Here is a 114,602-nt window from a genome sequence, read left to right as displayed (position 1 = left end):
GTCGCGCGGCGCCGGCATGGAACTGAGCGGTTCGACCAGGTCGCCGTTTTCAAAGGCGATGGTGTGGTAACCGTTGCCATTGTCGTCCTTGCGCCAGACGTTGATTTCCAGGCGCTTGGACAGCGCGTTGGTCACCGAGACGCCGACGCCGTGCAAGCCGCCGGAAAACGCATAGGCGCCGCCCGAACCCTTGTCGAATTTACCGCCCGCGTGCAGGCGGGTGAACACGATTTCCACCGTGGGCACGTTTTCTTCCGGGTGCAGGCCGACCGGGATGCCGCGGCCGTCGTCCTCCACCGTGATGCTGCCGTCGGCGTTTTGCGTGACGATAATATTTTTGCAATGACCGCCCAACGCCTCGTCGGAGGCATTGTCGATCACCTCCTGGATGATGTGCAGCGGGTTCTCCGTGCGGGTATACATGCCGGGCCGCTGTTTGACGGGCTCCAGGCCTTTAAGGACGCGGATGGATGATTCGCTGTAGTCGGAAACTGGTTTTTTAGTGGCCATACGAGTTCGAAGGTGCTGTTCAGGCAAAACGCTGTGATTATATACAGTATTTCTGCTCCGTTAAGGCGTTTTTATGCGACAACGCGCGGGACGCCGCCGGTCCGGGAGCTTGCGCATTCTATCCGCAACGGGCGGCCGTGGCTGAAAATTGCCACGCGCGGTCCGGTTGCCGTGAGCGTCAACTGTGGTTAAATGGGGAAAAAATATTGCCGATCCGCCTATGAACCAGCACAGCCAGGACAAATTTCCCTTCGCCATACGCCTGGCGGGCTTCCCGCCGGAGGCTGAACAAGCGCTGGCAGCGGCGCTGCAAGCCGCGCCGGCCCACGGCCCGGCGTATTTTTGCCTGTCCGAACACAGTTTGCAAGAGCCGGACCTGGTGCTGGCGTACGGCCCGGATTTGAAAGCCATGGCGTCGCTGGCCGCGATGGCGGCCACGCCGGGCGAACTCGATGCCCGTCCCGCGCTGGTGGTGGGGCAGCCGGCCGTGCCGCTGCCGTATCCGGTGGCGCCGCTGCCGCTCGATCACAAAGCCTTCCATGTGCAACTGGCGCTGCTGGTGGCGCGCCGCGCCGATGCGCTGGCCCGGCTGGCTGGCGCTGGACTACCGCCGCCGCCGGAGCGGCGCCGCAGCCAGCGGCTCGATTTCGACCTGACCGATCCCGCCGAATATGAAGCCATGCGGGGACCATCGCGGCGTGGCGCGGTGCTGGTGGTCGATGGCGGCGGGCGGTTTTACGCGCACCTGGGCGAGTTGATGAAGCCCTACAACATCGCCGTGCTGGCCGCCGCCAATGAAGCGTCGGCGCTGGCCGCGTGTGAAGAAGGGCGGGTGTCGGTGGTGCTGATGAATACGTCACTGCCGGGGATCGACCCGTATGCGTTGTGTTCCCGGTTGCGCGCGCAGGCCGGGGCGCGGCCGCCCGCCGTGGTGCTGCTGGTGTCGCCGCCGTTTGCCTATGACGGTGAACGGGGCCGCGCGGCCGGTGTGGAAGGGCTATTGGACAAGCCGGTGGCCGACGCCACGCTGAAATCCGTGATGAAAAAACTCATGCATATCGCCTGATATACAAATCGTTTACGCGGCGCTCCCGTCTTTTTAGGCCGTTTTTACGGCTGCCTCGATAAGCTGGCGGCATCTGATCACAGGATGCCGCCATGCCCAAACTTTCCTTTTCCCTGTTCGCCGGCGACACCATCGCTATCGTCGATCCCCGCGCCGAGCATGATGGCGGGGGCCGTGCAGCCGCCGCCATGGCGCTGCTGCGCGCCCGTTCCGGCAGCAAGGTTGCGCTGGCCGACCTGTGCGGGCGCCAGCCAGCGCAACCACAGGGCGGCGCACGGGTCTACGTGCTTGAGCGCGGCGACGTGCCATCCGTGCTGGCCGTGCTGGCGCGCCGCTATGACGAGGTGATCGTCGACGTTGTCTGTGGCGAAACGCTGCCGGGGCGCGCCGCACTGATTGCATCCCGTCTGGCCGTGGTGCCGCCGCGGGGCGCGGCGCAATTGGACCGGGTGCGCCTGTTCAATCCCGGACTGCGGCTGCTGCCATGGGATGGCGCGGCGGCGGATGTGCCGGCCCTGTACCGCAGGATTTTCCCCACCTGACGCTGGCGCTGCGCCGCAACCTATGGCCCGCCGGTATAAATGGTGAGGCCTGCGGCGTAATAGCGCTCGCGGCGGCCCGATCCTGATTTTTCTCCCCAGGCGATATCGGCGTCGGCGCGTCCCGGCACCAGTGCATAGCGCACGCCCAACTGGCGCCATGCGCCGCCGCCCCGCACGCCATAGCTTTCCACCGTCAGCGCGGAGCGCTCGCCTACCGCCACTTCCAGCGCCGTCGCCCACGTCGCCGCCGGACGTTCATGGCGTTCGCGACGCCAGCCTACATTCGTATGCCATTGCAGGCGGTCGCCATTGAGGTCGACAGTCAATGGCGCATAGACGCTCCAGACCCCGGCCAGGCCGTTGGCCGGTTCGAACTGGTCCGCCACCACCAGGCCCACGCGCCATGGCGCATCCTTGGGGGCGGCCAGCAATGTCTTGGCCTGCAAGACCGCCTGGTTCATGCCGAGGCCGCCATCGCGCGCCTGAATACGCGCAGCGCCCGCCGCAAGTTCCCAGTCACCATGGAAGTTACAGGCGGGAACCACCCAGTAATGCGTGTGCGTGGGTTCACGCTGGACCCAGGTTTCAAGCTGGCACTGCCCGGGATCGAGTATCGGCGCGTCATCGGTGACCAGCGGGCGGGCCGCCCACACGGCGGGCGCAACCCCGGCGCACATCAGCAATGACGTGGCAAAGGCGCTGCGCATTTTCCACGTGCGGCATCCCTGCATGCATGGCTCCCCTGGCTTGTTCCGATGCTCAAGTATAGCGGCCGCCGCGATTTTTACGCTTTGTTTACACGGCCCCGGCAAGTCTTTACGACACTTTTAGGGCATGCCCGATAAGCTGGAATGGTCAAAACAAGACCTGTGTGGGGGAATGAAATGGACCTGTTGTATATCGGAGCCATCGTGGCGTTCACGATAGGCATCCATGCGCTGGCGGCCGTTTGCCGCGACCTGGGAGAGCGCAAATGATCGGCATTTACCTGATCGGCGCACTGAGCGCGGCCGGCCTGCTGGTCTACCTGCTGGCGGCGCTGCTGCATGCGGAGGAACTGTAATGACTTTGCAATTCATCCTGTTGCTGCTGGCGTTCCTGGTGGTGCTGGCGCTGCTGGCATGGCCGATGGGCGCGCTGCTGGCGCGCGTGGCCGGCGCCGGCAAGGTGCCCGGCATGGGCTGGCTGGCGCCCGTCGAGCGCGTGATCCACCGCCTGGCCGGTATTGCAGGCGATCCTGACCAGCAAGGCATGGGCTGGACGACTTATGCCGCCGCCATGCTGATGTTTAATGCGGTCGGCGCGCTGGTGGTGTATGCGGTGCAGCGCTTGCAAGCGTGGCTACCCCTCAATCCGCAGCAACTGGCCAATGTCAGCCCGGATTCCGCTTTCAACACGGCCGTCAGCTTTGTCAGCAACACCAACTGGCAAGGCTACGTGGGCGAGCAAACTATGAGCTACCTGACGCAAATGGTGGCGCTGGCCGGCCAGAATTTCTTTTCCGCCGCCACCGGCATCGCGGTGGCCTTTGCGCTGATCCGTGGCTTTGCCGGGCGCACCACCCAATCCGTGGGGAACTTCTGGGTTGACGTCATCCGTTCCACCCTGTACGTGCTGTTGCCGCTGTCGCTGGTGTTTGCCGTGTTCCTGACGGGGCAGGGCGTGATCCAGAATTTTTCGCCGTACAAGGACGTGCCGTTGATGGAGGCGGTCACGTACACGCAGCCGAAGACCGGTGAAGACGGCAAGCCTGTCCTGGAAATGCTGACGGCCACCACGCAGACCATCGCCATGGGGCCGGTGGCGTCGCAGGAAGCCATCAAGATGCTGGGCACCAATGGTGGCGGATTCTTTAACGCAAACTCCGCCCATCCCTATGAAAATCCCACCGCGCTGACGAATTTTGCGCAAATGATTACTATCTTCCTGATCCCGGCCGGCCTGTGTTTCGCCTTCGGACGCATGGTGGGCGACCAGCGCCAGGGCTGGGCCATATTGGGGGCGATGACGATCATGTTCGTGGCAGCCGCGCTGGTTGTTGCCGCCGCAGAACAGCAGGCCCATCCCGCGTTGCAAGCGCTGGGCGTGGACCAGGTCGCGTCGCCGCTGCAAGCGGGCGGCAACATGGAAGGCAAGGAAACCCGTTTCGGCATTGCCGCGTCGACCCTGTTCGCCACCGTCACCACGGCGGCATCGTGCGGCGCCGTCAACGGCATGCACGATTCCATGATGCCGGCGGGTGGCATGGTGCCGCTGTTGCTGATGCAGTTGGGCGAAGTGGTGTTTGGCGGCGTCGGCTCCGGCCTGTACGGCATGCTGGTATTCGCCATCCTGGCCGTGTTCATCGCGGGCCTGATGACGGGCCGCACGCCGGAATACCTGGGCAAGAAAATCCAGTCGTATGAAATGAAGATGGCGTCCATCGTGATCCTGGCGACGCCCATTCTGGTGCTGGCCGGTACGGCGATCGCCGTCATGGTGGAGCCGGGCAAGGCCGGCGTGGCCAATCCGGGTGTGCACGGCTATTCGGAAATCCTGTACGCCTTCAGTTCCGCCGCCAACAACAATGGCAGCGCCTTTGCCGGGCTGTCCGCCAACACGCCGTTTTATAACACCATGCTGGGCATCGCGATGTGGTTTGGCCGCTTCGCCATCATCGTACCGGTGCTGGCGATTGCCGGCTCGCTGGCGGGGAAGCAGCGCCTGCCCGTCAATGCCGGCACGATGCCGACCCACGGTCCGCTGTTCGTGGCGCTGCTGATCGGCGTGGTGGTGCTGGTCGGCGTACTCAATTATGTTCCCGCGCTGGCACTGGGCCCGGTGGTGGAACACCTGCAGCTGTTCAAGTAAGGAGCATCGCATGTCTCAACTACAAGCGTCTCAAGCGCAGCAGCTGGCCGCTGCCGGGACCAGCCGTGGCAAGCGTTTTACACTGTTCGATGCCGCGCTGCTGAAACCTGCCATCGCCGACGCGTTCCGCAAATTGCATCCGCGTATCCAACTGCGCAGCCCCGTCATGTTTGTCGTCTACGTCGGCAGCATCGTCACCACGCTGCTGTATCTGCAGGCGCTGAACGGGCAGGGCGAGGCGCCGGCCGGCTTTATCCTGGCAATCACCGCCTGGCTGTGGTTCACCGTGCTGTTCGCGAACTTTGCGGAGGCGCTGGCGGAAGGCCGCAGCAAGGCGCAGGCCGCGTCGCTGCGCAGCCTGAAGCAAAGCGTGATGGCGAAAAAACTGACCGCGCCGCGCCATGGCGTCACATGGCTGCCTTGCGCAGCCACCGACCTGCGCAAGGGCAATCACGTGCTGGTGGAAGCGGGCGACGTGATTCCCATCGATGGCGATGTGATCGAAGGCGTGGCGTCGGTCGATGAAAGCGCGATTACCGGCGAATCGGCGCCCGTGATCCGCGAGTCGGGCGGCGACTTTTCTTCCGTTACGGGCGGCACCCGCGTGCTGTCCGACTGGCTGGTCGTCAGGGTGGCGGTCGATCCGGGCGAAACCTTCCTGGACCGCATGATCTCGATGGTGGAAGGGGCCAGCCGCAAGAAAACCCCGAATGAAGTGGCGCTGACCATCCTGCTGGTGGCGCTGACCATCGTGTTCCTGGTGGTGACGGTGACCCTGCTGCCATTTTCCATGTATGCGACCGAGGCGGCGCAGGCGGGTTCGCCGGTCGCCATCACGGTATTGATTGCGCTGCTGGTGTGCCTGATCCCCACCACGATCGGCGGCTTGCTGTCGGCGATCGGCGTGGCGGGCATGGGCCGCATGATGCAGGCCAACGTGATTGCCACGTCCGGCCGCGCCGTGGAAGCGGCGGGCGACGTCGACGTGCTGTTGCTGGACAAGACCGGGACCATCACGCTGGGCAACCGCCAGGCATCGGCGTTCCTGCCCGCGCCGGGCGTGACGGAACAGCAATTGGCGGACGCCGCGCAACTGGCGTCGCTGGCCGACGAAACGCCGGAAGGGCGCAGCATCGTCGTGCTGGCCAAACAAAAGTTCCATCTCCGCGAGCGCGACCTGGCGGCGATGCAGGCGCAGTTCGTGCCGTTCACCGCGCAGACCCGCATGAGCGGCGTGGATCTGCCGGGCCGCGCCATCCGCAAGGGCGCCGCCGACAGCGTGCGCAAATACATGACCGCGCTGGGCAAGCCGTATCCGGCCGAGGTAACCAAGCTGGCCGATGACGCGGCGCGCCGCGGCAGTACGCCGCTGGTGGTGGCCGATGGCGATCGCGTGCTGGGGGTGGTGGAGCTGAAAGATATCGTGAAAGGCGGCATCCGCGAACGCTTTGCGCAATTGCGCCGCATGGGCATCAAGACCGTCATGATCACGGGCGACAACCGCCTGACGGCGGCGGCCATTGCTGCCGAAGCAGGTGTCGACGATTTCCTGGCCGAAGCCACGCCGGAAGACAAGTTGCGGCTGATTCGCGAGTATCAATCCGGCGGCCGCCTGGTGGCCATGACGGGCGACGGCACCAACGATGCGCCCGCGCTGGCACAGGCTGACGTGGCGGTGGCCATGCATTCCGGCACGCAGGCGGCGCGCGAGGCGGGCAACATGGTGGACCTGGACTCGAACCCGACCAAGTTGCTGGAAATCGTGGAAATCGGCAAGCAGATGCTGATGACGCGGGGGGCGCTGACCACCTTTTCGATTTCCAACGATATCGCCAAGTATTTCGCCATCATTCCCGCAGCGTTCACGGCCACGTTCCCGCAACTGCAGGCGCTCGACGTGATGCGGTTGGCTAGTCCATCGTCCGCCATCCTGTCGGCCGTGATTTTCAATGCGCTGATCATCGTGGTGCTGATCCCGCTGGCGCTGAAAGGCGTGCGGTACCGCGCCGTGGGCGCCGCCGAATTGTTGCGCCGTAACCTGTTAATTTATGGCCTGGGTGGTTTGCTGCTGCCGTTTGCCGGCATCAAGCTGATCGACATGCTGCTGGCCGCATTCAACCTGGCTTGAGGAGAACATCATGATGTCCCAATTGCGTCCCGCCCTTGCCGTATTCGGCGCGCTGACCCTGGTGTGCGGCGTGCTGTATCCGATTGCCGTTACCGGCATTGCCGGCGCCGCGTTTCCAGCCCAGGCGGCCGGCAGCATCATCGAAGCCGATGGCAAGCCGGCCGGATCGGAACTGATCGGCCAGCCATTTACGTCGCCGACATACTTCTGGGGACGGCCATCGGCCACCGGGCCGATGCCGGCCAATGCCGCCGGTTCGAGCGGTTCCAACCTGGGGCCGCTGAACCCGGCGCTGGCGGACAATGTGAAGAGCCGGATCGACGCGCTGCGCGCGGCCGACCCGGACAACAAGGCGCCTATTCCCGTCGACCTGGTCACGGCATCCGGCAGCGGCCTCGATCCCGACATCAGCGTTGCCGCCGCGCTGTACCAGGCGCGCCGCGTGGCAGCCGCGCGCGGCATGCCGGAGCAGCAGGTGCGCGCGCTGATCGAGCGCGAATCCCGCCAGCGCCAGGCCGGATTCTTTGGCGAGCCGCGCGTCAATGTGCTGCGCCTGAATCTGGCGCTGGATGGTAAAACACTCCATACTCGTTGATTTCAGTATGCTGTACCCATGACGTTTTTCCGCGAAAGCCCGCGCCCCGGGCGTCCCGATCCCGATGCGTTGCTGGCGCAAGTACAGGCCGGCGAACGCCGTTTGGCGCGTGGCCGCTTGCGCATTTATTTTGGCGCGTCGGCCGGCGTTGGCAAGACGTACGCCATGCTGTCGGCCGCGCGCAAGCAGGCCGGAGTTGGCCAGCAGGTGCTGGTCGGCGTGGTCGAGACGCATGGCCGCAGCGAGACGGCCGGATTGCTGGACGGACTGGCGATCCTGCCGTTAAAAACAGTGGCTTACCGCGACCGTACCTTGCGCGAGTTCGACATCGATGCCGCGCTGGCGTGTAAACCATCGCTGGTGCTGGTGGATGAGCTGGCGCATTCGAACGCGCCAGGCTCGCGCCATCCGAAGCGCTGGCAGGATGCGGAAGAATTGCTGGAAGCCGGCATCGATGTCTGGACCACGGTCAATGTGCAGCACCTGGAAAGCCTGAACGACGTGGTGGGCGGGATTGCCGGAGTGCGCGTCAATGAAACCGTGCCGGATACGGTGTTTGACGGCGCCGATGAAGTGGTGCTGGTCGACGTGCCGGCCGATGAATTGCTGGCGCGCCTGAAAGCCGGCAAGGTGTACCAGGGGCAGCAGGCCGAACGCGCATCGCAGAATTTCTTCCGGAAAGGTAACCTGATTGCATTGCGCGAACTCGCGCTGCGCCGCACGGCCGACCGGGTGGAAGGCGACGTGCGGGCATGGCGCGTGGAACAGTCGATCGATGCGATCTGGAAAACCGGCGCGTCGCTGCTGTGCTGCGTGGGCCCCCGTGCCGGCGGCGAGCACGTGGTGCGCAGCGCCGCGCGGCTGGCCGGCCAGTTGGGCATGGCCTGGCACGCGATTTACGTGGAAACGCCGGCGCTGCAGCGTCTGTCCGCGCAGCAGCGCGAACGCATTCTCGCGACGCTGAAGCTGGCGGCCGACCTGGGGGCCGTTACGGCCGTGCTGTCAGGCGCGGATATCGCGCAACAGGTGGTTGCATACGCACGCGGCCACAACCTGTCGAAAATCGTGCTGGGGCGGGGCCACCATACGTGGCCCTGGCGCTTGCCGCATATCCGCGGCATGGCGCGGCTGGCGCCGGACATCGACCTGGTGGAAATCGGCGCCATGCCTGCGGTGCACGATACGCCGCTGCGCGACGCCGGGACGTCGGCGGAGGTGCGCAGCGTCAAGCCGCTGCCGTATGCCATCGCGGCGGCTGCGGCGCTGGGTACGGCGTTAGCCGCCACGCCGCTGCTGGCGTTCCTGGACCTGGCCAATATCGCCATGCTGTTCCTGCTGACGGTGCTGTTGGTGGGCGTGCGATTCGGGCGGGGGCCGTCCGTGATGGCGACGTGCGTCGGCGTGCTGTGCTTCGACTTCTTCTTCGTGCCGCCCCGCTTCAGTTTTGCCGTCTCGGACTTCCAGTACCTGGTGACGTTTGTCGTCATGCTGGCCGTGGGCCTGATCACGGGGCATTTGACGGCCGGGCTGCGTTTCCAGGCGCGCGTGGCGGCGCTGCGTGAAGCCCGGGCGCGGGCGCTGTACGAATTCGCCCGGGAATTGTCCGGGGCTTTGCAGACGGAACAAGTGTTCGAGATGACGCGCGCCGCCGTGATGGCGGCTTTCCGCGCCCGGGCCGCGCTGCTGCTGCCGGACGACAGCGGCCATCTCAGCGCCGGTGATGACGCAGGCGGGAGACCGGCCATTGCCGGACTGGATATGGGGATAGCGCAATGGGCTTTCGACCATGCCGTATGCGCCGGGCCGGGAACTGCAACCTTGCCGGCCAGCGCCGTGTTTTACCTGCCGCTGGTGGCGCCGATGCGCACGCGCGGCGTGCTGGCCATCGAACCTGGCGACCGGCGCTGGCTGCTGGTTCCGGAGCAGCGCCAGCAACTCGACACGTTTGCCGCGCTGGCGGCCATTGCACTGGAGCGCGTGCATTACATCGGCGTGGCCCAGCAGGCGCTGGTCAGCATGGAATCGGAACGGCTGCGCAATTCGTTGCTGGCGGCGTTGTCGCATGACTTGCGCACGCCGCTGACGTCGCTGGTGGGACTGTCCGAATCGTTGGCCGCATCGCGCCCGCCATTGGCGGCCGCCCAGCTCGAGCTGGCGCAATCACTACAGGACGAGGCGCGGCGCATGCATACCCTGGTGGCCAACCTGCTGGACATGGCGCGGATCCAGAGTGGGGAGGTCAAGTTGAACCTGCAATGGCAGCCGCTGGAAGAAGTGGCCGGCAGTGCGCTGCGGCTGTGCGCCGTGCCGTTGAAACGGCACGTGGTGTCCACCAGGCTGCCGCATGACTTGCCGTTGCTGCGCTATGATGCGGTGCTGATCGAGCGCGTGCTGTGCAACTTGCTGGAAAATGCCGCCAAATATACGCCGCCGGGTTCGCATATCGAACTAGCCGTGCAAATCCTGGGGCCTACCGTGCGCGTAACGGTCAGTGACGATGGCCCCGGCCTGCCGCAGGGCAGGGAGGACAGCTTGTTCGAGAAATTCGTGCGCGGCGAGCGCGAATCGGCCCGGCCCGGAGTTGGCCTGGGCCTGGCGATTTGCCGCGCGATTGTGGAAGCGCATGGCGGACAGATTGCCGCCGTCCCGTCGCACTTGGGTGGCGCCGCCTTTGCCGTGGACTTGCCGCTGGGGACGCCGCCCGCAATGCCCGAAGAGGAAGCATGATGAGCCAATATACCGCGGACCCGATGCCGGTTGCCTTGCTGGTGGAAGATGAACCGCAAATCCGCCGTTTCGTGCGCGCCGCGCTGGAAGAGGAGGGCTGGCAGGTGCACGAATGCCCGACCATGCGGCGGGGGTTAACCGATGCCGGGACGCGCAAGCCGGACTTGATCGTGCTGGACCTGGGCTTGCCGGACGGCGATGGCAACACGTTTATTGCCGATTTGCGCAAATGGTCGGACGTGCCGGTGGTCGTATTGTCGGCCCGCGTCGACGAAGCGGACAAGATCGCGGCGCTCGATGCCGGCGCGGACGATTACCTCACCAAGCCGTTCGGCGTCGGGGAATTGCTGGCGCGCGTGCGCGCCACGTTGCGGCGCCGCCGCCAGCCACAGGCCGACCAGTTCGGCGTGGTGCGCTTTGGCGCGGTGGAAGTGGATGTGCGCAACCGTCGCGTGCTGAAGAACAATGAACATGTGCACCTGACGCCGACGGAATTCCGCCTGTTGTCTGTGCTGGTGGCCAATGCGGGGCGCGTCATGACGGCGCCGCAATTGCTGCGCGCCGTGTGGGGGCCGTCACAAAGTGAAAACGGCCACTACCTGCGCATTTACATGGGCCACCTGCGGCACAAGCTGGAAGACGAGCCGGCGCAGCCGAAATACCTGTTGACGGAAACCGCCGTCGGTTACCGGCTGCAATTGCAAGCATGAATAGCATCTCCGGGTCATCCCAGCTCGCCCGCCTCGCCCTTCAGCGCAAATAAATCCACCTTCAGCGCCTTCATGCCGTCCGGCGCATACAGCGCCAGCGCCTGCGCTTTCAGCATCGTGTCGTACAGCGTGTTGCGGTGGTCGAAAGTGAAGTAATACGTGTTGGGGCGGATCGGCACGTCGTGCGGCACTTGCGCCATGTGCGTGAGCGGGATGCCGGGCAGCGCCATGCCGACCATGCGCTCGACGTCGTCCGGCGCGCCGCATTTGAAACGCAGCGGCACGGCCGCCACCAGTTCCAGCGCCGGCATGTCCGCGCTGACGGCCAGGCACAGCGCGGTGGCGCGGTCGACCTGGGCCGGGTCGATGCGGGTGCGGTAGCGGCCCGGCCGGTCGGGATCGGGCGGCAGCGGGATCGTGAAATAGCGCGACGACAGCACCGTGTCGGCCAGGTCGCGGATCATCGCGGCCAGCCGCGCGAAACCGGGACCGGCGTCCGCATGGCGGTAAGCGGGCAAATCGGCCAGCGCATAGCGGGTGGAAAACGACATCAGGCCACCGGCCAGTGTCGTCATCCGCTCGAACAGGGATTCTGGATGATGCTGGCCGTGGCGCGCGCAGTGCACCAGCGCCGCGCCGCAGGTGCTGATGGCGTTGAGCATCAGGTACGACGTGATGTCGCCGCTGTGGAAAGACACCACATCCTTGGCCGGCTGCCGGTGCCGCTCGTGCAGCGCGTCGACCTTGGCCTGTAACTTGTCGACCAGCCCTTCGAGCATGCGCTGCAAGCCGGTGGCGGAGACCGTGACGGCGGGCGGAATGAAGGCGGGATCCGCTTCGAAGCCGCCCGTGGCCAGGCGGCGGATGCGGATCACGGGCAAGGCGACGGCACCGTTGCTGTCCCGGTCCGCCTGCGGCGCCAGCCGCACCGCCTTGCGCAGGTAGGCAATCTGTTCGGACGGCGCGCCTTCGTACAAATCCAGGGTTTCCCGTTCATGCCGCGCATAGCGCACGGCAGCGGCGGCGCCATTTGCCTGCACGTTGCCGCCATGCGCATGCAGCGCGGGCAGCAGCGCGCAAATCGTGCAGGCCTGTTCGTCCTGCGCCAGCTGGTCCAGGTCCAGCGCCGGCGGCAAGGCGTCGGCGCCGGGCGCGTCGTAGCATTCGCCGTCCGGGAACACCAGCGACAGCACTTCCGCCTGCAACACGCCGTTGCGCAGGCTTTCATCGTTCCACCGCACGTCGCGGATGCCCCACAGGTGCGGCTGCAGCATGGCGGCCATGCGCTGCGCCCGCGCTTCGTGGTAGCGGTCTTGCTGCTGCAAATGCAGTGGCCCCAGCATTAAACCTTCGGTCCACAATACCTTCAATGGCAGGCTCATGGCGTGCTCCCGGGAGTGATGGAAAGGGCAGCTTGCCGTGACCGTCCTGCTGGTTCTTTGCGCCGCCGCAAGTGATTGCCGATCTGAAATCTTTCTCGATTGAATTTGCATTTGCGCAAGTTGCCGAAAAGACAGACGGAAATAATGGCCCTTCACCCCGTTCACTGGAGGAGGGCCGATGGAGCGATTGCTGCCGTACTACGAACGCGAACTGGTCATGTTGCGACGCCACGCGGGCCAGTTTGCCGCGCGCTATCCGAAAGTGGCGGCGCAGTTGCAGCTCGATGACAGCCAGGAGGCGGAACCGCAAACCGAGCGCCTGATCCAGTCCGTCGCGCTATTGGCGGCCCGCGTGGCCATGCGCATCGATGACGGCCATGCGCACGTGACGGAAGCATTGCTGGAACTGTTGCTGCCCCACTATTTGCGGCCGTTTCCGTCGTGCGCCATTGCGCAGTCGACGGACGGCGCCGGTACGCCGCGTGGCACGGAGCTGGAGTCCGCGCCAGTGAACGACGTGCCGTGCAAGTTCCGCACCGTGTTCCCGGTCGATGGCCAGGCAGTGACGGTGCTGGCCGCCGCTTTCGAACCCCCGCTTGCGGCGCCGCCCGCCATAGTGCTGCCGCCCGATGCGTGCGCGGGACTGCGTATCGAACTGCATGCATGTGGCGCCGACAGGGCGCGGCTGTATCTCGATGGTGAAGCGCCGCTATGCGCCGCGCTGCGCGATGCGCTGTGCATGCAGGCCGTATGCGCCTGGGTGGAGCAGGGGCGCAACTGGGTGGCGTTGCCGGCTTTGCCTCTGATTGCGGCCGGCTTTGCGGAGGACGAGGCGTTGTTGCCGGCCGATGGCCGCTCGCATCCCGCGCAGCGCCTGCTGGCGGAATACTTTGCGTTTCCTGCGAAATTCAATTTTATCGATGTGGACGTGGCGGCGCTGCGCGCGTGCGCGCCATCGGCGGCGGAAACCTGGGTGCTGCACGTGGCGCTGGCCGGGGCGGGGCCGGATTCCCATGCGGCGCGCATCTTGCGTCATGTCTCCTCCGCCAATTTTCTGCCGGGCTGCACTCCCGTGGTGAACCTGTTCCGGCATCCGGGCGAACCTGTCGCCGTCACGCATGAAGAGCTGGATTACGCGGTGCGCGCCCATCCGACCACCCCGGCCGCGTATGAAGTGTTTTCCGTGGACAGCGTGCAGGCGATGGAAAAACACGGTACGGAGCAGGTGCTGGTGGATTTCCGCCCGCTGTATTCGCTGCGCCATGGCGAGCAGAGTACGGGCCGCTACTGGATGCTGCGCACCGACGACATGCTGGCGGCCAGCAGTCCCGGGTACGAAAAGCGGCTGTCGCTGGTCGATGCGCGCCGCATGCCGCTGGCATTGGAGCCGTGCACGTTGTCGTTGCGGCTCACGTGCAGCAATCGGGATTTGCCCGCGCAATTGCGCGATAGCGTATTGCGCAGCGGGAGCGCCGCCATGCGCTGCGTGCGCATGCCATCGGCGGCGTTGCGGCCGCCTTCCGGTGCGGCGCTGCACTGGCGCCTGATTTCCCACCTGGCGCTGAACCAGCGTGCGCTGGCGCCGCAAGGCGTGCAGGCGCTGCGGGAAATGCTGGCGCTGTACGACTTGCGCCAGGACGCGATTTCGCGCCGCCAGATTGCCGGCGTGGTGGCGCTGGAACAGGTGCACGCCACGGCGTGGCTGCGCCATCCGCACGGTGCGTCGCTGGCGCACGGCATCGAAGTGCGGATCACGCTGGAGGAGGAAGCCTATGCCGGCAGCGGCATCAGCCTGTTTATCGATGTGCTGGACCACTATTTCGGGCTGTATGTGCAGGTCAACAGCTTTGTCGAACTGGTGGCCCTGTCTGCCCGCACGGGCAAGGAGCTGAAACGATGCGCACCTCGCAGCGGCTATGCCAGCCTGGCGTGATCCGGCGCCTGCGGGATGAACCGTGGCGCTTCAGCGTGGCGCAGGCGCTGCGGTTGCTGTTGCGCTGGCTGGCAGCGCAGGGGATAGCGCAGGACGAAGCGTATGCGCGGGTGCTGGGGTTTCGTAACAGCTTGTCGCTGGCGTTTCCCGCTGCCGAGCTGGTGGCGCTGGAGATGTCGGACCCTGAGCTGGAAGTCGCGCTGACGCCCGCCTTTATCGGCTTGCTGGGGGCGGCGGGCGCGCTGCCGCTGCACGACACGCAGCACATCGCCGACTTGCCGTCGGGGGACCAGCGTCGCGGCGTGTGCGCGTTCATCGACCTGTTGTCGTCGCGCCTGATGGCGCTGCATTGCCAGGCGGACGAGTTGCGGCGGCTCGAGCATGGCCTGGCCACGGGCGGTGCCGACAACTTGCTACCGTTGCTGCTGGCGCTGTCCGGCGTGCAGCCAGCGCCCCGCCATCCCTACGACCATGTGGCGGCATATTACGCGGGCTTGCTGCGCATGCGGCCAGTCAGCGGAATGGCCATTGCCCAGATATTGGGCGGTTATTTCAGGGTGCCCCTCGCTTGCGAACAATTTGCCGGCAGGTGGGAACCCGTGCCGCAGGCGCGCCGCTCTGTGCTGGGGCGTACCCGTCCCATGCTGGGGGGCGGCGCCATGCTGGGCGCCCGGTTGTTCCGGCCCGAACGCGGCGTGCGGCTCGATATCGGGCCGCTGCAAGCCGATGAACTGGAGCGGTTTCTACCGGGTGGCGAGGGTGCGGCGGCGCTGGCCGAGCTGTTGCGGCTGTGTGCCGCACCTTCGCTGACGTTTGAAGTACGGCTGTTGCTGGCGCCCCAGGTGATACGCCCGCTGGTATTGGAACCGCCTGGCCGGCGGCGCCGGCTGGGCTGGGATACCTTTTTGCCGGATCGTCATGGGCGGGTGGGGCGGGCGCAAGTGCGGTATCTGTTGCAGTTGTAGCGCAAGGAGGATGGCGATGGATGGCGCAAGGACGTGGATACAGTCGGTGCTGGATGGCGAAAGCCAGCATGGCCGTTTGCTGACGATGGATTTTCCGCGCGATGATGGCCCGGAATATGCGGTGTTGCTGGTCAATACCCTGCATGCGCGCGAAGAGATGTCGCGCTCATTCCGCTACGAAGCGGAATTGCTGTCGGACGACGCGCATATTGCGCTGACGTCGATGATGGGCAAGATGGTGACCATCTCGCTGGTGCGCAACGACGGCTTGCTGCGCCATTTCAATGGCTACGTGACAGAATTCAGCCTGCTGGGCGCCGATGGCGGCCTGGCGAAATACCGCATGGTGCTGGAACCGTGGATGGCGTTTGTCCGGCTGCGCCAGGATTGCGTCGGCTTCCATGGCCGCACGCTGCTGCAGATCACGGAACTGACGCTGCGCCACTGCGTGCAGCACGACTGGCAAACGCGCCTGTATCACGGCGATCCGCCCATCACCTGCGCCAACCAGTACAACGAGACGGACTACAACCACTTGCACCGGCGCTGGGAAGCGCGCGGCTGGCATTACTGGTACGAGCACCGCGCCAATGGCCATACCTTGTGGCTCGGTGACGACACCATGATGCTGGACCCCATCGATGCGCGTGACGGCACGGAAGCGCCGGACGGCATGCCGTTCCGCAGCGAAGCGGGATCGAAGGAAGACGACAGCATCCACCAATGGCAGGCAGTACGCCGCATCGGCGCGAACAGGCTGACGTTGTCCACGTTCGATTACAAGAACCCGTCGCCACAACATATCTCGGCGCAGACCCGTTATGTGCAGGGCGACCTGTTCGAGCATGAAGTGCACGAATACGCGGGCGCCAGGGCGTACCAGGGCAGCCGCGAAGGGGAACCGCTGGCGCAACGGCGCAGCGATGGGCGGGAAGCGCTGTACCAGACCTTCGAAGCGTCCGGCAACGACCGCAATGCGCAGCCGGGGCGCTGCTTCAAGCTGGAAGAACATTTCAGCGGCCAGGCACCCGCTAAGGAAATCGGCGACGCTTCGCGCGAGGGCCGCAGCTACCTGATCCTGGCGGTGGAGCACAACGCCAGCAACAACTACCAGGACGGGCGCCATGCGGAATCGCGCTACACGAACCGGTTCACGTGTATCCGCCAGGAGCGGCGCTGGTATCCGGAGCGGGGTTACCACAGCCAGCCTTGCGCCGACCCGGGTGTGCAGACGGCCATCGTCGTGGGCCCTGCGGGGGAAGAGATTCACACGGATGACCTGGGGAGGATCAAGGTGCAGTTCCACTGGGACCGGTTGGGAACGGGGACGGGCGGCGCCGAGCCGTGGGTGCGGGTGGCGATGCCGGTGGCCGGTGCGGGGTTCGGGCAGATCGGGTTGCCGCGCGTCGGGCAGGAAGTGGTGGTGCAGTTCGTCAATGGGAATGTGGACCATCCGATTGTGACAGGGGTGGTTTACAACGGGAGGCATGCGCCACCGTGGGAGTTGCGGGGGCAGCGGGCGTTGTCGGGGTGGCGGAGCAGGGAGCTTGGCGGTTCGCGCGGGAATCAGCTGGTGATGGATGACACGCGGGACCAGTTGCAGGCGCAGTTGCGCAGTGATCATTTGCATAGCCAGTTGGCGCTGGGGCATATCGTGCGGGTGGAAAGCAAGGCGGGGCGGGGAGAGGTGCGTGGGGAGGGATTTGAGTTGAGGACGGATGGGCATGGGGTGGTGCGGGCTGGGAGGGGGATGTTGGTGACGACGGAGGAGCGCACTGCTGCGCGTTCACAGACGGCCAGTATGGAAGAAACCGCGATGCGCCTGGATCGCGCGCAGCAAAGCCACGCCAGTCTGGCGGAGCTCGCGCAGCAGCATGACGGTGAAGCTGCCCGACAGCAGGCCGATGTCATGAAGACGCTGGAGACACAGCAGCGCGCAATGGCAGGCAAGGATGGAAAAGCACTGGCCTCACACCTGGTGTTTGCCAGCCCGGCAGGCATCGCCAGCACAACTGCGGGCAGCACGCATATCGCCAGCGATCAGCATACAGCGCTTAGTTGCGGCAAGAGCTTCTCACTGTCCAGCGGGGAGAGCTTGTTCGCCACCATTAAGCGCTCGCTACGGCTGTTCGTGCAGCAGGCCGGGATGAAGCTGGTGGCGGCTGCAGGGGACATCGATATTCAGGCGCTGACGGACAACATCCGGTTGCTGTCCAAGTTGGAAATCTCGCAGACGGCGAATCGCATTCTTATCACTGCCAAGGAAGAGGTGGTCATCAATGGCGGTGGGAGCTACATGAAGCTTAACGCTGACGGGATCGAGCGGGGCACCAATGGGAACTACGTTGGACACGCGGCGCGGCATAGTTTTGTCGGGCCGAAGAATAGTGATGTGGATGTGGTGATGCCAGGGTTGGCAGAACTGAAGGGGCGCGGCGCGCTTAACGTGGGAACGCATGCGAGTGCGGCGGGACGCGCATGTTCCGGGTTGCCTTACAAGCTTTTCAAGGATGACTCCTTGCTGGAAGAGGGGCAGTTGAATCAAGACGGGGCGCTGGTCTTCAAACATGAATTGGCCGCTGAAAGCACGTATCGCCTCGAGTTGGTGAATGGACAAGTATTCCGCATCCTTCCCACCAGAGAGAGTTCTCCCGATAAGACCAGTAGCGGCATGGGCTTCCATGGGTATGTGAATCCAGGCGGGGCGTTGACTGAGCATTCCTCCAATCTTGACGAGGACAGGCTTCTTTCCAATCCGTTTACTTCGACATGGCTTGATTCATCAGGGGGAGACTCATATGGACGAGAATGAAAAACTCTATATACAAAACCTTTATTACGATTCAACCTCCGCGCCCTATAGTTGTTTGGTGCTGCCTTGGTGGGTGCGGGAAAATAGGCAGGTATATTTTCCCAAACATAACTGCGCAATAGAGCCGTTGATTTGTGGCGAAAAGACGTTTGGGCGTATAGCTCAGGATCTGAGGAATGCGAAACGAAGTGTGGATATCATCACATGGGGATTTGATCCCGGCATGGTACTGATGAGAGGAGGAGAGGCTGAGGAGGGCGAAAGGTATGGCGACATATTGAAGAAAATAGCTGGAAGGGAAAAGCACCCCGTCACGGTTCGCATAATTGTCTGGCATGACGATGTGCTTTCTCAGTCAAAAATGAAAAACATTCCAGGGTATTATGGAGCGCAATATCCGGCCGTGGGATGCTATATGAAAAAAGAATTTTACGGACCAGAACATCAGGACTACAACGCGGACTGGTTTGCTGATGTGAGATCAGGCAACGCGGGGTCTATAGAGTTTCACGTACGAATGGTTCCTAACAAATACTTGAAACCTGCTCTTGTCGGTGAGTGTGAGCCTCCGGGCTATATGGTGAAGGCATCTGAGCTCTATGCTACTCATCATCAGAAAATGATGTTGATAGATTACGAAGATCCGCAGTCCGCGATTGGTTATGTCATGGGGCATAACAGCGTGACGGATTTCTGGGATACGGAAGAACATCTGTTCCGTGACTCGCGTCGGGAGCGGTTTTTTAAAAGTGACGCCAAGAAGATTATGAATGAGGCCTGCAATCGCGCAGGTTCCATTGCGGTGACTGCTGGTACTGCTGGGTCGAATGGATTGCCGTCCTTTGGCTATTCTGACGCTGAGTTGCTTCAGGTATCTAGTGCTGCTCAGCAATATATCGATGAGCGTAGCTATGTGACTAAACCATACCAGGATGTTTCATGCCGCCTGCGTGGTCCGGTACTCTATGATCTTAATCATAATTTTTGTCAGGCTTGGGCAGAATCCGCGCCGCCAACTTCTTTTTTCTTTGAGGTGATAGGCGTTCTTTTAAAGCCTTTGTTGAACAGGAAAACTGAAGCCAGCGCCAAAGATAATGAAGGGTTGAAAACGAGGAGGGAAATAAGCTGGAAGTCCTTCATACTCGATGACGGCCGGCATAGCGTTCAATTGCTGAGAACGCAACCGCTGCATGGGGAAAAGTCCATCAAGGAGTGCTATGCAAATTTGACGCGGCAAATACATCATTACATTTTTATTCAAAATCAGTACATACAATATGACACATGGTCAGCCTACCTTGTGAAGTGCGTGGAAAGGCTGAGGGATAACAAATTCCTTAAGCCGATTTACGTTTTTATCCTCACATCAACGCCAGAGGATAAAGGGATGGACCTTCCGACCTATGACACGATTTCGAAATTAGGGAAAAGTGACTCCATGGTGGTTGAGCATAAAAGGGCAATGGAAAATGCGAGTAAAGGAAAGGGTAAGCTTCCAGTTTCATTGGAAACAATGAAGGCTTATGGAATAAATGTGGTTGTGGGGTCGCTTTGGACGTGCAGGAAGATGACTGCAGGTGTGAGGCTGAATCCTGATGAGTATGAAGAAATTTACATTCACGCGAAGGTTGCTATTGTGGATGATGCAGCTTTTACGATTGGATCAGCCAACCTCAATCTCAGAAGTATGGCTATTGATAGTGAGCTAAATGTGTTGAGTACGGCAAGTGATGTTGCGTATGGATTGAGGCGGGATCTTTTTTATCAATGTACAAAGAAGTATGGGCCGGATTGCTTTGGGGATATGGCTTCAACATTTTTTAATTGGCGGGCTGCCATGGAAGATAATAAGGCTGCTAAAAAACGTGGTGACCAGTTGGCGAGCATGCTGTTGCCGTTCTTTGTGGATAGAGAGCCAGGAGAGCCCGTGGTATGAAAAGAAAATTCTTCATTCGTGAAATTTTTCTCTTAGCTGCTTTTTTGATTTTCGCTGAAGGTTGCGCGAAGGGAGACGCTATGCATGATGCTATCTTAAAATTGCCGAATTTTGATGTAAATAGTGTGCCGCCCATTTGTGGGCGGTGGAGAGATCATATGCCTGATGTTCGTTCAAAAGAACCGTATGATATATATCTAAGCGCACGAAAAAGATGGCGCAGTAAACAGGCGTGGTTGTTTGATAAAGAGGAAAATAAATCGATATTGTATGATGTTATGTTTTCTGCTGAAAAGGGGGACTGGGGTGCCAAAGCTCTTCTTGCTAACTTTTATCGGTTGGGGCTGGGCATAACTTCTTCAAATCATGTTCTAGATCCGGATCCGGAAAAGTCAATCGCCATTGTTAAAACTGCTGTGGAGGCAGGTCAAGCATGGGGATTCTACGATTTGGGCGTGGCGTATGAAAAAGGATATGGGGGAGTGGAACAAAGTAAAGAAATTGCGTGGGCTTTATATTTGAAGGCTGCAAAATTAGGCAGTCCAGAAGCATTGATGGCATTGGCTGATGCATATGGTAGAGCACGACGCCTGAATGAGGAGGAATTGATGCTGCAATGTGCATATAAACAAGGTTTCGGAGCGGCTGCATATCAACTAGCTGTGATTGCTAAGATAGAGGGGCGGGCCATGGAAGCCGTGCGCTTATATCAGGATGGCGTAACCTTCGGTGATAGTGAAAGTGCATCGGCACTTAATCTCATATTTGATACTGACGACGGCATTGCCAAAAAAGAAGAAATGCTGAAAGCGCTTGGTTCAGACCGGGACCCAGAGCGAGCGCGCCGTTATAAGGAAATTTACGACGCTCTGGACCTGAATCGCGACTTGCGGTTGGGAAGATTGGATAAGGTGCTTCCCCTGCCGCCAGCCGCTTTACCGGAATGGCATGGCATCGAAGCTGCCTTGACTCCGGAGCCGGAAGGCCCACCAACCTACTAATGCGCAGCCAAACGCAAGGAGTCGCAAATGTCCCTGCAAATCATCGTGGTCGGCGATGCCACTGACCATGGCGGCAAAGTCATCACAGGCTCGCCCAAGCACGATATCGACGGCAAAGCCATTGCCCGCTTGGGCGACAAAGTGGAATGTCCCCGATGCTACCCCGGTGGCAAACCGCACGGCATCAATAAAATCATCACGGCCCACAATGCCGTGACAGTGGACGGCATTCCCGTTGCCGTCCATGGCAGCACGACCGAATGCGGCTGTAAATTGATAGGCCGCAGTCGGGCAGATGTGGGATAGAGATCAGATTACTCGATCCTCTTCCCCGGCACTTCCTGCCCATGCTGCCGCAACACCACGCTCTCCACCGTGCCGGCAGCATTGCGCCGGAAACTCAGCCGGGCATCCACCGCGGCGACAACGAACTCATCGCGCGCCGTGGCCTGCGCTTCGAACGGCGGCTGCCCGGTCGCCTGTACCTGCAAGCCCTGGCGCTGCGGCTGGATCGTCAACACAAAGCCGGGCGCCAGCTGGTATTTGCCGGTGTAACCGGCCAGCACGTCCGGCGTCAATGCCACGATCTCCGGTGGCGGCGCCGCTCCGGGGACCAGCGCCGCCAGCGCGATGTCGTCCATCGGCGCGGACGTATTGGCCAGCACCACCACGCCCCGTTTGCCATCCGCCGTGACGCCGGCAAAAGCGGCATAGCCGCCGGTTTGGCCGTTGTGCCAGACGATGCGCGTGCCGCGCACGTCGCTCAAATGCCAGCCCAGTGCGATATCGGCGCCAGGGATGGCGGGACGCTGGCGCTGGATGGCCAGCGCATACGGGCTGCCTGCGGCGGTGGGCATCAGTGTTGTCAGGTAGCGCAGCATGTCGGCCGCCGTGGAGCGCAGCGCGCCGGCGCCGGCCATGGTGTCGAAATCCCAGTTGGCTGCGGGTTTGCCCGCGCCATCATGCCCGAGCGCCAGTCTGGCGCGCATGGCCGTTGTCAGTGTGACGGCGGTCGATAGCATGCCCAGCGGCGCGGCAATGCGGTCATGCACCAGGGTTGCATAGGATTGGCCGGCGCGGGTGGACAGCGCCACGCCCAGCAAGCCGTAGCCCAGGTTCGAGTATTCATACACCGCGCCCGGCTTGCGGGCGAGATGGTGATTGCGCAGGAACGCTTGCAGCTCCGTTGCGCCATATGCCGCGTACGGATTGGTCATGTCGGGCGGCATGAAGCCCGTAGGCAGGCGGGGCAGCCCGGACGTTTGCGTGGCAAGGTCGCGCAAGGTGATGGCCTGGCCCTGCCACGCGGGGATGGCGTAGCCGGGCAGCAGGTGCTGCACCGGTTCGTCCAGCGCCAGTTTTCCGCCTGCCGCTTCCTGCGCCAGCAGCAGCGCAGTGAAAGTCTTGGTGACGGAGCCGATTTCATATACGGTGTCACCGTCGGGTGCGCGGCCGTTCACTGAACCAAAGCCGTGGATGGCGGGATCGCCGCCTTGCTCGACGATGCCGATCACGATGCTGGCCACGGCGCCGTTGGCGGTGCGCTGGGTGGCGAGGCGGCGGGCGCTGTCGTGCAGCGTGGGGGCGGCGGCAGCGGTAAGAACGGATGCGGCGAGGGCACAGGCGAGCGCCGTCCGCCCCGCCGTGAGGGGGGAACGTTTCATGGGATCTCCGGTTGAAGTAAGCGGTTACGTGTTAATTTGATCGAGCTGGTCGATCTGGCGCTGCAGCTTGTGCGCGCCGTACAGGTTTAGCAAAATGACGGTCAGCATCACACAGCAAATGACGCCATCTGCCGCCCAGCCGCGCGCAAACGGCAGCGAGGGATCTGGATTGGTGTTCACGCCCCAGCGGAACACCACCATGCCTGGCACCAGCGGCGCCACATACCACAGCCACACGGCGCGCAGCGCATCGCGCTGGCGGACCAGTTCGGCGCGGTGAAAGTCGCGGCTCGGCAGTGCGGATGCCACGCTTGGCAGCGGGCGGCTGGATGCGCGGCGGTGCAATTGCCACACCACCACCAGCGTGCCGATGATCGTCAGCACGCTTCCGGCCCGCATCAGCGGATCCGGGAAGGCCCACAGGTAGTGCACGAAACCGGCGCACACCAGCAGCGCCGCCGCGTATTCAAGGAAATTACGGCGGGCGATGCGGCGCTGGAAGCGGTTCGCGCGTTTGACCAGCTCCGCTTCCGGCAGCGCTTCTCCGCCAGTGGCCGGCGTCGACCGCCACATGTTTTTGACATCCTGTTCGTTCATGATTGACCTTTCGTGCCCATCTGGCGGGCCAGCAGCGCTTTGATGCGGTGGATCTTGGTCGCGACATTGCGCGCGGAAATACCTGTGACGTCGCCGATGGCGGCGGCGTCCAGGTCTTCCAGGTACAGCAGCATCACTTCGCGGTCCAGCGGCGCCAGTTTGTGAATCAGCGCCAGCAACCGCTCCATATCCATGCGCCGTTCGGCGTCGGCAATACCATCGCGCTCGTCCGGTACCTGTTCCGCTTCATCCAGTTCCAGGCTGATACGGTCGGCCTTGCGGAAAGTGCGCTGGATATGCGTGGCGCCCACGTTGTGTGCGACGCGGTAGACCCACGTGCGCAGCGAGCATTGTTCCTTGTAGGTGGCGAAGCTTTGCCACAGCGCGACGTGGATTTCCTGTACCAGTTCCTGCCGTTTGGCTGCATCGCGTTCATAGCCCATGGCGAAGCGGGCGATATCCGGGCCATAGGTCGCTATGGCGTGCCTGTAGCGGTCGTTCTGGCTGGCGCAGGCTGGGTTCAACGGAGGTCGGGCGGTCATGGGGGGGGCTGGATGAGCTGTACTTGAACAGGTAGTCACCGGCCGTGCGGGTTTCTTACAGCAGGGGCGAAAAAAATGGGACCGCAGTCCCATTTGCCTACTTGCTGAGCATCCGCATCGCCCGCTCCAACCCCTCGATGGTGATGGGGAACATGCGGTTGTTCATCAACTGGCGCATGATGTTGACGGACTGGCGGTATTGCCACAGGCCTTCCGGTTCCGGATTGAGCCAGATAAATTTCGGGAACGCGGACGTGAAACGGGCCACCCATTCGGCGCCCGCTTCCTCGTTGTTGTATTCCACGGAGCCGCCCGGCTGCAGGATTTCATAGGGGCTCATGGTGGCGTCGCCGACGAAAATCAGCTTGGTGTCCGGCGTGTACTTGCGCAGTACGTCCCAAGTGGAAAAGCGTTCCGCGTTGCGGCGGCGGTTGTTCTTCCACAGGTAATCGTAGACGCAGTTGTGGAAATAGAAGAATTCCATGTTCTTGAATTCCGTCTTCGCCGCCGAGAACAATTCCTCCGTGCGCTCGATGTGGTCATCCATCGTGCCGCCCACATCCAGCAACATCAGCACCTTGATATTGTTCTTGCGCTCGGGCTGCATCTTGATGTCGAGGAAGCCCGCGTTGTTGGCGGTGGCGCGGATGGTCTGGTCCAGCGCCAGTTCCTCCTCGTGGCCTTCGCGCGCGAACTTACGCAGGCGGCGCAGCGCCACCTTGATGTTGCGCGTGCCCAGTTCGCGGTCGCCGTCGTAATCCTTGTAGGCGCGCTGCTCCCACACCTTGACCGCCGTACGGTTGCCGCCCTTGCCGCCGATGCGGATGCCTTCCGGATTGGTGCCGCCATGGCCGAACGGCGACGTGCCGCCGGTGCCGATCCACTTGCTGCCGCCTTCGTGGCGCTCTTTCTGCTCCTTCAGCAATTCGTTGAGCCGGTCCATCAGCTTGTCGTAGCCGAATTTTTCCAGCGCGGCGATCTGCTCCGGCGTCAGTTCCCGCTTCATGCGCTGCATCAGCCAGTCCAGCGGAATGCCGGCATTGGTGTCGAAGGCGCCGTTGATGCCCTTGAAATATTGGGCAAACGCGCGGTCGAACTTGTCGAAGTGCGCTTCATCCTTGACCAGCGTGAGGCGGGCCAGGTAATAAAAATCGTCCAGCGACGTGTCGATGACGTTCTTTTGCATCGCTTCCAGCAAGGTCAGGAATTCCTTGATGGAGACGGGGATCTTCGCTTCCTTGAGCGTGAAGAAAAAATCAATCAGCATAATCAGCCTCGCTGCAACCGGTAGCGCAAATGCGCCCTGACTTCAGGCCATTCGCCGCGCGTGATGCTGTACATGACGGTGTCGCGCACGGTGCCGTCGCGGCGCAGCCCGTGGTGGCGCAGCACGCCATCCTTCTTTGCGCCCAGGCGCTCGATGGCGGCCTGCGACGTGTAATTGAAATTATCGGTGCGGAATCCCACCACGGCGCAATCCAGTGTGTCAAACGCGTGCGACAGCAGCATCAGCTTGCACGACGTATTGACGGACGTGCGCTGGCGGCTGCGCGCATACCACGTGTAGCCGATTTCCACGCGGCCAATCGCGGGAACGATATCGTGGTAGCTGGTGGTGCCGATCACGGTGTTGCTGGTGGCGTCGATGACGGCAAAGGCAAAGCGGGAAGGGCGCATGTCCAGCGCGGCCTGGATGTATGCGTCCGTCTCATGCGGTTCCGGCACCGACGTGATGCGCAGCTTCCATAACTCGCCGTCCGCCGCGGCGGCGCGCAGGCCGGCCGCGTGCTGGAGACCCAGCGGTTCCAGGCGCACGCCGTTCAATTCCAGCGTGCAGTTGGCCAAATCCTTCATCAGCGGCTGTTCCGGTTCATGAACACCAGGCGTTCGAACAGGTGCACATCCTGCTCGTTTTTCAGCAGCGCCCCATGCAGCGGCGGCACGATTGCCTTCTGGTCCTTGCTGCGCAGCGCTTCGGCCGGGATGTCTTCGGCCAGCAGCAGTTTCAGCCAGTCGAGGAATTCCGACGTCGACGGTTTTTTCTTCAGGCCAGGCACGTCGCGCACTTCATAGAAGGTTTGCAGCGCCTGCGCCAGCAATTCCTGCTTCAGGTTCGGGTAGTGGACCTTGACGATGGCTTCCATCGTGTCCTTGTCCGGGAATTTAATGTAGTGGAAGAAGCAGCGGCGCAGGAAGGCGTCCGGCAATTCCTTCTCGTTGTTGGACGTGATGATGACCAGCGGGCGGTGCTTGGCCTGCACCATTTCGCGCGTCTCGTACACGTAGAATTCCATGCGGTCCAGCTCGCGCAGCAAGTCGTTGGGGAATTCAATGTCGGCCTTGTCGATCTCGTCGATCAGCAACACCACCGGTTCCGGCGCCGTGAAGGCTTGCCACAGCACGCCCTTGACGATGTAGTTGTGGATGTCGCGCACGCGCTCGTCGCCCAGCTGCGAATCGCGCAGGCGCGACACGGCGTCATATTCGTACAGGCCTTGCTGGGCCTTGGTGGTGGACTTGATGTGCCACTGCATCAGCGGCATGTCCAGCGCGGCCGCGACTTCCTCGGCCAGCATGGTCTTGCCGGTGCCGGGTTCGCCCTTGATCAGCAGCGGACGCTGCAAGGTCAGCGCGGCATTGACTGCCAGTTTCAGGTCGCCAGTGGCGACGTAATTGTCGGAGCCCTGGAAACGTGGGGCGGGGCCTTTGTCGGGATGCATGTTGAACTTGTCTCGTAAGGGAAAATAATCCTGCGAGTATATGCCAGAACGCTATACCACACTGCGTCCGGATGATGTGGACTGGCGGCATTTTATTAGGTTAGAATCGATGATTATTAGCGTAAAAGTCAACTTTTATGCTCTGGCAGTATCACTTGTTGTGCCTCGCAGTGCTTTTCTTTACTGACGTTAACCTAGTCCTCACTATGAAAAAAATCTACGCAGTTCTCGTGCTCGCGGGCCTCGCCAACGTAGCCGCAGCGGCCGACGTGGTAGGAGACCCGAAGGCCGCTCCAGCCAAGATCGAAATGTGTGTCGGTTGCCACGCCATTCCCGGCTACAAAGCAACGTTCCCGGAAGTGTTCCAGGTACCGATGATTGGCGGCCAATCGGCGAAGTACATCGAGAATGCGTTGAAGGGTTACCAGAAAGGTGAGCGCAAGCACCCATCGATGAAGGGCATCGCGGTCAGCCTGTCCGACCAGGACATCGCCGACATCGCTGCGTACTACTCGCAGCAATCCAAAACCGCGAAATGAGGCCACGTCACATGAAAAAAATCATCATCGCCCTGTTCTGCTCCGCACTGCCATTCGCAGCATCCGCCGGCGGCAATATCGAAAAAGGTAAGGCACTGGCCGAGAAAGCCAACTGCTTCGCTTGCCACGGCAAGGACTACAACACCCCGATCGACCCCAGCTATCCGAAGCTGGCCGGCCAGCACCAGGATTACCTGGCGCACGCGCTGACCGCGTACAAGCGTGGCGACAAGGCCAATGGCCGCGCCAACGCCATCATGGGCGGCCAGGTGCAAAACCTGTCCGGCCAGGATATCAAGGATGTGGCGGCATACCTGCACAGCCTGCCAGGCACGCTGGTGCTGAAGCGCTGATTGTTGCCTGACCAGTAAAAAAGCCACGCATCGCGTGGCTTTTTTTATTGACCGGCCTTGCGCCGGACGGCTTCGATGTAGGCGTCGGCATCGAGCGGCATGCCGCTGCGCTGCGCATTCCAGATCATCTCGCCCAGACAATCCATGATCTGGTGCTGCGCTTCGTGGGCGGAATCCAGTTTCAGGGTCAGCGCCGTGGCGGCCGCGCGGATGCCGGGCGGCTGGTCGATGGAAATCTGTTCGTCGATCGACAGGTGCATCGACAGGTGCAGGAAGGGATTGGTCTGGCCCGAGTCGACGGAAAAGTCGCGCGCCAGCGCGGCGTCCACATCGGCCAGCACGTCATGGTATTCGGGGTGGTGGCGGATCCAGTCGGAGGCCATGGTTTCCAGCGGCGTCAGGATTTCCTGGGCGCGCTGCTTGCGGAATACGTCGCAAAAGAAGCGGCGTACGTCGCTTTGGGAAGGGTTGAACATAAGCTGACACAATACAGACAATCCGCCATTGTACCTGTTCCGGCCGGGAGCCTGCCCGCACACTATGCGGCGCTGGAAAGCAGAACGGACGCCGAAGCGTCCGTTCTGGGTGGATTACTTTTTGTCCGGGATGGCGGACTGCGGTGCGACCACTGCCAGTGCTTCCCCGGTGGCCGATACCAGTTCCGGGACGGCACCTGGTGCCCCTGCATTCGCCGCGGTTGTGGCGGTTGCCTTGTTGGCAGCATTGGCATTATTGCCATTCTGCCCCCGGGCATGCGGCTGGCGCAGGTAGCGCGACGTGTGGTGACGGTGCCGTTCGCCATGCGGCGGCCACGTCAGGAAGCGGGACAATTCCTGCAAGGCCCGCTGGTACACTTCGCGCTTGAACTCGATCACCACATCCAGCGGTACCCAGTATTCATGCCAGCGCCAGGCGTCGAATTCAGGGTGGTCGGTCAGGCGCAGGTTGACGTCGTTGTCGCGCGCGCACATGCGCAACAGGAACCAGATCTGTTTCTGGCCACGGTAATGGCCACGGATTTCCCGCTTGATAAAGTGATCTGGCACCTCGTAGCGCAGCCAGTCGCGGGTCCGTCCGATGATCTTGACGTGTTCTGCTCGTAATCCTATTTCTTCTTCCAGCTCCCGGTACATTGCCTGTTCAGGCGTTTCTCCGTATTTGATACCCCCTTGCGGGAATTGCCATGAGTGCTCGCGCACCCGTTTGCCCCACCACACCTCGTTATGGGCGTTGAGCAGGATGATGCCGACGTTGGGCCGAAACCCTTCACGGTCGAGCATAGTGCACCTCAAACTTTCTGCTGCCGCGCGCCCTTCTTATATTTTTGCCCACAAACCTGCGCGCCGACACCGCCGCCGTGGTACGGCAGCGGCCGGCAAGCCATCCAATGAACGCATTTGTATAAAGTTTGGACGCATCAGCCAGCTAATCCTTTAAAATTAGGTTGATTATAACTCTCTCTTTTTGAAAAAGAATTCAACGTATGCGCGCCTCACGATTTTTTATTTCAACTCTCAAAGAAGCTCCGTCCGACGCTGAAATCGTCAGCCACAAACTGATGATGCGCGCGGGCATGATCAAGCGCCTCGGCTCGGGTATCTACACCTACATGCCGATGGGCCTGAAAGTGATCCGCAAGGTCGAAGCCATCATCCGCGAAGAGATGAACAAGTCTGGCGCCATCGAGCTGCTGATGCCCCTGGTGCAGCCGGCCGAGCTGTGGCAGGAAACGGGCCGCTGGGACAAGATGGGCCCGGAACTGATGCGCGTGAAGGATCGTCACGGCCGCGAGTTCGCGATCCAGCCCACGTCGGAAGAAGTCATCACGGATGTTGTTCGTTCGGAAATTAAATCCTACAAGCAGCTTCCGTTGAATTTTTACCACATTCAGACGAAATTCCGCGACGAGCGCCGTCCCCGTTTCGGCCTGATGCGCGGCCGCGAATTCACGATGAAGGATGCGTACTCGTTCGACCGCGACCTGGAAGGCATGCAAAAGTCTTACCAGATCATGTTCGATGCGTACACCAGGATCTTCACCCGCTTTGGCCTGAAATTCCGCGCCGTGGCCGCCGACAACGGCGCCATTGGCGGCACCGGTTCGCATGAATTCCACGTGATTGCGTCCACCGGCGAAGATGCACTGGTCTACTGCCCAACCTCGGATTTCGCGGCCAACATGGAAGCGGCCGAAGCCGTCGCCTCCGGCACCCGCGCCGCGCCTGGCGCCGCGCTGGAAAAAACCTCGACCCCGAAAGCGCAGAAATGCGAAGACGTGGCCAAGCTGCTCAACATCGACCTGAAAAACACGGTGAAAACCATCGCGCTGACGGTGGAAGCGGACGGCAAGAAGCAGTACTTCATGCTGCTCTTGCGCGGCGACCACGAACTCAATGAAATCAAGGTCGGCAAGGTGCCGGGCCTGGCGCAGCACCGCTTCTCGACCGAAGAGGAAATCGCCGAAGTGTATGGCTGCGTGCCGGGCTACCTGGGCCCGATCGGGACCAAAGCGCCTGTCACCGTGGTGGCCGACCGCACCGTGGCGCTGATGTCGGACTTCGTCACCGGCGCCAATGAAGCGGATTACCACTACACGGGCGCCAACTGGGGCCGCGACATGGCCGAGCCAAGCCTCGTGGCCGACTTGCGCAACGTGGTGGAAGGCGATGCGTCGCCGGACGGTAAAGGCGTGCTGGCCATCGAGCGCGGCATCGAGGTGGGCCACGTGTTCCAGCTGGGCACCGCGTACTCGCAATCGATGAACGCGACCTTCCTGGACGAACAGGGCAAATCCGCGCCGCTGCAAATGGGTTGCTACGGCATTGGCGTGACCCGCATCCTGGGCGCCGCCATCGAACAGAACTTCGACGACAAGGGCATTATCTGGCCGACGTCGCTGGCGCCGTTTGAACTGGTGCTGTGCCCGATGGGTTACGACCGCAGCGAGATGGTCAAGGAAGAAACGGACAAGCTGTACGCGGCGGCGGAAGCGGCCGGCATCGACGTCATCGTCGACGACCGTGGCCTGCGTCCCGGCGCGATGTTCGCGGACTGGGAATTGATCGGCGTGCCGCACCGCGTCGTGATCGGCGAGCGCGGCCTGAAAGAAGGCAACCTGGAATACCAGGGCCGCCGCGATACCGAAGCGACCGCCGTGCCGGTGGCCGACATCGTCAACTTCATCAAGGGCAAAGTGCAACCGTGAACCGGCGTCACCACCAGCGGCCTGGCGCCGACCGGCGCCGACTCCGGGCGCTTCCCCTGCGCTGGTGGTATAGCTTGGCCCTGATGACTGGCATGCTGGCGGCGCCGTACGGCTTTGCCGGCAACCAGCAGGAAGAAGCGCTGGCCGACTCCGTGCGGCTGGCGCTGTCCAACGCCATCCTCGATGCGCGCCCCCCGAAACCTGTTTTCACCAGCGCGACCGACCACCAGCGCTACCAGACCTGGTTCGCCGATCTGTCGGGACGCCTGCAGCGCAAGCTGCCGGACGACCAGGTGCGCACGGAATTCCTGGAAACCCTGTGGTACGAGACCAAGCGGGCAGGGCTCGATCCCGGGCTGGTGCTGGGGCTGATCCAGGTGGAGTCGGCGTACCGCAAGTACGCCGTATCGGTTGTGGGCGCGCGCGGCTACATGCAGGTGATGCCGTTCTGGACTAACGTGATCGGCGACGCGGACCGCCGCAAGCTGTTCAACATGCAGACGAATTTGCGCTATGGCTGCGCCATCCTGCGCATGTACATCGATATGGAGAAGGGTAATCTGTTCCTGGCGCTGGGCCGCTATAACGGTTCGCGCGGCAAGCCGGAATATCCGAACGCGGTGCTGGCCGCGTGGAACAAGTGGAAGCACACGCCCGGCGCGGGCGTCACGCTGGCCGCCTCACCGTAATTTCTTCTTGCGCTCCAAATTAAAAAGCCCCGGGCCTTCGCAGGCGCCGGGGCTTTTCGCGTGCGTTGCGCAACGCGCCGCGTTCAGCTCAGGTGATCGGAGATCAGCTTGGTCATCTCGAACATCGACACTTGCGCCTTGCCGCCGAAGACGGCTTTCAGCTTGTCGTCCGCATTGATCATGCGGCGGTTGGCCGCGTCTTGCAGGTTGTGCTTTTTGATGTAGTCCCAGACTTTCTTGGTGACTTCAGTGCGAGGCAGTGGGTTGGCGCCCACCACGGGAGCCAGCGTTGCCGATGGCTTCATTTCTTTCATGAAGGCTGCGTTGGGCTTGCGCGCTGGCGCTGCCTTGGCTGCAGGTTTTGCCGCTGGTGCCGCTTTCTTGGCTGCAGGCTTGGCCGCCGCCGCTTTTTTTGCTGGTGCTGCTGGGGTTTTCTTGGCTGTTGCCATATTCGAGCCTCCTTAACGAACACTGAAATAGTTGCGCAATTCAATCGCACGGCTAATATTGGTGGGGATTTGCCCAGTATGCAAGTGTTTTTCGTGTTTTTTCACGGAAACGATACGGAAAAGTCCGACACTGTGGAAACCATGCGCCGCCATAGGGGACTTAACGCATACCCGGCATCATGCCCTTCATGGCGCGCATCATCTTCATCATGCCGCCGCCGGACAGTTTTTTCATCATGGTCTGCATTTGCTCGAACTGGTTCAGCATGCGGTTCACTTCCTGCACCTGCACGCCCGCGCCGGCCGCGATGCGGCGTTTGCGGTTGGCCTTGATCAAGTCCGGCTTGGCGCGTTCGGCCGGCGTCATCGAGTCGATGATGCCGACCATGCGGCGTACCTGCTTGTCGGCCTGGTCCATGTTGGCGCCGCCGGCCGCTTGCTGGAACTGCGCCGGCAGTTTGTCGACCAGGCTGGCCATGCCGCCCATTTTCTTCATCTGGCCCAGCTGCGCCTTGAAGTCATTCATGTCGAACTTGCCGCCCGACTTGACCTTGGCCGCCAGGTCGGCCGCCGCCTTGGCGTCGACGCCTTTGCGCGCCTCTTCCACCAGCGCCATGATGTCGCCCATGCCCAGCACGCGGCTGGCCATGCGGCTCGGGTCGAACGCTTCCAGGCCGTCCAGCTTTTCCGACACGCCTGCAAACTTGATCGGCTTGCCCGTTACGTGGCGCACCGACAGCGCCGCACCGCCGCGCGAATCGCCATCGAGCTTGGTCAGCACGATACCGGTCAGCGGCAGCGCATCGTTGAACGCCTTGGCCGTGTTGATGGCATCCTGGCCCAGCATGGCGTCGACCACGAACAGGGTTTCAATCGGCTTGATCGCGCCGTGCACGGCGGCGATCTCTTTCATCATTTCTTCATCGATACCGAGGCGGCCCGCGGTGTCGACGATCAGCACGTCGTGGTAATGCTTTTTCGCCCAGTCCAGCGCGGCCAGCGCGATGTCGACTGGCTTGTCCTGCGGCGTGGACGGGAAGAAATCGGCGCCGGCCTGGCCGGACACGGTTTTCAGCTGGGCGATCGCGGCGGGACGGTAAACGTCGGCCGACACGGTCAGCACTTTCTTTTTCTTTTCTTCCTTCAGGTACTTGGCCAGCTTGCCGACGGTGGTGGTTTTACCCACACCTTGCAGGCCGGCCATCAGGATGATGGCGGGCGGCTGCTGGGCAAAGCTCAACTGGGTGGCTTCCGGCCCCAGGTCGGCGCCCATCAGGGCCGCCATTTCGCGCTGCACCACGCCGACCAGCGCCTGGCCCGGCGTCAGCGAGGAAATCACTTCCTCGCCCATCGCCTTTTCCTTGACCTTGGCAATGAATTCCCGCACCGCCGGCAGGGCGACGTCCGCCTCCAGCAGCGCCATGCGCACTTCGCGCAGCATTTCCGCCGTGTTGGCTTCGGTCAGGCGCGCCTCGCCGCGCATGGTCTTGACGACTTTGGCAAGGCGTTGAGTCAGATTGTCTAGCATGTAAGGCCTACTATATATAGAGGGTGCAAAATGCCGCCATTCTACCTTAATCCCTCTGCGCCCCTGTCCCCCGGTGTGACTACGCTGGCGATGTTTTTTTGATTTCCTTGCTTTATATCTATTAGTGCTTGGTATGATCTGTTCACAATCTGATTTGGCTGGTTGACTATTCCTGGGAGACACGAAGCAATGAAGAAAACAGCGTTCGTAAAAACAATGGTGGCGGCAGCGCTGGCGGCGGCCGTTCTGGCGCCGGCACAGGCGCAGGACGTGGTCCGCCTGGGTAACCTGAAATTCGCGCATTACGGCGCGGTGTCGTACATCAAGGAGATCGCGCCCAAGTGCGGCATCAAGGTGGAAGAGCACATGTTCGCCAAGGGGCTGGACGTGATGCAGGCCATCATTGCCGGCGAACTCGATGTCGGCACCACGGCGTCGGAAGCGGCGATTTCCGGCCGCGCGGGCGGCGCGCCGATCTACGTGGTGGCCGGCTTTGCCAAGGGCGGGGCGCGGCTGGTGGGACGGTCCGACCTGAAAATGAAGTCGCTGAAGGATTTGAAGGGCAAGAAAGTCGGCGTGACGCGGGGCGGCATCCAGGAAGTCCTGCTGCTGGCGGAATTGCAGCAGGCGGGCCTGACCGCGTCGGACCAGCCGGGCAAGGATGTGCAACTGGTGTTCCTGGCGTACGCGGACTTGAACCAGGCGCTGCTGGGCAAGAACATCGACGCCATGATGCAGTCGGAACCGCAATCGTCGCAAGCCATCAACAAGGGTTTTGGCGCGGAAATGCTGAAGCCGTACGACACGCCGATCGGCGAGCCGATCCGGACCATGGTGATGACGGAAAAGTTCTACAAAGAGAAGCGCCCGGTGGCGGAAAAGTTCATGCGCTGTTTCGTGGAAGCCACCAAGACTTTTATCGACCAGCCCGCGACGGCGGAAAAATACGTGCGCGAAGTCGTGTTCAAGGGCCAGATCACCAGCGACGATTTCCAGGATGCGATCAGCAATTCGCCGTATTCGTATGACATCACGCCGGACCACATCCAGGTCACCACGGACGTGATGGTGAAAACCGGCGTGGGCCGCATGGCGCGTCCGCCGGTGGCGAAAGAGTGGGTCAAGACCGACTTGCTGGACGGGGCGAAAAAGAGCCTGGGCGTCAAATAAGGGAGAGTCATGGGCAAATGGCGCAAGACGTGGAAAGAGGCGGGTGTCGGCATGGTGGTGCCGGCCGTGGCCATCGCCATCTGGCAAGTGGTGGCGATGAATGGCTGGGTCAATCCGCAAGTATTGCCGGCGCCGCTGGCCGTGGTGGAAAAGTGGATTGCCTACCTGTTGCCGCTGCAACCGTATGTGGCGGAGCAGGGCAGCTGGCTGGCCTGGGCCTTCTCGGGCGAGTTGATCCATGACGCCATGGGCAGCATGTACCGCGTGGGCGTGGGCTTTGTCATCGGCGCCGGGCTGGCGCTGCCGCTGGGCTTGCTCATGGGGGCCAGCCCCCGCGTCTATGCGTGGATGAACCCGCTGGTGCAATTGCTGCGGCCGATTCCCCCCATTGCCTATATCCCGCTGTCGATCCTGTGGTTCGGCCTGGGCAATCCGCCGGCCGTGTTCCTGATTTCACTGGGCGCGTTTTTCCCCGTGCTGATGAATACCATCGCCGGCGTGCGCCAGGTCGACGGTATTTATATCAGAGCGGCGCGCAACCTCGGCGCGTCCGGGACCACGCTGTTCGTGCGCGTGATGCTGCCGGCCGCCGTGCCGTACATCCTGTCCGGCGTGCGGATCGGCATCGGTACCGCCTTCATCGTGGTGATCGTGTCGGAAATGATCGCCGTGAACAATGGCCTGGGCTTCCGTATCCTGGAAGCGCGCGAATACTTTTGGTCGGACAAGATCATCGCCGGCATGATCACGATCGGCTTGCTCGGACTGGCCATCGACGTGGCCATGAACCGCCTGAATAATTACCTGCTGCGCTGGCACCGGGGACTGGAGCATTGATGAGTGACACGCACATCCAGATTGAACGTGTGAACAAGGTGTTCAAGACCGCCGAGCGCGATGTGGTCGCGTTGCAGGATATCCAGCTGGAGATTCCCCGCGGCCAGTTCGTCTGCCTGCTGGGGCCATCGGGCTGCGGCAAGTCCACCCTGTTGAACGCCATCGCCGGCTTTGCGCCGCCCACCAGCGGCCGCATCGTGGCGGACGGCAAGGTGGTCGAAGCGCCGGGGCCGGAGCGCGGCATGGTGTTCCAGGAATATGCGCTGTTCCCGTGGATGACGGTGGAAGAAAACGTCGCCTTCGGCCTGGAAATCAAGGGCATGGCCAAAGCGGACATCGCCGCCACGGTGGCGCGCCTGCTGACCATGCTGTCGCTGCACGACTTCCGCCACCGCTATCCGAAAGACTTATCGGGCGGCATGCGCCAGCGGGTGGCGATTGCCCGCGTGCTGGCGCTCGATTCGCCGATCATGCTGATGGATGAACCGTTCGGCGCCCTCGATGCGCTGACGCGGCGCAACTTGCAGGACGAGTTGCTGCGCCTCTGGGCGGAGCTCAAGAAAACCATCATTTTCGTCACCCACAGTATCGAGGAAGCGATTTACCTGGCGGACCGTATCGTCGTCATGACGTACCGTCCCGGCACCGTCAAGCGCGATTCGCTGGTGACGCTGCCCCGCCCGCGCGATCCGGCCGCCCCGGCATTCAATGACCTCAAGCGCGAGCTGGGCATGCTGGTGATGGAAGAGCAACAACGCCACCATAACGATGAATTGCGCATGGCGGCGGTCGACTGATACCGGAAGCTGCCCCCACCTGAGCGGGCAGCCGATGGTAAACTAAACCCTTATGCAAACCATTTTCCTGATTGCAGCGACGCTGCTGTATGTTGTCTGCGCTGTCCTGCCGTCGCGGCAGGCGACGGCCATTTCTTCCGCAACCGCCGTGGCCTGGCTGCTGCATGGCGCCAGCCTGTGGCTGGGCGTGCTGACCCCGGGTTTCTTGCGCATCGGTTTTGCCACCATGCTGTCGTCCGCGCTGTGGATTTCCGTCGGCGCGTACTGGCTGGAAAACCGTAATTTCTCGCTGGACGGCTTGCGCCGCCTCGTCATGCCGACCGCCGCCGTGGCCGTGGCGCTGCAGGGCGTGTTCCCGGGCGCGCTGGTGCCGCTGGGGACGGCCATGCTGGGCTGGCATATTGCGATTGCCACGCTGGCCTACAGCACGCTGACCATTGCCGCCTTCCACGCCGTGCTGATGGCGCTGCAGGAATCGCGGCTGCACACGCGCGGCGAGGGGGGCGGCTTCCTGTCGTCGGCGCTGGACCAGTTGCCCGCGCTGCTGACGATGGAAAAACTGCTGTTCCGTATGATCGCGCTGGGTTTCCTGTTATTGTCGATGACGGTGCTGTCGGGCATCGTGTTTTCCGAAGAGTTGTTTGGCAAGGCGCTCAAGTGGGACCACAAGTCCGTCTTCACCTTGCTGTCGTGGCTGCTGTTTGCCGCGCTGCTGGCGGGCCGCCATTTCCGCGGCTGGCGTGGCAAGACTGCGCTGAGCTTTACGCTGGCGGGATTCGCCACCTTGCTGCTGGCCTATGTCGGCAGCCGCTTTGTCCTGGAAGTTGTGTTACATAGGGGAGTCGTCTGATGTCGCGTTTGTTGTTCTGGATCGCGTTGGCCTGTCTGGTGGTGGCGGCAGTCCGCTCGAAGTTGCGGCAGGCGGCCAAGCGCCACCAGCAGATGGAACAACCCGAGCAGCGCGAGCAAATCCGTCCGCAGCCCAACCGCGCCCGCGCGGAAGCGGCCGCCAATGCGGAAACCATGCTGTGCTGCGCCCACTGCGGCGTGTATTTCCCCGCTTCTGAAAATGTGCCGGCCGGCGGCCGCGATTACTGCAGCGCCGCCCATGCCCAGCTGTCGCCCCAATAAGCCTGTCACGTGGTTGCGCGCCTGCATTCCCTGACCAGCGAATCGCGCGCCACCTTCTGGCGTTCGCTGGATGCTTTGAACGGCACGCGGGTGGTGATCGCCATCGTGCTGCTGATTTACCAGAGCCTCGACGCGCGCGGCGTGCCGCTGCTGGCGGGGCATTCGGTGTACTTGCAGGCATGCCTGGGCTATCTGCTGCTGGCCGTGGGGTTCGTGCTGGTGACCACGTATCTGCGCCGGCGTTTCCTGTTGCAGCTGCTGACGCAGATCGCCTGTGACCTGGCCATTATTTCCCTCTTATATATAGGCGCGGGCGGCGTGCGCAGCGGACTGGCCATCCTGTACCTGTTCCCGCTGGCCGGCATGGCGATCCTGGCGCCATTGGTGCTGGCGCTGTTTTCCGCATCGCTGGTGGCGCTGTTCATGCTGGGCGCCAGCATCTGGCAAGTGTGGACCGATGGCGAACCCACGCTGCTGCAATCGGGCCTGTTTGGCGCATCGTTCCTGTCGGCCGTGGTGCTGGTCAACCGCATGGCGGCCAAACTGATCGGCCAGGAAGAGCTGGCGGTGCGGCGCGGCGTGGAGATCAGCGTGCAGCAGGCCGTCAACCGGCTGGTGATGTCGCACATGAGCGATGGCATCGTGGTGGTGGGACCACGCGGCGAAGTCTATGCCGGCAATCCCGCCGCGCAGCAGATGCTGGGCCTGGCGGGATTTGATTTGACCACACCCCTGTCCGGCCTGCCTTCGCTGTTGCCGATTGCCCAGGCTTACGACGACTGGCACGCCGACCGCAGCCTGGCCACCGCCTTTGTCACCATCAAGCCGTACACGGATCCGGCGCTGCAGGAAGTCACGGCGGCATGGAGCGCGCGGCGCGACATGGTGTCGCATTTGAAAGTGCGTTTCGCGGCGGTCGACACGGAAGGGCTGGACGTGGAGCGCAGCGTGATTTTCCTGCAAGACGTGACGGCCATTGAAAACCAGGCGCAGGAATTGAAGCTGGCGTCGATGGGCCGCCTGACGGCCAGCATCGCCCACGAAGTGCGCAACCCGCTGTCGGCGATCGGCCACGCGACATCGCTGCTGACGGAGGATTTGACGGCGCCCGTGCACGTGCGGCTGTTGAAAATCATCGGCGACAACGTGGCGCGCGTGAACCGCATGGTGGAAGACATCCTGCAACTGTCGCGCAAAGTGCAGCCGCATTGCGAACCGCTGGCGCTGGACGGCTTCCTGTCCGAACTGGTGGCGGAATTCGAAGAAACCCATGGACTGGCGGCCGATATCATTGATTTGCAGCCTGCGAAGAAGGCCGTGGTGCGTTTCGACCCGCTGCATTTGCGGGAAGTGCTCCTGAACCTGCTGAACAACGCGGTGCGCTATGCCAGCGCCGGACCGGCCAGCATCCGGCTGTTTGTCGTGACGGACCGCATGCGGCGCATGGAGTTGCACGTGCAGGATGACGGCCCCGGCATTTCTCCGGAAGTGCGGGCCCATTTGTTTGAACCGTTTTACACCACGTCCAGCAAGGGCACGGGGCTGGGCCTGTATCTGGCCCGCGAATTGTGCTTGAATAACGAAGCCATGCTGGACTATGAATACCGTTTCGATTCCGAGCAACATGCCGATGGCAGCCGCAAGTCCAGCGGCCGCTTTGTCATCACGTTTGCCGGCGCAGCCAAAGGCCTTGAATGAATACTACCCGCAGTTCCCCCCGCGTGCTGGTCGTCGACGACGAGGCCGACCTGCGCGAACTGCTGGAAATCACGTTGCTGAAAATGGGGCTGGACGTGGACAGCGCGGAAAACCTGGCACAGGCCCGGTCCTTGCTGGCGCAGCATGACTATGCGCTGGTACTGACGGACATGCGCCTGCCGGACGGACTGGGGTTGGAACTGGTGCGCGAAGTGTCGGCCGCGTTCCGCAACACGCCGATCGCCGTGGTGACCGCCTATGGCAGCACGGACAATGCGGTGGTGGCGCTGAAAGCGGGCGCCTTCGATTACATCAGCAAGCCGGTGGCGCTGGACCAGTTGCGCATGATGGTGCAATCGGCGCTGCGCCTGAACGCGCCGCCGTCTGAATCGAGCAGCGCACCCAAGGCGCCCAGCCGGCTGCGGGGCGAATCGGCCGTGATCCAGGCGCTGCGCGCACAGATTGCGCGGCTGGCCCGGTCGATGGCGCCGATCGCCATCACGGGCGAATCGGGCAGCGGCAAGGAACTGGCGGCGCGCGAAGTACATGCACAGGGCTCGCGCTCGGCCAAGCCTTTCATCGCGGTGAACTGCGGCGCGATCCCCGAAGCGCTGATGGAAGCGGAATTCTTTGGCTACCGCAAGGGCGCGTTCACCGGCGCCCAGGACGAGCGGGATGGCTTTTTCCAGGCCGCCAATGGCGGCACGCTGATGCTGGACGAGGTGGCGGATTTGCCGTTGCCGATGCAGGTGAAGCTGTTGCGCGCGATTCAGGAGCGGCGCGTGCGCAAGATCGGCGCCACGGTGGAAGAGCCGGTCGACGTGCGCATCATCAGCGCCACCCATAAAAACCTGGAAAAGCTGGTGGACGAGGGGCATTTCCGGCAAGACTTGTTTTACCGCCTGAACGTGATCGAACTGGCGCTGCCGCCGTTGCGCGACCGGCTCGACGACCTGGAAGTATTGACCGACGCCATCCTCGAGCGGCTTGGCACGTTTGATCAAAAAGTGCGGCTGGGACCCGGCGTGCTGGAAACGCTGCGCAGTTATTCCTTCCCCGGTAATGTGCGGGAACTGGAAAATATCCTGGAGCGGGCGCTGGCATTTGCCAACGATGGCGTGATTGAAGTGCGCGACCTGGCATTAAAAGGCGCACGCCTGGCCGATACGCCGCCCGGTTATCTGCCGCCGCCGGAATTGGAAGGGATCGAATCGCCGGCCTGGGCCAGGGCGCCGGAAGCGGCTGCCGCCGCCATTACGTCCGCCCATGAGGGTGCTAATACTTTCAATAGCGCCGTGAATATAGCGGCGCCCGCGCCGGCGCTTGCCGCCGCGGATAGTCCGCCGGCGGTGCAGAATATGCCGCCATTGCCGCCGCTGGATATATTGCCCAGCAACCTGCCGGAATATCTGGCGATGGTGGAGCGGGAAATTATCCAGCGTGCGCTGGCGCAAACCCAATATAACCGCACCCAGGCCGCCAGCCTGCTGGGCATCAGTTTCCGCCAGTTGCGGTACCAGATGCAAAAACTGAATATCCAGGAACCGGATTCGTGAACCCTGCGACATACTTTATTAATGCAGACGGCTGGTGCGACGGCGCGTTCCGCTATGATTCGCCGCATTGCAACGCGCGCCCGGACAGCGCGTCCATCGAGTTACTGGTGGTGCACAACATCAGTTTGCCCGCCGGCCGGTTTGGCGGCCCCCACGTGTCGGACCTGTTTACCGGCCGGGTAGACTATAATGCTGACCCGTCGTTTGCGGACTTGCGCGGCGTGCAAGTGTCGGCACACTTTTTTGTACGGCGCGACGGACGCCTGGTGCAATATGTTTCTTGCAACGACAGGGCGTGGCATGCGGGCGTGTCGCAATTCCAGGGGCGGGCCAATTGCAATGATTTTTCCATCGGTGTCGAGATGGAGGGAACTGACAATGTTGCTTTTTCGTCAGAGCAATATGAAGTGCTGGCGCAACTGGCCCAGGCATTGCAGAATCGCTACCCGTTGCGCTGGATAATGGGCCATGAGCACGTGGCGCCGGGCCGCAAGACGGATCCGGGACCATGCTTCGACTGGACATTGCTGGAGCGCCTGCTGAAAGAACAGGCAGCCGGAAATGATGCGTTAGTGCTTGCTCACCGGGTAACGCCTGCTGTTTAGGGCATCGCCAAATGTCAATAAAAAAATGGCTATCCGGTAGAAATTTAGCGCTTGCCGGGTCCCGGCGCCGTCACTACAATTAGTGCCAACAGTTGTACGACGCACTAGATTTAGTGCAAACAGTTGTCTTAACTATTGTCGATTACTTAAAGCTGGCTTTAGGGCAACGACAGAGAAAATCCCACAAAATGATGCTTAGCCAGCTGAAGCTTTTCGTCTGGCCGCTTCATTTTGTCCGTTAGTAACACGCGATAAGCGGCCATGCAGTCTTAATCAGGAGCTTCAATGCAATCTATTCACTCTTCTGACGTTTCCGTTCAGCCGGCAGCGCCGGCAGGCGCCACCCTGGCGCCCGTCGCAGGCGCCCTGGGCGACTACCGTATCATCCGGCGCAATGGCGCCGTGGTGGCGTTCGAGCCCTCGAAAATTGCCGTTGCCATGACCAAGGCTTTCCTGGCAGTGCAGGGCGGCCAGAGCGCGGCGTCGGCCAGCGTCCGTGAAATCGTTGAAGAGTTGACCCGCAATGTGGTGGCCGCACTGGTGCGCCGCCAGCCATCGGGCGGCACCTTCCATATCGAAGACGTGCAAGACCAGGTGGAACTGGCGCTGATGCGCTCCGGCCAGCATGACGTGGCCCGCGCCTACGTGCTGTACCGCGCCAAGCATATGGAAGAACGCCGCCTGAAGAAAGAAGCGGCCGGCGCCACCGCCATCGACGAACCGCAACTGCACGTGACGGAAAACGGCGAACGCCGTCCGCTGGTGATGCAGGAAGTGCGCGACCTGATCAACGCCGCCTGCTCCGGCCTGGAAAAGCACGTCGATGCGGACGCCATCCTGGCGGAAACCGTGAAAAACCTGTACGACGGCGTACCGGTCGAAGAATTGCACAAGTCCGCCATCCTGGCTGCCCGTGCGCTGATGGAAAAAGATCCGGCCTACTCGCAAGTGACGGCCCGCATCCTGCTGCACACGATCCGCAAGGAAGTGTTCGGCAAGGAAGTGGCGCAAGCCAAGGCGGCCGCGGAATACATCGAGTACTTCCCGAAATACATCGCCAAAGGTATCGAAGCGGAATTGCTGGACGCCGAACTGGCCAAGTTCGACCTGGCCAAGCTGGCCAAGGCGCTGGTGGCGGACCGCGACCTGCAGTTCGGTTACATCGGCCTGCAAACCCTGTACGACCGCTACTTCCTGCACGTACGCGATATTCGTATCGAAATGCCGCAAGCGTTCTACATGCGTGTCGCGATGGGCCTGGCCCTGAATGAAAGCAACCGCGAAGCGCGCGCCATCGAGTTCTACAACCTGCTGTCGACCTTCGACTTCATGTCGTCGACGCCGACCCTGTTCAACTCGGGCACCCTGCGTTCGCAGTTGTCGTCGTGCTACCTGACCACCGTGTCGGACGACCTGGAAGGCATTTACGACGCGATCAAGGAAAACGCCCTGCTGGCCAAGTTCGCCGGCGGCCTGGGCAACGACTGGACCCCGGTGCGCGCGCTGGGCGCCCACATCAAGGGCACCAACGGCAAATCGCAGGGCGTCGTGCCCTTCCTGAAAGTCGTCAACGACACCGCGGTGGCGGTCAACCAGGGCGGCAAGCGCAAGGGCGCGGTCTGCGCCTACCTGGAAACCTGGCACCTGGATATCGAAGAATTCCTGGACCTGCGCAAGAACACCGGCGACGACCGCCGCCGTACCCACGACATGAACACGGCCAACTGGATTCCCGACCTGTTCATGAAGCGCGTGATGGAAAAAGGCGACTGGACGCTGTTCTCGCCGTCGGAAACGCCTGACCTGCACGACAAGGTTGGCAAGGCCTTTGAAGCCGCCTATGTCGGCTACGAAGCCAAGGCTGCCGCCGGCGAAATGCGCAACTTCAAGAAAATTGCGGCGCTGGACCTGTGGCGCAAGATGCTGTCGATGCTGTTTGAAACCGGCCACCCATGGATCACGTTCAAGGACCCATGCAACATCCGTTCGCCGCAGTCGCACGTGGGCGTGGTCCACAGCTCGAACCTGTGCACGGAAATCACGCTGAACACCGGCCCGGACGAAATCGCCGTCTGCAACCTGGGTTCCGTCAACCTGCCGGCCCACATGAAAGAGGGCAAGCTGGACCACGTGAAGCTGCAGAAAACCATCCGCACCGCGATGCGCATGCTGGATAACGTGATCGACATCAACTATTACGCTGTCGACAAGGCCCGCAACGCCAACATGCGCCACCGTCCGGTCGGCCTGGGCATCATGGGCTTCCAGGACTGCCTGCACGTGATGCGCGTGCCGTTCTCGTCCCAGGAATCGGTGCAGTTTGCCGATACGTCGATGGAAGCGGTGTGCTACTACGCTTACCTGGCGTCGACCGAGCTGGCCGAAGAGCGTGGCCAATACGCTTCGTACAAGGGTTCGCTGTGGGACCGCGGCATCCTGCCGCAGGATTCCATCAAGCTGCTGGCCGAAGAGCGCGGCGGCTACCTGGAGCAAGACCAGGCTGAATCGATGGACTGGTCCGTGGTGCGCAACCGCATCAAGCAGTTCGGCATGCGCAACTCGAACTGCGTGGCGATCGCCCCGACCGCGACGATTTCGAACATCATCGGCGTGTCCGCTTGCATCGAGCCGACGTTCCAGAACCTGTACGTGAAGTCGAACCTGTCCGGTGAATTTACCGAGATCAACTCCTACCTGGTACGCGACCTGAAGGCGCGCGACCTGTGGGATGAAGTGATGATCGCCGACCTGAAGTACTTCGACGGTTCGCTGACCAAGATCGACCGCGTGCCACAAGACTTGCGCGACCTGTACGCGACGGCCTTCGAAGTGGAGCCAAGCTGGCTGGTGGAAGCCGCTTCCCGCCGCCAGAAGTGGATCGACCAGGCGCAATCGCTGAACATTTACATGGCCGGCGCATCGGGCAAGAAACTGGATGAAACGTACAAGCTGGCGTGGCTGCGTGGCCTGAAAACCACCTACTACCTGCGTACCATCGCGGCGTCGCACATGGAAAAATCCACCTCCAAAACCGGCGCGTTGAACGCGGTGGCGGTGGGCGGCGATGCCGGCGCATCGGCCGCGCCAGCCGTACCGGCCGCGGCGCCAGCCGCCGAGGTACAGGACGGCGCAGCATGTTACCTGCGTCCGGGCGACGACGGTTTCGAGGAATGCGAAGCTTGCCAGTAATGAATTAAATTTGACCGCGCCCCGTGCGCGGTCTTCTGTCTATATAAGGAAAAGAAAATCATGTTGTCCTGGGATGATGAAGCCGCGTCCGCCGCGCCTGTCCAACCTCAAGCCGCTGCTACCGAAGCCAGCGCCGATCAGATCGCGATGCGCGTGAATGCCGACGACAAGCGCATCATTAACGGCAAAACCGACGTCAACCAGCTGGTGCCGTTCAAATACAAGTGGGCCTGGGATAAATACCTTGCCGGCTGCGCCAACCACTGGATGCCGCAGGAAGTGAACATGCAGCGCGACATCGAGCTGTGGAAGAATCCGAATGGCCTGTCGGAAGACGAGCGCCGCCTGGTGAAACGCAATCTGGGCTTCTTCGTGACGGCCGACTCGCTGGCCGCCAACAACATCGTGCTGGGCACCTACCGCCACATCACGGCGCCGGAATGCCGCCAGTACCTGCTGCGCCAGGCGTTCGAGGAAGCCATCCACACCCACGCGTACCAGTACATCGTTGAATCGCTGGGCCTGGACGAAAAGGAAATCTTCAACGCGTACCACGAAGTCAAATCGATCCGCGACAAGGATGAATTCCTGATCCCGTTCATCAACACGCTGACCGACCCGGCCTTCACCACCGGCACCGTGGAGCAGGACCAGAAGCTGCTGAAATCCCTGATCGTGTTCGCCTGCCTGATGGAAGGCCTGTTCTTCTACGTGGGCTTCACGCAGATCCTGGCGCTGGGCCGCCAGAACAAGATGACGGGCGCCGCCGAGCAGTACCAGTACATCCTGCGCGACGAATCCATGCACTGCAATTTCGGCATCGACCTGATCAACACGATCAAGATGGAAAACCCGCAGCTGTGGACCGCCGCCTTCAAGGAAGAAATCAAGGCGCTGTTCCTGGAAGCGGTGGAACTGGAATACCGCTACGCCGAAGACACCATGCCGCGCGGCGTGCTGGGCCTGAACGCCACCATGTTCAAAGGCTACCTGCGCTTCATCGCCAACCGCCGCGCCACGCAGATCGGCCTGGAGACGCTGTTCGACCAGCCGGAAAATCCATTCCCGTGGATGAGCGAGATGATCGACTTGAAGAAAGAGCGTAACTTCTTCGAGACCCGCGTGACCGAGTACCAGACCGGCGGCGCGCTGAACTGGGACTAATCATCCTGCGCAAACCGGCGCAAACCGGCATTGCCTGCAAGGCCCGACGAGTGATCGTCGGGCCTTTTTCTTTTGCGTGCATGCAGCACTTGCGCAACAGACGCCGCGCTTCTATCGATATGCGGCGGCGCTTTGCGCTACACATGTGAATGCGTGCCGGGTTTCATTTGCGCGGGACGCGCAATGCATTCCGCAGTTTTGAAGCGCGCCTTATTCCATAAGGCTTTCTCGTTACAGCCGGCGGTGCCGGCGATCTATTCGGCGCGGTGCGAGTATCTGCGGACAGTGGTTCAAGTGCGATGAGGCGCCACTTCTTTTTTCCAATTCAGATGCTGTTTTACCTTGCTATCGTGCGTTACAGCGCTTATACCTAAAAAAAGCATGCGAAATCGTATCGTGCAGGTTGCGCTTTAATAAGGTTTTCGTGTACTTTACGAACTTGAATTTGCGTGAATTATCACAGAAGGTTTTTTGAACCAGATGTACCCGCAAAACGATCAACAATATGGGATACAGAGCACGCACAAGTATGCACAAGACCACGACGTTTTTACCTGACCGCCTCGCCTGAATAGAATCAGGCCCGGGCGGTTTTTTCTTTGAAAAGTAAAACAGGGAAAACCGTGAAGTCGGATGAAGTGAAATTCAGGAGCTGAGCACACGCCCGCATTTCACGCAATCGAAGAACAAGATTTAGCAGGTCGCCGACAGCACATTGCGAACGGCGGCCTCGATGGCTGAAGCGCTGCAAACGTGAGGAGTTGCAGCAGTTCAGCTGATGCCGAATTCATTAGCGCAAACGCAGCGTTTGTGCCGATGAATAATTCGCCCGGCGTGTGTGCCGGACGGGTTTAAATCTTGTGCGTAATTCTCATCTCTAGATGAAGGAGAGACCAAAATGGCTACAGCAAAAGCAAAGAAACCAGCAGCAGACAAAGCTGCTCCAGCTGCCAAGAAAGCAGCAACCGCAACCAAACCAGTAGCAAAGAAAGCCGCCGCCGCTAAACCAGCTGCGAAACCGGCCGCCAAAGCCGCCGCGAAACCGGCAGCGAAACCTGCAGCGAAGAAAGCCGCTGCAGCAAAGCCAGCCGCCAAGCCGGCAGCGAAGAAAGCAGCAGCAAAACCAGCCGCCAAGCCAGCAGCGAAGAAAGCCGCCGCTAAGCCGGCAGCAAAACCAGCAGCGAAGAAAGCCGCTGCTAAACCGGCAGCAAAACCAGCAGCGAAGAAAGCCGCTGCTAAGCCGGCAGCGAAACCAGCTGCCAAGAAAGCCGCTGCTAAACCGGCAGCCAAACCAGCCGCCAAGAAAGCCGCCGCTAAACCGGCAGCCAAACCAGCTGCCAAGAAAGCCGCTGCTAAACCAGCCGCCAAACCGGCTGCCAAGAAAGCCGCTGCTAAGCCGGCCGCCAAACCAGCTGCTAAAAAAGCTGCCGCCAAACCAGCCGCTAAACCAGCTGCCAAGAAAGCTGCTGCTAAACCAGCCGCTAAACCGGCTGCAAAGAAAGCCGCTGCGAAACCAGCCGCCAAGCCTGCCGCTAAAAAAGCTGCCGCGAAACCGGCCGCTAAACCCGCCGCTGCCAAGCCAGCCGCCGCTGCTAAACCTGCCGCCAAGCCCGCTGCCAAGAAAGCAGTAGCGAAGCCAGCAGCAAAAAAAGCCGCGGCTAAACCGGCTGCAGCACCGGCCGCCGCACCAGCACCAGCCGCTGCCAAACCAGCCGCTAAAAAAGCTGCCCCTAAAAAAGCCGCCGCTCCGAAAGTTGAGGCGCCTAAAGTAGAAGCGAAACCAGCTGCTGTTGCTGCACCGGCTCCTGCCGCTAAAACCGTGCTGACGCCGGCCGCCGCCTGGCCGTTCCCGACCAGCACCCGCCCATCCTGATTTAATTAGGGGGACCCGATTCCCCTATGGGCAAAGGCCGCTGTGTGAGAGAATCGCACGGCGGCTTTTTTAATTATCGGAGGGACTTTGTGCTGAGTATCGTCATGCTGATTGTTAACACCATCGCCGGTTTATTGGGGGCGGTGCTGTTACTGCGTTTCTGGATGCAAGCCATTCGCGTCCGTCCGCCATCCTCCGTGGCGCAATTCACATTTCAATTATCGGATTGGCTGGTCCGGCCGCTGCGCCGGCTCGTTCCCGGCGTCGGCGGTTTTGACTGGGCCAGCCTGATTGGCGCGTTCCTGATCGTCTTTCTTGCCACGTCCGTCATGTTTATCGCCGGCGTGTCCTGGCAAGTGGTGTTGCTGATGGCGCTGCAGCGTTTCCTCGAATGGATTCTGTACGGCTTTATGGCGCTGCTGGTGATCGAAGCGATCTTCAGCTGGGTCAACCCGCACGCGCCGCTGGCGCCCTTCATCCGGGCGTTAAACGAGCCGCTGCTGCGCCCCATCCGCCGCGTGGTGCCGCTGGTGGGCAACCTGGACTTGTCGCTGCTGGTGGCGCTGATCCTGCTGCAGATTGCGCAGCAAGTGCTGGCCATCCTGTTCAGCCACTAAAAACACGGTACGGTAAAAAGAAAAGGGCAGCGAAAGCTGCCCTTGCCGTTTCAGCGCCGCCGCTTATTCGTATTTGAAGCCGAATGCCGCTTCAAAGCGCGCGCCGATCTGTTCCTTGGTCAGCACATGGTTCTGGCCGCCCTTGTGGGCGATCTTGATGGCGCCCAGCAGGCTGGCCAGGCGGCCGGTGGTTTCCCAGCCCAGGTCGTGCGTGATGCCGTACAGCAGGCCGGCGCGGTACGCGTCGCCGCAGCCGGTCGGATCCAGCACGGCTTCCGCTTCCACCGCCGGAATATCGATGCGCTTGCCGTCGGTATAGATTTCCGAACCCTTGTCGCCACGCGTGACGATCAGCGCTTCCAGGCGCGACGCGATTTCCGGCAGCGACAGGCCGGTCTTCGACATCAGCAATTCGATTTCATAATCGTTGCAGGTGACGTAGGTGGCTTTGTTGATAAAGTCGATCAACTGTTCGCCATTGAACATCGGCATTTGCTGGCCCGGATCGAACATGAACGGGATTTTCAGGTCAGCCAGGTCGGCCGCGTGTTTCAGCATGCCCAGGTGGCCGTCCGGCGAGATGATCGCGACTTTCGCCGGGCCCGCATTGGCGACCGGATTTTCATGGGCAAACGACATGGCGCCCGGGTGGAAGGCATTGATCTGGTTGTTTTCAATGTCGGCCGTGACGAAGCATTGCGCCGTGTACGCATCGCCCTTGATCAGGATATTGTGGGTCGAGATATCCAGCTTTTGCAGGCGCGCCAGGTAAGGGCCGCTGTCCTGGCCCATGACGCCGACGATGCGGCCTTCGCCGCCCAGCAATTTCAGGTTGTAGGCGATATTGCCGGCGCAGCCGCCGTATTCGGTACGCATGGTCGGCACCAGGAACGACACGTTCACCTTGTGCAGCTGGTCGGCCAGCAGGGTGTCGCCGAAGCGGCCTTCGTGCTGCATGATGTAGTCGATCGCGAGCGAGCCGCAGATGAGGGAAGTCTGGTTCATAGTGAGTTAGGGGTAAAAGACTGCGATGTGGTAGCCCGACGCTTTCACGCGGGACAGTTCGAAATACAGTTTGACCGGCTGCTCGGAGCGGGGCAGGAACCCGGATGCGGCATCGGCGCCAGGCGGCAAATAGTCGCGCGGCGCGAAGACGCGGCGCAGCACCGGCTTGTCGGCGCTGTCGTTGAGGATCAGCTCGATGTGCGGCCAGCTTTGCGCCGTGGCGGACTGGTTGCGCAGCGACGTCGCGAAGCTGAAGATATTGTCCGCCATGGTTTGCAACTCGCCCTGGTCGATCGACAGCGCATCGAGCTGCGAAGGCAGCTCCACTTTGCATCCGATCAGCGCGCAACCGGCGACCAGCGCAGGTTTCAGGGCCGGCACGGCAGCGGCCAGCGGATTGCGGAACGTGGCCACGGCCTGGTAGGCCAGGCCGGCCAGCAGCAATGGCAGCGCGCACGCCATGGCGATACGCGACGCCTTGCCCCACTGTTCCTTGCGGCGGGAGCGCTTGACGAATCCAGGCTCTTCCGGCTCGCGCGCCGAAACCGGCGTGGCGGGTGCGGCAGGCTCCGGCGCCAGCGTGGCGGCGGCCGCGGACGACAGCGTGACGATATCGTCGTCATCGCCGTCATCGCCGGCCAGGCTGTGCACCGGGTGGGCGTCCGGCGCGGCCGTTGCCGGCGGCTCGTCGCCCAGGTGGTGCGCGTCGTCCCGATTACGCCAGACGCCGCCATCGAGCGTGTGGCCACGCTCATCAGTGCTGTGCAGTTCGCCGTCGTGGGCATGCGGATACGCGTCCAGCTCGAAACTGTCGTGCAGGGCGACCGCGGCCAGGTGTTCGTCCGGAATCTCCAGCGTGGGTTCGAGGCGGCCGTCAAAACGGTGCTCGTCGAACGCCGGCTCAGCCAGCACGTCGGCCGATGCATCCGGCTGCGCCGGGACGTCATCGTCCACCGGGAGCGCCTCGTCGGGGGCGGGGTGGTCGACGTCGATATTGAAATCGAGGTCGAACGCGTCGTCGTGTTCTTTGCCGAGCGCGGGGAGGGTGGCGGTCGCTTCGGCAGTGTCGGCCGGGGCCGGTTCCGGCATCGGCGCCGCCGGTGCGGGCGTTTCGTCGCCATTCAAGTCCAGGTCGAAATCGGGTTCCTGGGCCAGTTCCGGCGCCGGTTCAGGTTCCGCATCCGGCGCAGGTTCTGGCAACAGCTCGTGCACCGGTTCCGGCGCAGCTTCGGCAATCGGCGCCGCTTCCGCCACGACTTCATCTTCGGCGTGCGGCAATGCATCGGCGGTACCGGTATCCGGCGCGGCGTCAGACGGTGCAGGCGCGGCGACGGCAGCGGGCGCCGTATCGTGAACCGGGTCGGGGAGATCGATGATGACGGGCGTGCGCGGCGCCGGATCGACCAGCGCGGCATTGCCGTCAAAGACTTCGTTACAGGCGCCGCAGCGGACTATGCCCCCGCGCAACTTCAACTGGTCGTGCGCGACCCTGAACGTCGTATTGCAATGGGGGCATTTGGTGGCGAGCGCCATCGGGGGTTAACGTGCGGGCGGTACGGTATCGCTGCCCAGCACGCCGTGCAGCGCAACCCAGCCATCATGCTCGGCCCATACGCCCAGCTTGATGAATGGTGCATAGGCGGCCGCCACTTCTTCCGCCTGGCGCGCCAGCACGCCGGACAGGATCAGTGCGCCGCCATCCGCCACGCGGCCCGACAGCATCGGCGCCATCAGTTTCAATGGGCTGGACAGGATGTTGGCCACCACGATATCGAAACGCGCGTTGGCGTGCGCCGACTGTGCGAAGGCATCCGGCAGGAAGTATTCGATGTCGGCAACCTGGTTGCGTTCCGCGTTGTCGCGCGCCGAATCAATCGCTTGCGGATCGATGTCGACGCCAGTGACCACGCCGGCGCCCAGCTTCTTCGCCACCATGGCCAGGATGCCGGAACCGCAACCGTAATCCAGCACGGCCTTGCCCGGTGCAGGGTGGGCTTCCAGCCATTCCATGCACAGGCGCGTGGTCGGATGGCTGCCGGTGCCAAACGCCAGGCCCGGATCCAGTTCCAGGATCAGTGCGTTTTGATCGGGGGCTTCGTGCCAGCTCGGCACCACCCAGATGTTCTTGCCGATGTGGATAGGGTCGAACTGCGATTGCGTCAGGCGCACCCAGTCCTGCTCCTCCACGCCGCGCAGCGTGTACTTCGGCACGTCGGCCAGGCCGATGCCTTCGGCGGCATCGGCAACGATGGCGGCCTGGTCGGCGTCTTCCGCCGTCAGCGCCACCACGCGCGAGTGATCCCACGCGGCTTCTTCCGGTTCCATGCCCGGTTCGCCGAACAGCGGCTTTTCGTCCGCCGTCCCTTCATCGGCATCTTCCACCGAGACGGACAGGGCGCCCGCTTCCATCAGCGCGTCGGACAGCGCCTCGGCGTGGTCGCGCGCGACCTCGATGACGATTTCCACGTAGTTCATTTAATTCCCAGCCTTCGGCATTGCTGCCAGTTTTTGTTCCAGATAGTGGATGTTGGTGCCGCCTTCGATGAAGCGCGCATCGACCATCAGTTCGCGGTGCAGCGGGATGTTGGTCTGGATACCTTCGACCACCATTTCCGACAGCGCGATCTGCATGCGGCGGATTGCCTGCTCGCGCGTGGCGCCATAGGCAATCACCTTGCCGATCATCGAATCGTAGTGCGGCGGTACATAGTAGCCCGCATACGAGTGCGAGTCCACACGGATGCCGGGGCCGCCCGGCGTATGCCAGCTGGTGATGCGGCCTGGCGACGGCGTGAACTTGAACGGGTCTTCCGCATTGATACGGCACTCGACGGCGTGGCCGGCCAGCATCACGTCGCGCTGGCGGAAACGCAGCTTCTCGCCGGCGGCGATGCGGATCTGTTCCTGCACGATATCGATGCCGGTGATCATTTCCGTGACCGGGTGTTCCACCTGCACGCGGGTATTCATTTCAATGAAATAGAACTCGCCGTTTTCGTACAGGAATTCAAACGTGCCCGCGCCACGGTAGCCGATCTTGCGGCAAGCTTCCGCGCAGCGGTCGCCGATTTTCTCGATCAGCTTGCGCGGGATGCCTGGCGCCGGCGCTTCTTCAATGACTTTCTGGTGGCGGCGCTGCATCGAGCAGTCGCGCTCGCCCAGCCATACGGCGTTTTTGTGCTCGTCGGCCAGGATCTGGATTTCGATGTGGCGCGGATTCTCCAGGTATTTCTCCATGTAGACTTCCGGGTTGCCAAACGCCGCGCCGGCTTCCGCCTTGGTCATCTGCACCGCGTTGATCAGCGCCGCTTCCGTGTGCACCACGCGCATGCCGCGGCCACCGCCGCCGCCAGCCGCCTTGATGATGACCGGATAGCCGATCTTGCGGGCAATTTGCACGATCGCTTTGGGATCTTCCGGCAACGCGCCTTCCGAACCGGGCACGCATGGGACGCCGGCCTTGATCATCGCTTGTTTGGCCGACACTTTGTCGCCCATGATGCGGATCGATTCGGCGCGGGGACCGATGAAGACGAAACCGGATTTTTCCACGCGTTCCGCGAAGTTCGCGTTTTCAGCCAGGAAGCCGTAGCCCGGGTGGATGGCTTCCGCGTCCGTCACTTCGGCCGCGCTGATGATGGCCGGCATATTCAGGTAGCTCTGCGGGGATGGCGCCGGGCCGATGCAGACCGATTCATCGGCCAGCTTCACGTATTTGGCGTCTTTGTCCGCTTCGGAGTGGACCACCACCGTCTTGATGCCCATTTCACGGCACGCGCGCTGAATACGGAGCGCGATTTCACCGCGATTGGCAATGAGGATTTTTTCAAACATGGCAGGTTCTGTGTTTGTGGGGAGCGGCAGCTCCAGATGTAGGGGACGTGCGCAACGGTCTGGACGGGCCGCGGCACAGGCAGGGCTGCGCGCGGCCGGTCCGGCCGTGTTAGCCGATCACAAACAGGGGTTGGCCGTATTCGACCGGCTGGCCGTTTTCAACCAGGATTTGCGTGATGGTGCCGGTCTTGTCGGCATCGATTTCATTGAGCAGCTTCATTGCTTCGATGATGCACAGGGTGTCGCCTTCCTTGACGGCCTGGCCCACTTCGACGAAGGCCGGCGCGCCTGGCGACGACGAACGGTAGAACGTGCCGACCATAGGCGATTTCACCACGTGGCCGGTAGGCTCGGCAGCGGCGGCGACAGCCGGTGCTGCCGCTGCCGTCGCGGCGGCTGGCGCCGCGGCCGGGGCAGCGAATTGTGGCGCCATGCCTTGCGACGGCATCATGACGACCTGGTTTTGCGGCATGGCGGAGGACTTGACGATGCGTACCTTGCTCTCGCCTTCGGTCACTTCGAGTTCTGCGATATCCGATTCAGCGACCAAGTCGATCAATGTCTTGAGCTTGCGTAGATCCATCTGAGACTCCCTGGAATGTTCTGATTTGATTATGGGGTGGGCAGCGCCGCCTTATGGGTGCACCGCGAATAAATTGCGAGCGGATCGCGTAGATTAGCGTAGGTTAACGTTTTTTAAGTGCAAAGTCGATGGCCAGACGATATCCGTCCACTCCTAGGCCGCAAATCGTTCCTTGCGCGATCGCACTGAGAAAAGAATGGTGGCGAAATTCTTCGCGCTGATAAATATTCGAGATGTGGATTTCAACAAATGGTATCGCCACGCCGGCCAGCGCATCGCGCAATGCCACGCTGGTATGGGTCAGGCCGCCCGGGTTGATGACGATCATATCCACGCCCTCCGTACGGGCAGCATGGATGCGGTCGATCAACGCACCTTCATGATTGCTTTGAAAGCAAGAAAGCTGGGCTCCCGCTGCTGCGGCTTGCGCCTGAGCGGCCTGTTCCACGTCCGCCAGGGTGCTTGCACCATACACGCCCGGTTCGCGCGTGCCCAGCAAATTCAGGTTGGGGCCATTCATCAGCAGGATGTTTTTTGCCATGCGCTTGAACACCGTTTTCCACAAAAGTTCCGCATTTTGCCGTCAACAGCGACCCTTGGCAAGTAAAAACATCTTGCCTAAGTTCTCACATCCTTGCAAGATCTGCACGCAACTCGCCGAACTTCAACCGGCCGAGGTAAGTCTTCACAACCTTGCCGTCGGCGCCCAGGAGTACCGTATAGGGCAGGCCACCCTGGGTATTGCCGAACTTGCGGGACAGTTCCGTACCGCTCAGTCCGGCAACGTAAACGGGGTAGTCGATCCTGGTTTTTTCCGCGAACGCGGCAATGTTGGACGGGCTGTCGATACCGATACCAATCACTTGCACGTTCTTGCTACGGATTTCGCCTTGCAACGCTGATAATTCAGGCATTTCCTCGACGCAGGGGCCACACCACGGGGCCCAGAAGTTCACGATCAGCGCCTTGCCTTTCCATTGCGCCAGCGCTTGCTGAACGCCTTGCGCATCTTTTAATTGTTGCTGGAACAATTCATCGACGGGCGTGCCCGCAGCAGTGTTATGGGCGGCGGCAGGCAGTGCTGGCGACGGGGATTTCTGGGCGCCAAACCACACGCCGGCGGCGGCAAAAGCGAGCGCTACCGCGCCGATCACTATTTGATTCTTTTTTAACATTATATGGTTGGATGAGTATTTGGTATTAATAAGGCGCGTACGCCGGCGATGTCGGTACGCATCAAACGGCCATCGCCACGGGTCCTGGCGGCGCCCCGCAAATCGTCGATTTCGTACAGTTCGGCGTGCACGCCTTCTTTATTCCACAAGAAACTGACCCGTTCGACGGTGCCGAAACGGGGTCCTTTGAAGTGGGGCGCTTCGGAAATATCGATGTTCAGGTTCCGGTTCAAGAGAAAAATTTCCACTTCCTTGGCGCTGTCGGCAAACAATTGCAAATGGATGTCGTCATGCGGCCCGGCGCTGCCGTTGAGCACGGAACCGCACAGGAAAGGGTTGAAACGCTCCAGCATTTCCATCACTTGCAGCGCCGCGCTGCGCAGGCGGAACAGTAGGGCGGCGTGGGTGTCGGCATTGAACAGCGCGTGGTACTGCCGCACTTCCTCTTTAATTTGTTGATTGTCTGGCAATACATCGGACGGGCCGTCGCTGTCGCCCAGCACCTGCCGTGCCGCCTTGCGCCGGGCCGTACCGTAGTCGGCGCCGTCCTGCGCCACCAGGCGGGCAGCCGTCACCGCGATTTCCGCGCGCAGCTGTTGGACTTCATCTAATGGAGTAGGCATCATGACCGTGATCATACTCTGAACCGATAGGACCCATGGGTCGGGTAAAATCGCATACTTGTTTTGCTTTTCGTTCTGCGCACCCTCAACATGCATATTCATATATTAGGTATTTGCGGCACCTTTATGGGCGGGCTGGCCGTGCTGGCCAAAGAAGCGGGCCACCGCGTCACGGGCTGCGATGCCAATGTCTATCCGCCGATGAGCACCCAGCTGGAAGCGCAGGGCATCGAGCTGATCCAGGGGTTCGGGCCGGAACAGGTGGCGTTGAATCCTGATTTGTATGTAATTGGCAACGTGGTATCGCGCGGCAATCCATTGATTGAAGAAATCATGAACCGCAGCTTGCCGTATGTGTCCGGCCCGCAATGGATGGGCGAGCACATCCTGCGCAACAAGTGGGTGCTGGCCGTGGCGGGCACGCACGGCAAGACCACCACGTCGGCCATGCTGGCGTGGATCCTGGACGATGCCGGCTATGCGCCGGGCTTCCTGATCGGCGGCGTGCCAATGAATTTCGGCATTTCCGCGCGCCTGACGGGCCAAGGCGCGGACTCGGAATTCTTCGTCATCGAAGCGGACGAATATGACACGGCGTTCTTCGACAAGCGCAGCAAGTTCGTGCACTACCACGCGAAAACCGCGATCCTGAATAACCTCGAATACGATCACGCCGATATCTTTCCCGACCTGGGCGCGATTGAAACGCAATTCCACCACCTGGTGCGCACCGTGCCAGGCATCGGCCGCGTGATCGTCAATGCCGACGAAGCGGCGCTGCAGCGAGTCATCCAGCGTGGCTGCTGGAGCGAGCGCGAAGCGTTTGGCGCGGCGGAGGGCGCCGACTGGGCGCTGACGGAATATGACGACGGCAGCTTCGATGTGCTGTTCAAGGGAGACAAGTGCGGCACGGTGCGCTGGGAACTGACCGGCAAGCACAACCGTTCAAACGCGCTGGCGGCCATCGCGGCCGCGCGCCACGTGGGCGTGCCGATCGCGCAGGCGGCGGAATCGCTGGGGCGTTTCGTCAGCGTCAAGCGGCGCATGGAAGTGCGCGGCGTGGTCAAGGGCGTGACAGTGTACGACGATTTTGCGCACCACCCGACGGCCATCGCGACCACCGTGGGTGGCTTGCGCCAGAAGTTGCGCGCCCAGGGCAAGGCCGAGCGCATCCTGGCCGTGCTGGAACCCCGGTCCAATACCATGAAGCTGGGCGCCATGAAGGATGCGTTGCCGGGCAGCCTGGCGGAGGCCGACCTCGTGTTCGGGTTCGGCAGTGAAAAAGCGCTGGGCTGGAGCCTGGGCCAGGCGCTGGCGACGATGGGCGATGTGGCCAGCGCCTATGAAGATCTCGATGCGATGGTCCAGGCCATCGTCAAGCAGGCGCGGCCTGGCGACCATATTGTCGTCATGAGCAATGGCGGCTTTGGCGGCGTGCACGGCAAGCTGCTGGAGGCGCTGGCGCAATGATCCTGTATTTGCATGGCTTCCGCTCGTCGCCGTCGTCGATGAAGGCGCGGCTGGTGGGGGAACGCATGGCAGCCCTCGGCCGCGCCGATGACTACCTGTGCCCGCAGTTGCCGGCATCGCCCGCGCTGGCGATGGAACTGGCGCTGTCGCTGATCGACGGCGTGCCCGCGGAGCAACTGGCGGTGATCGGTTCGTCGCTGGGCGGCTATTACGCGACGTGGCTGGCCGAGCGCCTGGGCTGCCGCGCCGTGCTGCTCAATCCCGCCATCGTGCCACGGCTGGACCTGGCGCCCTACGTGGGCGTGACCACGCAATATCACTCGGACGAACCGTTTGAATTCAAGCACGCTTATATAGAAGAGTTGCGTGCGCTGGAAGTGCCGCGCATTACGCGGCCGGAACGCTACTTCCTGGTGGCCGCCACCGGCGATGAAGTGCTGGATTACCGCGACATGGTGGCGCACTATGCGGGCGCGCGGCAGCACGTGATTGCCGGCAGCGACCATGCGATCAGTGAGTTTGCCGACTATGTGGACGACGTGCTGCGCTTTTGCCGCGTGGATGGTGCACAGTGAAGGGCCGCTCGTTGCGGATGGCGCACTGGCGCGCCCACGTCAATACCGTCAATGCGCCGGTGGCGCTGCGGCACTGGCTGACGGGCGGCGGTTCGCTGACCGCCAAGCTGAAAGCGCACAGCACGGCATTCCGCGTGCAAAAGCTGCATCAGGACCCGGCGTTGTGCCTGGCCGATGAAGCGCAGGCGATCGGCCTGCACCGTTCCAGCCGCGTGGTGGAAAGGGAAGTCTTGCTGCGCTGTGACGGTGTGCCCGTCGTATTTGGCCACACGGTGGTGCCCACCACGGCCACGGCCAGCGACTGGCCCGCGTTCAGCGCGCTGGGTGAAAAGTCCTTGGGCTCGACCTTGTTTGGCGACCCGCAAGTGCACCGGGGCGTACTGGAATTTGCGCGCTTGCGCGCCACGCATCCGCTGGCTATGCGGGCTTGCGCGGCTGCGGGCATCGTATTGGGCGAAGGCGAGATGCTGTATGCGCGCCGCTGTTTATACCGCCGCCACCATGGCGTGTTGCTGGTGACGGAAGTGTTTTTGCCGCAAGTGCTGGACCTGGTGCCGGGCGGCGTCAAAATCGAATTGAAGAAAGCTGCATAAAACATAATGAACGTATTTTTCGAAGAATCCGGCGACTTCAAAGTCGGCAATGTCCTGTCCCAGGCTGGTGAGGCATACCAGGTGGAGATGGCCAGCGGCAAGCGCACCAAGGTCAAGGCCAAGGACATCCTGCTGCAATATGAAAAGCCGGCTCCGGCCGAGTTGATGGAGCAGGCCAAAGCCACTGCGGCCGACGTCGACCTGGAATTCCTGTGGGAAGTGGCCGGCGAAGAGGAGTTCGGTTTTGTCGAGCTGGGCGCCGAATACTTCGGCCACGCGCCGTTGCCGGCCGAAGCGGCCGGACTGATCCTGGCGCTGCACAACGCGCCGATTTATTTCTACAAGAAGGGCCGTGGCCGCTACAAGAAAGCGCCGGAGCAATCGCTGCGCGCCGCACTGGCCGGCATCGAGAAAAAGAAACAGCAAGCCGTGATCCAGGCGCAGTACGTGGACGAGCTGAAGGCAGGCAAACTGCCGCCATCGATGCAAAACATCGTGCAGCAATTGCTGTACAAGCCGGACAAGAACACGATTGAATTCAAGGCGCTCGATGCGGCGTGCAGCGAACTGCACCAGAGTCCGCAGCGCTTGATGCTGGCGGTCGGCGGTGTGGCTTCGCCGAAAGACCTGCACATGAACAAGTTCCTGTTCGAGAATTTCCCGAAAGGCGCCGGCTTCCCTGACGTGGCGGTGCCGTCCGCGCCGGCCAATCTGCCGCTGGCGGACGTGCAGGCATTCTCGATCGACGACGTCACCACCACCGAGATCGACGATGCGTTTTCCGTCGTGCACCTGGACGTTGGCAAGGTGCGCGTAGGTATCCACATTGCCGCGCCGGGCCTGGGCATCCGCCCGGACGACGCGATCGACAAGATCGCGCGCGCCCGCATGTCGACCGTGTACATGCCGGGCGATAAGATCACGATGCTGCCGGATGCGGTGGTGGAAGCGTTCACTTTGGCGGAAGGCAAGACCTGCCCGGCGCTGTCGCTGTATGCCACGCTGGATCCGGCGGACTGGTCCGTGCTGTCGACGACAACCCGCGCCGAACTGGTGCCGATCGCGAACAACCTGCGCCATAACGACCTCGACGACCTGGTCAATGAAGAAACCCTGGCCAGCGGCGCTGGCGAATATCCGCGCAAGGCGGAACTGGGCTTGCTGTGGCAATGGGCGCTGAACCTGGAAGCGGGCCGCATGAAAAAGCGCGAAGCGTTCGGCCTGAAACCGGAACAGAACAACCGCGTGGACTTCAACTTCTACGTGGAAAACGACGTGGTGACGATTGCCCGCCGCAAGCGCGGCGCGCCGCTGGACAAGATCGTGGCCGAGCTGATGATCTTTGCCAACAGCACGTGGGGCAAGTACATGCACGACCATGGCGTGCCGGGCATTTACCGCAGCCAGGGCCAGGGCGTGGGCGGCTGGGCCGCCAAGATGCAGGTGCGCATGCTGACGCAGGCGGCGCCGCACCAGGGCCTGGGCGTGGATCAGTATGCCTGGAGCACGTCGCCGCTGCGCCGCTATACGGACCTGGTGAACCAGTGGCAAATCCTGGCCGTGGCGGAAAAAGGCGTGGCCGCGCCATTCGTGGCGCCGTTCAAGCACAAGGATGCCAACCTGTTCGCGATCGTGTCGGCGTTCGATGCGGCCTATTCCGCGTACAACGATTTCCAGAGCACGATGGAACGCTACTGGTGCCTGCGCTGGCTGGGCCAGGAAAACGCCAAGCAGGTGGAAGCCGTGGTGTTGAAGGATGAAGTGCTGCGGTTGACGGACATTCCACTGGTGATCCGCTTGCCGGGCATGCCGCAGGCGCCCCGTGGCGCGCATGCCAAGCTCGACGTGTTGCGCTGGGACGAAATCGACCTCGAACTGGAAGCCCGTTTGCTGGAAGTGGTGGCCGCGCCCGCTGCCGAAGGCGAACTGGAGTTCGAGGAAGAGGAAGAGGCCGCCGGCGACGATACGGTGGCCGTGGAACCTGCCGATCCTGCCGCGCCTGCCGCTGTGCAGGAAGAAGTGGCCGAGCAGGGCGAAACGCCGGCACAGTCCTGACGGCGCGGGCTTTATCGTAGAATCCACATTCTTTCAAGTCAGTTCGTGACGGTTCCCGCGTGATGTCTTTCCAACAAAACCGCTTGCTGTACCTGGCCACCGGCATTTCGCTGGTGGTGCACGGCTTGTTGCTGGCGGTGCATTTCGTGTCGCCGAAAAACTTCAAGGTGGAACCGGCCGATCCGGGACTGGAAGTCATCCTCGTCAACGCCAAGCATGCCAACGCGCCGCTGAAGGCCGATGCGCTGGCGCAGGCGAACCTGGAGGGCGGCGGCAATGCGGATGCGGGACGGTCCAAGTCGCCATTGCCGGACATGCGCAAGAACGAGATGGGCGACAGCGTGAAAGCCACGCGGCGCCGTATCGCGGAACTGGAAGAAGTGCAGAAAAACCTGCTGACGCAGGTACACAAGTCGCCGTTCACGGCCGCGCCCATCACGGAGCGGGACCGTCCCGATCCGCTGCCGGCGGGCGCCGACCTGCTCGACAGTAGCAAGGCCATTGCGCGGCGCGCGGCGGAAATCACGCAAGTCATCGAAGACCAGAACAAGCGTCCCAAGAAAACCTTCATCACGCCGTCCACGCGCGAAGTGGGCTATGCCAGCTATTACAAGACGATGCAAAAGCGCATCGAGGAAATGGGGACGCTGAATTTCCCATCCAAAAATGGCCGCAAGCTGTATGGCGAACTGGTGGTGTACATCCCCGTGTTCCAGGACGGCAGCATTTATGAAAAAGACGGCGGCGTCCGTATCGAAAAAAGTTCCGGCAACGATGCGCTCGATGCGGCGGCCATGGCCATCGTGCGCCGCGCGGCGCCGTTCGGCAAATTCCCGCCGAACATGCTGTCGAGCGAACGGGACGACCTGTGGGTGATCATCACCCGCTTCAAATTCACGAGGGATGACAAAATGGAAACAAACTTGAGTGGTGCGGCGCAGTGATGGACAAGTATTGTGTATTCGGGAATCCCATTGCCCACAGCAAGTCGCCGGAAATCCACGCCGCTTATGCCGCCCAGACCGGCCAGCAACTGACCTACGACAAGCGGTTGGCCCCGCTGGACGGGTTTGCCGATGCGGTACACGCGTTTATCGCGGAAGGCGGCAAGGGCGCCAATGTCACGGTGCCGTTCAAACTGGAAGCCCATAAACTGGCCGGTGCGCTGACCATGCGCGCGCAGGCGGCCGGCGCCGTCAATACCTTGCTGTTCACGGAACAGGGCATTGTCGGCGACAACACGGATGGCGCCGGCCTCGTCAACGACATCGTCGTCAATGCGGGCGTGCCGGTGACGGGCAAGCGCGTCCTGTTGCTGGGCGCCGGCGGCGCGGCGCGCGGCGTTGTGCTGCCGCTGCTGGAATACCATCCAGCGGCGCTGACGATCGCCAACCGCACGGTGGCCACGGCGCAGGCGCTGGTGGCGCAGTTTGCCGCGCTGTCCTCGGGCGCGGCATTGTCGGCCTGCGGTTTTGCGGAGGTTGAAGGTACGTACGACATCGTCATCAACGCCACGTCGGCCAGCCTGTCGTCGGACTTGCCGCCCGTGCCGGCCACCGTATTCGGTCCCGGGACGCTGGCGCTGGACATGATGTACGGTAAAGAGCCGACGGTATTCATGCAGTTCGCGCAACAACACGGCGCGATCGTGCGGGATGGCCTCGGCATGCTGGTGGAACAGGCGGCCGAGGCATTTGCCGCGTGGCGTGGCGTGCGTCCGCAGACGGCGGATGTGCTGGCTCAACTGCGGGCGAAGCTGTAACCATGGGCAAGGGCGGTAGCACGGCAAAGAATGGCTGGAAGCGCTGGCTGAAGTGGCTGTTCATCATCCCGACCCTGCTGTTCCTGGGTGTGCAACTGTATTTCCTGTTGCAGATCTGGTGGTGGGTGGACCACAACCCGACCATGACGTCGTTCATGCGCGAACAACAGGCGGCGCTGAAGGAAAAGAACCCGAACGCGAATATCCGCCAGCAATGGGTGCCGTATAACCGCATCTCCGGCAATTTGAAGCGGGCCATCATTGCGTCGGAAGATGCGAACTTTTCCGAACATGAAGGCGTGGACTGGGACGCGCTGCAAAAAGCCTACGAAAAGAACACGAAAAAGAAGAAAGTCGTGTCCGGCGGATCCACCATCACGCAACAGCTGGCAAAAAACCTGTTCCTGTCGGGATCGCGCAGCTATCTGCGCAAAGGCCAGGAATTGATCATCACGTACATGCTGGAAGCGCTGATGGACAAGGAGCGCATTTTCGAGATTTACTTGAACGTGGTCGAATTCGGCAAAGGTATCTTCGGCGCGGAAGCCGCCGCGCGACATTACTATGGCGTCAGCGCCGCCAACTTGGGCGCCGCGCAGGCAGCCAAGCTGGCCGTGATGCTGCCGAATCCACGCTATTACGACAGCCATCGGGACAGCAGTTATTTGGGGCGGCGAACGGCAACAATTCTGAAACGGATGGGGTCGGCTGAGTTACCATAAAGGAATCTCACCTTCGGGAGCCATCGTATGTTGAAACGCCAGCGTGGCATCAGCCTGGTTGCCGTGGCTTTGATCATGGCGGGCCTGACCGCCATCGTGATGGCGGCCTTGTTTTCGATGAAGAAGGAACGCAACCTGTTCGCGGAAGGCGCGGACAAATTGCTGAAGAAAACCGGGGCGGACGCCGTGGTGCAAAAGGGAACGCAAGCCGTGCAGCCGGCCGCGGCCGCACTGCGCCGTTGCGTCATCGACGGCAAAACCGTGTTTTCGGACACGGAATGCGCGGCCAGTAATCCCACCACGAAAAAGGTGGTGGTACAGGAAACCCGCGGCATCGAAGCCCCCAAGGCGCCGAAGCCGGATCCGGCGGCCTCCGGTCCGCAAGCCATGCGCGACAAGATGATCGAAAAAGCCACCCAATAGGCGTACAACGGCGGTTAAACCGTTAAAAATAAGCACACAAGGGTGGCCGGGAAAAGGGCTTTCCGAGTACACTTGCGCTGTTTTATTTTCCCCACCGCTGGCTGCTGAGAGTGCCTATGATCAATGTCTTCGTCTTACAAAATGGCCGTCTCAACCAGGTTCCCATCGAGACGCGCGAAGATCTGGAAAAAGTCGAGCCGGTATGGGTGGATCTGACCGATCCCAACGACGACGAGCGTAACTGGGTCAAGGCCATTTACGGCGTGATTTTGCCGGGCGAAGACGAAGTCAAGGACATTGAAGCATCGGCCCGCTATTACGAAGCGGAAAACGGCGATTTGCATTTGCGCACCGACTTCTTGCTGGAAGAAGACGATGGACCGTCGCGCGTGGTGACGGTGGCGTTCATCCTCGCCAAAAAGATGCTGTTCTCCGTTCATACCGACGATTTACCGGTGTTCCGCCTGGTGCGCATGCGCGCCCGTTCGCGTCCCGGTTCGATTGCCGACTACATGGACGTGCTGCTGGACCTGTACGCCACGGACGCGGAATACTCGGCCGATGCGCTGGAAGGCATCTACAAGAACCTGGAAGAAGTGTCGTTCCGCGTGCTGCAAAAGGAATTCACCGACAAGGACGCGGCCGACGCGCTGAGCGCGATCGCGCACGAAGAAGACTTGAACGGCCGTATTCGCCGCAACATGATGGATACCCGCCGCGCCGTCAGTTTCCTGATGCGGGGCCGCCTGCTCAATTCCGAGCAATTCGAGGAAGCGCGGCAGATTTTGCGCGACATTGAATCGCTGGACGGCCACACGTCGTTCCTGTTCGATAAGATCAACTTCCTGATGGACGCCACCGTCGGCTTCATCAACATTAACCAGAATAAGATCATCAAGATCTTCTCCGTGGCCAGTGTCGCCTTCCTGCCGCCAACGCTGATCGCCAGCGTCTACGGCATGAACTTCGACAATATCCCGGAATTGCACTGGGCTGCTGGTTATCCCTGGTCTCTGGGCCTGATGGTGACCAGCGCGATTGCACCATTCCTGTACTTCCGCCACCGGGGCTGGCTGAAATAAGTTTTCCGAGGGTTTCTGTATATGCGCCGAACATTTCAGGTGACGCTAGCGGTGTTGCTTTGCACGATCGCCTCAGCTACTACTGCGGCGACTGAGGTCGCTGCGGCCGAGGGCAGCTACTTTGATAATTTCATGGACTGGCAAGAACTGCCGGCCAAGATGGTTGCGCCGCCAGCGCAGTATCTCGTCACTCGCTTGACTGAAATTGAGGCGATCAAGAAAGGCGAGTTTGAAACGGTAGCGGAAAACATTGCTAAAAAGCAAGCTTTTCTGGACGGTACGCTGATAGCGCCATCCAAAGGGGCCATCGCTATCAGAATCAACTTCCAGTTCGCCAACGTGGAAGTCCTTTATAGCGCCGATGAGCAAAAATACACTGTGGTCCAAAAGCCTGGTCAACCATGGTGCCTGGAAAAGTACCGGGAACCTGTTTTTTGCAACTTTATCATTGCAGACTATCAATCGAAATATGTCAAAGATCCACTGGGGCGGCCGGGACTCTATGAGCGAGGCACTGCCTTTGGCATTACTACAGCGTTCGACTCTGCCTTTGCAAGACGATATGTTCGTTTTGATAGTGGTGTGATAGACGTGATTCCCTATCCTATTGAGCAGGCTCGCGAGGTCAGCACCAAGGATATCCGGATCATGCTGATCGGGCGCATCGCACATCCGACAGTGAACGATGCGGGGGCACGCATGCAGACCCCATCCTTGAAAACTGCCGATGATATTTATATCCCACGTAAAGGCATTCCCTTCAATGTCGAAGGCATCTTGTACTATGTTCTAGGCTCGCCGAAAATTATTGCAAAGCGGGATTTCAGGAAATAGTTAAGTACATGGAACCAAGGCTTATGCCAAGAACTCCGCCCGGGTCATCAAACTGGACGGGGATGGAAGTCCAGCGACAGCGACTTGTGGAACGGCGTTTCCTGCCACTGGCGGAACAGGGCCAGCGCCCGTTCGTACAGGCTGGTGCGCACATCGATGCCGGACAAGTCGTAGGCCGGTTTGCCACGCGCCGCACAGGCCGCCTCGGCGGCCGCCATGAACGTTTCATTGTCGAAGTCGCCCGCCCATAACTGGGTTTGCAAGCCTTCGACAATGGCTTCCACTTGCGCGGCTTCGATATCGACCGTGGCCTGGTCATAGCTGTGCACTTGCCGCACCACATATTCCGCATCGGCGCCCCGCGCCACCTGGCTTAAAAAGCCGTGGCGCAATGGCAGAGCGGATTCCACCACGAAATGAATTAAGTCATGCGGCAAGATACCCTGGCGCGGCATTTGCGCCGCGCTGGTGCTGCCGTTATTGCGGACGAAACGAAGAAAGTCGTATTTATCGCTGCTGGAGCGTTTTTCTGCAATTAATAACATACGCATAGTGTATCCCGTCCAATACTGTTGAATTCTATCCAACATTCACACTTGCCGCTTTAATAAAACCTTCCGCATCGTCCAGTCCCAGGCAGATTTGCCGTGTGTGTTGCATGCGGCCAATTAAATCAGGCAGCAGGACGCCGGGTTGCAAATGGATGGCGATATTCAACTCTCCCATCTGTTTGTAGCGGCGCACACCCGGTTGCCGCCGCACGGTTTTCCGGATGGCTTCGATTGATTGAATTTGATGCCACGGAATCATGGCATCCGCCGACAGCACACCGCAGCGTATATACAGGTTGTCGCAATCGATGGAAACCGGACGGGCCAATGTGGCGCGGTATTCCGCTACCAGGTATCCCATCGTCCACACCGATAAGACACTGGCAATCCATGCCGCTTTGGGTGACCACGTAAAATGCAACAGCATATGCGCCAATGGCATTTCAAACAGAATGGCAAAGATAAAGCCCAGCTGATTCGATGCGTTGCCATTGTTTTTTGCGTAAGTAAAATGCTGGTCTCCCGTATAGCGGGTATGCCGGGGTTTGAATAGGGCATACAGCCAGATACGCGCTTCCCATAACGCCAGCCTGGCGGAAACGGATTCTCCTAAACGTTTTTCCACTGCCGCTTGCAATGCGCGGTCAATATTGCCGTCAAGTCGCATTAATTTCCAGACCGCGTATGCAATCCCACCCATGACAGCCAGTTCGACAGGAATCAGGACTGCCATGGCAGCGCTTTTCAACATTTCCAGCCACGGCCAGATCTGGCGCGACGATTCTGGAATAATGACACTACCCAATAAAATTCCGAGTCCAGTTAGTTGCGCCCAACGGATCAGCCATTTTTTTAGCGCGGGACGGAATAGCAGGTAATGCAGCAACGGTAGTGAAATGGAAAAATCAATCAACAGCATCCAGTCCGGCAAGGCGATCCGGCGAAATGCCATGGCATAGATCGCCGCCATCAGCACTACGCTGCCAATAAATCCCGTCTCGCGATTCCAATACCGTTGCATTGTTACCTCCATCGTTGATTTCCAAAATCATAACATGGACGCTGGCCGCACGTAAAAATGCCGGTAATTGGCTTGATCGCGCCAATATCTGGCATAAAAAGGGTGAAAACTGCCGTTTTTGAGTAATTTTTTGCTGATGGGAATCGGGAGGGCCGGTGGGCAGCTAATAAAAAAGCCGGGCAAAAACCCGGCTTTTAAAACGACCTGAAATGAATCAGCCCAGCGTGGCGAATACTTTGCGGGCCGCCGCGATGGTTGCGTCGATGACGGCGTCATCATGCTGGATCGATACAAAGCCGGCTTCAAATGCCGCTGGTGCGAAATACACGCCTTCCTCCAGCATGGCGTGGAAGAAGGTATTGAATTTCGCGCGGTCGCCCGCCATCATTTCAGCATAATTATTCGGTGGCGTTTCGCTGAAATACAGGCCGAACATGCCGCCTTCGGAATCCGCGCAGAAAGTCACGCCAGCTTCTTTTGCTGCCGCCGTTAAACCGGTTGCCAAGCGTTTGGCGGATGCCGCCAGCTTGTCATAGAAATCAGGTTCCTGGATCAGTTTTAATGTCGTCATGCCGGCGGCAACCGCCACTGGATTACCAGACAAGGTGCCGGCCTGATAAACGGCGCCCAGCGGCGCCATTTTCGCCATTAAATCGGCGCGGCCGCCAAATGCCGCCACGGGCAAACCGCCGCCAATCACTTTGCCCAGCGCCGTCAAATCCGCCTGAATGCCATACAATTCCTGCGCGCCTTTCAGGCCGACACGGAAACCGCACATCACTTCATCGAAAATCAATACCGCACCATGTTCCGTGCACAAACGGCGCAGCGCTTGCAGGAATTCCGGCGTGGCTTTAATTAAATTCATATTGCCGGCAACAGGTTCCACGATCACGCAGGCAATTTCACTGCCCATATTCGCAAAGGCTTCCTCGATTTGCGCAATATTGTTGTAATCGAGAACCAGCGTATGTTTGACGAAATCTTCCGGAACCCCAGCCGATGTCGGATTTCCGAAAGTCAATAAACCGCTGCCTGCCTTCACCAATAAGGAATCAGCATGGCCGTGATAGCAGCCTTCGAATTTCACGATTTTATCGCGGCCCGTCGCGCCGCGCGCCAGGCGCAATGCGCTCATCGTGGCTTCGGTACCGGAAGAAACCAGGCGCACTTGTTCAATCGATGGCACCAGACGGCAGATTTCTTCCGCCATATCGATTTCCGCTTCCGTTGGCGCGCCAAACGATAATCCGCGCGTCGCGGCTTCCTGCACGGCTTTCACCACATCCGGATGGGCGTGGCCGACAATGGCCGGGCCCCACGAGCCAATATAATCAATATAGCGCTTGCCATCGGCATCCCAGAAATAAGGACCTTCGGCGCGCGTAATAAAGCGCGGCGTGCCGCCTACCGAACGGAAGGCGCGCACAGGTGAATTGACGCCGCCCGGCGTGGTTTTCTGTGCGCGGGCAAACAGCGTATCGTTCCTGGATTCAGTCATAGTATGTCTCGTGTAAAAAATTATATGGCTTGCATGCGGTAAGTACGGTTCGGCACCAGTTTGCCCATGCCATAGCGCTGCGCATGCGCCAGCGCGCCGTGGGTGTACTCTTGCGCCAGCCCCACTGCTTGCGGCGTGTCGGCGCCCTGGGCCAGGAAAGCGGCAATCGCCGCCGACAGTGTGCCGCCCGCGCCGATGAACGGCCCGGGCAAATGGCGCCAGCCATCGTGGCGTACTAAGCCTTCCGCACTATATAAAGTATTGGCGCGTCCGCCGTCGCCTTCGCCGATGGTGCCGGTCACCAGCACGAATTCGCAACCGAGGCGTATCAGGTGGCGGGCGCCCGCCGCCACCGGGTCGGCTTCTTCCGCTTCATCCGGCAGTTCGCAGCCGGGCGGCACCGGTATGCGGGCCACGGGGCGGGGAGGGGCCGCAGGGCGGCGCTTGTCTTCCACTTCGTCCGCCACCTCGTCGTCAGCCTCATCGTCCGCGTCGCCGGCGTCCTCCCCATCTTCATCGCTCTCCGCATTGTCGTCACCCTCGCTCCAGGTTTCCGCCAGGCGCGCCAGTTCATCGCGCGACAGCACCAGCACGGACGCTTGCGGCACCAGCAACTGGCGCACAATGGTCAGCATTTCATCCGCATCGTCGCCGATATCGGGCAGGCGTGAACCGAAAGGATCGAGCACCAGCGCCGCATCGGGATAGTCGGACACGATTTCCGCGATGGCCGACGCGTGTTCCAAGTCGTGCAGCGCGCCGATCTTGAAGGCCGCCACGGCGGCGTCTTCCAGCAGGACGCGGGCCTGGTCCGCCACCCAGTCCGGGTCGACTTCCTGCATGTCTTCCACACTGGCGCTGTCGCCGATCAGCAACGCGGTGGTCACTGCCAGGCCGTTGCAGCCCAGCGCGGAAAACACGGCCAGGTCGGCCGTTACGCCGGTGGCGCCAACCGGGTCGGAGGCGCCGAATGTCAGGATAAGGGGAGAAGTTTGGTTTTGCACGGCGGGTAGATTAAGATACCTGATTCGGCATTTTACTTGATAGAAGGTGGGGTAACGTGAGTAGCAATGAATCGACGCAGGCATTCCAAACCTGGATGTGCCTGATTTGCGGCTGGATCTACGATGAAGAAGCCGGTTTGCCGGAAGAAGGCATCGCACCGGGAACGCGCTGGGCCGATGTGCCGATCAACTGGAGTTGCCCGGAGTGCGGCGCCCGCAAGGACGACTTTGAAATGGTGGCGATCTGACGCCATCGCGCGGCAATTGCCTCCACAGCAACACGGTCGTGCCAAATCGTAGCGCCCTATGCTATCGTGTCGATACGTATACCGGTGAGCGAATATGACAATGACGCCGCAAGCGACAGGTTTGAAGATCATGGTGATCGACGACAGTAGCACCATACGTCGGTCGGCCGAGATATTCCTGGGCCAGGCCGGCTACCAGGTGGTGTTGGCGGAAGATGGCTTTGATGCGCTGGCCAAGATCAATGACCATCACCCGGACCTGATCTTTTGCGACATCCTGATGCCACGCCTGGACGGTTATCAGACTTGCGCGCTGATTAAAAAGAGCGCCAGATTCCACACCACCCCGGTGCTGATGCTGTCTTCCAAGGACGGCTTGTTTGACCGCGCGCGGGGCGCCATGGTCGGCTCGGCCGCCTACCTGACCAAACCATTTACCAAGGACAGCCTGCTGGCCGCCGTGCGTGAACATACCGCCGGCCCGGCGCAAGCGGCTGACTGAATACAGCGAGGGGAACATGGCCATACAACGCATCCTCATAGTTGACGACTCCCCGACCGAGCGTTACTACCTGACCGATATCCTGGTCAAAAACGGATTTACCGTCACCACCGCCGAAAACGGTGAACAGGCGCTCGAGCGCATCAAGGCTGAAAAGCCGGAACTGATCCTGATGGATGTCGTGATGCCCGGCGCGAACGGCTTCCAGGTCACCCGTTCCATCGCCCGCGATCCCGATCTGCAGGACGTGCCGGTGATTATCTGTTCCAGCAAGAACCAGGAAACCGACCGCATCTGGGGTATACGGCAGGGCGCCAAGGATTACCTGGTCAAGCCGGTCGATGCCGCCGAATTGCTGGCCAAGATAGCCGCGCTCGGCGGCTGACCGATGAGCAGCGCGCACGGCGATCACCACTCCGTAGCGGACAGCGAGATGGCTGCTGTCCCGTCCACCACCATGCCCGCCGCTCCCCAGGGCGCGGACCGACGCAGCCGGCTGCGCCGCTACCAGGCGCAATTGCTGGAACGTATGCATGCTGCCCAGAGCGGCACGGTGGCCGCCGGCCGCCAGTTGGGCGTGCAACTGGGCGACGTGCGCTGCCTGCTCGATTTGACGCAAGTGTCGGAAATCGTCCCGCTGCAAGCGCTGACGCCGGTGCCGCTGACGCACGACTGGTACCTGGGCCTGGCCAATATCCGCGGCAACCTGACGGGTGTGGTCGACCTGGCGCGCTATTGCGGTGAAGCGCCGGTGGCGCCGACCGGCGATTGCCGTATCGTTACCTTTGCGCCGGCCCTGGGTTTGCAAGGCGCGTTGCTGGCGTCGCGCGTGCTGGGCTTGCGCAACGTGGAAACCATGCGGACGGATGCGATCGATCCAGCCTTGTCGCCATGGTGCGCACAGCAATACACGGACCCGGACGGGCAGCGCTGGACCCGGCTGGACCTGGCGCTGCTGGTGCACGAAGAACGTTTCCTGCAGATTGGCCGCTAGCTTGGCCATCGCCGGTTTCGCCCACACGGACTAAACGAGGATTCACGAGGACATATGGGATTGCTCACCAAGCTGTTGTCGCGTTCGCAGCAGGCCGAAGCGCCGGCGCCATTGACGGCGCCGGATTCCGAGTTTGCCAGTTATGCCCCATCCGCCGCACCTGCCGCCGCGCCGGAAGAGGGGGCGGCTGCCGCGCCCCTGCGCCTGCGCGATGCCTTGCGCCGCCAGGGCGCACGTCCCGCCGCCGATGCCGGTCCGGGTATCCGCCTGCCGCTGATCGGCGATTTGCCGGCGCAGCGCCAGTTGAACATCCTGTCCACCGTGCTGGCGCTGTGCATATTGCTGAGCGTGGCGGCGGTGGGTTTCAACATTCGCAGCAACAGCATCCGTTCCGCGCAAACGCAGATCGCCAGCGATGCGCTGATGCATTCGCAGCGCATTGGCAAGGCCGCGCCCAACGCGGTGCAGGGGAATGAAGAAGCGTTCCGCCAGCTCGATGAAAGCCGCAAGGAATTGAACCGCGACTTCAGCCTGATGCTGGAGGGCGGCGTTTTCCAGGGCGCCAGCATTCCGCCGCCCCACGCGAGCCTGAGCAAGGCGGTGACGGCGGCACGCGGCAAGTGGAAGGCGTCGGACCAGGCGGCCGGCGCCATCCTCGCGCTGAGCGCCGAGTTGCGCGGCATGGATAAAACCCTGAAACAGCTGGACCGCCTGTCGCCGCAATTGTTGTCGATGGTGGAGGATTTGCAGGCGCAGCGCCTGCAACGGGGCGCCGGGACCCGCGAAGTGGCGGCGCTGGGCAAACTGGCCATGCTGACGCAGCGGATGAGCCGCAGCGCCAGCGAATACATTACGGCCGGCGGCATTTCATCGGAAACCGCGTTCCAGTTGGGCCGCGACACCACGGTGTTCCGCACCACGCTGGACGCTTTCCTGCGCGGCAGCGAGCAATTGCCGGCCATCCGCGAAGGAGAGTTGCGCGAACGGGTCACCACCCTGAAAGGACAGTTCGAGGAATACCAGAAGCTGGTGGCGTCCATCCTCGACCGGCTCGACAAGTTCAGCACCGCCAAGACCGCCGAGCGCACCATTTTTGCCGGCAACGAGGAATTGCGCGGCCTGCTGGGTGGCTTGCTGTCCCAATACCGCGCCGAGCAGGATGCCCTGAACATGTCGTTCTGGCTGATGGTGGCGGGCGGCATGCTGACCCTGATCACCGCCGCGGCGATCGGCCGCGTGCTGCTGCAGGATTCGCAAAACCGCACGCGCAGTGCGGAACGCCGCCGCCAGGAAGCGGAAGCCATGCGCGTCCAGGCGCAGCAGAAGGAAGAAGAAGCGAAAGCCATGAATGACCAGAACCAGGCCGCGATCTTGCGCCTGATGAATGAATTGCAGGAAGTGGCGGACGGCGACCTGACGGTGCAGGCGACCGTGTCGGAAGACATCACGGGCGCGATCGCCGACTCGGTCAACTATACGGTGGAAGAGTTGCGCGGCCTGGTGGGCCGCGTGACCACCACGGCGGAACAAGTGCGGCTGGCGTCGGCGCAGGCGCACGGTACGTCCAGCGACTTGCTGCTGGCGTCGCAGCAGCAGTCGCGCGAAATCCAGGATGCCAGCGCCACGGTCGTGAAAATGGCCAATGAAATTACCGACGTGTCGCGTTCCGCGGCGGAATCGGCGGACGTGGCGCGCCAGTCGGTGGCGGCGGCCGAGCAAGGCGCCACGGCGGTGGAAAACGCCATCAAGGGCATGCATGAAATCCGCGAACAAATCCAGGAAACGTCCAAGCGCATCAAGCGCCTGGGCGAATCGTCGCAGGAAATCGGCGAGATCACGGAACTGATTTCCGACATTACCGAACAGACCAACGTGCTGGCGCTCAACGCGGCGATCCAGGCTGCCGCGGCGGGCGAGGCGGGACGGGGCTTTTCCGTGGTGGCGGAAGAAGTGCAGCGGCTGGCGGAACGGTCTGCCGAAGCGGCCAAGCAGATCGGCGCGCTGGTGCGCACGATTCAGACCGATACGCACGATGCGGTGGCGGCCATGGAAAAATCCACGCAGGGCGTGGTCGAAGGGGCGCGCCTGTCCGACGCGGCCGGCGCCGCGCTGGCCGATATCTCGAACGTGTCGAACCGGCTGGCGGAACTGATCCAGGGCATTTCGTACGCCACCGGCACCCAGGCCACGTCCGCCACCGGCGTGGCGCAAAATATCCGGCACATCCTGGCTGTCACGCAGCAAACGCAAAACGGCACCCAGCAGACCGCGCAATCGATTCACAAGCTGTCGGTGCTGGCGCAGGAACTGAAAAACTCGGTGTCGCGCTTCCGCATCACGGCATCCTGAATACATGGAACAAGCAATGACGAACCTCGACTCTTCCAGCGCGGCGCAATTCGATACCGGCCCCCTGTCCTGGGTGATGGCGGAAGTGCGCGAAGCGCTGGGCCGCTCCCGTACCGCCTTGTTCGAAGCAGGCGGACGCGAACAGGATGACCAGGCCACCGCGCTGCAGCACGCGCGCTCGCACCTGCACCAGGCGCATGGCGCGCTGCAGATCGTCGACGTCGATGGCGTGACCTTGATGACGCAGGTGGCGGAAGAAGCGCTGGACCGCTTCAAGTCCGGCGCGCTCAAATGCAATGCGGACAATGCGCGTACCGTCGCCAACCTGTACCAGGCCGTCACGGAATTCCTCGAAGAGTTGCTGGCCGGGGCGCCATTCCAGCCGGTGCGGTTGTTCCCGTATTACCGCGCGGTGCAGGAAATGCTGGGCGCGGAACGCATCCATCCGGCCGACCTGTTCTTCCCCGACCTGTCCGCGCTGGCGCGCGTGCCGGCCGCCGCGCCAGCCACGGCGCCAGATTACCCGGCATACCGCCAGCGCTTCGAGCGCGCGTTGCTGCCCTATATGAAGGCCACGGAACGCGATGCGCAAACAGCGCAAGCGGGCGCGCTGCGCGACGCGGTGGCCCAAGTGGCCGAAGCGCAGGGGGAGCCGAAAGCGCGCACGTTCTGGCTGGCGATGCAAGCCTTTGCGGAACTGGCGGCGGCCGGGCAACTGGACCATGGCCGTTACGTCAAACAATTGTTTGGCCTGATTAACCTGCAAATGCGCCGCCTGGCGCAGGGTGATGCCTCGCTGCCGGACACCATGCTGCGCGAAGCGCTGTTCTTCATCGCGGGCGCCGATCACGACCAGGTGTCGCCGCTGGCGCACCATTTGTGCAGCGTATTCGGCGTGGAAGGCACGGTGCCGGCCGACGTGGAAGCCAGGCGCTATGGACGCATCGATGCCGAAGCGCTGGCGCGCGCGAAAGAAGCCATGGCGACCGCCAAGGCCACGTGGCAACGCTTGCTGGACACCGCCATCAACCCGCAGCTGGATGCGGAATTCGGCCAGGCGCTGGCGGTGGTGGCCGTGGCGTGCGACAAGCTGGGTGTCGCGGCGCTGGCTGCGCTGATGCGGCAACTGGCCCAGGTGGCCAATGCGGCGGTCGCCAAGGGGCGCAGCGAAGCGCTGTCGCTGGAAATGACGACGGCGCTGCTGTTCGCCGAACACGGACTGGAACATATCCGCCATCTGCCCGACACGTTCCCGGCCCATGCCGACACGATCGGTGCGCGTCTGCAGGCGCTGCTGGCAGGCGACAGCGATGGCGCGCCGCCGCCCGCCCAATGGCAGATCGGCCTGGCCCATCAATTGCAGCAGGATGACACGGTGGCCGCGCTGGCGTCGGAAATGAAGACCGGCCTGCGGCAGGTGGAAAAAGTGCTGGACGATTATTACGGCGACCCGTCACTGCGGCCTTCGCTGCGCAGCCTGGACCGCGTATTGCACCAGCTGCATGGCGCACTGGCGATCCTGGACCAGGAAGACGCCGTGTTCGCCACCGAGCACGTGCGCAAGGAAATCGCCAGACTGGCCGAGGGGCAGGGCGATCCGGCGCAAGAGCCGCGCCAGCTCGATGACATCGCGCAAAATGTCGGCGCGCTGGGCTTCTTTGTCGACATGCTGGCGCAAAACCCGTCCGGCGCCAAAGAGCGCTATGCGTTCGACGCTTCGCAGGGCGCATTCCGGGCGGTGCCGTTCAAGAAAATCGCGGCCAGTTCGCCGGTGCCGGTACTGGACCAGGAAGTCGAATCGCCCACGTCGCCGCCCACGCCCGCGCCGCAGGCGGCGGCCGAATTGCCCAGCGATGCCGCCATCGAAGAGGAATTGCTCGATATCTTCATCGCGGAAGCGCAGGAAGTGCTGGTGTTCGTCAACGCAACGCTGGCCAAACCCCGCGCCGAGGCGGGGAGCCTGGAACATTTGACCATGCTGCGCCGCTCGTTCCACACGCTCAAGGGCAGCGGCCGCATGGTGGGCCTGAACCAGTTTGCCGATGCGGCGGCGGCCATCGAACGCACGATGAATACGTGGCTGGCCGAGGAGCGCCCCGCCACGGAAGCGCTGTTCGGATTGCTGGAGCGCGCCGCGCATGATTTGACGGCATGGGTCGATGAACTGGTGGCCAATGGCGTCGCGCAGCGCAATGCCGATGCGCTGGCGGCCGCTGCCGCGCGCGTGCAGGAAGGCGGGCCGTTCGAGATGGCGGACGATGCAGTGCCGGCAGTGCTGGATGTGCCCGCTGCTCCGGACGAAGCGCCTGCAGGTGGCGGTGCGCAGATCGTCGATTTCACGCCCCCCGTATCGGAAGGACCGCAGCAGGCAAGCGAGGGTGGCGAGGAGCTGGGCCAGGTGATCGCCTTCCCGCTGGTCGCGCCGCCGGCGCCCAGCGCGGACGTGATTGAATTCCACCCGAATGTGGCGCCACTGTTGCCGCCGGAAGACGATGACGTCAAACACGTGGGCGCGCTGACGATCCCGCTGCCGCTGTATAACATTTACCTGGCCGAGACCGATGAGCTGGCGCGCGTGCTGGCGCGCGACTTTGGTGAGTGGCGCCATGAACCGCGCCGTCCGGCCAGCGCCGAAGCGTTGCAGGCGGCGCATACGCTGGCCGGGACGTCGGCCACGGTGGGCTTCACGGCGCTGCGCGACCTCGCGCACGCGCTGGAAACCACGCTGGAAGGCTTGCACGCGCCGGCGCCGCAACTGGATCCGACCCAGCACGATTTGCTCGACTTCACCGTGGAGCGCATCCACCAGATGCTGCTGGGTTTTGCGCAGGGCGACGTGGCGCCAGAGCAGCCGGAACTGATCGATGCCTTGCAGCGCATGCGTGACGAACTGGCGCGGCTGCAGGCGCCGGATGGCGCGTTCGATGCGCATATGGATGCGGTATTTGCCGATGCCGATGCGGAAACCGATGCGGTGACCGCTGACGAGGGTGACGGCGCCGTGGCGGCGGCCGATGCGGGCGATGCCGCGCTGGCGGCGCAACTGGACGCCCTGTTCGTGGCGGCCTATAACGATTTGTCCGGCAGCCCACCGCCCGAGTCGGACTTCATCCACCGCGAACCCGTGCTGACGCGGGCCCCTGAACCGAAGGCGGCGTCGCCCGTCAACGACGACATCGACGATTTGTTCGACTCCGCGTTTGACGACGCCTTTGCCGCGCCGCTGTCGCATATTGCCGCGCCGGAGGCGTCATCATCGCCGGTGCCGGCGCCTGACACACCTGAGCTGCAGGATGAGTGGCTGGCGCAACTGGAAGCCGAACCGGTGCCGGAACCGGCTGCGCCGCAGAGCGAAGCGCAGGCGCCGGAACCAGTCTTCGGCGCCGAGCCGGTTGGCGAAGCGCCACGGCCGGACACGCAGCAGGAACCTGAGCTGCAGCCCGAACCCGAAACACAACCGGCGCTGGATGAGCAATTGCTGGCGCTGACCGAGCTGGAACCGGACGTGCCGGAACTGGCGGTGCTGAGCGCCGAGCATGTTCCTGCGCCCGCACCGCAGCCGGAAATGCCGCCAGCGCTGACGCCTGCCGCCGCGCCTGACGTGCAGGTGCTGGAATTGCCTGACGCGCCGGCCGAACTGGCCGTGGCGCCGCCCGGCAGTTATACCGATGAAATCGACCCGGATTTGCTGCCCGTGTTCCTGGAAGAGGGCGCGGACCTGTTGCCGCAAGTGGGCCAGGCCCTGCGCGCATGGCAGCGCAATCCATCCGATTTCAGCCACGCGCACATGCTGCAGCGCGTGCTGCACACGGTCAAAGGCAGCGCACGCATGGCGGGCGCGATGCGCCTGGGCCAGCATGCGCATGAAATCGAAACCCATATTGAAAACATGGTGCACGCGAACAGCGCGACGCCCCATGCGTTCGAGGAATTGCTGACGCATTACGACCATGCGCTGGTCCTGTTCGAGCAACTGCAACATCCGCAGGCGGCGCCTGCCGCTGCGGTTGCACCGGCCGCCGGGCAGGCAGGCACGCCCGTCGCGGCGCCGGCCGCGTCACCGGCGGCCGGACAGGAAGACGACAGCGCATCGCGCACGCAACTGGTGCGGGTGCGCGCCGACATCCTGGACCGCCTGGTCAACCAGGCCGGCGAAGTATCGATCCTGCGCTCGCGGCTGGAAAATGAAGTGGGTGCGCTGCGCACGTCGCTGAACGACTTTTCCGACAACCTGGCGCGCCTGCGCCGCCAGTTGCGCGAAGTGGAAATGCAGGCGGAGTCGCAGATCGCGTCGCGCATGTCGATTTCCAGCGACCGCGAATTCGATCCGCTGGAATTCGACCGCTTCACGCGCTTGCAGGAATTGACGCGCATGATGGCGGAAAGCGTCAACGACGTGGCGTCGTTCCATGAAAGCTTGCTGCGCAGCGTCGATACCGCCAGCACCGACTTGACGCAGCAGGCGCGCATGACGCGTGAATTGCAGCGCGACCTGATGCGGGTGCGCATGGTGCCGTTCGCCAGCATTTCCGAGCGCCTGTTCCGTGTTGCGCGCCTGGCCGCCAAGGAAACGGACAAGCGCGTCAACCTCGATATCCGGGGCGGCGCCGTGGAAATCGACCGTGGCGTGCTGGAACGGATGGCGGCGCCGTTCGAGCACTTGCTGCGCAACGCCATCGTGCATGGCGTGGAAGCGCGCGCGGAGCGCCACGCGGCGGGCAAGGATGAAACGGGGGAATTGCTGATCCAGGTGAGCCAGCAGGGCAATGAAGTGGTGCTGGCGTTTTCCGACGACGGCGCCGGGCTGGACCTGGACCGCATCCGCGCCAAGGCGCGCAGTGTGGGCTTGCTGGACGACGGGGAAGACCTGACGGATAGTGAAGCCGCCAACCTGATCTTCGAGCCGGGTTTCTCCACGGCGGAAACCCTGACGGAACAGGCCGGGCGCGGCGTCGGCATGGACGTGGTGCGGTCGGAAGCGCAATTGCTGGGCGGCCGTGTCGATACCGCCACCGAGCGAGGCAAGGGCGCCTGCTTCACGATCCGCCTGCCGCTGACCCTGGCTGTGACGCAAGTGGTGCTGGTGCGCGCCGGCGGGCGGCCGTATGCGATGCCGTCGACCTTGGTCGAGCAAGTGCTGCAAATGAAGGAAAGCGCGCTGAACGATGCGCGCACCAAAGGCCACGTGGCGCTGCAGGATGTACAGGCCGCGCTGCATTACCTGCCGACCATGCTGGGCGATGCGCAGGCGCAGCCGGCAGTCCAGCGCTCGTCGCCGGTCTTGATGCTGAAGGCAGGCGATGAACGCCTGGCGCTGCACGTCGACGAGGTGCTGGGCAACCGCGAAGTGGTGATTAAAAATATCGGGCCGCAACTGGCGCGCATGGCCGGCATTGCCGGCGCGACGGTGCTGGGTTCGGGAGAAATCGTGTTGATCCTGAATCCGCTGGCGCTGGCGCGCCACCTGGCGGAACACCCGGAATTAAAGGTCGAGCCGGCGGCCGGCGGCGTGCAGCTCAAGCAGGCGGGCGGCCGCACCATCATGGTGGTGGACGATTCGCTGACCGTGCGCAAAGTCACGCAGCGCTTGCTGGAGCGCGAAGGCTACCAGGTGCTGCTGGCCAAGGATGGCGTCGATGCGCTGGAACAGATGCGCGACAGCTTGCCGGACATGATGCTGGTCGATATCGAGATGCCCCGCATGGATGGCTTCGACCTGACCCGCAATGTGCGTGGAGATGACCGCACGCGTGACATCCCCATCATCATGATCACATCGCGCAGCGCGGACAAGCACCGCAATTACGCGATGCAACTGGGCGTCAACGCGTATTTCGGCAAGCCGTTCCAGGAACCCGTGCTGCTGGGGGCGATCGAAAGTTTGCTGGCGCGGCAGGCCGCGTAGCTACGCTTTCTTGACCACGGCGTAGCGCTCGAGCGTCCGCTTGCGCGCTTCGTCGTGCATCACCAGCGGCTGTGGATAATTGTGGCCCAAGGTGACGCCTTTTTCTTCCAGCACCATGCGCGGCGTTTGCCACGGCGCGTGGATGTCGCGCGGGTCCAGGGCCGCCAGTTGCGGCAGGTAGCGCTTGATGAATTTCCCTTCCGGATCGAATTTTTCCGATTGCGTGACGGGGTTGAAGATGCGGAAATACGGTTGCGCATCGCAACCGGACGATGACGCCCACTGCCAGCCGCCGTTGTTGGCCGCCAGGTCGAAATCATTCAAGTGCTGCGCAAAATAGGCTTCGCCGCGCCGCCAGTCGATGCCCAGGTCCTTGATCAGGAAACACGCCGTCACCATGCGCAGGCGGTTGTGCATGTAGCCGGTGCGGTTCAACTGCGCCATGGCCGCATCGACCAGCGGGTAGCCGGTGCGGCCTTCGCACCAGGCGGCGAACAACGCATCCGCATCGGGACCGGTTTCCCAATGGATGGCGTCATACGCGGGCTTGAACGAGGCGTGCACCACGTGTGGATGGTGGTACAGGATCATCATGTAAAACTCGCGCCAGATCAGTTCCGACAGCCATACGGCGCCACCTTCGCCGGCCTGGCCGCGCGCCGACAGTTGCGCGACCGTGCGCACCAGGTGGCGGATCGACACGGTGCCGAAACGCAGGTGCAGCGACAGGTATGACGGGCCCTTGACGGCGGGGTAATCGCGCGCCACGCCATAGTCCGCGATGCGGCCAAGGAAATCGTCGAACAATTGCGTACCGCCGCGCATGCCGGTGGGGATCGCCAGCGCCGCCAGGTTGGTGGACTCAAAACCCAGTTGCTGCAGCGACGGTAGCGACGATGAAGAGGCCGGGCCCGCCGCCAGTTTGTGGGCGTAAGGATCGATGGGCCACGGCGCCGTGCTGTCCGGTTCCGCCTGCAAGCGTTTCAGCCAGGCGTTCTTGTACGGCGTGAACACGGAAAAGGACGTGCCCGATTGCGACAGCACGTCGTTTTTTTCAAAGATGACCTGGTCCTTGAACGTGAACAGGGGGCGGCCACCGGCTGCCAGCGCCCGGGCCACGGCATCGTCGCGGGCGATCGCCTGCGGTTCGTAATCGTGGTTGGCAAACACGGCGTCGGCGTTCAGTTCCGCGGCGAGACGGGGGATTTCATCGCGCGCCACGGCATGGCGCACGATCAGGTTGCCGCCCATCTGTTGTAATTCCGCCGCCAGTTCACCTATGCAAGCATGGATGAATTCCACGCGGCGATCGGCGCGCGGCAGGGTATCCAGAATTTCCTTGTCATAAATGAAAGCGCAAAACACGGTTTCGCTGCGCAGCAGCGCATGGTGTAACGCGGCATGGTCGAAGCTGCGCAAGTCGCGGCGGAACCAGACCAGCGCCGTGCGGAACGGGGGATTATCGGTGGGGATAGTGGTAGGCATTACGTGGCCATAGCGGCAATTCGGGCAATTCATAGTAAACTGTCGGCTATACACGCCGTAAGGCTGCACCGACAAGTCGTGCGAGTTTACTTCAAGATTTCAGTAAAGATTACAAATTCCCCCAGAACTGCAGAGAGAGCACGCGTATGAAGAAAACTAAAGCCGGCCAAACTCTGCCCACGCTTGGCTTATTGCAAGAGCCTGCCGACCCGCTGGCGCCTGCCGCCGCACCGGTTCCTGCGCTGAACCTGGCCAACCATTTCCTGATTGCCATGCCGTCGATGCAAGACCCGGTCTTCGGCGGTACGGTCGTCTATGTGTGCGAGCACAATGACAACGGCGTACTGGGCGTGGTCATCAACAAACCCACCGACATGACGATGGAAACCCTGTTCGAACGGGTCGACCTGGAGTTGTCGACGGACGTGCCGCGCAGCGTGGTCGACGAACCCATCATGTTTGGCGGCCCCGTGCAGGATGACCGTGGTTTTGTGCTGCACACGCCGGGCTCGCGCTATTCGTCGTCACTGACGGTGACGGAGGAAGTCGCCTTCACCACGTCGATCGACGTGCTGGAAGCCGTGGCGCGCGGCACGGGCCCGTCGCGCATGCTGGTGTCGATCGGTTACGCGGGCTGGAGTCCGGGCCAACTGGAAGATGAAATCAGCCGCAATGGCTGGCTGACCGTGGGCGCCGACACGCGCATCCTGTTCGACGTGCCGGTCGAAGAACGTTATATGGCCGCCATGAAACTGCTGGGTTTCGATCCGCTGATGCTGGCGTCCGAAGCAGGGCACGCGTGAGCATAGAAACCATCCTGGGCTTCGACTTCGGCATCAAGCGGATCGGCGTGGCCTTGGGCAATACGCTGGTCCGCCAGGCGGCGCCGCTGGCGGTCATTTCCGCCCAGGCCAACGACGTGCGGTTCGCGGAAATTGCCGCGCTGATTGAAAAATGGGGGCCGACCCGCTTCGTGGTGGGCTTGCCCAGCCATCCGGATGGCACGCCCCACGAGATGACGGCGCGCTGCCGCAAGTTCGCCAACCAGCTGCATGGCCGCTTCAACTTGCCGGTGGAACTGGTCGACGAGCGCTATTCGTCGGCCGTGATCCAGGCCAGGCGGGGCGAAATCATCGATGACCGGGCGGCCGCCATCATCCTGCAACAATATTTTGAAACTTCCTGAATTCACCGAGATTTGACCATGTCCAATCCAATGAAACCTTCCGGCCTGGATGCGGAGGCGCTGTATGCGCACCTGCTGCAACAGGTAAAAGCGGGCCTGACCGGTGCGCACGATCCCTGTATCGTCGGCATCCACTCCGGCGGCGCCTGGCTGGCCGAGCGCCTGGCGAAAGACCTCGGCATGACGGCGCGCTGCGGCGTGCTCGACGTGTCGTTCTACCGCGACGATTACGCGAAGAAGGGCTTGCCGGCCGAAGTCAAACCTACGCACATCACGTTCGACGTGGCCGGCGCCACCGTGCTGCTGGTCGACGACGTGCTGTACACGGGCCGCACCACGCGCGCGGCCATCAACGAGCTGTTTGATTACGGACGTCCGGCGCGCATCATGCTGGCCGCGCTGGTGGACCGCGGCGGCCGCCAATTGCCGGTCGCCGCCGACTTCGTGGCGGCCACGGTCACGGTGGACCAATGCGAAGCGTTGCGCCTGCAGCGCAACGACGCCGGACAATTCACGCTCACCATTGAAGAAAACCATGCTTAATCCGCAACTGACCAAGAACGGCGAACTGCAGCATTTGCTGTCCATCGAAGGGCTGCCCAAATCCATCGTCAACCATATCCTGGACACCGCGTCGTCGTTTGTCGGCGTATCGGACCGCGAAGTCAAAAAAGTGCCGCTGATGCGCGGCAAGAGCGTGTTCAACCTGTTCTTTGAAAACTCGACCCGCACCCGCACCACGTTCGAGATCGCGTCGAAGCGTTTGTCGGCCGACGTCATCAACCTGAACATGCAGGCATCGTCGACCAGCAAGGGCGAATCGCTGCTGGACACCATCGACAACCTGTCGGCCATGCACGCGGACATGTTCGTGGTGCGCCACGCGCAATCGGGCGCGCCATACATGATCGCCAAGCACTTGAACGATACGAAGCAAAACCACGTGCACGTGGTGAATGCGGGCGACGGCCGCCACGCGCACCCGACGCAGGGCTTGCTGGACATGTACACGATCCGCCACTACAAGAAGGATTTCACCAACCTGACGGTGGCCATCGTGGGCGACATCCTGCACAGCCGCGTGGCCCGTTCCGATATCCACGCGCTGACCACGCTGGGCGTGCCGGAAGTGCGCGCCATCGGCCCGCATACGCTGTTGCCGGGCGGCCTGGAACAGATGGGCGTGCGCACCTTCACCAACATGAATGAAGGCTTGAAGGGCGTGGACGTGATCATCATGCTGCGCCTGCAAAATGAACGAATGAATGGAGCGCTGCTGCCGTCGGTGCAGGAATACTTCAAGAGCTATGGCTTGACGCCGGAGCGCCTGGCGCTGGCCAAGCCGGATGCGATCGTCATGCACCCGGGACCGATGAACCGCGGCGTGGAAATCGATTCGGCGGTGGCCGACGGTCCGCAGGCGGTGATTTTGCCGCAGGTGACGTTTGGTATCGCGGTCCGCATGGCGGTCATGAGTATTCTGGCAGGGAATCAAGGATGAGCTTACACATTAAGAACGGCCGCGTGATCGACCCGGCCAACGGCGTCGACGCCGTACAGGACTTGTTTATCGTGGACGGCAAGGTTGCCGCCATGGGCGCCGCGCCGGCCGGTTTCACGGCGGCGCGCACCATCGATGCCGCCGGCCTGGTGGTGGCGCCCGGCCTGGTGGACTTGTCCGCCCGCCTGCGCGAACCGGGTTATGAATACAAGGCGACCCTGGATTCGGAAATGCAGGCGGCGATGCAGGGCGGCGTGACGTCGCTGGTGTGCCCGCCCGACACGGATCCCGTGCTGGATGAGCCGGGCCTGGTGGAAATGCTGAAGCACCGCGCCAAACGCCTGAACCAGGCGCACGTGCACCCGCTGGGCGCGCTGACCATGGGCCTGAAGGGCAAGGCGCTGACGGAAATGGCGGAACTCACCGAATCGGGTTGCGTGGGTTTTTCGCAGGCGGAAGAGCCGATCGAAGATACCAACGTGCTCTTGCGCGCGCTGCAATATGCGAAGACCTTTGGCTACACCGTATGGCTGCGTCCTCAGGATGCGCATATTGGCCGTGGCGGTGTCGCGCACAGCGGCCCGCTGGCATCGCGCCTGGGCTTGTCCGGCGTGCCGGTGATGGCGGAAACCATTGCGCTGCACACGATTTTTGAACTGATCCGCTCGACCGGCGCGCGCGTGCACCTGTGCCGCATTTCGTCGGCTGCCGCGCTGGACCTGATCCGCGCCGCCAAGGCGGAAGGCTTGCCGGTCACGTGCGATGTGGGTGTGCACCACGTGCACCTGACCGATGCCGATATCGGTTTCTTCGATCCGAATGCGCGCGTGACGCCGCCATTCCGCAGCCAGCGCGACCGCGACGCGATCCGCGCCGCCGTGCTGGACGGTACGGTCGACGCCGTATGTTCGGACCACACGCCGGTCGATGACGATGAAAAACTGCTGCCGTTCGCGGAAGCGTCGCCGGGCGCCACCGGCCTGGAATTGCTGCTGTCGCTGACCTTGAAGTGGGCCGACGATTACGCGGCGGGCCAGCCGGGCAAGGGCGATGCCTTGCCGCTGGCGCTGTCGCGCATCAGCCATGACGCTGCGCGCGTGGCGGGACTGGACGCGGGCCAGCTGGCGGTCGGTAGCACGGCCGACATCTGCATTTTCGATCCCAAGGCACGCTGGACCGTGGAAGGCGCGGCGCTGGCGTCGCAAGGCAAGCATACGCCATTCCTCGGCTATGAACTGGCCGGGCAGGTGCAGGCGACCATCGTGGCAGGCCACGTCGCCTATGAACGCAATGCAGGCAATTCAGGCGCCTCCCGCAACAACGTGAGTTAAGAGGTCCCATGCTGTATCTGCGTCTGGCGCGCCTGGTCGTGCACATGTTGTACGGCATGCTGGTGTGCGCCGTGATTTTCCCGTGGATCGGCACGGCGCGCCGTAACGGCCATATCCGGCGCTGGTCGCGCCAGTTGCTGAAGATGTGCAATGTGACGGTGGAAATGGCGCCCGGCAGCAGCGAGCCACTGGTGCACGCGATGATCGTCGCCAACCACGTGTCGTGGCTGGATATCTTTGTCATCGATGCGCTGTACCCGTGCCGCTTCGTGGCCAAGGCGGAAATCCGTTCATGGCCGCTGGCCGGCTGGCTGGTCGACAAAGCCGGCACCGTGTTCATCGCGCGCGGCAACCGCCGCGATTTGCGCCATATCTTCAAAGGCCTGGTGCACAGCTTGCAGGCGGGTGAACGGGTGGCGTTTTTCCCGGAAGGGACAACCGCCGCGCAGGGCACCTTGCTGCCGTTCCACGCCAACCTGTTTGAAGCGGCCATCGACGCGGAAGTCATGGTGCAGCCGTTCGCGCTCAGCTATGTGGACGATTCGGGCAAGCTGCATCCGTCGGTCGACTTCATTGGCGACATGACGTTTGCGCAAAGCGTGGTGGCCATCCTGGGCGGCAAGCCGGTGCGGGCGCGCCTGCATTGCCTGCCGGCGATGGCCGCGGCCGGTGCGCACCGCCGCGAACTGGCGCAAGCGGCGCATGATGCGGTGGCAGGCGCGCTGGGCGTGCACAACGCCGCCGCCGCGTAACGCTGCATGACGGCGTGATGGATTGCGCGTGACGCGCTAATCCATCACGTCGCCTTCTTGCCCGAATGCTCGCGGTATTCGGGACACTGCTGCTGGATCAGCGACCGGTCGTCGAGGCACACGGCGGACAAATAGCCGCCCCAGACGCAACCCGTATCGAGCGCGATCAGGTTCGGGCGCAGCAGCAATCCCAGCGCCGACCAGTGCCCAAACACCACCGTCACGTCTGCCGTTCCCCGTCCCGGCACGTCGAACCACGGCATCAGGCCGGAATCCGGATCGGCTTTGGCGCTTTCCTTCATCTTGAAATCCATGATGCCGTCCTGCGTGCAAAAGCGCAGGCGCGTCAGCGCATTGACCACGCAGCGCAAGCGCTCCATGCCTTCAAGGCCGGCATTCCAGCGGTTCGGCTGGTTGCCATACATTTGCGCCAGGAAGCCGACCCAGCCGGGGCCGCGCAGTACGGTTTCCACTTCGTCTGCCAGGGCCATCACTTGCTGCGCATCCCATTGCGGCAGGACGCCGCCATGCACCAGCAAGTGTCCGTTGCGCAGGATCGCCATCGGCCGCGCACGCAGCCAGTCCAGCAGCGTGGCGCCGTCCGGCGCTTCCAGGATATGGCTGAGCGTATCGGAAGGGTGGGCGGGGCGGATGCCGTTGGCCACGGCCAGCAAGTGCAGATCGTGGTTGCCCAGGACTGTGTCAATGCGGCCATCGCTGTTGCTGGCCAAGGCGTAAATGTAGCGCAAGGTGGCCAGCGAATCGGGGCCGCGGTTGATCAGGTCGCCGGTAAACAGGATGGCTGGCGGCGTCGATTCCTGCGCCAAAATGCGTTCGACCAGCGCGACAGTCTGGTCGTGGCACCCTTGCAGGTCGCCAATGACATACGTTTTTTGCGTCATGGTTGTTCAGTTGTTTGGCAAATATGCTATTTTCTCTCGCTATTTTCCCCGATTTACTGCAGCCATCACATAGAATAATAAGCATGACAACGTGCGATCCCGGGTGCTAAATGATTTTTGTGACTGGCGGGGCCGGCTTCATCGGCTCAAATTTCGTTCTCGACTGGCTGGCTCAATCGGACGAACCTGTTCTGAATTACGACAAGCTGACGTATGCAGGTAACCTGAACAACCTGAAATCGCTGCAAAACGATGTACGTCACGTGTTCGTACGCGGCGACATCTGCGACCAGGCTGGTGTGCTGGCGTTGCTGCAACAGCATAAACCGCGCGCCATTGTGCACTTCGCGGCGGAAAGCCACGTGGACCGCTCCATTCTTGGTCCCGGCGAATTCATCCAGACCAATATCAACGGCACGTTCAGCCTGCTGGAAGCGGCGCGCACCTACTGGGGCGCGTTGCCGGACGGGGAGAAGGCGGCATTCCGCTTCCTGCACGTGTCGACCGATGAAGTGTATGGCACGTTGAGCCCGGAAGACCCGCCGTTTTCCGAAACCACGCCATATGCGCCGAACAGCCCGTATTCCGCGTCGAAAGCCGCATCGGATCACCTGGTGCGTTCGTACCACCATACCTATGGTTTGCCGACACTGACGACGAATTGCTCGAATAATTACGGTCCGTACCACTTCCCGGAAAAGCTGATTCCGCTGGTGATTTCCAATGCACTGGGCGGCAAACCCTTGCCGATCTATGGCGATGGCCAGCAAGTGCGCGACTGGCTGTACGTGGGCGACCACTGCGCGGCGATCCGCCGCGTGCTGGCGCAGGGGCGGCTGGGTGAAACCTATAACGTGGGCGGCTGGAATGAAATGGCCAACCTCGACGTCGTGCATACGCTGTGCGACATGCTGGATACGTTGCGGCCCAAGGCCGCAGGCAGCTACCGCGACCAGATCACGTACGTGAAAGACCGTCCCGGTCACGACCGCCGCTATGCCATCGATGCGCGCAAGCTGGAGCGGGAGTTGGGCTGGAAACCGGCTGAAACTTTCCAGAGCGGTATCGCGAAAACCGTGCAATGGTATCTGGAGAACCAGGCCTGGGTGCTGGATGTACAGTCGGGCGCGTACAAGACGTGGCTCGAGACCAATTATCAGAACAGGGAGGCATGATGACTGTTCCTCGCCGCAAAGGCATTATCCTGGCCGGTGGTTCCGGGACTCGCCTGTACCCGATCACGATGAGTGTGTCCAAGCAATTGCTGCCGATTCACGACAAGCCGATGATTTACCATCCGCTGACCACGTTGATGCTGGCCGGCATGCGCCAAATTCTCGTCATTTCCACGCCGCAGGATACGCCCCGCTTCAGGGACTTGCTGGGCGACGGCAGCCAGTGGGGTTTGCAGCTCAGTTATGCGGTGCAGCCATCGCCGGATGGCTTGGCGCAAGCGTTCATCATTGGCCGCGAATTCGTTGGCAACGACCCCTCGGCATTGATTCTTGGCGATAATATTTATTACGGTAACGATCTGGATGCGCTGCTGCGGTCGGCGGCAGTGCGCGATGTTGGCGCGACTGTGTTCGCCTATCACGTGCAAGATCCGGAACGCTATGGCGTGGTGGAATTCGATGCGAACCGTAAAGCACTGACGATCGAAGAAAAGCCAAAGGCGCCGAAATCCAATTATGCGGTGACGGGGCTGTATTTCTACGATAACCAGGTATGCGATATTGCCGCCAGCATTAAACCATCGGCGCGGGGCGAGCTGGAGATCACCGACGTCAATAATGTCTACCTGCAGCAGGATCAGTTGAATGTCGAATTGATGGGGCGCGGCATGGCGTGGCTGGATACGGGAACGCATGAATCGCTGCTCGATGCGTCGCAATTCATTGCCACCATTGAAAAGCGCCAGGGTTTAAAAGTGGCCTGCCCGGAGGAAATAGCATTTCGCAAAGGCTATATCAATGCGGCACAATTGGCGAAACTCGCTGAGCCATTGAAGAAGAATAATTATGGCCAATATCTGTTGCAAATTTTGGAAGATAAGGTAATTCCACGATGAATGTGATCAAGACGCCACTGGAAGGATTACTGGTAATCGAGCCGACCGTGTATGGCGATCAGCGCGGTTTTTTCTATGAAAGTTTCAATGCACAGCGCTTTGCCGAGCAGACCGGCGTCAATGTGCAATTTGTGCAGGATAACCATTCGCGCTCGGCCAAAGGCGTGCTGCGCGGCTTGCATTACCAGATCCAGCAGGCCCAAGGCAAACTGGTGCGGGTCACCACTGGCTCGGTATTCGACGTGGCAGTGGATTTGCGCAAAAGCTCGCCCACGTTCGGCCAGTGGTACGGCCTGGAACTGTCGGCTGAAAATAGACTCCAGTCGTGGATACCCGCCGGTTTTGCCCATGGTTTTGTTGTCACCAGCGATGTGGCGGAATTCCTGTACAAGACCACGGATTACTATGCGCCGGCCTACGAACGCTCCGTGATCTGGAATGATCCGGCCATTGGTATCGACTGGCCGCTGGACGTCGAACCGCTGCTGTCGGCCAAGGACAAGGCCGGTGTGCCGCTGGCGCAGGCGGAGGTCTTCCCGTGAAGGTCCTGTTGACGGGCTGTTCCGGCCAGGTCGGCTACGAACTGGAACGCAGCCTGCAAGGCCTGGGTGACGTGGTGGCGGTGGACCGTGCGCGCATGGACCTGGCGAATCTGGACCAGGTGCGGGCCGTGATCCGCGAAGTCCAGCCGGGCCTGATTGTGAATCCTGCCGCGTACACGGCGGTCGACAAGGCGGAAAGCGAGCGGGAACTGGCGTACCGCATCAATGCGGAAGCGCCGGCCGTGATGGCGGAGGAAGCGAAGCGGCTGGGCGCGGCGCTGGTGCACTATTCGACTGATTATGTGTTCCCGGGCACGGACCCGGCGCCCCGCGTGGAAAATGATGCGACCGGTCCCGTCAACGTGTATGGCGCCAGCAAGCTGGCCGGCGAACAAGCCATTGCCGCATCCGGTGTGCGGCACTTGATTTTCCGCACCAGCTGGGTCTACGGCATGCGCGGCAAGAACTTCCTGCTGACGATGCTGAAACTGGCGCGTGAGCGCGATGAGTTGCGCATCGTGGCGGACCAGCACGGGGCGCCCACGTGGAGCCGTACCATTGCCGACAGCACGGCCACTGTGCTGGCCCAGGCGAAAGCGGGCGGGCCGGACTGGTGGGCGCAGCATGGCGGGATTTACCACTTGTCGAGCCAGGGGCAAACCACGTGGTTTGAATTTACGCAAGCCATCCTTGAAGAGGCGGGCATTGCCTGCAAGCTGACGCCGATCGCCACTGCGGAATATCCAACGCCGGCCGCCCGGCCAGCGTATTCCGTGATGTCGTCGCATAAGCTGGTACACACCCTGTGTGCGTTGCCGCATTGGCGCGAGGCGTTGCGCCTGTGCATGCGCTGAGCTGTTTCAAACGGTAAGTATGGCTGAGTGGGACGGCGGGATTTGCTAGAATTCTCGCCGCGCGTTGCGGGAGCGTATATCCCCGCTTGATTCTTGTCATATCAATACCGGGTTCCGGTACAATCGCCGGTTGGCATCAGCCACCGCAGGCCGCAGGGTCCGAACCTTGTACGCCGGACTTGTATTGATAATTAATAATGTTTTCATTCCTCATAAGCTTCGTAGCTTCCGCACTGCTGACTCTGCTGGTAATCAAGGAAGCGAAGCTGCATGGCCCCGCGCTCGATGCCGATTTCCTTGGCGTGCAAAAGAACCATACGCATGCGGTCGCCCGTATCGGCGGCCTGTCCATTTTCTTTGCCGTGGTGCTGGCTGCATGCATCTCGATCTGGCGCGTACCGGCCATGACCAGCTGGATGGTGTCGCTGCTGGCGTGCGCGATGATCGCGTTTGCCGGCGGCATCGTCGAAGATTACACCGGCAATGTCAGCGCTGCGCGCCGCCTTGTGCTCACGATTGCCGCCGGGTTGATGGCGTATTTCCTGCTCGACGCCCGCATTGACCGGCTTGATTTGCCTTTTTCAACGTGGGCGATCCCGTGGGTATGGCTGGCGCTGCCGGTCTCGGTCCTGGCGGTGGCTGGCATTGCCAACGCGGTCAACATCATCGATGGTTTCAATGGCCTGGCCAGTGTGGTCACCATTTGCATGTTGCTGTCGCTTGGCTATGTGGCGCTGCAAGTGAACGATATGTTTGTCCTGGTGGCGGCATTGATCGTGGCGGGCGCCACGGCGGGATTTTTGATCTGGAATTACCCGGTCGGCCTGATTTTCCTGGGCGACGGCGGTGCTTATTTCATTGGATTCATGCTGGGCGAACTGGCGTTGCTGCTGGTGATCCGTAATCCCCAGGTGTCGACCTGGTACGCGGCGCTGCTGTTAATCTACCCCGCTTTTGAAACACTGTTTTCCGCTTATCGCCGCATGTTTGTGCGAGGTAAGTCGCCTGCCATGCCGGACGGAATCCATTTGCATAGCCTGATATACCGCCGTATCGTCCAGTGGGCGATCGGACGCAAGGAAGGGCGCGCGCTACTGCGCCGCAATTCATTGACTTCCCCTTATCTGTGGGCATTCTCATTGATGGCAGTGATCCCCGCCACGATGTTCTGGAACAATACCACCTTATTGATGATATTTTGCCTGCTGTTCATGGTGACTTACTTGTGGTTATATGCGCGCATCGTCCGATTCAAGGCGCCGCGCTGGATGATTCAACACAAGAAACATTAATTCATTCCGATTTTCGTGTATATTTCGGGCAGAATCGTAACCTCACTTTTTTTAAGGGATATTTATGGATCTGTCGAATATGTCTGTTGCTCAATTGCGTGCATTGCAAGAGCAAGTAAAAAAGGAATTGGCGCAGCGTGAAACCCAGGAGCGTGCACAAGCCATTGAAAAAATCCTGGCGATTGCCAAAAGCGTTGGCGCTTCGGTGGAAGAATTGGTGGCCGGCGTTAAATTGAAGGCGCCCGGCGCGGAAGTGGCGCCGCGCTATCGCAATCCTGCCGATGCGGCCCAGCAATGGACCGGCCGCGGCCGTCAGCCGAAGTGGGTCAAGGATTGGGTTGAAGCCGGCAACGATATCGAAGGCTTGCGCATCGCCGCTTAAAAGTAGTAAAGGCAGGGCTTGCCTGCCACAGTTATCGCACTTACTATACCCGTAGTTTACGGCTGGGCCCTTCTGCCAGCCGCCATCCCACAGCCTACCTCCACGGCCTGGCGCTTCGGCGCCGGGCGCGGGCGCGTCCTACCAAGATTATGACTACACTCTCGAAATCGATTTTCAAAGCTTACGATATCCGCGGCATCGTGGGTAAAACGCTCGATGCCAATGTCGCGCGCCAGATCGGCCACGCATTCGGCCTGGCCGCGCTGGCCAAGGATCAGCGCAAGGTCGTGATTGGCCGCGACGGCCGCCTGTCCGGCCCGGAACTGGCTGCAGCGCTGGCGCAAGGCTTGCAATCGGCGGGCGTGGATGTGATCGACCTGGGCGTGGTGGCGACACCGATGGTGTATTTCGGCACCCAGGTGCTGGGCGCACCGTCGGGCATCATGGTCACCGGCAGCCATAATCCGCCCGATTACAACGGCTTCAAGATGGTGCTGGCCGGCGAAGCGATTTATGGCGACACCATTACCGGCCTGTATGACAGCATCCTGGCCAACGGCGGCAAACTGGCCGGCCAGCCCGGTTCGTACAGCACGCACGACATTAAGGCCGAATACCTGCAGCGCATCATCGGCGACGTGAAGATTTCCCGCCCGATCAAGATTGCCGTCGATTGCGGCAACGGCGTGGCGGGCGCGTTTGCGGGCGACCTGTACCGCGGCATGGGTTGCGACGTGATTGAACTGTTCTGCGACGTGGACGGCACGTTCCCCAACCACCACCCGGACCCGGCCCACCCGGAAAACCTGCAAGACCTGATCCGCTGCCTGCAACAGACGGACGCGGAACTTGGCCTGGCGTTCGACGGTGACGGCGACCGCCTCGGCATCGTCACCAAGGATGGCCAGATCATTTTCCCGGACCGCCAAATGATGCTGTTTGCGGAAGACGTGCTGACGCGCCATCCCGGCGAACAAATCCTGTACGACGTGAAGTGCACGCGCCACCTGGCGCCGTACATTGAAAAAAGCGGTGGCGTGCCGCTGATGTACAAGACCGGCCACTCGCTGGTGAAAGCCAAGCTGAAGGAAACCGGCGCGCCGCTGGGCGGCGAAATGAGCGGCCATATCTTCTTCAAGGACCGCTGGTACGGTTTCGACGACGGCCTGTATGCCGGCGCGCGCATGCTGGAAATCCTGACCCGGCACGCCGATCCGTCCGCGCTGCTGAACGCGTTGCCGCAATCGGATTCCACGCCGGAATTGCACCTGCACCTGCATGAAGGCGAGAATTTCTCGCTGATGGACAAGCTGCGCAGCGACGCGCGCTTCCCGGGCAACGAGCGCATCATCACCATCGACGGCCTGCGTGTCGAATATGCGGACGGCTTCGGCCTGGCGCGTTCGTCGAACACCACGCCGGTGATCGTGATGCGCTTCGAGGCGGAAACGCCGGAAGCGCTGGCACGCATCCAGGGCCAGTTCCGCGACGTGATCCTGGCTGCCAAGCCGGACGCCGAACTGCCATTCTGAGCCCATGAGCAGCCGGGGCAATTTGCATGGCATGCAGCCGTTGAACATCTTGCTGGTGCGCGTCTCCTCGCTGGGTGACGTGCTGCATAACATGCCGATCGTGGCGGACATTGCCCGCCACTACCCGAACGCGAATATCGACTGGGTGGTGGAAGAGGGTTATGTCAGCCTGGTGCGGATGAATGCGCGGGTGCGCACCATCATCCCGTTTGCGCTGCGGCGCTGGCGCAAGAGCCTGGGCAATCCTGCCACCCGTGCTGAAATCAAGGCGTTCTTCTCGACGCTGCGTGCGCAGCGTTACGACTATGTGTTCGACACCCAGGGTTTGCTAAAGACCGGCATCATCATGGGCGCCGCCAAGGGCCGCCACAAGGTGGGTCTTGGCAATGGCAGCGAAGGGTCGGGCTACGAAGGCATCTCCCGCCTCTTCCACACGCGCAGCGTCAAGCTGGATCCGCGCACGCATGCCGTGGCGCGGGGACGCCTGGTGGTCGGGGCGGCGCTCGGCTACGACGTGGATTATCCGGCGGACTTCGGCTTGCCGGAAGTATCGCCCGACGATCCGCGCCCGGACTGGATGCCGGCCGGACCGTATTGCGTCTTCTTCCACGGCACGGCGCGCGATGCGAAAAAGTGGGCACCGGCCAACTGGATCGAACTGGGCGCCGCACTGGCGCCGATGCCGGTCTTGCTGCCATGGGGTTCGACCAAGGAAAAGGCGGAGGCTGAAGCGCTGGCCGCGAGCCTGCCCAATGCCCGCGTATTGCCGCAACTGCCGATGGCCGACGCCGTGCTGCTGGCGCGCCACGCGGCGCTGGCGGTCGGCGTCGACACGGGGCTGACCCATATCGCCGCCGCCTTTGTCCGGCCCACCGTGGAAATCTATGCCGATTCGCCGCGCTGGAAAACCGAGGGTAACTGGTCGCCGAAAATCATTAACCTGGGCGACCGTGGCGCGCCGCCATCCGTGGCGGAAGTACTGGCGGCCGCGCGTACCCTGCTGGCCGCCGGCCGCAACTGAGGAGCCGCCATGGTCCGTCTGTATTCGCTGCTGTGGTGGCTGGCCTTGCCGCTGGCGCTGGGACGCCTGTGGCGGCGCGGTGCGCAGGAACCAGGCTACCGCCAGCACTGGAACGAGCGCCTGGCCCTGTACCGCGACCGCGCCGCCAACGACGAGCCGCACACGATCTGGGTGCACGCGGTCTCGGTGGGCGAAACGCGCGCCAGCGAACCGCTGGTGCAAGCGTTGCTGGATACCTATCCGCGCAGCCGCATCCTGCTGACGCACATGACGCCGACGGGGCGCGCCACGGGCAAGCAATTGTTCGGCAAGCATGGCGCCCGCGTGGTGCAATCGTACCTGCCGTATGACACCTTCAGCATGGTGCGCCGCTTCATCCGCCATTTCGAACCCCGTCTCTGCATCTTGATGGAAACCGAAGTGTGGCCATCGCTGATCGCCTGCTGCAACGAGGCGCGCGTGCCGGTGGTGCTGGCCAATGCGCGGCTGTCCGAACGTTCGCTGCGCAAGGCGCGGCGCCTGGGCGCGCTGATGCGGGGCGCCGCGCGCGGCATTTCGCTGGTGGCGGCGCAAACGGAAGCGGATGCCGACCGCGTACGCTCGCTGGGCGTGGCCCATGTCGACGTCACGGGCAGCATCAAGTTCGACGTGCAGGTGCCGCAGGCCGCGCTGGCGCTGGGCGCCCAGTGGCGCATGCAGGTTGGCGCGCGGCCCGTGCTGCTGTGCGCCAGCACGCGCGAAGGTGAAGAGGAACTGATCCTCGACGCTTTCCAGCGCGCCTTGCAGGCACGGACTTTGCCGGCCGATACGCTGCTGCTGCTGGTGCCGCGCCATCCGCAGCGTTTTGACGCGGTGGCGCACATGGCTTCCGAACGGGGCCTGGCCGTGCAGCGGCGCAGCGCGCTGGCGCAGCCGAGTATGTCCGTGGCGCCGGAAGTGCACGTGCTGCTGGGCGACTCGATGGGTGAGATGTTCGCCTATTACGCGCTGTGCGATGTCGCCTTCATTGGCGGCAGCCTGCTGCCGCTGGGCGGCCAGAACCTGATTGAAGCGGCCGCGCTGGGCAAGCCGGTACTGATCGGCGAGCACACCTTCAATTTCGCGCAAGTGACGGAAGATGCGCTGGCCGCCGGCGGCGCGGTACGCGTCGCCACGGCGGATGAACTGATGTCGCAGGCCGCGCAATTATTGCGCGATGATGCCGGCCGCCTCGCCATGGGCGGCCGCGCGCGCGATTTCGCGGGCCAGCATAAAGGCGCCACGCAGCGCACGCTGGCGCTGTTGCCGGCCTTGCTGCAGGCAGCGGCCTGACGCCTGATAGCAGATGACACAATGTGACATTTGTCATGAAAAAAATGTGTCATTTTGCTCTGGCAGCATGATATAAAAAAATCCATACTCTGTCTCACTCAACCCAAGGAGACAGACCATGGTTCACCGCCGTTTGCAATCCCTGCTGTTCGCCTGCGGCCTGGCCGCCGCCTCGGCCATCATTGGCACGCCTGCGCTGGCCGCCACGTGGCTGGTGCATGACGTGCGTGTATTCGATGGCGAGAAGATGCATGAGCATCGCTCGGTACTGGTCAACGGCGCGCGCATTGCCGACGACAATTTCCAGGGCAAGGCGCCGGCCGGCGCCACCGTGATCGACGGTAAAGGCCGCACCTTGTTGCCGGGCCTGATCGATTCCCACGTCCACGCCTACCGCTACTTTGATTTGCCGCTGTACTTTGGCGTGACCACGCAAATCGACATGTTCACCGGCGTCCAGGCCATGCAGGAAGTCACCGCGAGAATGGCGCGCGGCGACAACGCGGGCCAGGCCGACCTGTTCTCGGCGGGGACGCTGGCCACCGCGCCAGGCGGCCATGGCACGGAATACGGCATGCCGATTCCCACGTTGACCAAGCCGGAGGAAGCGCAGGCGTGGGTCGACGCGCGCGTGGCCGAAGGGTCGTATTTCATCAAGATCGTCATGGAACAAGGCCACCCCGGCCGCGCTTTTGCGTCACTCGATATCGCCACCGTGAAAGCGCTGATCGCGGCGGCGCACAAGCGGGGCAAGCTGGCAGTGGTGCACATCAGTAATCTGGCAGATGCGCGCGCCGCGCTGGAAGCCGGCGCGGATGGCCTGGTGCACCTGTTTGTCGGCAACCGCATCAGCCAGCAAGACCTGGACAGCTTTACCCAACTGGCGAAATCCAGGAAAGCCTTCGTAATCCCGACCTTCAGCGTGATGGAAAGCATTGCCGGCGTGCGCGCGACCGACATCATCGGCGACGCCGCGTTCAGCAGCTTGCTGGACAAGGCGCAAAAGCAGCAACTGGCCCATCCCTACAATCCCCAGGCCAAGCCGGAATTGCTGGCGGCGCCGCAAGCCGTGACGGCAGCGCTGTCGAAGGCCGGCGTGCCGGTACTGGCGGGCACGGACGCAGGCAACAACGGTACCCAGTATGGCGCCAGCCTGCACCATGAACTGCAATCGCTGACGCAGGCGGGCCTGACGCCGCTGCAGGCGCTGGCCTCGGCCACGTCGGTGCCAGCGCAGGCGTTCAAGCTGCCGCAGCGGGGCCGCATTGCGAAAGGCTACAAGGCCGATTTGCTGCTGGTAGATGGCGACCCCTCCGCCGATATCGCCACCACCCGCCGCATCGTCGATGTGTGGAAGGATGGCGTGTCGGTTGCGCCGCTGCGCAAGCAGCAACTGGCGCTGGTGGCGCAGGAAGCACTGCCGTCGTCCGGACTGGCGCTGCCGGCCGATGGCCGTATCAGCCTGTTCGGCAACGACAAGATGGGCAGCCCGTTCGGCGCCGGCTGGATGCCGTCGCATGACGCTTTCCTTGGCGGTAAATCGACGGTCGACATCAAGCTGGTCGGCGACGCGGTCCAGGTCAACGCCAACGTTGCGGCGGGCTTTGCCTACCCTTGGGCCGGGCTGGCATTCATGCCGGGCCGCCAGCCGATGCAGGCGGCGAACCTCAGTGCCGCCAAGGTGCTGAAGTTCCGCGTGCGCGGCGATGGCCAGCAATACAACGTGGCCGTGATGTCCGGCGGGAACAATATCCCGGCCAGCCTGCCGTTCCAGGCCGGCGGCGAATGGCGCGAAGTATCGATGGCGCTGGCCGATTTCAAGGGTACCGACGTCAGTGCGATTTCCATGATCGCGTTCAATGCGGGACCGAAGTCGGGCAGCTACCGCTTCGAGATTACCGACGTGCGGTTGCTGGCGCAGTGAGCATGGCGCCGCTACCGCCGCTACCGCCGCTACCGCCGCTGATGCCGTCGTTGATGCAGGCGCTGCGCGGCCCGTGGGTGCCGCCCCGGCTGGGGCGTGCACCGTACCTGTGGCTGGTGTCGCTGGCGTTCTTCGGCTGGAAGTATTTTTACGTGCGGCCGTCCGCGCTGGAACTGGCCGCGCTGGTGCTGACACTGGCCGTGTTCCTGCCTGTGTACTTCGCCAGCTTCTGGGTCTATAACCGGGCTGTGGTGCCATATATCTTGCTGACCTTTGCGCTGGGCGTGGCATGGGCGCCTTTCAATTTTGGCGCCTGCACCTTCTTCATCTTCGCCGGCGCCATGTGCTCGCACTTCGACCGGCAGGCTGTCGCCTACGCGTCGCTGGCGGGGATATTATTATCGGCCGCCGCCATCGCGCTGCTGGTGGACTTGCCGCTGAGCTTCCTGATGCCGACCCTGGCGGCCGGCACGCCGGTGGGCATCGCGACCATTATGGACGCGCGGGTGCAGCGTTCGCGCGAGCAATTGTTGAAGAAGCAGGAGGAAGTGGAGCACCTGGCGCGCATCGCGGAGCGTGAACGCATTTCACGCGACATGCACGACTTGCTGGGCCATACGCTGTCGCTGATTACGTTGAAGGCGGAACTGGCCGCGCGCTTGCTGGAGCGCGATCCCGCTGCCTGCCGCAATGAAATCCGCGATATCGAAACCAGCGCGCGCCAGGCGCTGGCCGAAGTACGCTCGGCCGTCAGCGGTTACCGGGAAACGGGACTGGCGCATGAACTGGCGCGCGCCAAAGCGGCGCTGTCGGCGGCAGGCGTTGCGCTCGACACGGACGTGGCATTGGCGGCCGGTGCTGCCATCCCCGCCGTGGCGGAAAACGTGCTGGCGCTGGCGTTGCGCGAAGCGGTCACCAATATCCTGCGCCATGCGGATGCGCAGGCCTGCGTGGTACGGCTGGCAATGGAAGACGGTATGCTGGTGCTGCGTATCCGCGACGATGGCAAGGCCGATGCCGTCATGCCGGGCAACGGACTGCGCGGCATGCGGGAGCGCGTCGAACATCTGGGTGGCTGGCTGTCGTTGTCGGCAACGCAGGGGATGGCATTGGAGCTACACCTGCCGATGAACAAGGAATGAGATGACGATCCGGATCGTGATCGCGGAAGACCAGGCGCTGTTGCTGGGCGCACTGGCCGCGTTGCTGAAACTCGAAGGTGACATCGACGTGGTGGGACAGGCGCGCAATGGCGAAGATGCGCTGGCGCTGTGCCGCGCACTGCAACCGCATATCGTGCTGACCGATATCGAGATGCCGCGCATGACGGGGCTGGAACTGGCGGCCGCGCTGCGCGATACCTGGCCCGCGGTCCGGGTGGCGATCGTCACCACGTTTGCCCGCGCCGGCTATTTGCGGCGCGCGATGGCGGCCGGTGTGCGGGGCTACCTGCTGAAGGATGCGCCGGCCGAAACCTTGGCGCAGGCGATCCGCACCGTGCATGCCGGCGGGCTGGCGATTGCGCCTGAACTGGCGCTGGAAAGCTGGGGCGGCGCGCAAGACCCGCTCAGCGAAAGGGAACGGCAGGTATTGCGGCTGGCGGGAGAAGGGCGCAGCGGCGCCGACATCGCAAGGCTGCTGTCGCTGTCGGAGGGCACGGTGCGCAACTACCTGTCGGAAGCCATCAGCAAGTGCGGCGCCGCCAACCGGGTGGAGGCGTACCGCATGGCGCGCGACGCCGGATGGCTGTAGGCGGCTCGCAATCCTGCCTGATTAATTGAACAACTGCGGCAACTCTTGCGCCCGTTTGCGCAGCAATTCGCGCGCTTCGTCATAGGCCGGGTAAATACGTCCGACCTCGGCCCAGAAGCGGGGGCTGTGGTTCATTTCCAGGATGTGCGCCAGTTCGTGCGCCACCACGTAATCGATCAGCGGCAGCGAGAAGTGGATCAGTTTCCAGTTCAGGCGGATCACGCGCTGCGCCGTGCACGAACCCCAGCGCGAACCGGCGGACGACAGCAGGAAGGAACTGTATTGCACGCCGAGTCGCGCCGCATAGATCGCCAGGCGCTGCTCGAACAGGACTTTCGCCTGCTGTTGCAGCCATGCTTTGACCCGTTCCTTCAACAATAATTCAGTGGCGCCCGGCACCAGTCCCATCTGCAATTCACGGGTGTCGGGGTTGTAGTCGGTGCGGTTGCGCGTGGCCGTGTACAGCCGCAACTTGATGGCGGCGCCCAGGTAGGGCACTTGCGCGCCGTCGACCCATTCCATCGGCGGCTTTTGCAGCCGCGCGGCGCGCCGTTCGCGGCGCTCTTCCAGTTTCGACAGGATCCAGTGCTGCTTGGCGCGGATCGCGTCGTCGATGTCGGACAGCGACACGCGGCGCGGCGCCGTCACGCGCAAGCCGTCGTCATCCACCATGAAACCGATCGAGCGGCGCGACGAGCGGCGCAGTGCATATTCCAGCACATAGCCGCCCACCAGCAACTGGCGGCGCGGCAGCGGATCGGCCGGCGGCGGAGCCACCGGCGTGGGCGCGCGCAACGGCACGGGCGGCGCCAGCATGGGACCGGATGGCGGCGCGGAATGGGCCGATGCTGCGGGAGGGGAGGCGAGAGGTGCTGCGGAATGTGGCGCTGCGGCCGGGTGGTCGGATGAAACGTGTGCTGTGGGGGCGGACGATGGCGGTGACGGGAACGTCGAGGCGGGCGGGCGGGGCGCCTGCCAGGTGGCGGGACCCGGCGGCGCGGGCCGCGATGGCGGGCGCGGCGCAAGTGCGCCTGCGCCGGATTGCGTGTCGCCTTCGCTCGAAGACTGCCGGGACGATGCCGAGAGGTCGTCTAGCCAGCGTTGTAAGCGTGGGGCGAAATGACGCGCATTTCTGATTCTATCCACTGTTCCACCTGCTCCATCAGACTGTCGGGCGTATGCCCTGCGGACGCAATCGGCTTGCCGACGGAAACCGTCACCTTGCCAGGCCGCTTGATAAACGAATTCTTGGGCCAGCATTCTCCCGAGTTCAGCGCGATCGGCACCACGCAGGCGCCGGTTTCCACCGCCAGCCGCGTGCCGCCGCTCTTGTACTTGCCGGTTTGGCCAACCGGGATCCGTGTCCCTTCGGGGAACATGATAATCCATTGGCCGTCTTTCAGGCGACGCTTTCCATGCGCGACCACCTGTTTGAATGCATGCTTGCCTTGCTTGCGGTCGATCGGGATCATGCGCAGCATGGCGATGCCCCAGCCGAAGAACGGGATGTACAGGATTTCCTTTTTGAACACGAACACCAGCGGGCGTGGCAGGTTCGCCAGCAGGAAGATGGTTTCCCATGCCGACTGGTGCTTCGACAGCACGATGGCCGGTTCGTCCGGGAAGTTTTCCGCGCCCTTGATTTCATACTTGATGCCGCAAATCGTCTTCGCGCACCAGATGATGAACACGTTCCAGCGCGACACCACCCAGTAGCGTTTGTTGTACGGCAGCGGCGCCACCAGCATGCAGACGGCGGACCAGATGATGGTGGCAACCGCCATGATGGTCATGAACAGCAGGGAGCGCAGGAATAAGGAAGCTTGGTGCAACGCGGTTCTCCGGTAAATCAATTCAGCCCTGGGAGGGGGCTTTCAGCAAATGGTCGACGGTGGCTGCCAGGTCGGGGAATACCATGGTGCCGGGCGGCAGGCCGCCCGTTTCATGGGTCTTGGCGCCTTTGCCCGTCAATACGAGGAACGGCACGCAGCCGCTGACAAAGCCGGCCTGCAAGTCGCGCAACGAATCGCCGACCGTCGGCACGCCTTTCAGGCTGACCTGGTAGCGCTTGGCGATTTCCGCGAACATGCCGGGCTTCGGCTTGCGGCAATCGCAATTGTCGGCTGCCGCGTGGGGGCAAAAGAAAATCGCCTCGATCTCGGCGCCGGCTTGTTGCGCCAGCGTGTGCAGCTTCTGGTGGATCGCGTTCAAGGTGCTCATGTCGAACAGTTCACGGGCAATGCCGGACTGGTTCGACGCGATCACCACGCGGTAGCCTGCCTGGTTCAGGCGCGCGATCGCTTCCAGCGATCCCGGGATCGGGATCCACTCGGCGGGCGACTTGATGAAGTCCGGGGAGTCATGGTTGATCACGCCATCCCGGTCCAGGATGATCAACTTCATCGCCACGCCCATGTTATGCCGCCAGCTTGGAAATGTCGGCCACGCGGTTCAGCATGCCGTGCAACATGGACAACAGCGCCAAGCGGTTGTTGCGCAGCGCAACGTCTTCCGCCATCACCATCACGTCGTTGAAGAAGGCATCGACGTCATCGCGCAGTTGCGCCAGCGTCTTCAACGTGCCGGCGAAATCGCCGCTGGCAAAGGCGGCGTCGACTTGCGGTTGCACGCGCGTGATCGCGGCAAACAGGTTTTTCTCGGCCGTATCCTGCAGCAATTCCGATTTCACGCCGCCCGCCACCTGGGCCAGCGCTTCCTCGTTTTTCTTGAGGATGTTGGTGATGCGCTTGTTGGCGCCGGCCAGCGAGACCGACTCCGGCAGCGCGGCAAACGCCTGCACGGCTTCCAGGCGCTGGACGATGTCGTCCAGGCGGTCCGGGTTTTGCGCCACCACGGCTTCGATTTCATTCGGCGTGAAGCCGCGCTCGCGCAGGATGCCGCGCAGGCGGTCCAGCATGAAGGCGGTGACTTCGCCGGTCGGATCCTTGAAGCCGGCCACCGCACCGAATTGCGCCACGGCGTCGGCCAGCAGGCCGGAAATGCTCAGCGGCAGGCGTTTTTCGATCAGCATGCGCAGCACGCCCAGCGCATGGCGGCGCAGGGCGAATGGATCCTTGTCGCCGGTCGGCTGCAGGCCGATGGCCCAGATGCCGACCAGGGTTTCCAGCTTGTCGGCCAGCGCCACGGCCAGGCCCGCGCTGCTCGATGGCAGTGCATCGCCGGCAAAGCGCGGCTGGTAGTGTTCGGACGCGGCCAGCGCGATTTCCTCGTGCTCGCCGTCATGGCGCGCGTAGTACGTACCCATGATGCCTTGCAGTTCCGGGAATTCGCCCACCATGTCGGTCAGCAGGTCGGCCTTCGACAGGCGCGCCGCGCGTTCCGCCAGTGCGACGTCGCTACCCAGTTTGCCGGCAATGGCGCCGGCAAGCGCGGTGACGCGGTCGCTGCGCTCGGCCTGCGTGCCCAGCTTGTTGTGGTACACCACGTTTTTCAGCAGCGGCAGGCGCGATTCCAGGGTTTTCTTCTTGTCTTGCTCGAAGAAGAATTTCGCGTCGGACAGGCGCGGGCGCACCACGCGCTCATTGCCGCCAATGATGGCGTCCGGCGTGGCCGTGGCGATGTTGGAGACGATCAGGAAGCGCGAGCGCAGCTTGCCCGCCTGGTCGGTCAGCGCGAAGTATTTCTGGTTGGTCTGCATGGTGAGGATCAGGCATTCCTGCGGCACGGCCAGGAATTCCTCCTCGAAGCGGCACTCGTACACCACCGGCCATTCGACCAGCGACGTGACTTCGTCCAGCAGCGCTTCCGGCATCAGCACCAGGTCGCCGGCGGCTTTTTCCAGCAGCGCGGCGCGGATCTGTTCCTTGCGGTCGTCGAAGCCGGCGATGACTTTGGCCTTGTCCAGCAGCGTGGCGGCGTAGGCGTCGGCGTGCGGCACTTCCACCAGGCGCTGGCCCGGTGCGCTCAGGAAGCGGTGGCCATCGGTGATTTTCGCGGCCGTCAGTCCCAGCACCGTCAGCGGCAGCACGGTTTCGCCATGCAGCGCGATCAGGCTGTGGGCCGGGCGCACGAATTGCACGGTGGCGCCGTCCGGGCGCTGGTAGCTCATGACTTTCGGGATCGGCAGCTTGGCCAGCGCTTCATCGAGCGCCGCTTGCGCGCCCGTTTCCAGCTTCGAGCCAGGCGCGGTGTAGGTGTAGAAGAAGCTTTCCGCCTTGCCGTCCTGCGCGCGCTCCAGGTCCGACACGTTCAGGTCGGGGAAGCCCAGCGCGGCCAGTTTCTTGGCCAGCGGCGCGGTCGGGTTGCCATCCTTGTCCAGCGCGACCGTCACCGGCAGCACTTTTTCACGGATGGATTTGTCGGGCGATACGGCGCGCACATCGGTGATGGACACGGCCAGGCGGCGCGGGGTGGCATAGGTGGTGGCCACGCTGCCGTCTTCCAGGAAGCCGCGCGCTTTCAGGCCGTTGACGATGACCGTGGAAAACGCGGCGCCCAGTTTGGACAGCGCCTTCGGCGGCAATTCTTCGGTCAGCAGTTCGATTAACAGGGTCTGGTTCATATTCTTACTCTTTCGGCAGCATCGGGAAGCCGAGGCGTTCGCGGGAATCGTAGTAGGCTTGCGCAACCATGCGCGACAGCGTGCGCACGCGGCCGATGTAGGCGGCGCGCTCGGTCACGGAAATGGCGCCGCGGGCGTCCAGCATGTTGAAGCTGTGCGACGCTTTCATGATCTGCTCGTAGGCAGGCAACGTCAGTTGCAGCTCGATCAGGCGCTTGGCTTCGGATTCGTGGTTGGCGAATTGCGCAAACAGCAGTTCCGTGTTGGCGTGCTCGAAGTTGTACGTGGACTGTTCCACTTCATTCTGGTGGAACACGTCGCCATAGGTCAGGCGCTTGGTCTCGCCGTTCTCTTCCCACTCGGTCCAGACCAGGTCGTAGACGTTTTCCACGCCTTGCAGGTACATGGCCAGGCGTTCGATGCCGTACGTGATTTCGCCCAGCACCGGCTTGCAATCGATGCCGCCCACTTGCTGGAAGTACGTGAATTGCGTGACTTCCATGCCGTTCAGCCAGACTTCCCAGCCCAGGCCCCAGGCGCCCAGGGTCGGGCTTTCCCAGTCGTCTTCCACGAAGCGCACGTCGTTTTGCTTCAGGTCCAGGCCCAGCGCGGCCAGCGAGCCGAGGTACAGGTCGAGGATATTTTCCGGCGCCGGCTTCAGCACCACCTGGTATTGGTAGTAGTGCTGCATGCGGTTCGGGTTTTCGCCATAGCGGCCGTCTTTCGGGCGGCGCGATGGCTGGACGTAGGCGGCGCGCCATGGCTCCGGGCCGATCGCGCGCAGGAAGGTGCCGGTGTGGAAGGTGCCGGCGCCCACTTCCATGTCATATGGCTGCAGCAGGGCGCAGCCCTGCTTGTCCCAGTAGGATTGCAGCGTCAGGATAATCTGTTGAAAGGTAAGCATCTTGTTTAATCTTTGCGCTGGACGGTTGCGAGCGTTGTTGAATCGCCAAAACGGCTAATTTTAGCGGGTTTTACGGGGTGCGGAAGGGCTCAGGCCCCCGTTTAGTGGTTTTTTGCGGCTTTCCGGGTCTCTTTGCGGCTCCACCAGAACGCGCCGCCCAGTGCCAGCATCGCCAGCAACAGGAACAGTTTGTTGGCCATGACGATGTACGGCGTGGTCCCTTCCATGCCTTGCACGGACGTTTTCAGCACGCCGGCCTGGTAATACGGCAGGGCGGACACGATCTTGCCATGGCTGTCGATCACCACCGTGGCGCCGCTGTTGGTGGCGGCCAGCATGGGGCGGCCCGTTTCCAGCGTGCGCAATTGCGAGATTTGCAAATGGTGGGGAATCGCGATGGATTCGCCATACCACGCCAGTTCCGACACGTTCAGCAGCAGGGTGGCCGGTTTCGGGTCGGCGGCCAACTGTTCGGCGATTTCTTCGCCAAACAGGTTTTCATAGCAGATGTTCGGCAGCACGCGCTGCGACTTGACCTGGAACGGCGGTTGCACCACCTTGCCGCGGGTCTGGTCGCCCAGCGGGATTTGCATCAGGTTGGTGAACCAGCGGAAGCCGGGCGGGATGAATTCGCCGAACGGCACCAGGTGGTGCTTGTCGTAGCGGTATGTCGGCAGGCCGGATTCCGGCGGGATGCCGATCACGCTGTTGGCATACTGGGTCGGGCTGTCCATCAACGGGATACCCACCACCAGGTGGCTGCCGGAGCGTTTCGCGAACTGGCCCAGGCCGGGCAGGTAATCCGGCGGCAACTGGTGCGGGAACAGCATGACGGCCGTTTCCGGCGTGGCGATCAAGTCCGCCGCTTCGGCCGTGATGGTGGCGTGGTAGCGGCGCAAGGTCGCCTCCGTGTGGGACGCGTCGAATTTTTGCAGCAGCGGCGTATTGCCCTGCACCAGCCGTACCGAGATCGGCTGGCCGGCAGCGTGCGTCCAGTCCACCGTGCGCAGCGCGCCACCGATGACGAGAATCGCCGCCGCCGTGCCCAGCGCGGCCCAGCGCACGCGGTGCATGCCCAGCAGCAGGGCGCCCGCGCACAGCGCGGCCAGCCAGGACACGCCGTATACGCCCAGCACGGGAGCATAGCCGCCCAGCGGCGACGCATTGTGCGCGTAACCGGCGGCGGCCCACGGGAAGCCCGTGAACAACCAGCCGCGCACCCATTCGAAGACCGCCCACAGCGCGGGCAGCACCAGCAGATTGGCGGCGGGCAGCGGCAGCGACCAGCGGCGGCGCAGCCACAGGCCGGCATACATGGCCAAACCCGCATAGATGCCCATGCCGGCGGCCAGCGCCACGATCGACGCGCCGGCCAGCGGCGCAGGCAAGCCGTTGAAACGGTTCAGCGCAATGTACAGCCAGTGGGTATTGGCCAGGCACCAGCCAAAGCCGAAAGCCCAGCCCACCAGTGCACCGGCTTTCAGGGTCTCGGCGCGCAGCGCCTGGTAAAACAGCAGCGCCAGGCAAACCAGTTGCAGCGGCCACCAGCCGAACGGTGCAAACGACAACACGCTGGCCGCGCCGGCGATGGCGGCGATGGCCATGCGGCTGCGGGTGGAGCGGGGGATGGAAATCTCGCCGGCAGCGGCGCGCCGGAAACGCATCAGTCCTGCTCGTCCACGGACGGCGGCAGTTTTTCGACCAGCAGCACGTGGATCTGGCGCGCGTCGGCGCGCAGCACTTCGAAGCGCAGGTTGTCGATGGCGAACTTGTCGCCCTTGTGGGGCATGCGCGCCAGGTGTTTGACGACGAAACCGCCAATGGTGTCGGCATCTTCATCGGACAGGCTGGTGTCCAGCTCGTCGTTGAACTGTTCGATTTCCGTCAGCGCCTTGACGCGCCAGCGCGGGCCCTGGCGGCCTTCCTTGATCGACAGGATATTGTCTTCTTCCTGGTCGAAGTCGTATTCGTCTTCGATGTCGCCGACGATCTGTTCCAGCACGTCTTCGATGGTGATCAGGCCGGCCACGCCCGAATATTCATCGACCACGATGGCCATGTGGTTGTGGTTGGCGCGGAAGTCGCGCAGCAACACGTTCAGGCGTTTCGATTCGGGGATGAACACGGCCGGGCGCAGCATGTCGCGCACGTCGAACGATTCTTCCGCGTAGTAGCGCAGCAAATCCTTGGCCAGCAGGATGCCGACCACCTTGTCGCGTTCGCCTTCGATGGCCGGGAATCGCGAGTGCGCCGTCTGCAGCACTTCCGGCATCCATTCTTCGATCGGCTTGGAGATGTCGATGACATCCATTTGCGAGCGGGGAATCATGATGTCGCGCGCCGACAAGTCGGAAACCTGGAACACGCCCTCGATCATCGACAGCGCATCGGCGTCGATCAGATTGCGTTCATGGGCATCGTGCAGGACTTCGAGCAGTTCCGCGCGGTTCTCGGGCTCGGGGGAGATCAGTGCTGTGAGTCGCTCAAACAGCGACCGGTGGGGTTTGGCGTCAGTCTTGACGCCACTAGAGTGCTCTTGCATGGCAGGCGGGTGCCGGTTGTTTCGAAGTGCTATAGCATACACCAAATGGCCCCGCCGGTCCGGAAATGGCATTTCCGCCAAGAATTACCCGGCCATTATTGTTCCGCGTACGGGTCCGCGTACCCCAGTCCTTGCAGGATTTCCGTCTCCAGCCCTTCCATTTCCTCCGCCTCTTCATCGTCGAGGTGGTCATAGCCCTGCGCATGCAGCACGCCGTGCACGATCAGGTGCGCCGTGTGTTCTTCGATGGTTTTCTTTTGTTCGTCCGCTTCCCGCTGCAGCACGTCCGTGCACAGGATGATGTCGGCGCGGGTTGGTTCGTCGTCCGCCACTTCCTCCCCTTCGTTGTAGGCGAACGTCAGCACATTGGTGGCGTAATCCTTGCCCCGGTACTCGCGGTTCAACTCCTGGCCTTCGGCTGCATCGACGAAGCGGATCGTCAGTTCGGCCGGGGCGAACAGCGTGGCCTTGATCCATTTGCGGATCAGCGGGCGGGTGATGGTCTCTTGCAGGCGGGTGTCGGCGTATTGCACCGACAGTGTTAATTTATTTTTTTCGGACATGTTTGACGGCGGCGGATTTAACAGGGTGCAGCAGGGGCGCGATTTCCGCGCTGGCATTGTGCGCGCTTTCATACGCGTCGACGATACGGGCCACCAGTGGATGGCGCACCACGTCGGCGCTGGTGAATTGCGTGAACGCGATGCCGCGCACGTCGCGCAGCACGTGGGTCGCGTCGACCAGGCCGCTCTTGGTGTGCTTGGGTAAGTCGATCTGCGTGGTGTCGCCCGTCACGACGGCCTTGCTGCCAAAGCCGATACGGGTCAGGAACATCTTCATTTGTTCGACCGTCGTGTTCTGCGCTTCGTCGAGGATGACGAACGCGTGGTTCAGCGTGCGGCCCCGCATGTAGGCCAGCGGCGCGATTTCAATCACGCCCTTTTCGAACATTTTCTGCGTGCGGTCGAAGCCCAGCAAATCGTACAGCGCGTCATACAGAGGGCGCAGGTACGGGTCGACTTTTTGCGCCAGGTCGCCCGGCAGGAAGCCCAGGCGCTCGCCCGCTTCCACGGCGGGACGCGTGAGGATGATGCGCTTGACGGCGTCGCGCTCGAGCGCATCGACGGCGCAGGCCACGGCCAGATACGTCTTGCCGGTGCCGGCAGGGCCGAGGCCGAACGAAATGTCGTGGTCGAGAATATTGCGCAGGTACTTGATCTGGTGCGGCGTGCGGCCGCGCAAATCGGTGCGGCGGGTTTTCAGCACGGGGCTGGTAATGTCCGGCTCGTTGAACGGCGGCTCTTCCTGGTCCGGTTCGATCGGCGGCGCCAGGCCGGCGCGCTGTTCCACCAGCGCCAGCTGCACTTCTTCCACCGGCACGACTTTCTGCGCCACGGCGTAAAACTGCGCGAGGATTTGCACCGCGCGTTCAGCGTTGGTGCCGCTGACGATGAACTTTTCGCCACGGCGGAAGATCGTCACATCGAGCGCTGCGGAAATCTGGCGCAGGTTTTCATCCAGCGGACCGCACAGGTGCGCCAGCCGCGAATTATCGAGCGGCTCGGGGATGAAGTAATGCGGCTGTACAGGAGTCTTGGTTTTCAAAGGAACAAATGGAGTGGGTTATACTGCAAAGCGTTAGTTTACCGTAACCGCGGGGCCTGAGCGCCCCGCAGGCATATTTTTCGGGTTATTGTTATTGTCGTAACCGCGTGGCCAGAGCGCCCCGCAGGCATATTTAAAAGGGCATTTTCCTGCCCTGTTAACGTTCTGGCATTGCCTTTCGCGCAAGATGCCCTAGAGTCGAAATATTAAGGAGAGCGCCATGGCCGTCGGATCCGTTTCAGGCGTGGGCAGCAGCCCCGCACAACTTACCAGCGTGGTCAACGACCAGCGCGCGGAACAGGCGCGCCAGGCCCGGCTGGAAGAGCAATCGCGTACCGAGCAATTGCAGGCCGACGCCGCCGCGCAAGCCCAGCAGGCAACCGACGCGCAGCGCGCCGAACAGGTGCGCCAGTCGCAGGAAACGGATAATTCCCGTCAGCAACAGCAAGAATCACTGCTGGCCAGCCAGACGCTCAGTCCGCTGGCTTCCCGTATCGGCCAGAACATCAATACCACCGCCTGACCTCCGCTTTCCCGGCGCCGCATCGCGTAATTCGGCGCCGTCATTCCCTTGTAATAATTTCCTGCTGTCCTTTCGTGCGCCACGGAATATCCCCGTATGTTGAAATGGCATTGTTGCTAAGAATTCTAGCGAATCGTTGATAACTCCCAACTTCCGCTAGTCGCGACTTGGCTGAAACGGGCTGGAGCAAGCATATTATTGGAATTGCAATACGCTCCAGAATCTCGACAACTCACTTAGACGAGGACTACCATGGGACACCACGCTTTAGCTTCCCAGGAAAGCTACAATCCGAATCACCTGCTGGACATGCTGCTGGGAAAAATGCAGCTGAAGAATGACGCTGCGCTGTCGCGCATGCTGGAAGTGGCGCCGCCTGTCATCAGTAAAATCCGCCACCACCGTTTGCCGGTGGGCGCATCGCTGCTGATCCGCATGCATGAAGTGACGGGCATGAGCATCCGCGATTTGCGTGACTTGATGGGCGACCGCCGCACCAAGTACCGCCTGTCCGATGCGCAAGGCCGTCCAAAACCAGAAGACCGTCCGCAACAGGGACAGCCTGAAATGGAAACGGCGGACAGTACGCAAGGTGGCAGCGGCCTGTCGCACTGACCGTAGCGCCATGATGCGCCAGGCTGCCACGGCCGGCCACAGGCCGGCCTGACGCAGGTTCGCATCCGGTGCGGTTCAGCTGAGCAGCACCAAAGCAATTTCTTCGTATTGCAATTCCGTTTCGCGGAACAGTTGTAAATACACTTCTTCATCGAGGCCCAGTGCAGTCCAGGCCACGGTCGACACCGGCGGCACCAGGCCGTCCGGCATTTGCGCCAGGTCCAGTGCATGGGCAATGGCGTCCGCCACATGAATGATGGCCGACAGGAAGCCCGCCCCTTGGGCTTCCGGCGTATGGTGGTGGGCAATGGCCAGTTTCATCGTATCGGAAAAATTCCAATGCGCGGCCAGCGCCATGCCCGCGTCCACGTGGTCGATGCCCAGCACGGCCCGTTCCGCTTCGATCATGTAGCAATCGTGTTCATCGCGGTAGGCGATGGCGCGCTCATAGTCTTTCGGGAAGCACGCCACCAGCACGAGGCGGCCGATATCGTGCAGCAAGCCTGCGGTGAACGCATAATCCTGGTTAAAGCGCATTTGCCGCGCCAGCACGCGGGCGCAGGCGGCGCTGGCGATCGAATGGCGCCAGAACGCCTTGTGGTCGAATCCCTGACAATGTTTTTCCGCGAAGCAGCCCGTCACGGCGGCTGCCGTGATCAGGTTGCGCGTGGTTTGAAAACCCAGGAACGTGATGGCTTGCTGGATCGTCGTGACTTTCACTTGCAAGCCATACAGCGAGGAATTGGCCAGCCGCAGTGTTTTCGCGGTCAGCGCCTGGTCGTGCGACACCTTCTTGGCCAGCACGGAAATATCCACATCTTCCTGGTCTATGCTGTTGAGCAATTCCATCACCACGGCGGGCAGCGATGGCAAATCTTCCAGGTTGTTAACAATATCGTCGTAAGTCAGCATAGGGTTCATTCTTCAGCAGCCAGTGCGCCGAGGCGGAAATCCGTGACAAAGCGGCGCAGCAGCGCGGTGGCCCAGTCCTGGTCGCTGTCCGGATCGTTTTTACGGAACAAATGGGCCAGCCGCGCCAGGTGCCGCTCCTGGATCGCCGCCAGTTCTTCCGGCGACGGAGCTTCCGGCACGGCAATGGGTAACATGGCAATACCGTGGCGCGGCATCAGGGCAATCATCGCCTGCGTCAGCACTGTACCCTGCGGCAATAATATATGGCCTTGCACGTCCAGCAATTCGTCGGACAACACCATACCCGGTTCCACCTGGGCCAGCGGCATGTGCTGGTAACTGGCTGTCATTGCGGTCTCCTCAGTCTTTGACCGATCTTACCATCGGGTTTTCTGTGTGTCTCGCTGTGTATCTGCAATGCAATGCGTGGCGTTGCACCGGACACGCACAGTGTTAAATCTTGCCAAGGAGCTAGGCTTGCAGGTACATTGGGACCTTGCCATCAAATAGGCTGGGGAGCGGTAATGTTTGGTATTCAGGGGAGGCTGACGTTTCTGTTCGTCGTTATCGTGACGCTGGTCCTGGCGATCTCGGGTACGTACGCACAGTACAGTCTGAGCCATGAACTGGAAACCAGCAACTTGCGCTTGCGCCAGGGTGTGCTGACCCGGCTGCAAACCAGCCTGCCATCGGCCCTGTGGGATCTCGACAAAGCCAAGGTCGACAACATCGTCGCGGCGGAAATGCTGCCGCCGGAACTGGTGGCGATCCGCGTCTATGACACGTCGGTCGGCCTGTTCTCCGGCAAGCTGCGCAAGGAAAACGGCAGCATCATCGCCATCGAACAAGACAGCCAGATCGCCGGCACGCCGGTGGTGGCGGACCTCGCTTACCGCGATGCGGGTGCGGCCGGCAATGCGCCGAAACCCGTGATCGTCGGCCGCGTCGTCGTCAATTTCAGCCGCGCGCAAATCGACGCCACGCTGGCAGCGGAAGTACGCCGCAAAGTCATTGAAGTCTTGCTGCTGGACTTGATCCTGGTGGCGGCGCTGGCGCTGAGCCTGCGCATCGTGTTCGATCCCCTCAAGCAATTGCGTGACGGTTTGCACGACCTGGCCACGCGCGGTTCCGACGAAGTGGGCGAATTGCCCGATAACCGGCGCGATGAACTAGGCGACGTGATCCGCGGCTTCAACGCCATCCAGCGCCGCGTGAAAGCCATTATTGCCCGCACCCGGGAAGCGGAAGACGAAGCGCGCCGCGCCGCGGTGACCACCGCCAAGGCATTGGCGGATTTGCAGCGCACGCAGGAATCGCTGTTGCAGGCGGAGCGTCTGGCGTCGCTGGGCAGCCTGGTGGCGGGCGTGGCCCATGAAATCAACACGCCGGTCGGGATTGCGCTGACGTCGGCGTCGATCCTGATGGAAGCGACGGAAAAAGTGCACAAGTCCGTGGCGGACGGCGCCATCAAGAAGTCCGAGATTTTGAAATACCTGGAAACCGCCGAGGAAAGCACGCGGCTGATCATGAACAATGCGTACCGCGCCGCGCACCTGATCCACAGCTTCAAGCAAATTGCCGTGGACCAGGTCAGCGAAGCGCGGCGCCGCTTCGAATTGCGTGAATATATCGGCGAAGTGGTGTCCAGCCTGCAACCGAAGCTGAAGAAGACCCACATCCAGGTCGACATCGATTGCCCGCCCGACATCGTGCTCGACAGTTACCCGGGCGCGCTGGCGCAAGTGATCACCAACCTGACCCTGAACTGCGTCGAACACGCGTTCGATGCCGACACTGAAGGTCATATCGGCATTAACGTGAAGGCCGATGGCGACTGGGTTGAAATGCAGGTGATCGACAATGGCAAAGGCATTCCGCCGGACATGCTGGACAAGGTGTTCGATCCCTTCGTCACCACGCGGCGCGGACAGGGTGGCACCGGCCTGGGCCTGAACATCGTCTTCAACCTGATCGCCAAGCAATTTGCCGGCACGATTTCCGTCACCAGCGTGCTGGGCGAGGGCGCCAGTTTCGTGCTGCGCATCCCCCGCGTCACCCCATCCGAAGGCGATGCGCAGGAACCGCATGCGGATGCCCGCCTGCATGCCTGAGTTGCATCTGCATTCAACCGGCGCGCCGCGTCCCTGCCATCTGCCCCATACTGGCGCCGTGCAACATCAGGAGAATGAAGTATGGGTACACGCAGGCAGATTGCATTGCTGCGGGGAATTAACGTGGGCCGCGCCAAGCGCGTGGCGATGGCTGACTTGCGGACCTTGCTGACCGGGCTGGGATTTACCGGGGTACGCACGCTGCTCAACAGCGGCAACGTGATTTATGACTGTCCCCAGGCGCGCACCGTCGACGCCGCCATGGAAATCGAAGAGGCGCTGGTGTTGAAGCTGGGTGTGGCGTCGCAAGTGACAGTGCTCGATGCCGAGCAACTGGCGCACGTGGTGCAAGACAATTGTCTCGACAGTGTGGCGGGCGATCCGTCCCGCCTGCTGGTGGCGGTCTTGCATAACCCGGCCGACCGCGAACTGCTGGTGCCGCTGGCGCGCCAGCACTGGGAACCTGAGGCGTTCGCGCTGGGCCGCTGGGCTGCCTACCTGTGGTGTGCGGACGGCATCCTGGCCAGCCGCGTGGCGGCCGCCATGGGCAAGCTGCTGGGCGATGGCGTGACGACGCGCAACTGGAGCACCATCAGCAAACTGCACGCGCTGGCGTGCGAACCAACTTGATTCTGACCCTGCTAGGAGCCAACTATGCCTGTCGTAACTGGAGAATTCGACGTCACGATGACGCCGGAACGGATGTCGGTCGGCGCGTCCGGCTTTGGCCTGGGCCGCATGGTGCTGGACAAGCGCTACCACGGCGCGCTGGCGGCCAGCGGCAATGGCGAAATGCTGAGCTTCATGGGATCGCGGCCGAACTCGGCCGGTTACGTCGCGATGGAGCGGGTCGAAGGCAACCTGGATGGTCTGAAGGGCGGGTTCACGCTGCAGCACAACGGCATCATGGACCGTGGCGAACCCAGCCTCAGCGTGCTGGTGGTGCCGGATTCCGGCAGCGGCGACTTGACGGGCCTCAGTGGTAAACTGGATATACGCATGGAAAACGGGAAACACTTTTACACGTTTGACTATGTGCTGGCGCCGATTGCCTAGCGTTGCAGGCACGCGCTACAATGGCGCATTAATTAATTGCCCTGCGGAAATATAACGCATGAATAACGATCTCTTCAAAGGCGTCCTGATCATGGTCGGGCTGTTCCTGGCCATTGTCGTCGGCGGTATTGCCCTGACGGACAATGGCTGGCAAAAAGCCGGTTGCGTCGGCCGGGCGCTCACCAGCGGGATTTCACTGAGCAGCGTATCGCGAGTGTGCGGGCTTTAAAACGCCGCCGCGAATGCGGCGCGCGCCGGGTGGTGCAGCACGTCGCTGCGCCACACCAGCATGGTTTGCACGCGGGCGATGTGGTCCGGCAACGGATGGATCGCCACCGTGCCCCGGTAATCCCGTAACTGCATGATTTCCTTCGGCATCACGGCCACGCCCATGCCGGCCGCCACGCAGCCGATGATGGCTTCGAAGGTACCGAATTCCGACACGCGCGCCAGCGGCACGCCGCTTTCCGCAAACCACGCTTCCAGCATTCTCCGGTAGACACACCCGGTACGGAACGCCAGCAACGCGCGGCGTCCCACATCGTGCGGCGACGCCACAGGCGGATGCCCATGCCCCGTTAACAACACCAGTTCTTCGTCAAACACGGCGTGTTGCACCAGTTCATGATGGTTGACCGGCGCGGCCACCAGCGCCACGTCGAGCTTGTGGTTCAGCACGCCTTGAATCAGTGGATCCGTCGGCGCGGTTTCCAGCTGCAAATCCACGTCGGGATAGGAGCGGTGAAAGGCGGCCAGCACGGCCGGCAAACGCGCGGCGGCCGTGGTTTCCATGGACCCGATGCGCAGCAAGCCGGCCGGCTCGCGCCCCCCGGCCACGGCCGCCTGCGCTTCTTCCGCCAGTTGCAGCAAGCGGTCGGCATACGAAAGTAAGCGCTCACCTTCGACAGTCATCAGCATGCGCCGCCCGGTGCGATGGAACAGCGCCACGCCCAAGCCTTCTTCCAGCTGGCCCAGCCGGGCCGAAACATTCGACTGCACGCGATGCAGCCGCGCGGCGGCCTGGGTCACGCTGCCTTCTTCCGCCACGGCCTTAAAGATGCGCAATGCCGACAAATCCATGAT

General features: G+C 62.1%; 109 protein-coding genes (2 of these 109 only partly in view). 69 read left to right on the top strand and 40 right to left on the bottom strand.

What is annotated here, in order from left to right; genetic code table 11:
• Positions 1-510, bottom strand: partial view of a DNA topoisomerase IV subunit B gene (locus GJ700_RS23110; protein ID WP_154378319.1) — the beginning only. It extends 1,491 nt beyond the left edge of the window; the window shows 510 of its 2,001 coding nt (coding positions 1-510); its start codon is at positions 508-510; the stop codon falls past the left edge of the window.
• 220 nt (positions 511-730) lie between these two features.
• Between GJ700_RS23110 and GJ700_RS23105 the strand changes: the two genes are divergently transcribed.
• Positions 731-1,576, top strand: coding sequence for a response regulator (locus GJ700_RS23105; RefSeq protein ID WP_154378317.1), 846 nt, complete (start codon positions 731-733; stop codon positions 1,574-1,576).
• Between the two features lie 92 nt (positions 1,577-1,668).
• Positions 1,669-2,118: a hypothetical protein gene (locus tag GJ700_RS23100; protein WP_154378316.1), complete on the top strand. Its 450-nt coding sequence runs from the start codon at positions 1,669-1,671 to the stop codon at positions 2,116-2,118.
• A 20-nt stretch (positions 2,119-2,138) separates the two neighbouring features.
• On the opposite strand, the gene GJ700_RS23095 is transcribed toward GJ700_RS23100, so the two are convergent.
• A complete protein-coding gene (locus GJ700_RS23095; RefSeq protein ID WP_154378314.1) occupies positions 2,139-2,849 on the bottom strand; it encodes a PA4824 family protein in 711 nt (236 codons plus the stop codon).
• Positions 2,850-3,091: 242 nt separating this feature from the next.
• Between GJ700_RS23095 and GJ700_RS23090 the strand changes: the two genes are divergently transcribed.
• From GJ700_RS23090 to kdpE, 6 genes are read left to right on the top strand one after another with little or no spacing between them, the layout of a single operon-like run.
• On the top strand, positions 3,092-3,181 hold the full coding sequence (locus GJ700_RS23090) for a potassium-transporting ATPase subunit F (protein WP_154378312.1): 90 nt from the start codon (positions 3,092-3,094) through the stop codon (positions 3,179-3,181).
• Positions 3,181-4,968 carry a potassium-transporting ATPase subunit KdpA gene (gene kdpA, locus GJ700_RS23085; protein WP_154378310.1) on the top strand — a complete coding sequence of 596 codons (1,788 nt, stop codon included), beginning with the start codon at positions 3,181-3,183 and terminating at the stop codon, positions 4,966-4,968. The genes GJ700_RS23090 and kdpA overlap by 1 nt, the downstream gene beginning before the upstream one ends.
• A gap of 10 nt (positions 4,969-4,978) precedes the next feature.
• Positions 4,979-7,096, top strand: a complete 2,118-nt coding sequence (gene kdpB / locus GJ700_RS23080; protein ID WP_154378308.1) for a potassium-transporting ATPase subunit KdpB — start codon at positions 4,979-4,981, stop codon at positions 7,094-7,096.
• 10 nt (positions 7,097-7,106) lie between these two features.
• Positions 7,107-7,691 carry a potassium-transporting ATPase subunit KdpC gene (gene kdpC / locus GJ700_RS23075; RefSeq protein ID WP_154378306.1) on the top strand — a complete coding sequence of 195 codons (585 nt, stop codon included), beginning with the start codon at positions 7,107-7,109 and terminating at the stop codon, positions 7,689-7,691.
• Positions 7,692-7,709: 18 nt separating this feature from the next.
• Positions 7,710-10,418 (top strand): DUF4118 domain-containing protein, encoded by a 2,709-nt coding sequence (locus GJ700_RS23070; protein ID WP_154378304.1) that lies wholly within the window; start codon positions 7,710-7,712, stop codon positions 10,416-10,418.
• A complete protein-coding gene (kdpE, locus tag GJ700_RS23065) occupies positions 10,415-11,128 on the top strand; it encodes a two-component system response regulator KdpE (protein WP_229507190.1) in 714 nt (237 codons plus the stop codon). The genes GJ700_RS23070 and kdpE overlap by 4 nt, the downstream gene beginning before the upstream one ends.
• Positions 11,129-11,142: 14 nt before the next feature.
• On the opposite strand, the gene tssK is transcribed toward kdpE, so the two are convergent.
• Complete coding sequence (gene tssK / locus GJ700_RS23060) at positions 11,143-12,510, bottom strand: type VI secretion system baseplate subunit TssK (RefSeq protein ID WP_154378302.1); 1,368 nt, start codon at positions 12,508-12,510, stop codon at positions 11,143-11,145.
• Positions 12,511-12,688: 178 nt separating this feature from the next.
• On the opposite strand from tssK, the gene tssF reads away from it, so the two are divergent.
• From tssF to GJ700_RS23030, 6 genes are read left to right on the top strand one after another with little or no spacing between them, the layout of a single operon-like run.
• Positions 12,689-14,443: a type VI secretion system baseplate subunit TssF gene (tssF, locus tag GJ700_RS23055; protein WP_154378300.1), complete on the top strand. Its 1,755-nt coding sequence runs from the start codon at positions 12,689-12,691 to the stop codon at positions 14,441-14,443.
• Positions 14,407-15,408 (top strand): type VI secretion system baseplate subunit TssG, encoded by a 1,002-nt coding sequence (gene tssG, locus GJ700_RS23050; RefSeq protein WP_154378298.1) that lies wholly within the window; start codon positions 14,407-14,409, stop codon positions 15,406-15,408. Before tssF ends, tssG begins: the two co-directional genes overlap by 37 nt.
• 16 nt (positions 15,409-15,424) lie before the next feature.
• The gene (locus GJ700_RS23045) at positions 15,425-18,220 is read left to right on the top strand and encodes a type VI secretion system Vgr family protein (RefSeq protein WP_229507189.1); all 2,796 of its coding nucleotides are present in this window, start codon (positions 15,425-15,427) and stop codon (positions 18,218-18,220) included.
• The gene (locus tag GJ700_RS23040) at positions 18,207-20,156 is read left to right on the top strand and encodes a phospholipase D-like domain-containing protein (RefSeq protein ID WP_229507188.1); all 1,950 of its coding nucleotides are present in this window, start codon (positions 18,207-18,209) and stop codon (positions 20,154-20,156) included. The genes GJ700_RS23045 and GJ700_RS23040 overlap by 14 nt, the downstream gene beginning before the upstream one ends.
• Positions 20,153-21,157, top strand: a complete 1,005-nt coding sequence (locus tag GJ700_RS23035; RefSeq protein ID WP_154378296.1) for an SEL1-like repeat protein — start codon at positions 20,153-20,155, stop codon at positions 21,155-21,157. Before GJ700_RS23040 ends, GJ700_RS23035 begins: the two co-directional genes overlap by 4 nt.
• 27 nt (positions 21,158-21,184) lie before the next feature.
• Entirely contained in the window at positions 21,185-21,463 is a 279-nt protein-coding gene (locus GJ700_RS23030) for a PAAR domain-containing protein (RefSeq protein ID WP_154378294.1), read from the top strand.
• 8 nt (positions 21,464-21,471) lie between these two features.
• Here the strand turns inward: GJ700_RS23030 and GJ700_RS23025 are convergent, their stop codons facing one another.
• From GJ700_RS23025 to GJ700_RS23000, 6 genes are all read right to left on the bottom strand, one after another.
• Positions 21,472-22,821: a serine hydrolase gene (locus GJ700_RS23025; RefSeq protein ID WP_154378292.1), complete on the bottom strand. Its 1,350-nt coding sequence runs from the start codon at positions 22,819-22,821 to the stop codon at positions 21,472-21,474.
• Between the two features lie 24 nt (positions 22,822-22,845).
• Positions 22,846-23,418: a hypothetical protein gene (locus GJ700_RS23020; RefSeq protein WP_154378290.1), complete on the bottom strand. Its 573-nt coding sequence runs from the start codon at positions 23,416-23,418 to the stop codon at positions 22,846-22,848.
• Complete coding sequence (locus GJ700_RS23015; RefSeq protein ID WP_154378288.1) at positions 23,415-23,960, bottom strand: RNA polymerase sigma factor; 546 nt, start codon at positions 23,958-23,960, stop codon at positions 23,415-23,417. Before GJ700_RS23015 ends, GJ700_RS23020 begins: the two co-directional genes overlap by 4 nt.
• Before the next feature lie 97 nt (positions 23,961-24,057).
• Positions 24,058-25,227 (bottom strand): vWA domain-containing protein, encoded by a 1,170-nt coding sequence (locus tag GJ700_RS23010; RefSeq protein WP_154378286.1) that lies wholly within the window; start codon positions 25,225-25,227, stop codon positions 24,058-24,060.
• A gap of 2 nt (positions 25,228-25,229) precedes the next feature.
• Complete coding sequence (locus tag GJ700_RS23005; protein ID WP_154378284.1) at positions 25,230-25,814, bottom strand: GNAT family N-acetyltransferase; 585 nt, start codon at positions 25,812-25,814, stop codon at positions 25,230-25,232.
• Entirely contained in the window at positions 25,814-26,680 is an 867-nt protein-coding gene (locus tag GJ700_RS23000; RefSeq protein WP_154378282.1) for an AAA family ATPase, read from the bottom strand. Before GJ700_RS23000 ends, GJ700_RS23005 begins: the two co-directional genes overlap by 1 nt.
• A 206-nt stretch (positions 26,681-26,886) precedes the next feature.
• Here GJ700_RS23000 and GJ700_RS22995 point away from each other — a divergent pair, with 206 nt between their 5' ends.
• Entirely contained in the window at positions 26,887-27,219 is a 333-nt protein-coding gene (locus GJ700_RS22995) for a c-type cytochrome (protein ID WP_154378280.1), read from the top strand.
• An 11-nt stretch (positions 27,220-27,230) separates the two neighbouring features.
• Positions 27,231-27,572, top strand: coding sequence for a c-type cytochrome (locus tag GJ700_RS22990; RefSeq protein WP_154378278.1), 342 nt, complete (start codon positions 27,231-27,233; stop codon positions 27,570-27,572).
• A gap of 44 nt (positions 27,573-27,616) precedes the next feature.
• On the opposite strand, the gene GJ700_RS22985 is transcribed toward GJ700_RS22990, so the two are convergent.
• Positions 27,617-28,048, bottom strand: a complete 432-nt coding sequence (locus GJ700_RS22985) for a DUF1841 family protein (protein WP_154378276.1) — start codon at positions 28,046-28,048, stop codon at positions 27,617-27,619.
• Positions 28,049-28,162: 114 nt separating this feature from the next.
• Entirely contained in the window at positions 28,163-28,852 is a 690-nt protein-coding gene (locus tag GJ700_RS22980; RefSeq protein WP_229507187.1) for an RNA pyrophosphohydrolase, read from the bottom strand.
• 203 nt (positions 28,853-29,055) lie between these two features.
• Here GJ700_RS22980 and GJ700_RS22975 point away from each other — a divergent pair, with 203 nt between their 5' ends.
• Positions 29,056-30,777: a proline--tRNA ligase gene (locus tag GJ700_RS22975; RefSeq protein ID WP_154378274.1), complete on the top strand. Its 1,722-nt coding sequence runs from the start codon at positions 29,056-29,058 to the stop codon at positions 30,775-30,777.
• 83 nt (positions 30,778-30,860) lie between these two features.
• The gene (locus GJ700_RS22970; protein WP_154378452.1) at positions 30,861-31,466 is read left to right on the top strand and encodes a lytic transglycosylase domain-containing protein; all 606 of its coding nucleotides are present in this window, start codon (positions 30,861-30,863) and stop codon (positions 31,464-31,466) included.
• Between the two features lie 83 nt (positions 31,467-31,549).
• Here the strand turns inward: GJ700_RS22970 and GJ700_RS22965 are convergent, their stop codons facing one another.
• Positions 31,550-31,915 carry an SWIB/MDM2 domain-containing protein gene (locus GJ700_RS22965; protein WP_154378272.1) on the bottom strand — a complete coding sequence of 122 codons (366 nt, stop codon included), beginning with the start codon at positions 31,913-31,915 and terminating at the stop codon, positions 31,550-31,552.
• Positions 31,916-32,075: 160 nt separating this feature from the next.
• The gene (gene ffh / locus GJ700_RS22960; RefSeq protein WP_154378270.1) at positions 32,076-33,443 is read right to left on the bottom strand and encodes a signal recognition particle protein; all 1,368 of its coding nucleotides are present in this window, start codon (positions 33,441-33,443) and stop codon (positions 32,076-32,078) included.
• Between the two features lie 189 nt (positions 33,444-33,632).
• Here ffh and GJ700_RS22955 point away from each other — a divergent pair, with 189 nt between their 5' ends.
• The 10 genes from GJ700_RS22955 (at position 33,633) to GJ700_RS22910 (ending at position 45,590) form a co-directional block, all read left to right on the top strand.
• On the top strand, positions 33,633-34,613 hold the full coding sequence (locus tag GJ700_RS22955) for an ABC transporter substrate-binding protein (protein ID WP_195763984.1): 981 nt from the start codon (positions 33,633-33,635) through the stop codon (positions 34,611-34,613).
• A 9-nt stretch (positions 34,614-34,622) separates the two neighbouring features.
• Positions 34,623-35,450: an ABC transporter permease gene (locus GJ700_RS22950; RefSeq protein WP_154378268.1), complete on the top strand. Its 828-nt coding sequence runs from the start codon at positions 34,623-34,625 to the stop codon at positions 35,448-35,450.
• A complete protein-coding gene (locus GJ700_RS22945; protein ID WP_154378266.1) occupies positions 35,450-36,247 on the top strand; it encodes an ABC transporter ATP-binding protein in 798 nt (265 codons plus the stop codon). Before GJ700_RS22950 ends, GJ700_RS22945 begins: the two co-directional genes overlap by 1 nt.
• Before the next feature lie 52 nt (positions 36,248-36,299).
• Complete coding sequence (locus GJ700_RS22940; RefSeq protein WP_154378264.1) at positions 36,300-37,097, top strand: cytochrome C assembly family protein; 798 nt, start codon at positions 36,300-36,302, stop codon at positions 37,095-37,097.
• Entirely contained in the window at positions 37,097-37,378 is a 282-nt protein-coding gene (locus GJ700_RS22935) for a PP0621 family protein (RefSeq protein ID WP_154378262.1), read from the top strand. The genes GJ700_RS22940 and GJ700_RS22935 overlap by 1 nt, the downstream gene beginning before the upstream one ends.
• A gap of 9 nt (positions 37,379-37,387) precedes the next feature.
• The gene (locus GJ700_RS22930) at positions 37,388-39,076 is read left to right on the top strand and encodes a sensor histidine kinase (protein WP_371868083.1); all 1,689 of its coding nucleotides are present in this window, start codon (positions 37,388-37,390) and stop codon (positions 39,074-39,076) included.
• Positions 39,073-40,632: a sigma-54-dependent transcriptional regulator gene (locus tag GJ700_RS22925; protein ID WP_154378260.1), complete on the top strand. Its 1,560-nt coding sequence runs from the start codon at positions 39,073-39,075 to the stop codon at positions 40,630-40,632. Before GJ700_RS22930 ends, GJ700_RS22925 begins: the two co-directional genes overlap by 4 nt.
• A complete protein-coding gene (ampD, locus tag GJ700_RS22920; RefSeq protein WP_371868082.1) occupies positions 40,629-41,237 on the top strand; it encodes a 1,6-anhydro-N-acetylmuramyl-L-alanine amidase AmpD in 609 nt (202 codons plus the stop codon). The genes GJ700_RS22925 and ampD overlap by 4 nt, the downstream gene beginning before the upstream one ends.
• A gap of 285 nt (positions 41,238-41,522) precedes the next feature.
• Complete coding sequence (locus GJ700_RS22915) at positions 41,523-44,426, top strand: ribonucleoside-diphosphate reductase subunit alpha (RefSeq protein WP_154378258.1); 2,904 nt, start codon at positions 41,523-41,525, stop codon at positions 44,424-44,426.
• A 60-nt stretch (positions 44,427-44,486) separates the two neighbouring features.
• Positions 44,487-45,590: a ribonucleotide-diphosphate reductase subunit beta gene (locus GJ700_RS22910; RefSeq protein WP_154378256.1), complete on the top strand. Its 1,104-nt coding sequence runs from the start codon at positions 44,487-44,489 to the stop codon at positions 45,588-45,590.
• A gap of 771 nt (positions 45,591-46,361) precedes the next feature.
• Here GJ700_RS22910 and GJ700_RS22905 read toward each other — a convergent pair.
• The gene (locus GJ700_RS22905) at positions 46,362-47,450 is read right to left on the bottom strand and encodes a hypothetical protein (protein WP_154378254.1); all 1,089 of its coding nucleotides are present in this window, start codon (positions 47,448-47,450) and stop codon (positions 46,362-46,364) included.
• 117 nt (positions 47,451-47,567) lie between these two features.
• Between GJ700_RS22905 and GJ700_RS22900 the strand changes: the two genes are divergently transcribed.
• On the top strand, positions 47,568-48,080 hold the full coding sequence (locus GJ700_RS22900) for a YggT family protein (RefSeq protein WP_154378252.1): 513 nt from the start codon (positions 47,568-47,570) through the stop codon (positions 48,078-48,080).
• A gap of 63 nt (positions 48,081-48,143) precedes the next feature.
• On the opposite strand, the gene GJ700_RS22895 is transcribed toward GJ700_RS22900, so the two are convergent.
• The 8 genes from GJ700_RS22895 to GJ700_RS22860 form a co-directional block, all read right to left on the bottom strand.
• A complete protein-coding gene (locus GJ700_RS22895) occupies positions 48,144-49,085 on the bottom strand; it encodes a carbohydrate kinase family protein (protein ID WP_154378250.1) in 942 nt (313 codons plus the stop codon).
• A gap of 6 nt (positions 49,086-49,091) precedes the next feature.
• Positions 49,092-50,618: a DUF3426 domain-containing protein gene (locus tag GJ700_RS22890; RefSeq protein ID WP_154378248.1), complete on the bottom strand. Its 1,527-nt coding sequence runs from the start codon at positions 50,616-50,618 to the stop codon at positions 49,092-49,094.
• Between the two features lie 6 nt (positions 50,619-50,624).
• Positions 50,625-51,560, bottom strand: a complete 936-nt coding sequence (gene prmA, locus GJ700_RS22885) for a 50S ribosomal protein L11 methyltransferase (RefSeq protein ID WP_154378245.1) — start codon at positions 51,558-51,560, stop codon at positions 50,625-50,627.
• The gene (gene accC / locus GJ700_RS22880) at positions 51,561-52,919 is read right to left on the bottom strand and encodes an acetyl-CoA carboxylase biotin carboxylase subunit (RefSeq protein ID WP_154378244.1); all 1,359 of its coding nucleotides are present in this window, start codon (positions 52,917-52,919) and stop codon (positions 51,561-51,563) included. It lies immediately after the preceding gene.
• A gap of 109 nt (positions 52,920-53,028) precedes the next feature.
• Positions 53,029-53,502 carry an acetyl-CoA carboxylase biotin carboxyl carrier protein gene (gene accB, locus GJ700_RS22875; protein ID WP_154378242.1) on the bottom strand — a complete coding sequence of 158 codons (474 nt, stop codon included), beginning with the start codon at positions 53,500-53,502 and terminating at the stop codon, positions 53,029-53,031.
• Positions 53,503-53,605: 103 nt separating this feature from the next.
• Entirely contained in the window at positions 53,606-54,043 is a 438-nt protein-coding gene (gene aroQ, locus GJ700_RS22870) for a type II 3-dehydroquinate dehydratase (RefSeq protein ID WP_154378240.1), read from the bottom strand.
• Positions 54,044-54,128: 85 nt separating this feature from the next.
• Complete coding sequence (locus GJ700_RS22865; RefSeq protein ID WP_371868081.1) at positions 54,129-54,656, bottom strand: TlpA family protein disulfide reductase; 528 nt, start codon at positions 54,654-54,656, stop codon at positions 54,129-54,131.
• Between the two features lie 20 nt (positions 54,657-54,676).
• Positions 54,677-55,303 (bottom strand): hypothetical protein, encoded by a 627-nt coding sequence (locus GJ700_RS22860; RefSeq protein ID WP_154378237.1) that lies wholly within the window; start codon positions 55,301-55,303, stop codon positions 54,677-54,679.
• A gap of 87 nt (positions 55,304-55,390) precedes the next feature.
• Between GJ700_RS22860 and mpl the strand changes: the two genes are divergently transcribed.
• The 10 genes from mpl (at position 55,391) to GJ700_RS22810 (ending at position 64,816) form a co-directional block, all read left to right on the top strand.
• The gene (gene mpl / locus GJ700_RS22855; RefSeq protein WP_154378235.1) at positions 55,391-56,770 is read left to right on the top strand and encodes a UDP-N-acetylmuramate:L-alanyl-gamma-D-glutamyl-meso-diaminopimelate ligase; all 1,380 of its coding nucleotides are present in this window, start codon (positions 55,391-55,393) and stop codon (positions 56,768-56,770) included.
• Complete coding sequence (locus GJ700_RS22850) at positions 56,767-57,345, top strand: YqiA/YcfP family alpha/beta fold hydrolase (protein WP_154378234.1); 579 nt, start codon at positions 56,767-56,769, stop codon at positions 57,343-57,345. Before mpl ends, GJ700_RS22850 begins: the two co-directional genes overlap by 4 nt.
• Positions 57,342-57,938 (top strand): chorismate--pyruvate lyase family protein, encoded by a 597-nt coding sequence (locus GJ700_RS22845; RefSeq protein ID WP_371868080.1) that lies wholly within the window; start codon positions 57,342-57,344, stop codon positions 57,936-57,938. Before GJ700_RS22850 ends, GJ700_RS22845 begins: the two co-directional genes overlap by 4 nt.
• A 6-nt stretch (positions 57,939-57,944) precedes the next feature.
• Entirely contained in the window at positions 57,945-59,993 is a 2,049-nt protein-coding gene (locus tag GJ700_RS22840; protein WP_154378232.1) for a ribonuclease catalytic domain-containing protein, read from the top strand.
• A gap of 62 nt (positions 59,994-60,055) precedes the next feature.
• Positions 60,056-60,937, top strand: coding sequence for a TonB family protein (locus GJ700_RS22835; protein ID WP_154378230.1), 882 nt, complete (start codon positions 60,056-60,058; stop codon positions 60,935-60,937).
• The gene (gene aroE / locus GJ700_RS22830) at positions 60,937-61,755 is read left to right on the top strand and encodes a shikimate dehydrogenase (RefSeq protein ID WP_154378228.1); all 819 of its coding nucleotides are present in this window, start codon (positions 60,937-60,939) and stop codon (positions 61,753-61,755) included. The genes GJ700_RS22835 and aroE overlap by 1 nt, the downstream gene beginning before the upstream one ends.
• Before the next feature lie 2 nt (positions 61,756-61,757).
• The gene (gene mtgA, locus GJ700_RS22825; RefSeq protein WP_154378227.1) at positions 61,758-62,477 is read left to right on the top strand and encodes a monofunctional biosynthetic peptidoglycan transglycosylase; all 720 of its coding nucleotides are present in this window, start codon (positions 61,758-61,760) and stop codon (positions 62,475-62,477) included.
• A 27-nt stretch (positions 62,478-62,504) separates the two neighbouring features.
• Positions 62,505-62,900: a DUF4124 domain-containing protein gene (locus tag GJ700_RS22820; RefSeq protein WP_154378225.1), complete on the top strand. Its 396-nt coding sequence runs from the start codon at positions 62,505-62,507 to the stop codon at positions 62,898-62,900.
• A 116-nt stretch (positions 62,901-63,016) separates the two neighbouring features.
• A complete protein-coding gene (gene corA, locus GJ700_RS22815; RefSeq protein ID WP_154378223.1) occupies positions 63,017-63,982 on the top strand; it encodes a magnesium/cobalt transporter CorA in 966 nt (321 codons plus the stop codon).
• Positions 63,983-64,003: 21 nt separating this feature from the next.
• Entirely contained in the window at positions 64,004-64,816 is an 813-nt protein-coding gene (locus tag GJ700_RS22810) for a hypothetical protein (RefSeq protein WP_154378221.1), read from the top strand.
• Between the two features lie 47 nt (positions 64,817-64,863).
• Here GJ700_RS22810 and GJ700_RS22805 read toward each other — a convergent pair whose 3' ends face one another.
• From GJ700_RS22805 to thiD, 4 genes are all read right to left on the bottom strand, one after another.
• Positions 64,864-65,367, bottom strand: a complete 504-nt coding sequence (locus tag GJ700_RS22805; RefSeq protein ID WP_229507185.1) for a hypothetical protein — start codon at positions 65,365-65,367, stop codon at positions 64,864-64,866.
• Positions 65,368-65,395: 28 nt separating this feature from the next.
• Positions 65,396-66,388 carry a hypothetical protein gene (locus GJ700_RS22800; protein WP_154378220.1) on the bottom strand — a complete coding sequence of 331 codons (993 nt, stop codon included), beginning with the start codon at positions 66,386-66,388 and terminating at the stop codon, positions 65,396-65,398.
• A gap of 214 nt (positions 66,389-66,602) precedes the next feature.
• Positions 66,603-67,889 carry a glutamate-1-semialdehyde 2,1-aminomutase gene (gene hemL, locus GJ700_RS22795; protein ID WP_154378218.1) on the bottom strand — a complete coding sequence of 429 codons (1,287 nt, stop codon included), beginning with the start codon at positions 67,887-67,889 and terminating at the stop codon, positions 66,603-66,605.
• Between the two features lie 20 nt (positions 67,890-67,909).
• Positions 67,910-68,893 carry a bifunctional hydroxymethylpyrimidine kinase/phosphomethylpyrimidine kinase gene (thiD, locus tag GJ700_RS22790; protein WP_371868079.1) on the bottom strand — a complete coding sequence of 328 codons (984 nt, stop codon included), beginning with the start codon at positions 68,891-68,893 and terminating at the stop codon, positions 67,910-67,912.
• A 95-nt stretch (positions 68,894-68,988) separates the two neighbouring features.
• Between thiD and GJ700_RS22785 the strand changes: the two genes are divergently transcribed.
• The 6 genes from GJ700_RS22785 to GJ700_RS22760 all read left to right on the top strand — a co-directional run bounded on the left by GJ700_RS22785 (position 68,989) and on the right by GJ700_RS22760 (position 78,891).
• Positions 68,989-69,141, top strand: coding sequence for a rubredoxin (locus GJ700_RS22785; protein WP_154378443.1), 153 nt, complete (start codon positions 68,989-68,991; stop codon positions 69,139-69,141).
• Positions 69,142-69,235: 94 nt separating this feature from the next.
• Entirely contained in the window at positions 69,236-69,643 is a 408-nt protein-coding gene (locus GJ700_RS22780) for a response regulator (RefSeq protein WP_154378214.1), read from the top strand.
• 16 nt (positions 69,644-69,659) lie between these two features.
• Positions 69,660-70,028 (top strand): response regulator, encoded by a 369-nt coding sequence (locus GJ700_RS22775; protein WP_154378212.1) that lies wholly within the window; start codon positions 69,660-69,662, stop codon positions 70,026-70,028.
• 3 nt (positions 70,029-70,031) lie between these two features.
• Positions 70,032-70,637 carry a chemotaxis protein CheW gene (locus tag GJ700_RS22770; protein WP_229507184.1) on the top strand — a complete coding sequence of 202 codons (606 nt, stop codon included), beginning with the start codon at positions 70,032-70,034 and terminating at the stop codon, positions 70,635-70,637.
• A 54-nt stretch (positions 70,638-70,691) separates the two neighbouring features.
• Positions 70,692-72,986, top strand: a complete 2,295-nt coding sequence (locus GJ700_RS22765) for a methyl-accepting chemotaxis protein (RefSeq protein ID WP_154378210.1) — start codon at positions 70,692-70,694, stop codon at positions 72,984-72,986.
• Between the two features lie 16 nt (positions 72,987-73,002).
• Positions 73,003-78,891: a hybrid sensor histidine kinase/response regulator gene (locus GJ700_RS22760; protein WP_229507183.1), complete on the top strand. Its 5,889-nt coding sequence runs from the start codon at positions 73,003-73,005 to the stop codon at positions 78,889-78,891.
• Here the strand turns inward: GJ700_RS22760 and GJ700_RS22755 are convergent, their stop codons facing one another.
• A complete protein-coding gene (locus tag GJ700_RS22755; RefSeq protein ID WP_154378208.1) occupies positions 78,892-80,376 on the bottom strand; it encodes a cryptochrome/photolyase family protein in 1,485 nt (494 codons plus the stop codon). It abuts the gene before it with no gap.
• A gap of 146 nt (positions 80,377-80,522) precedes the next feature.
• Here GJ700_RS22755 and GJ700_RS22750 point away from each other — a divergent pair, with 146 nt between their 5' ends.
• From GJ700_RS22750 to GJ700_RS22725, 6 genes are read left to right on the top strand one after another with little or no spacing between them, the layout of a single operon-like run.
• Entirely contained in the window at positions 80,523-81,179 is a 657-nt protein-coding gene (locus GJ700_RS22750; RefSeq protein ID WP_154378206.1) for a YqgE/AlgH family protein, read from the top strand.
• Positions 81,180-81,181: 2 nt separating this feature from the next.
• A complete protein-coding gene (gene ruvX / locus GJ700_RS22745) occupies positions 81,182-81,562 on the top strand; it encodes a Holliday junction resolvase RuvX (protein ID WP_371868086.1) in 381 nt (126 codons plus the stop codon).
• Between the two features lie 18 nt (positions 81,563-81,580).
• On the top strand, positions 81,581-82,105 hold the full coding sequence (gene pyrR, locus GJ700_RS22740) for a bifunctional pyr operon transcriptional regulator/uracil phosphoribosyltransferase PyrR (RefSeq protein ID WP_154378204.1): 525 nt from the start codon (positions 81,581-81,583) through the stop codon (positions 82,103-82,105).
• Positions 82,098-83,063 carry an aspartate carbamoyltransferase catalytic subunit gene (locus GJ700_RS22735; protein WP_154378202.1) on the top strand — a complete coding sequence of 322 codons (966 nt, stop codon included), beginning with the start codon at positions 82,098-82,100 and terminating at the stop codon, positions 83,061-83,063. Before pyrR ends, GJ700_RS22735 begins: the two co-directional genes overlap by 8 nt.
• Positions 83,060-84,394, top strand: a complete 1,335-nt coding sequence (locus GJ700_RS22730; protein ID WP_154378200.1) for a dihydroorotase — start codon at positions 83,060-83,062, stop codon at positions 84,392-84,394. The genes GJ700_RS22735 and GJ700_RS22730 overlap by 4 nt, the downstream gene beginning before the upstream one ends.
• Positions 84,395-84,402: 8 nt before the next feature.
• Positions 84,403-85,146, top strand: coding sequence for a lysophospholipid acyltransferase family protein (locus tag GJ700_RS22725; RefSeq protein WP_229507182.1), 744 nt, complete (start codon positions 84,403-84,405; stop codon positions 85,144-85,146).
• A 44-nt stretch (positions 85,147-85,190) separates the two neighbouring features.
• Here GJ700_RS22725 and GJ700_RS22720 read toward each other — a convergent pair whose 3' ends face one another.
• Positions 85,191-86,048, bottom strand: a complete 858-nt coding sequence (locus tag GJ700_RS22720) for a symmetrical bis(5'-nucleosyl)-tetraphosphatase (RefSeq protein ID WP_154378198.1) — start codon at positions 86,046-86,048, stop codon at positions 85,191-85,193.
• 110 nt (positions 86,049-86,158) lie between these two features.
• Here GJ700_RS22720 and rfbB point away from each other — a divergent pair, with 110 nt between their 5' ends.
• The 12 genes from rfbB (at position 86,159) to GJ700_RS22660 (ending at position 98,729) form a co-directional block, all read left to right on the top strand.
• On the top strand, positions 86,159-87,223 hold the full coding sequence (rfbB, locus tag GJ700_RS22715; protein ID WP_154378196.1) for a dTDP-glucose 4,6-dehydratase: 1,065 nt from the start codon (positions 86,159-86,161) through the stop codon (positions 87,221-87,223).
• Positions 87,223-88,119, top strand: coding sequence for a glucose-1-phosphate thymidylyltransferase RfbA (gene rfbA / locus GJ700_RS22710; RefSeq protein WP_154378433.1), 897 nt, complete (start codon positions 87,223-87,225; stop codon positions 88,117-88,119). Before rfbB ends, rfbA begins: the two co-directional genes overlap by 1 nt.
• Complete coding sequence (rfbC, locus tag GJ700_RS22705; protein WP_154378194.1) at positions 88,116-88,661, top strand: dTDP-4-dehydrorhamnose 3,5-epimerase; 546 nt, start codon at positions 88,116-88,118, stop codon at positions 88,659-88,661. Before rfbA ends, rfbC begins: the two co-directional genes overlap by 4 nt.
• Positions 88,658-89,515: a dTDP-4-dehydrorhamnose reductase gene (gene rfbD, locus GJ700_RS22700; RefSeq protein ID WP_371868077.1), complete on the top strand. Its 858-nt coding sequence runs from the start codon at positions 88,658-88,660 to the stop codon at positions 89,513-89,515. The genes rfbC and rfbD overlap by 4 nt, the downstream gene beginning before the upstream one ends.
• A 197-nt stretch (positions 89,516-89,712) precedes the next feature.
• Positions 89,713-90,807: a glycosyltransferase family 4 protein gene (locus tag GJ700_RS22695; RefSeq protein ID WP_154378190.1), complete on the top strand. Its 1,095-nt coding sequence runs from the start codon at positions 89,713-89,715 to the stop codon at positions 90,805-90,807.
• Positions 90,808-90,871: 64 nt separating this feature from the next.
• The gene (locus tag GJ700_RS22690; protein WP_154378188.1) at positions 90,872-91,189 is read left to right on the top strand and encodes an H-NS histone family protein; all 318 of its coding nucleotides are present in this window, start codon (positions 90,872-90,874) and stop codon (positions 91,187-91,189) included.
• A 149-nt stretch (positions 91,190-91,338) separates the two neighbouring features.
• Entirely contained in the window at positions 91,339-92,721 is a 1,383-nt protein-coding gene (locus GJ700_RS22685; protein ID WP_154378186.1) for a phosphomannomutase/phosphoglucomutase, read from the top strand.
• Positions 92,722-92,725: 4 nt separating this feature from the next.
• Positions 92,726-93,742, top strand: a complete 1,017-nt coding sequence (gene waaC / locus GJ700_RS22680; RefSeq protein WP_154378184.1) for a lipopolysaccharide heptosyltransferase I — start codon at positions 92,726-92,728, stop codon at positions 93,740-93,742.
• 9 nt (positions 93,743-93,751) lie between these two features.
• Positions 93,752-95,053 carry a lipid IV(A) 3-deoxy-D-manno-octulosonic acid transferase gene (waaA, locus tag GJ700_RS22675; RefSeq protein ID WP_154378182.1) on the top strand — a complete coding sequence of 434 codons (1,302 nt, stop codon included), beginning with the start codon at positions 93,752-93,754 and terminating at the stop codon, positions 95,051-95,053.
• A gap of 118 nt (positions 95,054-95,171) precedes the next feature.
• Positions 95,172-96,977 carry a CIA30 family protein gene (locus GJ700_RS22670; RefSeq protein WP_154378180.1) on the top strand — a complete coding sequence of 602 codons (1,806 nt, stop codon included), beginning with the start codon at positions 95,172-95,174 and terminating at the stop codon, positions 96,975-96,977.
• A 2-nt stretch (positions 96,978-96,979) separates the two neighbouring features.
• Positions 96,980-98,119, top strand: coding sequence for a sensor histidine kinase (locus tag GJ700_RS22665; RefSeq protein ID WP_229507181.1), 1,140 nt, complete (start codon positions 96,980-96,982; stop codon positions 98,117-98,119).
• Between the two features lies 1 nt (position 98,120).
• Complete coding sequence (locus tag GJ700_RS22660; protein ID WP_154378179.1) at positions 98,121-98,729, top strand: response regulator transcription factor; 609 nt, start codon at positions 98,121-98,123, stop codon at positions 98,727-98,729.
• 21 nt (positions 98,730-98,750) lie between these two features.
• On the opposite strand, the gene GJ700_RS22655 is transcribed toward GJ700_RS22660, so the two are convergent.
• The 9 genes from GJ700_RS22655 to GJ700_RS22615 form a co-directional block, all read right to left on the bottom strand.
• A complete protein-coding gene (locus GJ700_RS22655) occupies positions 98,751-99,545 on the bottom strand; it encodes a M48 family metallopeptidase (RefSeq protein WP_154378177.1) in 795 nt (264 codons plus the stop codon).
• A 275-nt stretch (positions 99,546-99,820) separates the two neighbouring features.
• Complete coding sequence (locus GJ700_RS22650; protein WP_195763982.1) at positions 99,821-100,561, bottom strand: lysophospholipid acyltransferase family protein; 741 nt, start codon at positions 100,559-100,561, stop codon at positions 99,821-99,823.
• Between the two features lie 22 nt (positions 100,562-100,583).
• A complete protein-coding gene (gmhB, locus tag GJ700_RS22645) occupies positions 100,584-101,132 on the bottom strand; it encodes a D-glycero-beta-D-manno-heptose 1,7-bisphosphate 7-phosphatase (RefSeq protein ID WP_154378175.1) in 549 nt (182 codons plus the stop codon).
• A 13-nt stretch (positions 101,133-101,145) separates the two neighbouring features.
• Positions 101,146-103,251 carry a glycine--tRNA ligase subunit beta gene (gene glyS, locus GJ700_RS22640; RefSeq protein ID WP_154378173.1) on the bottom strand — a complete coding sequence of 702 codons (2,106 nt, stop codon included), beginning with the start codon at positions 103,249-103,251 and terminating at the stop codon, positions 101,146-101,148.
• Between the two features lie 4 nt (positions 103,252-103,255).
• A complete protein-coding gene (glyQ, locus tag GJ700_RS22635; protein ID WP_154378171.1) occupies positions 103,256-104,155 on the bottom strand; it encodes a glycine--tRNA ligase subunit alpha in 900 nt (299 codons plus the stop codon).
• Between the two features lie 101 nt (positions 104,156-104,256).
• Positions 104,257-105,819: an apolipoprotein N-acyltransferase gene (gene lnt / locus GJ700_RS22630; RefSeq protein ID WP_154378169.1), complete on the bottom strand. Its 1,563-nt coding sequence runs from the start codon at positions 105,817-105,819 to the stop codon at positions 104,257-104,259.
• Positions 105,819-106,697, bottom strand: coding sequence for a CorC family transporter (locus GJ700_RS22625; RefSeq protein ID WP_154378167.1), 879 nt, complete (start codon positions 106,695-106,697; stop codon positions 105,819-105,821). Before GJ700_RS22625 ends, lnt begins: the two co-directional genes overlap by 1 nt.
• Before the next feature lie 95 nt (positions 106,698-106,792).
• Positions 106,793-107,260 carry an rRNA maturation RNase YbeY gene (gene ybeY, locus GJ700_RS22620; RefSeq protein ID WP_154378166.1) on the bottom strand — a complete coding sequence of 156 codons (468 nt, stop codon included), beginning with the start codon at positions 107,258-107,260 and terminating at the stop codon, positions 106,793-106,795.
• Positions 107,244-108,302: a PhoH family protein gene (locus GJ700_RS22615; RefSeq protein WP_154378164.1), complete on the bottom strand. Its 1,059-nt coding sequence runs from the start codon at positions 108,300-108,302 to the stop codon at positions 107,244-107,246. The genes ybeY and GJ700_RS22615 overlap by 17 nt, the downstream gene beginning before the upstream one ends.
• Before the next feature lie 220 nt (positions 108,303-108,522).
• Between GJ700_RS22615 and GJ700_RS22610 the strand changes: the two genes are divergently transcribed.
• Positions 108,523-108,825, top strand: coding sequence for a hypothetical protein (locus GJ700_RS22610; protein ID WP_154378162.1), 303 nt, complete (start codon positions 108,523-108,525; stop codon positions 108,823-108,825).
• 252 nt (positions 108,826-109,077) lie between these two features.
• The gene (locus GJ700_RS22605; protein ID WP_154378160.1) at positions 109,078-109,440 is read left to right on the top strand and encodes a hypothetical protein; all 363 of its coding nucleotides are present in this window, start codon (positions 109,078-109,080) and stop codon (positions 109,438-109,440) included.
• 75 nt (positions 109,441-109,515) lie between these two features.
• On the opposite strand, the gene GJ700_RS22600 is transcribed toward GJ700_RS22605, so the two are convergent.
• Both GJ700_RS22600 and GJ700_RS22595 read right to left on the bottom strand, forming a co-directional pair.
• Positions 109,516-110,361, bottom strand: a complete 846-nt coding sequence (locus GJ700_RS22600; RefSeq protein WP_154378158.1) for an HDOD domain-containing protein — start codon at positions 110,359-110,361, stop codon at positions 109,516-109,518.
• Positions 110,358-110,702 carry a hypothetical protein gene (locus GJ700_RS22595; RefSeq protein WP_154378156.1) on the bottom strand — a complete coding sequence of 115 codons (345 nt, stop codon included), beginning with the start codon at positions 110,700-110,702 and terminating at the stop codon, positions 110,358-110,360. The genes GJ700_RS22600 and GJ700_RS22595 overlap by 4 nt, the downstream gene beginning before the upstream one ends.
• Positions 110,703-110,876: 174 nt before the next feature.
• On the opposite strand from GJ700_RS22595, the gene GJ700_RS22590 reads away from it, so the two are divergent.
• From GJ700_RS22590 to GJ700_RS22575, 4 genes are all read left to right on the top strand, one after another.
• Positions 110,877-112,463 carry a sensor histidine kinase gene (locus GJ700_RS22590; RefSeq protein ID WP_154378154.1) on the top strand — a complete coding sequence of 529 codons (1,587 nt, stop codon included), beginning with the start codon at positions 110,877-110,879 and terminating at the stop codon, positions 112,461-112,463.
• 81 nt (positions 112,464-112,544) lie between these two features.
• Positions 112,545-113,093, top strand: a complete 549-nt coding sequence (locus tag GJ700_RS22585) for a DUF1697 domain-containing protein (RefSeq protein WP_154378152.1) — start codon at positions 112,545-112,547, stop codon at positions 113,091-113,093.
• A 24-nt stretch (positions 113,094-113,117) separates the two neighbouring features.
• Positions 113,118-113,519 carry a DUF3224 domain-containing protein gene (locus tag GJ700_RS22580; protein ID WP_154378149.1) on the top strand — a complete coding sequence of 134 codons (402 nt, stop codon included), beginning with the start codon at positions 113,118-113,120 and terminating at the stop codon, positions 113,517-113,519.
• A 58-nt stretch (positions 113,520-113,577) separates the two neighbouring features.
• Positions 113,578-113,748 (top strand): hypothetical protein, encoded by a 171-nt coding sequence (locus tag GJ700_RS22575; protein ID WP_154378147.1) that lies wholly within the window; start codon positions 113,578-113,580, stop codon positions 113,746-113,748.
• Here GJ700_RS22575 and GJ700_RS22570 read toward each other — a convergent pair.
• Positions 113,745-114,602, bottom strand: partial view of a LysR family transcriptional regulator gene (locus tag GJ700_RS22570; RefSeq protein ID WP_229507180.1) — the 3' portion only. The gene runs 24 nt beyond the window's last position; only the last 858 of its 882 coding nucleotides appear in the window; its start codon lies beyond the right edge, outside the window; the stop codon is at positions 113,745-113,747. The genes GJ700_RS22575 and GJ700_RS22570 overlap by 4 nt on opposite strands.

The sequence above is a fragment of the Pseudoduganella rivuli genome, from assembly GCF_009674485.1.
Lineage (GTDB): Bacteria > Pseudomonadota > Gammaproteobacteria > Burkholderiales > Burkholderiaceae_D > Rugamonas > Rugamonas rivuli_B.
Note: the sequence above shows the minus strand (reverse complement) of the source record. Positions and strands in the feature narration are given on the sequence as shown.

Coding starts and splice junctions, on each gene's coding strand:
- GJ700_RS22835 (WP_154378230.1), top strand. CDS start 60,056: ATGTCTTTCCAACAAAACCGCTTGCTGTACCTGGCCACCGGCATTTCG.
- GJ700_RS23005 (WP_154378284.1), bottom strand. CDS start 25,814: ATGAAGGATTTGGCCAACTGCACGCTGGAATTGAACGGCGTGCGCCTG.
- hemL (WP_154378218.1), bottom strand. CDS start 67,889: ATGACTGAATCCAGGAACGATACGCTGTTTGCCCGCGCACAGAAAACC.
- GJ700_RS22580 (WP_154378149.1), top strand. CDS start 113,118: ATGCCTGTCGTAACTGGAGAATTCGACGTCACGATGACGCCGGAACGG.
- GJ700_RS22900 (WP_154378252.1), top strand. CDS start 47,568: ATGCTGATTGTTAACACCATCGCCGGTTTATTGGGGGCGGTGCTGTTA.
- GJ700_RS22720 (WP_154378198.1), bottom strand. CDS start 86,048: ATGACGCAAAAAACGTATGTCATTGGCGACCTGCAAGGGTGCCACGAC.
- GJ700_RS22805 (WP_229507185.1), bottom strand. CDS start 65,367: ATGCGTATGTTATTAATTGCAGAAAAACGCTCCAGCAGCGATAAATAC.
- GJ700_RS22980 (WP_229507187.1), bottom strand. CDS start 28,852: ATGCTCGACCGTGAAGGGTTTCGGCCCAACGTCGGCATCATCCTGCTC.
- GJ700_RS22985 (WP_154378276.1), bottom strand. CDS start 28,048: ATGTTCAACCCTTCCCAAAGCGACGTACGCCGCTTCTTTTGCGACGTA.
- GJ700_RS22585 (WP_154378152.1), top strand. CDS start 112,545: ATGGGTACACGCAGGCAGATTGCATTGCTGCGGGGAATTAACGTGGGC.
- aroQ (WP_154378240.1), bottom strand. CDS start 54,043: ATGGCAAAAAACATCCTGCTGATGAATGGCCCCAACCTGAATTTGCTG.
- tssG (WP_154378298.1), top strand. CDS start 14,407: ATGCGCACCTCGCAGCGGCTATGCCAGCCTGGCGTGATCCGGCGCCTG.
- tssK (WP_154378302.1), bottom strand. CDS start 12,510: ATGAGCCTGCCATTGAAGGTATTGTGGACCGAAGGTTTAATGCTGGGG.
- GJ700_RS23095 (WP_154378314.1), bottom strand. CDS start 2,849: ATGCAGGGATGCCGCACGTGGAAAATGCGCAGCGCCTTTGCCACGTCA.
- waaA (WP_154378182.1), top strand. CDS start 93,752: ATGGTCCGTCTGTATTCGCTGCTGTGGTGGCTGGCCTTGCCGCTGGCG.
- GJ700_RS22975 (WP_154378274.1), top strand. CDS start 29,056: ATGCGCGCCTCACGATTTTTTATTTCAACTCTCAAAGAAGCTCCGTCC.
- accC (WP_154378244.1), bottom strand. CDS start 52,919: ATGTTTGAAAAAATCCTCATTGCCAATCGCGGTGAAATCGCGCTCCGT.
- GJ700_RS22955 (WP_195763984.1), top strand. CDS start 33,633: ATGAAGAAAACAGCGTTCGTAAAAACAATGGTGGCGGCAGCGCTGGCG.
- GJ700_RS22785 (WP_154378443.1), top strand. CDS start 68,989: ATGTGCCTGATTTGCGGCTGGATCTACGATGAAGAAGCCGGTTTGCCG.
- aroE (WP_154378228.1), top strand. CDS start 60,937: ATGGACAAGTATTGTGTATTCGGGAATCCCATTGCCCACAGCAAGTCG.
- GJ700_RS22840 (WP_154378232.1), top strand. CDS start 57,945: ATGAACGTATTTTTCGAAGAATCCGGCGACTTCAAAGTCGGCAATGTC.
- GJ700_RS22925 (WP_154378260.1), top strand. CDS start 39,073: ATGAATACTACCCGCAGTTCCCCCCGCGTGCTGGTCGTCGACGACGAG.
- GJ700_RS23045 (WP_229507189.1), top strand. CDS start 15,425: ATGGATGGCGCAAGGACGTGGATACAGTCGGTGCTGGATGGCGAAAGC.
- rfbA (WP_154378433.1), top strand. CDS start 87,223: ATGACTGTTCCTCGCCGCAAAGGCATTATCCTGGCCGGTGGTTCCGGG.
- waaC (WP_154378184.1), top strand. CDS start 92,726: ATGAGCAGCCGGGGCAATTTGCATGGCATGCAGCCGTTGAACATCTTG.
- GJ700_RS22685 (WP_154378186.1), top strand. CDS start 91,339: ATGACTACACTCTCGAAATCGATTTTCAAAGCTTACGATATCCGCGGC.
- kdpC (WP_154378306.1), top strand. CDS start 7,107: ATGATGTCCCAATTGCGTCCCGCCCTTGCCGTATTCGGCGCGCTGACC.
- GJ700_RS22810 (WP_154378221.1), top strand. CDS start 64,004: ATGCGCCGAACATTTCAGGTGACGCTAGCGGTGTTGCTTTGCACGATC.
- GJ700_RS22660 (WP_154378179.1), top strand. CDS start 98,121: ATGACGATCCGGATCGTGATCGCGGAAGACCAGGCGCTGTTGCTGGGC.
- GJ700_RS22760 (WP_229507183.1), top strand. CDS start 73,003: ATGACGAACCTCGACTCTTCCAGCGCGGCGCAATTCGATACCGGCCCC.
- GJ700_RS22725 (WP_229507182.1), top strand. CDS start 84,403: ATGCTGTATCTGCGTCTGGCGCGCCTGGTCGTGCACATGTTGTACGGC.
- GJ700_RS22935 (WP_154378262.1), top strand. CDS start 37,097: ATGTCGCGTTTGTTGTTCTGGATCGCGTTGGCCTGTCTGGTGGTGGCG.
- accB (WP_154378242.1), bottom strand. CDS start 53,502: ATGGATCTACGCAAGCTCAAGACATTGATCGACTTGGTCGCTGAATCG.
- GJ700_RS22735 (WP_154378202.1), top strand. CDS start 82,098: ATGCTTAATCCGCAACTGACCAAGAACGGCGAACTGCAGCATTTGCTG.
- GJ700_RS23010 (WP_154378286.1), bottom strand. CDS start 25,227: ATGCTGATTGATTTTTTCTTCACGCTCAAGGAAGCGAAGATCCCCGTC.
- GJ700_RS22765 (WP_154378210.1), top strand. CDS start 70,692: ATGGGATTGCTCACCAAGCTGTTGTCGCGTTCGCAGCAGGCCGAAGCG.
- rfbC (WP_154378194.1), top strand. CDS start 88,116: ATGAATGTGATCAAGACGCCACTGGAAGGATTACTGGTAATCGAGCCG.
- GJ700_RS22730 (WP_154378200.1), top strand. CDS start 83,060: ATGAGCTTACACATTAAGAACGGCCGCGTGATCGACCCGGCCAACGGC.
- GJ700_RS23020 (WP_154378290.1), bottom strand. CDS start 23,418: ATGAACGAACAGGATGTCAAAAACATGTGGCGGTCGACGCCGGCCACT.
- gmhB (WP_154378175.1), bottom strand. CDS start 101,132: ATGAAGTTGATCATCCTGGACCGGGATGGCGTGATCAACCATGACTCC.
- GJ700_RS23030 (WP_154378294.1), top strand. CDS start 21,185: ATGTCCCTGCAAATCATCGTGGTCGGCGATGCCACTGACCATGGCGGC.
- GJ700_RS23040 (WP_229507188.1), top strand. CDS start 18,207: ATGGACGAGAATGAAAAACTCTATATACAAAACCTTTATTACGATTCA.
- corA (WP_154378223.1), top strand. CDS start 63,017: ATGATCAATGTCTTCGTCTTACAAAATGGCCGTCTCAACCAGGTTCCC.
- GJ700_RS22605 (WP_154378160.1), top strand. CDS start 109,078: ATGGGACACCACGCTTTAGCTTCCCAGGAAAGCTACAATCCGAATCAC.
- GJ700_RS22770 (WP_229507184.1), top strand. CDS start 70,032: ATGAGCAGCGCGCACGGCGATCACCACTCCGTAGCGGACAGCGAGATG.
- ffh (WP_154378270.1), bottom strand. CDS start 33,443: ATGCTAGACAATCTGACTCAACGCCTTGCCAAAGTCGTCAAGACCATG.
- prmA (WP_154378245.1), bottom strand. CDS start 51,560: ATGAACTACGTGGAAATCGTCATCGAGGTCGCGCGCGACCACGCCGAG.
- GJ700_RS22600 (WP_154378158.1), bottom strand. CDS start 110,361: ATGAACCCTATGCTGACTTACGACGATATTGTTAACAACCTGGAAGAT.
- tssF (WP_154378300.1), top strand. CDS start 12,689: ATGGAGCGATTGCTGCCGTACTACGAACGCGAACTGGTCATGTTGCGA.
- GJ700_RS22970 (WP_154378452.1), top strand. CDS start 30,861: ATGACTGGCATGCTGGCGGCGCCGTACGGCTTTGCCGGCAACCAGCAG.
- GJ700_RS22800 (WP_154378220.1), bottom strand. CDS start 66,388: ATGCAACGGTATTGGAATCGCGAGACGGGATTTATTGGCAGCGTAGTG.
- GJ700_RS22575 (WP_154378147.1), top strand. CDS start 113,578: ATGAATAACGATCTCTTCAAAGGCGTCCTGATCATGGTCGGGCTGTTC.
- GJ700_RS22945 (WP_154378266.1), top strand. CDS start 35,450: ATGAGTGACACGCACATCCAGATTGAACGTGTGAACAAGGTGTTCAAG.
- pyrR (WP_154378204.1), top strand. CDS start 81,581: ATGTCCAATCCAATGAAACCTTCCGGCCTGGATGCGGAGGCGCTGTAT.
- kdpE (WP_229507190.1), top strand. CDS start 10,415: ATGATGAGCCAATATACCGCGGACCCGATGCCGGTTGCCTTGCTGGTG.
- GJ700_RS22670 (WP_154378180.1), top strand. CDS start 95,172: ATGGTTCACCGCCGTTTGCAATCCCTGCTGTTCGCCTGCGGCCTGGCC.
- GJ700_RS22965 (WP_154378272.1), bottom strand. CDS start 31,915: ATGGCAACAGCCAAGAAAACCCCAGCAGCACCAGCAAAAAAAGCGGCG.
- GJ700_RS22655 (WP_154378177.1), bottom strand. CDS start 99,545: ATGCTGGCGCCGCCCGTGCCGTTGCGCGCGCCCACGCCGGTGGCTCCG.
- GJ700_RS22895 (WP_154378250.1), bottom strand. CDS start 49,085: ATGAACCAGACTTCCCTCATCTGCGGCTCGCTCGCGATCGACTACATC.
- GJ700_RS22940 (WP_154378264.1), top strand. CDS start 36,300: ATGCAAACCATTTTCCTGATTGCAGCGACGCTGCTGTATGTTGTCTGC.
- GJ700_RS23100 (WP_154378316.1), top strand. CDS start 1,669: ATGCCCAAACTTTCCTTTTCCCTGTTCGCCGGCGACACCATCGCTATC.
- GJ700_RS22860 (WP_154378237.1), bottom strand. CDS start 55,303: ATGATGCCTACTCCATTAGATGAAGTCCAACAGCTGCGCGCGGAAATC.
- GJ700_RS23025 (WP_154378292.1), bottom strand. CDS start 22,821: ATGAAACGTTCCCCCCTCACGGCGGGGCGGACGGCGCTCGCCTGTGCC.
- GJ700_RS23035 (WP_154378296.1), top strand. CDS start 20,153: ATGAAAAGAAAATTCTTCATTCGTGAAATTTTTCTCTTAGCTGCTTTT.
- GJ700_RS23105 (WP_154378317.1), top strand. CDS start 731: ATGAACCAGCACAGCCAGGACAAATTTCCCTTCGCCATACGCCTGGCG.
- GJ700_RS22690 (WP_154378188.1), top strand. CDS start 90,872: ATGGATCTGTCGAATATGTCTGTTGCTCAATTGCGTGCATTGCAAGAG.
- GJ700_RS22915 (WP_154378258.1), top strand. CDS start 41,523: ATGCAATCTATTCACTCTTCTGACGTTTCCGTTCAGCCGGCAGCGCCG.
- GJ700_RS22850 (WP_154378234.1), top strand. CDS start 56,767: ATGATCCTGTATTTGCATGGCTTCCGCTCGTCGCCGTCGTCGATGAAG.
- GJ700_RS23070 (WP_154378304.1), top strand. CDS start 7,710: ATGACGTTTTTCCGCGAAAGCCCGCGCCCCGGGCGTCCCGATCCCGAT.
- glyQ (WP_154378171.1), bottom strand. CDS start 104,155: ATGCTTACCTTTCAACAGATTATCCTGACGCTGCAATCCTACTGGGAC.
- GJ700_RS23090 (WP_154378312.1), top strand. CDS start 3,092: ATGATCGGCATTTACCTGATCGGCGCACTGAGCGCGGCCGGCCTGCTG.
- GJ700_RS22890 (WP_154378248.1), bottom strand. CDS start 50,618: ATGGCGCTCGCCACCAAATGCCCCCATTGCAATACGACGTTCAGGGTC.
- GJ700_RS22610 (WP_154378162.1), top strand. CDS start 108,523: ATGGCCGTCGGATCCGTTTCAGGCGTGGGCAGCAGCCCCGCACAACTT.
- kdpA (WP_154378310.1), top strand. CDS start 3,181: ATGACTTTGCAATTCATCCTGTTGCTGCTGGCGTTCCTGGTGGTGCTG.
- GJ700_RS23015 (WP_154378288.1), bottom strand. CDS start 23,960: ATGACCGCCCGACCTCCGTTGAACCCAGCCTGCGCCAGCCAGAACGAC.
- mtgA (WP_154378227.1), top strand. CDS start 61,758: ATGGGCAAGGGCGGTAGCACGGCAAAGAATGGCTGGAAGCGCTGGCTG.
- GJ700_RS22775 (WP_154378212.1), top strand. CDS start 69,660: ATGGCCATACAACGCATCCTCATAGTTGACGACTCCCCGACCGAGCGT.
- GJ700_RS22590 (WP_154378154.1), top strand. CDS start 110,877: ATGTTTGGTATTCAGGGGAGGCTGACGTTTCTGTTCGTCGTTATCGTG.
- GJ700_RS22910 (WP_154378256.1), top strand. CDS start 44,487: ATGTTGTCCTGGGATGATGAAGCCGCGTCCGCCGCGCCTGTCCAACCT.
- glyS (WP_154378173.1), bottom strand. CDS start 103,251: ATGAACCAGACCCTGTTAATCGAACTGCTGACCGAAGAATTGCCGCCG.
- GJ700_RS22665 (WP_229507181.1), top strand. CDS start 96,980: ATGGCGCCGCTACCGCCGCTACCGCCGCTACCGCCGCTGATGCCGTCG.
- GJ700_RS22950 (WP_154378268.1), top strand. CDS start 34,623: ATGGGCAAATGGCGCAAGACGTGGAAAGAGGCGGGTGTCGGCATGGTG.
- GJ700_RS22755 (WP_154378208.1), bottom strand. CDS start 80,376: ATGCCTACCACTATCCCCACCGATAATCCCCCGTTCCGCACGGCGCTG.
- GJ700_RS22820 (WP_154378225.1), top strand. CDS start 62,505: ATGTTGAAACGCCAGCGTGGCATCAGCCTGGTTGCCGTGGCTTTGATC.
- GJ700_RS22595 (WP_154378156.1), bottom strand. CDS start 110,702: ATGACAGCCAGTTACCAGCACATGCCGCTGGCCCAGGTGGAACCGGGT.
- GJ700_RS23000 (WP_154378282.1), bottom strand. CDS start 26,680: ATGCATCCCGACAAAGGCCCCGCCCCACGTTTCCAGGGCTCCGACAAT.
- GJ700_RS22695 (WP_154378190.1), top strand. CDS start 89,713: ATGTTTTCATTCCTCATAAGCTTCGTAGCTTCCGCACTGCTGACTCTG.
- GJ700_RS22995 (WP_154378280.1), top strand. CDS start 26,887: ATGAAAAAAATCTACGCAGTTCTCGTGCTCGCGGGCCTCGCCAACGTA.
- kdpB (WP_154378308.1), top strand. CDS start 4,979: ATGTCTCAACTACAAGCGTCTCAAGCGCAGCAGCTGGCCGCTGCCGGG.
- ybeY (WP_154378166.1), bottom strand. CDS start 107,260: ATGTCCGAAAAAAATAAATTAACACTGTCGGTGCAATACGCCGACACC.
- GJ700_RS22990 (WP_154378278.1), top strand. CDS start 27,231: ATGAAAAAAATCATCATCGCCCTGTTCTGCTCCGCACTGCCATTCGCA.
- rfbB (WP_154378196.1), top strand. CDS start 86,159: ATGATTTTTGTGACTGGCGGGGCCGGCTTCATCGGCTCAAATTTCGTT.
- GJ700_RS22750 (WP_154378206.1), top strand. CDS start 80,523: ATGAAGAAAACTAAAGCCGGCCAAACTCTGCCCACGCTTGGCTTATTG.
- GJ700_RS22625 (WP_154378167.1), bottom strand. CDS start 106,697: ATGCAAGAGCACTCTAGTGGCGTCAAGACTGACGCCAAACCCCACCGG.
- GJ700_RS22780 (WP_154378214.1), top strand. CDS start 69,236: ATGACAATGACGCCGCAAGCGACAGGTTTGAAGATCATGGTGATCGAC.
- lnt (WP_154378169.1), bottom strand. CDS start 105,819: ATGCGTTTCCGGCGCGCCGCTGCCGGCGAGATTTCCATCCCCCGCTCC.
- mpl (WP_154378235.1), top strand. CDS start 55,391: ATGCATATTCATATATTAGGTATTTGCGGCACCTTTATGGGCGGGCTG.